The sequence below is a fragment of the Nocardia sp. NPDC055002 genome (assembly GCF_053608825.1).
Genome location: NZ_JBSGWE010000001.1, coordinates 1182196 through 1296103, shown reverse-complemented (window position 1 = coordinate 1296103; position 113908 = coordinate 1182196). Strand labels below are relative to the sequence as shown.

Here is a 113908-nt window from a genome sequence, read left to right as displayed (position 1 = left end):
GTCACTGTCGCCTACCGCGACGGCGGAGGGCATCACCTGGCAGCCATGATTCCGCTGACGGAGCAACGATGATCCGAGTTCTGCTGGTCGAGGATCAGGAACTGGTGCGCACAGGGTTGCGCATGGTCGTGGACTCCCAGCCCGACCTGACGGTGGTCGGTGAGGCGGGTGAGGGATCACAAGGCGTCGAAGCCGCGACACGGCTACGCCCGGATGTAGTCGTCATGGATGTGCGCATGCCCGGCACCGACGGCATCGAAGCCACTCGCCGACTCCTGGCGCTGTCCGGGCCTCCGCGTGTGCTGGTGCTGACGACCTACGACCTCGATGACTACGCGCTGGCCGCTGTTCGAGCCGGTGCGAGCGGCTTCCTGCTCAAAGACGCACCGGCCGAACAATTCCTGTCCGCCATCCGTTCGGTGCACGCCGGTGACGCGGTGCTGGCCGCCTCGACCACCCGTCGGTTACTCGGTCGCCTCGCGCCGCCCGTCGACCCCACCGCGCGCCACCTGGTGGATGCCCTCACCACCCGCGAGGTCGAGGTACTGCGGGTCATGGCGCGCGGCCTGTCCAATGCCGAGATCGCCGCGGAACTCGGCATCGGGGCGGGAACGGTGAAAACCCATGTGCGCCATATTCTGACCAAGCTCGCGGTCCGGGATCGAGTACGGGCGGTGATCGTGGCGCACGAGGCGGGCCTCGCCGGTCATGGTTCGGCCCGGTCGCAGGTCGCGTCGCCGGACGGAAGGACGCCGTCCAGGAGGTAGGCCGTCACGGTGTCATCGATACAGGCCGAACTGTCGAACAGATAGACACCGTGCCTGAATGCAGGTCGCAAGGTCAGCGACCGCGCCGCGGGCATGACCGTCCGCAACGCCCGCAGTCCTGCCGACGGGGCGACCGGGTCGCCGTCGGCGCCGACCAGCAACGCCGGGATCTGGTTGTCGATCTCGGTCGGCGGCTCGCTCGGCGATACCGGCCACATCGCACACGGGCCGAGGTGACGGGCCAGCGCGCCGAACAGGGGCTCCTCAGCATGATGCAGCTCGATATCGGTGAAGTAGTCCTCCACCGCGCGGGCCGGCCGGTCCGCGCACTGATTGGCGACCGTTGCGCTGAAGCCGAACTCGGGCGTCACGGCGGTGTCGGCGTAGAGGCCCAACTTGATCGCCAGGCCGGGCGGCGGCTCGACCTGCACTCCTCGCGACGCATCGATCAATGCTCGGATTTGATCACCGAAGGCGCTGTACGACTCGGCGGAGTCGTCGACGGTGAGCAGCAGGCCGGGGATCAGGTCGGCGGTCACGGTGATCCCGGCCAGCGTGATCGGCGCGTCGCGCACGCGATCGACGAGGTCGCGTATCTCGCCCGATACCGCTGCGGAGGTAGTACCGAGACCGATGTCCTGCTCGGCGGCCCAGCGAGCCCAGTCCGCCAAGGCCGCGGCATCGGCCGGCGCGGTGTCGCGGGTGAGATCGGGCCCGGCGGCACGGGGATCGAGTGGGCTGTCGAGAACGAGGCGGTCGACGTGCTCGCCGAACATCTGCGCATACACCGCACCCAGATAGGTGCCCCACGACCACCCCAGATACGACAGCGACGTTTCGCCGAGCAGTGTGCGCAGCAGGTCCAGGTCCCGCGCCACCGTGCGCGTGGACGCGTGCGGCAACAGATCCCGCCATGGTTCGCACCCCGACGCCAGATCGCGGGCGGCGACGACAACGCGATCGAATCCGGCTCGGTCGACTGGTGCCGCCTGCGCCACATTCAGATACTCGCTTGTCGGCCAACCACATTCCAACGGGGTACTGGCTCCGAAGAATCGTGGATCGAAGCCGACCACGTCGTAACGCTCGGCGAGCTCCGGTGCGCCATGACCCCCTTCCGGTCCGTCGATCAGCAGCGCGACCCCATCGCGAGACGGTCCGGGCCCTCCCGTCTCGACCACGAGCGTGCCGAGGCGCCGCGCGGCATCACCGGCGGGGCGACGTGCCACTGCGACGGTGATCGTTTTCCCGGCTGGCGCCGCGTAGTCCAGGGGAGCGCTGAACTCACCGCACTGCGCGCCCGCGGCCGCCAGCCGCCGCCCGACCTCGTCGTCCGCGCCGGCCTCGCAGTCGTGCCATGCGATGGTCTGGTCGTGGAAGCCGATCCGGTGCCCTGCGGTCGGGTCGGGCGTTTCGGACGGTCTGCACCCGGTGATCGCAGCGGCACACACCATCGAGGCCACTGCCACCGTGGCGAATTCGTTTCTGGAGATAGTCACCGTTCCACGGTATTTTCGGCGACCCGTCCGGGCGTCTACCCTCCGAACGAGATCTGGCCCCGCCGACCTACTCCGGAAAGAACAGCTGTACTGCCAGGTGCCCCTTCACACCATCACCCGACGGTCAGGTCATCCTCCAGAATGTGATCGTGTGAGCCCCATCCCGACCCGGTTCAGCATCTGGCCGAGCAGGTGGAGAGTTCGGGCTGGTGTCGGCGCTCCGGGGGAGGTGCTCTTCCAGTAGGCGGTGGTGAATGACTCGACGGTTGCGAGGGTATGGGCTTCGTTCCCGGCGGCAAGTTCCAGAATGAAACGCACGTAGTCGCCGATGTCGGTGCCCCGGGGGGTGCTGCTCGACAAAACCCTGAAGCCGCGGGGTCAAGGCGGGCAGCGTGCTGACCGTAGGGAATACGACGGCGAGACCCGCGAGTGCCAGCCGGACTGCCGGACATTCGGGTGCCCACCGGGCGAGCAGGTCCGGTGTGCAAGAGCGGACCGCCTCGCGGGCTCGGTCCTCGTTGCCGGGATCTGGTGCGGATGCTCATAGCCGTCGCTGCCTACGGCCGTCTTGTGCGGTTGTCAGCGGGGCCGGGCAGTTCGCTGGTCGCACTGCGGCGCAGCGAGTGTGTCAACAGATCGGGAGTGGGAACGCGCACGGTAACTCGAACCGAAGGAGCCCTCGTGACCAGTCGCCCAGACCTCCCCGCGCCCGAACAGGGTCTGATCCTCACCCATTTCCTGACCGTGCGCGATGTGGTCCGCTCGCGCGATTTCTACGCCGACATCCTTGGTGGCCAGGTCGTTCTCGCGGAAAATCCGGCTATCGTCAAGGTCGCCAACAGCTGGATCATCATGAATCCCGGCGGTGGACCCACCCCGGACAAGCCCGACATCACGCTGGCACCGCCGACGGCCGGCGAGGTGGTCTCGTCGTTTCTCAACGTGCGGGTCGCCGACATCGCTGCCTTCTATACCGACGCCACCGCCAAAGGCGCACAGTTCTTGACCGAGCCGCTGGACCGCAAAGCCGAACTGCGGTGCTACCTGCGCGACCCTGACGGCTACCTGATCGAGGTCGGTCAGGCCACCGGGATGCTGAAAGGCATCTTCGCCGACTGACCGACACGCTACCGTCGCTCGTTCGCGACGAAATCCACCGCGCTCCAGCGACTCGAGTGATCGAACAGTCACACCAAAGAGATGGGAGCACCAGTGCCGCAACACAAACCCCGCCTACTGCTCTGCCGGGTGCTCGGCCTTCGAGTCGGGCCGAGGCGATGACCGGGCCCGAGGCGGTGACCGAACCGGGCCCGCGCTTCGACGATCTGCGCGCGCTGTTCATCAATTGCACGCTCAAACGTTCGCCCGAGCCCAGCAATACCGACGGGCTGGTGCGGTTGAGTGCGCAGATCATGCGTCGGCGCGGTGTCGAAGTCGAGGAGCTGCGCGCGGTCGACCACGATATCGCGACCGGAGTGTGGCCCGACATGACCGAGCACGGAGCCCCGACCGATGAATGGCCGCAGATCTTCTCGCGCGTGCTCGACGCCGACATCCTGGTTTTGTGCGGACCGATCTGGCTGGGCGACAACAGTTCGGTGATGAAACGGGTGATCGAACGCCTCTACGGATGCTCGTCGATGCTCAACGATGCCGGTCAATACGCCTACTACGGGCGGGCAGCGGGGTGTCTGATCACCGGTAACGAAGACGGTATCAAGCACTGCGCAATGAATATCCTCTACAGCCTGCAGCACCTCGGATACACCATTCCGCCGCAAGCTGATGCCGGATGGATCGGATCGGTCGGTCCGGGACCGTCCTATCTCGATCCGGATTCGGGCGGACCGGACAACGACTTCACCAACCGCAATACGTCGTTTATGACCTTCAACCTCATGCACGTGGCGGCCATGCTGCGACGCAACGGCGGAATCCCGGCCTTCGGAAACCAGCGCAGCGAGTGGGACGCCGGATGCAGGCCCGATTTCGACAATCCGGAGCACCGATGAAACGCACCGAGGAATGGATCGAGCGCGGTATGGCCTGCCCGCGTGCCGAATACCGGCGCTGATCCGGTGAGCGCGCGGCCACCGCCGACAGACATCAGGTCACCGGAGGAGGCACCCCGTGCTTGTCGAGGTCGGTGGTGTGCATGTCGATGCAGAACGCGTCGGTCGCTGCCACGACGAGCGACGCCGGATCCGGATTCCGCGAGGCTGGTGACAGTCAGGACCCCATGCGGTCGTCGAGACATTTCAAGACCCAGCTGAACGCGGCCGAGGCGATGAGTTTGCTGGCGGGACCGAACACGAATCCGATACCCCGCACGGGTGAATCGAACTCCGATGTCCACGTGATCAGGGTCGTGCCTGGCGAGGTCGGCTCGAACTCGACACGGCCGAGTCTGTGCTGCAACGGTGGCCGCGCCTTGCGGATCCTGTACTCCATCAGGACGGGCCGGTCGAAGGCCGTGATCTCTTCACGGAACCAGGCGATGCCGGCGTTCACCTCGCGGATCGCGCCGAGCCCGTTCGGTTCGGTGTCGCCGGGCCGGACCACAGCGGCCGACGCGATGCCGGGCACCAGCGCCAGCGCCGCATGGTCGGTGTAGGCGTCGAACACCACTTCGATCGGGGCGTCGATGCTGCGTTGCACTTTCACGACTGTCATGGACAGAAATCCCTTCGGTTCACCACGGTCCGGCTGGGACCGGGACGGTTTGGCGGAGACGCGCATGGTGATGTCGGCGTGCACGAGGGCCACCTCTCGCACGAACACTTCCGTCTTCTCGGCCGTCGGTACCACCTTCATCGGGGAGGATCACCGGTCACGGGCACACGATCAACTCGACATCCGTTTCCGCAGCAACCTTCCTGGACGAGGCACCAGCTATCAGGGGGCGGTTCGGGCATTGGAGTCGAAGGCACCCGGGATTTCGTAGATCGCGCCGCTGAAGGTGGCGGCGAACAGACGGCCGGCGGAGAAGCCGGTCGTACCGCGACCGTAGGTGACGACGCTGGTCGACGGGGCTGCGGTGCCGAGGACGCAGTACCGGCCGGGTGAGTCGATGCGGACGATGCGGCCAGAGAGGTTGAAGGGGACGACGGGTCGATTCTGTGAGTCCAAGGTCAGGCCGTCGGGTGTACCGAAGGTGTCGGTACCGGACAGGTCCAGCAGCGATTGTGGTGCACCGGGATTCGCGGTGGGTATCCGGCTGACGCCAGGGTTGACGAAAGTACGTGAGATATAGAGGTATTCGTCGTCGGTGTCGAGCACGGCACCGTTGGCGCTGGGGAACCTCGCCCAGTCCGCCTGCACCGCGCCGTTCGGGCCGACACGGCCGACGAGGTTGCCGAAGTCGTTGGTGGCGTAGACGGTTCCGTCGCCCGCGACGTCCATGCCGTTGGCGGCGCTGAGACCCGAGGCGAACGGCGTCACCGCACCGGTATCGGGGTCGACCTGGACGATGCCTGCCAGGTGCACCAGATCGCCGATGACGACCCGGGCGTCCGCGCCGTAACCGACCAGCAGTTTGCCGTCTCGGGTCCAGGCGAGCGCACCGGCGCCGCCGCTGGGCACGGTGGCGATGACTACCGCGGGGGCGCCGGGGGCGTCGATCCGCAAGACGTGTCCGCTCACCAGGTCTGTGGCGTACGCGCGGCCCTGGGAATCGACGGTGAGACCTTCCAGGGCACCCGACACAGCGCCTACCTGCACCGCCGACTGACCGGCGCCCGGGCAGTCGGCGGCAGCTTGTGCGTGCGGTGCGGAGATGGCGGTCGCGGCCATGAACGCTGCTGCTGTGACGGGTAGGACAATTCGATGCAGGGCCTGCACGCGTACCTCGCTATGTCGGGTGGCTCATCGGTCCGGATGAGGTGGAACTACTTGTCGACCTGCCTACCGACTTCGGTCACAGTTGCCGGGGACGAGGACGGCTGCACAGCGTCGATCGTATTCGTGCGATCCAGGGTCGCCGATCGCCACGCGGCCGAACTCGCCTCGTTCTCCCCAGAGCGCCGGCGGCGTCATCGACGGCGCGAGGGTACTTCAGTCGAACAGGCGCAGAGCCGCCACCGGGCAGCTGTCGACCGCCAGCCGCACGTCGTCGAGGTCGGCATCGGTTACCTGGTCCGTCAGCACCGTCACGTTGCCTTCGTCGTCGACCCGAAAGATGTCGGGCAGCAATGCTTCGCACATGCCGTGGCCCTCGCACCGGGTGCGGTCGGCGGCGATCTTCATGCGGACACCGAGGCGCCGAGGCGTTCGAGCCGGATGGGTAGGCCGTCGAGGGGGACAGGGCCGGTCGCCCAGCCCATCGGCGGCGAGTAGTCGGCGGGAACGGTCCAGCGGTAGTGCAACAGCATGCGGTGCATGATCGCCTTGACTGTCATACCGCCGAAATAGAGTCCGATGCATTTGTGTGCGCCACCACCGAAAGGCGCCCAGGTATAGCGGTGGGCCTTGTCCTCGTGCCGTTCGGCCGTGAACCGTTCGGGATCGAACACGTCGGGGTCGTTCCACCAGCGGGCCTGACGCATGGCCGAGTACGACCCGATCATCACCAAGGTGCCGGCGGGGACGAACTGACCCTGAATCGCGGTATCCCGCACGGTTTCGCGGATCTGCTGCCCGACAGGGGAGTACATCCGCAGAATCTCTTTGAAGACCAGATCCAGCGCCGGCAGCCGGTCCAGATCTGCATAGTCGAGTGACTCTTTGCCCAACGCCTGCGATTCGGCGCGCAGCCGGTCCTGCCATTCGGGATGCAATCCGAGCTGGTATCCCATCATCGACACCGCGATCGTGCTGGTGTCGTGCGCGCCGAGCAGGACGAAGATCAGATGGTCGACGATATCCTGGTCGGTGAATGTGTGGCCTTCCTCGGAAGCGGTGCGGCACAACACGCTGAACAGATCCTCGCCGTTTCCCGCGCGTTTGGCAGGCAGCTCGCGACGACAGTGATCTTCCAGCACTGCGCGCCCGCGCAGTCCGCGTGCCCACAATCCGCCGGGCAGATTCGTGCGCACCAGCGCCTGGCCGCCACGCACCGCATCGATGAACGCCCGCTCCAGCCCGGCGGCCTCCGGCCCGAGATTCGCCCCCATGAACACTTCTGAGGACAAGCTGAGCAGCAGGCGTTTGGCCGCCGGGTAGAGCTGGAAATCGCGATTCGGCGTCCAGTCGCGCATACCGCGCTCGATGGCCGGACTGGTGATATCGAGATAGCCGACCAACCGCGGTCGGGTGAAGGCCTGCTGCAGAATCCGACGGTGGTAGCGGTGTTCCTCGAAGTCGCGCAGCAGGATGCCGCCGCGAAAGAACGGGCCGATGAAGAAGGTATAGCCGCGCTGCGCGGAATACACCTTGTCGCGGTCGGCGAGTACCTCTTCGGTGGCCTCCGGTCCGGCGACCATGACAACGCGTCGCCCGACGAGTCCGGCCCAGTGCACCGGCCCGTACTTGTCGAAACGGCGGCGGGCGAAATCGAGACTGTCGCTCATCGCGGGTATCGCGTGCCCGATGAGCGGGACGCCGTAATCGCCCATGATCGGACGTAATCCGCTGCCGGGCAGCGGGTCTGCCAGCGCGCGGGTCTGCGAAGGATATCGCTCGGCAATAGCGGATACGGCGGACTTGGCCCGTCGGCCCAGGGTCGACATCATGTTCGTTGTCCTCTCGCACCGTTGCGATGTGGTGTGACTTGGAGCATATAGGAATCAGTCGTTTCCGTAAACGATTGATTCCTGTTTCTGGTGCGGCATACTGAGGGTTGTGACACGGGCAGCGACCGGCATCTATCGCGGCACCTCGGCCGAACAGCGACGCGACGAACGCCGCCAGCGGCTGATGGACGCTGCCCTCGACATCATCGGCACCCAGGGCTGGGCCGCGACCACCGTGCGCGGAGTCTGCGAACAGGCCAAGGTCGGTCCGCGGTTCTTCTACGAGAGCTTCGACGACCTCGACGCACTGGCCGCCGCCGTACACGACGAGATCATCGACACCGCGATCCGCTGCTCATTGGACGCACTCACCGCCGCGCCGGATGACATCGCAGCCAAAACGCGGGCAGCCGTCACCGCTATTCTCAATTCCGTCGTCGAGGACCCCCGCCGCGCCCGCATCGCTTTCGCCGAGGCGCACGGCAGCGAAATCCTGATGCGACGCCGCGCCGCCGGCATGCGCACTATCGCCGACGTCGTCGCCGAACAGGAACGCGCACTGCTGGACCCGCCGGCCGGCAGTGAAACCCTGGTCCGTGCGGTCTCTCTGATGATCACCGGCGGCGCCGCCGAATTGGTCCTGGCCTGGCTCGACGGCGGTATGGACATCAGCCGCGACGAACTGATCAACCTCTGCGTCGAATTCGTGCTGACCTTCGCCGACAACCTGACCACTATGGCCGCCCGATTGGCGCATTGAATGCGCGCACGGGACGGTGGAACCATCGGCTGCTAGGTCCTGTCTGCCAACCGGGTTTCCGGTTCTCCTCCGATAGGCCGTCGGGCCGGGCGTGATGTTCGCCGTGGCGACGACTGTCGGTGATCGAAGAGACGCGGAAATTTAGTCGGCCGCCGTGCTGGTGGCTGCGATCTCGCGCGGATGGACGGCGGTCCGGACCAGGTCCGTTGGAGTGTGACGTCCCCTTTTCTGTGGGTGGCCGCATGACCCAGGCGGCGTCCGCGAAGCAGGTGCTTTCGTCGTCCGCTCCTGCTGTCTGGAGTTTGTGTCCAGCTCGAGTGGGTACGCGAGGGCGGTGGACGCGAACGAGCTCTGGCGAGCCGGTGCGGCTGGTGAGCGGGTCTCGGTGTTGTTGATCGCGGATCCGGGCAAACCGGCCGATGTCGCGGAACGCCTCGCGGAGTGCCTGCCGGGACGTCTGCAAGGCCGTGACAGGCTCGAGCGTCAATGGTCGACGTGTGTGCGCCTCGAGCCCTACCTTCTCGCCGAGGGAGCGGCTTTCGCCGAGGTGATCGACGCGGTCGATCCGTCTGCGGAATCCGAGGACCTCGTCGTGTACCTCACCGATCTGCCGCGCCGTGAGGACACGCTTCCGGTGGTGGCCGATGTCAGTGCCGACCACCGATTCGCTCTTATCTCCGTGCCTGGGGTGGGCGGCATCCGGATCGAGCGACGCGTCCGCACTGTCACCGAACTCGCGATCTCTCACATGCTCGGTGAGCCGGAACTCGCGCCGGCCCGGGCGGCGCGACGGTTTCCATCTGTACCGATCGCGAGTGGCATCCGGTACTTCACACCCCCGGGACTGCGGCGATTGCGCCTGGTGTCGGGGATGGTGCGGGCCAACCGGCCGTGGCGACTGGTCACTGGACTCTCGAAGGTCCTCGTCGGCGCGTTCGCCACTGGAGCGATCGCACTGGCCACCGACACGATCTGGATGTTCGCCGACACGATGGGCCCATGGCGGATGAGCGCGGCAACGGTCCTGTCAGTCGTGGCGATGATTCTGTGGCTGATCCTCGACCACGAACTCTGGGAGCGACCGCAGTCGGCAGCCGAACGCAATAGATCGGTGTTGTACAACCTGGCGACCGTGATCACGCTCGGCGTCGGCGTCGGCGTCCTGCATGTGGCACTGTTCTGCCTGCTGCTGTTCACCGCGGGCCTGGCTCTTTCACCAGAACTGCTGTCCTCCGTTCTGAGGCACGGGGTGAACTTCTCCGATTACCTCACCCTCGCTTGGCTGCTGGCGTCTATCGCGACCATCGGTGGAGCGCTCGGGTCCGGTCTCGAGGACGACACTGCGGTCAAGGAAGCGGCGTACGGGGCCCGCCAGCGCCGGCGCATCGACGAACAAAGCAGTGGCTCGGACCGGGCGTGATGGGCACGGCAAGTGCGGCACACGTGCCCGTCGTTGCTCGCTGGCGATCGCCTTTGCGATCGGTAGCGGTCCGCCGGAATCAACCCCGCTGCTCGACGAGTCACTCACCGCTCTCGGTGAAAGCGACGACCGATGGCGTCTTCGGCCGCGACGCGCTGGTGATCGGCCGACCACTGCTGATCTTGTTGGCGCACCAGTCAACCCACGACGCCTGCGCTCCAACAACGCTGGATCCCAGCGCGGGTCGGTGAATGCCAAGACCGGGAAGTCGGTCCTGTCTGCGGGAAAGGTTCGGGTGACGGTGGCCGAGAGTGCTTGGGCGACAGCGCCTTCGTCGGCGCGTGACCATTGGCCCAGCAGCCGCTGGTGCGGGAACCTCCCGCGGGCGAGCAGTTCGATGACGGTGATCCCAGCGGGTGCGCTGGACGACTGCGCTGCGGGGCCTTGGGCTGCGAGACGACCGCGCCCCGGTGCCATCGAGTGTGTCGATGACATCCGGGGCGCGGAAGGGTGAATCAGCCCAGGTCCGGGTGGCCGACCCACTCGACAATCGTCCAGCCCTTCTGCGGGCTGCCCTCGAGGACGACGCGGCCGCCGTTGCGCATCGGATCGGTGCCGAGTTTGCTCTTGTCGGCGTTGTCGGCGTTCATCATCGACCAGAACATGATGGTGCCGCCGTGCGAGAAGATCACCGGGTTGGCGCAGCCGCGGCGCTGCACATCGAGCAGTGCCTGATCGACGCGGCCGTCGAACTCGGTGCCGTCGATGGAGCCTGGAATCCGAGCGTTCAGGTCGCCGGAGAGCCACTTGATCGGCGCCTGTAGGTACCCGGACAGCGCCTCGGCCTCCGGGGTGCCCTCGTACTGGCCTGCCTCGATCTCCCGGAAACCGGGCTGAATGTCGAGGCTCAGGTCCTGCTTGGCGACGGTCGGTGCCGCGGTCTGTTCGGTACGCACCATGTTGGACGCGAAGGCGCAGTCGTAATTCTTGTCGCCCAGCTGGATGGCCAGATTGTCTGCCTGTGTCCGGCCGCGTGAGGTCAGGTCGGGTCCGGGCACCTTGGTGTCGATCAGGCCGGAGGTGTTACCGAGGGACTCGGCATGGCGCACCAGGGTGATGACCATGTCGCCGCTGCTGCCGGAGCTGCTGCCGGAGTTTCCGAAGTCGATATCGGCGGACGCGACGCCGGTGGTAGCGGTTGTGGCCGCGACCGCGGCCGCCATCACCGTTATGGGCAATCGAAGAGATCGGATTCGCATGGGTGGGAATGCCTTTCATTGTGGCGAACGCCAATTCAGGTATGTCGAAGAACCGGAATTTGGGGTGTCGCGTCTCACAGAAGCAGCTATTTGCCCGAATCAAATACGGGGTATCCCATTGATCGGGAGCTTTCGCACTGGACCGCGCGCAGGCGAAACCCCGGTAACGGAGGTGCGAGCGAGTCGCCCTTTGCGTTCGGCTCGCCGGACCGCTTCCGGAGGGTGCCCGATGGCAACGACGTCGCCGCAGCGCGTGCTGTGCGTCGGAAGCCGGTCACCACTCGATGCCGACGGGCTCCGCAGCGACCGGGTCCTTCATGGATCTCGGCGTATGCCACTTCAGGGCGAGCCGTCCGTCTCGGTCGACAGCACCACGTCCGCGACCGTCGTCAAATGGGGACGGCCGCCGTCGGTGCTCACCTGATCCAGTACGAGGCGGCTGGTCCGGCCGCGCAGATGCAGCGTCGCTATCTGGTTGCCGAAGAAGGGGCCGGTGACGCGACTCCACTCGACCGGCACCGGGGGAACGGTGGACACCCGGTCCAGGAGGAAACGCGTCACCCGTTCGGCGGCCCGACTCCACGAGAGCCGGAAGACTACCTTCATGGCGGTCGGAACGTAGTTGTGCATCGGCGAACAGGTCAGCTGGTAGACCCGGGACCTGACGGCGTCGGAAAACCGCGCTTGCGCGGCATAGGCGTGGTGAACGTCGCCGGACAGCACGCAGATCGTGGCGGGCGCCCGTCCTCCCGGGCCGCTGCACTGTCCGCGCCCGACGCGGGCGATGAGCCGGGCGAGCCGGTCGAATGAATCGCGGAAGGCGGCCCAATGTTCCAGATCCGCTGAGCGCCGCAATCTTTCGGACCATCTGGCCACGCGTCTGCCCCGCACCCCTGAGGTCATGCGCTCATTCCATGACTCCAGGTCGTGGAGGGCGCGCGGCAGCAGCCACGGGAGCGAGCTCCCCACCAGCAGGTGGTCGTAGTCGCCCTCGGTCTGGCGTTCGATCCACGAGAACTCGGGCTCGGAGACCATCGACCGCGTGCCGCCGGCGAGTATGCGTCCGCACCGTGAATCGATGACGAGCAGCCGGGTGGTGCCGAGATCGCGGCGATACGACCATTGCGCTCCCTTGGCGCCGTCGGCTTCTTCGTCCGCTGCGGATGCGAACTCGCGGAGCAACTCCGCGCAGTCGCCGCCCTCGGATCGGATCCGCTGGTAGAGCTCGTCGTCGGCCAGGGCTGCGGGCGAGAGGTTGCCCAGGTGCTGGTAGACCCAGTACGACGACAACGCGCCCACGATGCGTTCCTCCCACCAGCCGGTGGCCTCGATCTCGTCACGCCACGATTTCGAGGTGTTCCAGTCGTCGATGACGTCGTGGTCGTCGAAGATCATCGACGACGGAACCGTGGACAGCAGCCAGCGCACCTGCGGGTCGGACCATGACTCGGAATAGAGCCACGTGTACTCCTCGAAGTTGCGGATCTGGGCGCCCGGCGGTTGGTCGAGGTCGTGCAACTCGTCGATGCGACGGAGGATCTCGGGCGACAGCTCATCGGCGTAGACCTGGTCGCCGAGCAGTAACAATGCGTCGGGCAGATCTTCGGGTGGGCGTTCCATGACTCGCCGCGCATAGGCGTCGAGAGCGTCGGCGTCGAAGTTGTCGTCGTCCTGCGTCGCGGTCGGTGTGGCGAATCGGCACGAGCCGAAGGCGAGGATCAGATCGGCGTCGCTTCTGAGCGTGCGAATGACGGACGGGTGCGGGGCGTCGGGCAGCGGCCAGACGCGCTCCCCGTCGAGACTGACCTCGTACCGCGTGACGGAACCGGCCGCCAGTCCCGCAATCAGGACGAGAGCGTAGTGGTGTCCGGCGATGGTCCAGGTGTGTTCGTGGTGGCCGAGGACCTCGACAGTGCACGGTGCCGACGTCTCGACCCAGACGGTGGCGTCGCATTCGCCGACATGGCGCAGCAACGGACCCAGAACCAGTTCGGTCCTACTTTCCGGCAGCCGTGCCATCTGTCCAGAATATGCCGTGGACCGGCTGTCGAGCAGGCCGATGAGCCGCAGCCGGCCTTTTGCACACCTTTGCGCAGGTGTGGGATGGTGGTGGGTGAAAGGACGGACGTGACTGCGACGACGCACTCGACCACCGTCGGCCTCGGGCCGCGCGCACTGGCCAACCGGCGACGCATCGTCGCGGTGGCCGGGGACGAGTTGCTGCGCAACCCGCTGGCGAGTATGGAAGACATCGCCGTCGCCGCGGGGATGGTCCGCCGCACCCTCTACGGTCATTTCCCCACCAGGGAAGCGCTGATCGACGGCATGCTCGACGAGGCTTTCGAACAGGTCGGTCGCGCACTCGACGGTATCGACACCGCGCAACCTCCGGCCCGGGCGATCGCGGATATGACGGTCGCGCTGTGGGCTGTCGGCGACGAGTTCCAGTTGCTGCTGCGCCTGGACGAAGCCGGGTCGCGGGCCCGGATGGCCGACCGGCTCGCGCCCGTCCGCGCGCGGCTGATCACGTTGATAGCGGCTGGTCAAGCCGACGGAACCTTCGCTGGTCACCTTCCGCCCGCGGCCTTGGCCAGGGTGCTCACGGCGCTGGTGCTCGAGCTGCTGAACGCGCACAGCGATGGTGAATGGGTCGATGCCGAAGCCGCGCGCGACGCTGCTCTGGCCTGCCTGATCGCGGTCGGCGTCGACCGTTCCAGTGCCGGGGAGATCGCCCGGTCCGCCGCCGAGGCCGCGCAGCACTGATCGCAGGTGCGCTCGTCGGGCGGGCGATCGCTCGTCGAACATGCTGTCCCCGAATGGATCCACGGTGTGCTCGCCGGCACGAACCCGGGTGGGGTGTGAGTCCCTTCACGAGTTCTTGCACATCGGTGTGCAAGGGACGTAGTTTCACAGTTACGTGCAATTGCACGAAGGTGTGAAAATGTCGAAGGAGCGGGATATGACCAGCCAGGTGGCAACTGTGCGCATGGCGTACGCGACCAAGACCTCCACCGGGGGCGCCCCCGTCGATGTGTCCTCGTGGACGCTGCGCGGTGTGGGCGCGATCCGTGTCCTGTACGGCCTCGTCCCGTTCGCTACGCTGATCCTGGGGACCGATGTCGGCACCGGGATGGCCGTCCCCGTCTTCGTCGCGGTCGGCCTGGTGTCCGTCCTGCTCGGCCTGGCCACCGTTGCGCTGACTCCTCGGCTGCTGAGCCGCGACGACGCTGTTTTGGCCGCCGTCGGCGTCGACGCGATCCTCGTGGTTCTCGGCGTGGCCGCGCTCATGGTGGGCTGGGATCAGTTCACGGTCGCCGCCGCAGCGGTGGTGCTCGGCGGGGTGGTGATCGGGGCGTTGTCCGCGGCGGTCGTCGCCATCGTCACGGCGGTGCGCGAAGCCTGATCTGCTGACGCGGTGCGAAGTGCCCGAGCGGCGCCCCCGGAATTCCGGAGGCGCCGTTCGTAATTGCCAGAGGGGTGGCTGTCCTAGGAATCAGCCGGCCGCCGCGCCGAGGATCGCCAGCGCGTAGGGCTGAGGGCCCTGCGGGACATTCGAGCCGATGACATCGATCTTCCACGTACCGACGGCGGGTGCACCGATTTCGACGACCTCGACGTTGTTGATCGAGTCCATCGTGAATCCGGGGCCCTGCCCGCCGTTTCCGACTCTGGGCGCTCCGTCCGGGCACCGGACAACGAGATTGAGGTTGTTGACCAACGTCTCGCCGGGAAAGTCACTGTAGGCGAGCACGATCCGCAACGGAACAGCTGCCGAAGTCACCTCGATCTCGAGGGTGTGGAGTTGTCCCGTCGAGACTTTCCTGCCCTGGCGAACCAGCAGCGTCGACGGTGCCGTCGGGGCAACGACCCCAGCCACGTCGACGCAACCGAAGCCCTGGTGGTTGTCGGCCACCGTGGTTGCGGGCGCTGTGCCCGGCAGGCGACGAGCGCCGGCGATCACTACCGCTTTGAGGAGTCCCCCCGAGGGCGTCGCGATGCCGTGGTCGCGGCGAAGGTGCTGGCGCAGCAGCGCGAGCGCGCCGGCGGTCAGTGGCGTGGCCATGCTCGTGCCGCCCATGTAGAAGTACTTCGAAGAGCCGGGGAACGGCTTCCAGCCGGTTGCGGTGGGGCTGAGCATCGTCGACTTCGTCGACAGGATCCATGTGCCCGGGGCGACGACGTCGGGTTTGATGCGCCCGTCCGCGGTCGGACCACGGCTGGAGAACGCGACCACCTGATCGGGGTCATCGGCCATCGCCGCGCTCTTGTACGGCGGTGCCGGGTAGTCGCCCGGCCACCAGGTGCCGTAGCGCTCGCTGTCGAAGGAGCGTCGCAGGTTCTCACTCGCTCCGACGGTCAGGCAGTTCTTGGCGGTGCCGGGTGAGGTGACGGATCCGAGGTTGATCCGGCCGTCGCCGTCGGAGTCGCTGCCGTCGTTGCCTGCGGCGAACAGGATGCAAAACGACGGGTGCTCCCACATGAACTTGTCCACGGCACGGCACTGGTCGTCGTAGACCCCGGGGTCGCCGCCACCCCACGAATTGGTGTGGATGCGTGCGCCTTTGTTGTACGCGGGTGTGAAAAGGTCGGCGAGGTCCACCGGAATTCCCGCGAGCAGGTAGCGACCGTACTTCGCCACGAAGGCGGGGTTCTTCCAGTCCAAGGCTTGCTCGACGGCCTGGAACACCAGCTTCGCTTTGGTGGCCAGACCGCGGATCGCCGGTTGCCCCGGCACCGCCGTGCTCGCGACGCCGTCGCCGAGCACTGATCCTGTGACGTGGGTGCCGTGGCCGGAGTCGAGGTCGGCCGCTCCGTCGTCGCCGCCGGCGTTGTTGACGTAGGGAGCGAATTCCGAGGTGATCGGAAAGCTCATGACGGCTTTGACGCGGCCGGCGAAATCGGGATGGACCGGCGAGGTGGTGCCGGTGTCGAACCCGGTGTCGCACACCGCGATCGTCTCGCCCTCACCGTCGAGGGTGGAAACCCCGCCCAGCGTTGCCGCGGTTCCGCGCATGATGGTCGCGGCGACGTCGTTGCTGATGCGATTGATCGGCCGGTTGCGCACCATGCGCACACCATGGACAGCCGACAGGGCGGCCAATTGCTTGCGCCGAGCGGCATCGGTGCCTTCGGGCGCCTCGACGATGAGCGTCGCCGGGCCATCTCCGATGATCTTCAGTCCGAGTTTGCGGATCTTCGCCTTGGCGGCGCGTGCGGTGGCCGGCGTGAAGAACTCGACGGTGAGGACGTCGGGGAGCAACTTCGTTCGGGGGAGTGCGGGTTCGGTGGTCACGTCCAGGCGTGCGCGGTCGGGCAGATGACCAGCCCAGCGCACTTCCGGCAACGCGGCGATCGCCGCGATCTGCTCGGCCGTCGCGCGCACGACCAGCGTGAAACCAGCACGGGCATCGACGATCGATCCACCTGCTTGCTCGACCGCTGCGCGCCATTGCGGCTTGATCGGCCCGACGAACTGGACGAGGTAGTGGTGCGGTCCGGCGTCCAGGCGCCGGGTGCGCTGGTAGGCGGGATGGGCCGAAGGCCGTGCTGCGCCGGTGATTCGAGGCACGGTGGTGTCGATCGCGTCTGTCGCGGTCGGTCCGAGTGGAATCTCGTATTGCGCGGTGATGTCCTCGACGAGGTAGCGCTGGCTCAACTCCCGAGCTTCGGCCTCATCGGCCTGTACCAACGCGAACGCGTCGTAGTTGGCTGTCACGGTGTGGTCCCGTGCGAGCGCGGCCTGCTCAGATTTCGTCGCGATCACTTTGAGCGTGCGGTCCATGTCCGACTCCCTCCACGAATGTATGTCCGAAGCCGATGAGCGGTGTGAACCGTCGCGCCGAGTCCGCGGACTCGGCCTCGATCCGCCGACGTGCGGGTTCGTGAACGTAGAGCAATGAGAAGAATGCTCGGTGAGCTGGGAAGATCGATGGATTCACGCAGCGCTCGGCTCAGTGCCGGACGGCAGTACGAGTGCAAGTTTCGCACAAGTCCGCACCTGGGCATCCCGGGTTGTGAGTGTTACAGCAGCAAAGTCGAGCGGCTGGGGATCCTCACGCCACGGACGCGGCGGACAGGATCGCGTAGGCGACCTGGATACCTCGAACGGCGCCGTGGTCGACGATGAAATCGTCCGCCAGCAGGTTGTAGACCTTGCCGGGCGCGAACCCGTAGTCATGACCGACCGCGGCCAGCACCGTCTCGTTGCCCAACGCCTCGCGGGTGCGCTGGGCACCGTTGCGGCCCATGCCGCCGTAAGGGTCGTCGCGGTCACCGAGCGCAGCGGCATTCTGGAAGGCGATGCGCGACGCGAGCGGGTATGCGATTCCGACAGCTTTGTCGTTCTTGGTGTGGGTGATGAGGATCGGGCCGGATGCGCGGCGGTCGGTGAGGACCTCCCGAAATGCGCCGGCCTTCCCGCCGCCGAAGTCGCCGGAAAGCCCGTTGTGCGAGAACGCCGCCTGCAACAAGCTGAGCGTGACCTGTGGTGTGTTGTCGTCCAGAGCATGGGCAGCGGCGGTCACCAGCCGCCCGCCGAAGCTGTGGCCGACGAGGTGGACGCGCACGTCTCGGTGTTCCGCGCGGACCCGCCGGATCATCGGGGCAAGGCCGTTGGCCCCGACTGTTCCGGCCCGTGACTTCATCTGCAGATATGTCGTGAGGTTCGCCAGCCGCCGCGCGGCGGCGATCACCCCATCGAGGCGATCCAGGACGCCGGCGGCGCCGCCGTTGTCGGCGCCCCGATCGTCTGCGCCGCCTCCGATTGCGGCGCCGCCCCCGCTCGTCGCGGCGCCCGGCGCGGAAACGGGACCGTCCATGGCGGCGAACAGATCCTCGGCGTCGGCGAGGAAGAACGCGGCCGCGCCGTCGTCATCTGCTGAATCGTCCACATCGACAAGGGATCTCAGGATATCGACATACGTCGCACGAGCGTCGGGATCCGAGGCCAGTCGCGGGACGAGTGCCAACGCCGAGGTGACCTTCTGGTGACGCGCGGGGGACTTGGCTGTGTCACCCAGTCGCGTCGGGTCCTCGGCCAGTCTGTCCAGTACCAGCTCGAGAGCCGCGTCGTTCGCCGCCGTCGCGCTGGCCGCGCCGCCGCCTGGGATGAGGTCCTTGTCTGCGAACTTCTTGCTCGGCCAGAACACACGGCAGGCTGCGAAAGTGCGGCCGTCGAGACGGCGAAGCGTTGTCGGCGCCTGAGGATTGGCGCGCAAGTCCAGCAGGCGTTGCACGTTGCCCAGCAACTCGTCGTACAAGTCCGCGGCCTCCCGCATGTCGTTGTTCCATCCGTGCGAAACAACGATCAGGTCGGTGGCGTCCAGGCCATTGACCAGCTCCTGCAGTTGGCCGCCATCGAAAAGCGTTCCGTCACTGGTGAACTCGATATCGAAACTGTGCACGGCCGCTGCTCCGATCAGACGGATTGGATGGCACGGACGAGGTCCACCAGACCGTGCCCTTCGAAGTAGCGCTCACGACCGAGCGGCGAGGCCGTGGAAGTGAAGATTCGCTTCACGTCGCGGGGCTTGCCGATGAATTCGCGCCGGATGGACAGGAAGGCCGCGATCGCCCCGGACACGTGCGGTGCGGCCATGCTGGTGCCGCTGTCCTCCATGTAGTCGGCGAAGGCCACATCTCCGCTCGCCGACGCGCTGGCGTCGGCGGCCCGGATGGCCTCGTGCAGGCGAGTGCCCGCGCCACAGGAGGTGATCCGTTCGCCGGGGGCCACCAGGTCGGGTTTGAGTCGGCCGTCGCCGGTAGGTCCCTTCGAGGAAAAGTACGAGACGCCGTACATGTACGGCGCGTCGCGGTGTGTAGCGCCGACGGTGATGGCCTGCTCCGCGTTGCCCGGGTCGTTGATGGTATTCGACAGCCCCACCCTTGTTTCCCGTGTACTCGACCCCACGCTGCCGTAGCCCGTATTCCCGGCGGCCGCCACGACGACCACGCCCGACTGGACCAGCCGGTCGACCTCGGCACAGATCGGGCTTTGGCCGCAGGCGAACATCTCGGCATCGAATTCGTATCCGACGCTGAGGTTTACCCCGTGCACGCGGAGCAGCTTGGGATTGTCGTTGAGGTTCTCGCGGATGTACTCCAAAGCGCGGATCACGTCGCTGGAACGTCCTTCACCGACCTCGTCGAGCACCTTGAGGCTCACGAGTCGGCACTGCGGAGCCACGCCGTGTAGGTGCTCCAGGTCGTTGAACTGCTGGACGATAGCGCTGGTCCGCTCGAGTTGCCCGCGGGCGCTGGGGCGGTCGACCCGCTCGAACAACCGCACCCCATATTCCTTGCGGTTGAGCGGAGCGCACCCGGCGATGATCCCGGCGACGTGCGTGCCGTGTCCGTATTCGTCGGTGAGCGCCGCTTTGCGATGGGCATCGACGCGCCGGGTCCGTTCGTCCTTGTCGATTGTCGGGTCGTCCGGGTCCAGTACGGGTCGTGGCTCGAGCGGGACCCCATCCAATTCGACTGCTTCCTCCACGAAGCTACGGTGCAGGTTCCTGACCCCCTCGGCCTCGACGGTTGTGTATTTCTGGAAGTGTGCATGGCTTCCCTGGATGCCGGAGTCGATCACCGCCCAGACGATTCCTTCTCCCTCGGCCTCGAAGGAGCGCCGGGCAGCGTTCGCCTTGATCGTCGGCAGCGACCGGTAGACCTGACTACGGACGGGAAAGTCCGGCCAGAGCTTGTAAATCGCCCGAAATCGCATGGGATTGCCCGCTGTTCGGCCCGCCTTGGCCAGTGCCTGCCGCTCGTCCTGCTTGAGCAGCTTCTTACACTCGGCCCACGACATGCGACACAGGTAGTAAGTGCGGGAGATCGGTGTCGGCTCTGGCGCGTTCCGCATGACCTCCGCGTGCAACTCCTTGAGTGTCGCGACTGCGCCGAGTAGACCCTCGGTGTGCTGCAGGTTCAACTCCACGATGTAGGGGCCACGCTTTCCGGGCTCCTCCTCGAGCCGCCATTCCTTACGTCGCTCCTTGTCGTAGAGTCCGGGCGGAGCGAACGTTCGTGCGAATTGCTGTCCGACTTCCTGGTTGCCGTGTGCTGCGGTATGCCGCCGCTTGCGAGGTGCGCGCCCCTCGGGTCCCGATGTCGTCATCAGCGTTCGTCCCTTTCAGGAGATGCCTCATGGGGCAATTCGACGTAGACCTCTCGTGCGCTGCCGTCATCACCCGTCGTGAAGGCGTGAGTTGGACCGATTGAGTTGACGATCACCATCCAGACCCGGAAACAAGGTGGCCTTATTGACCACTGAGCACATCGGCGTTGCCTCTGAGACGCAGACGTGCGCGACTGGGTTGCAGCTCCCAGCTCATCCGCCGCTGTCCGCGGAACAGGCAGTCGCCCTGCTCGGCGAATTCGAGCGCATACTCCGATTGAACTGCGGAACCCGGCGGACTGATGAAGGCGCGCCGGAGTGTCGACGCCGTGTTGTGCGAGCCGGAGCAGGAGCGACCGGCAGGCCGGGCGTCGGATGCCGGATGCATCGGCGGCCACCCGGCCGACTCAGGCCTCGGAATAGTCGTGATGGGACCCGCGTTGCCTCCGGCATGACCATTAGCGATCTCGGGAAATTCGGTGTGTGGCGCCACTACAAGGGGTTCGCCCCAGCGGCAGCTCGCGAGATCGAAGAACTAGGGTACGGCGCGTTGTGGCTCGGCGGATCGCCGCCTGCCGAGTTGCCCGTGGTCGAATCGCTGCTGGAGGCAACGGAATCGCTGACTGTCGGCACCAGCATCGTGAATATCTGGACAGCGCCTGCGGAGGCCGTCGCGGAGTCCTTTCACCGCATCGACCGAAGATTTCCCGGCCGCTTCCTGCTCGGCATCGGGGTGGGTCATCGGGAGGCCAACGGTGCGGGGGCCGTCAAGCCGTACGACGCGCTGGTGGCTTACCTGGACGAACTCGACGCCGCGGGTGTGCCGAAGGAGCGCAGGGCGTTGGCGGCACTCGGACCGCGCGTGCTGACACTCGCCCGTGACCGGACCGCGGGTGCGCTGCCCTACCTCGCCCCGCCCGAGCACACCAAGAGCGCCCGGGAAACGCTTGGTGCAGACGCGCTTCTGGTCGCGGAGCAGAAGGTAGTCCTCGATGACGATGTGGCGCGGGCGCGCGAGCTCGCCAGGGGCACGGTTTCCATGTATCTGGGGCTGGTGAACTACCTGAGCAATCTGCGCCGCGTGGGCTTCTCGGAGCAGGACATCACCAAGCCGGGAAGCGATCGCCTGATCGATGTTCTCGCCGTGAACGGCACGCCTGCCGAAGTCGCGGCCGGATTGGTGGCCCACCTGGACGCGGGCGCCGACCATGTCGCGATCCAGCCGTTGAACGAGGACTACCTCGAGGCGCTACGCGCGCTGGCCGCGGTACTGCCGTTGACTCGGTGAAGGCTGACGACGTCACGGCGGCTGCGCGCGGTGACGAACGACTACGGCCGGGACGGTTACGCCTGGTTCAGTGGACCGCAGCGAACATCGAATCGTGTGCGTACAGTGTCCAGGGTTTGCCGGAGGTGTTCGCGTCCGCGGCGGTGGGTGAGCATGAACCGCGTCGTTTCGATCATGCGGCGCGGCAGCGGGTACCAGCGATCGAGATCGATTCCGCAATCGAGGAACACTTTGTTCGGGATGCTGTCGAGGACGAGGCTGAGGTTGTGCACGGCCAGCGAGCCGAGCACATAGGGAAGTGCCGCATTCGACTTCTTCCGTAGATCCAGCGCGTCGAGTTCATAGAGCGGGACGTCGCTGAGCTTGCCCAAGAACAACAGGTGGGTCAAGAAGTAGCCCATGTACGACGTCAGATGGAATGTGGCAGAGCGTGGCTGAACCGACACGACCGCACCGCTGTCGGAAATGTAGGGCTCATAGGGCGGATCGCCGTGCAGCATATATCCGGTGCAGTTCACGATCCAGCTGCCCGGTTGGATCTTCTGGGCTGATCCGCTGCGGAACATCAAGTCGATATCGCCGTCACGGTCGACGGCGTCAACGACGTGATCCATGATCACCTCGTTCAGGCCGTCGGCAATCGTCTTGTTCTCCGATCCGGACAGCAAGCCCAGCAGGAAGTTTCCTGTGGTGGGGGTCAACCACGTGCCGTAAGTCGTGCGTAACCACGTCGCGACATCTGTCTCGTTGGTCCCGTCGAAGCGCCGGCCCAGTTCCGTGAAAATGTGGGTTGCCAGCGTGCCGCCCCACCATCGTCGGCCGCCTGTAGGGAACAAGCGGTCACGGTCAGAAAAGAACGTGCCTGAACCTGCCACGAGGTTCACTTCCCGGCCGGGGTATTGCGTGATCAGCGCGTGAGCGGTATCCATCGCGGTCTTTCCCCCGCCCACGATCCACACAGGGGCGTCGCTCGCCCGCATCTCGTCCCCGCGCATGTCGCAGAAGTCGGGTGACACCGATACGACACGTGTGCTGGAAAGCTCGAGCGGGCTGTTGGGCACGATCCCGAATCCGCTGGCTTTGATCAGTCGCTTCGCCTCGATAATCATTAGCCGGCCGTCCGACGACTTGCAGTTGAGGCGCACAATGTTGCCGGACTCGACATGTGACTCCAGTGCCCAGCCGAAGTACTCCTCTACTTGCACTCGTCGTTCGACGATCTCGAGGCAGTGTTCGAAGTGGGCGAGCACCTCGTCCTTGGTTGCCAGATAGGAGCGATCCTCGCCAAGTGTCCACTTGATGTTGCCCGCGGTGAATAGGCCATGTGGTTGGTGCAGTCGTACGTACGCATAGGTGTCGACCCACATACCGCCGGACCGATCGCGGCGATCGACCAGGATCACTTTCTGCGAGCGAGACAAGTATCGACTGGCGACGAACAGGGCATTGACTCCGGCGATGCCCGCTCCGACCACGCGGACGTCGCAGCGCTCTACCCGAACGGGCGTCTCGGCTGACGCGGCGTCACCTGTCACCGCGACCTCCTGGGGAGCCTCTTGATTCAGAGAGCGGGCTGTAGCGATGCCACGCTCCAGCGCGTCTCGGTTGCGACCATCTGATCTCTATCGATCGTCCTCGCGGCCGGCACGAAAGTCACCGATGGTTCGCTGGTCTAAGCGCTTCTCTCGGGAACGTCTCATTCGAGACCAGTGCGGGCTCGGCCGCCGGCGCCGCTGACGACCGGCGCAACGCTGAGCGCTCGATGCCTGCTCGGTCGATTCAGGTTTGCTGGGCGAGGACAGGCGACTACTACTCCCGAGGGGGGCACCCGGCCTCTGGATCGGGTGGTGATCCGAAGCAGTAGCCCGCGCGGCGATGTCGGCACCATGGCGTATGCTGTGGCCCCGGCAACGTGATATCGGTGCCTGGTTCTGTGCTCGACGGAGATGCCCGCAGTTTCGATCAAGATCTCTCGGGTCGAACATCACGCCTTCTGCTCACGATCCGCTGACAAGCGGTGTTGCGCTCCATCCGTGGCGATCGTGCTGTTCGGTTCGACAGCTGCCCTGGACGGATCACCTCGCACGAAGGATCGGTATGAAGAGCGGAAAACGCGCGTGGATCGCAGCACTCACGGGAACCCTCGTGGTTGTCTGCGTCGGAGTCGTGGCCACACCGACGGTAGGGGCCCAGCCGCCGCAGTTGCGGGTGGCGGGGGGTGACATCGTCCGTGCCGATGGTTCGGCGACGGCGATCACGATCCCCGGCCAGGCCGGGCCGATACCGGCACGATCCACCCGCCTCGTCTACACCAGCAACGACACCCACGGCGCGCCGAACACGGTGGTCGGCACCTATCTGGAGCCGAGTCAGCCCTGGACCGGCCCTGGCCCGCGACCACTGGTGGCATACGCGGGCGGCGCACAGGGGCAGAACGCCGACTGCTCGCCGTCGGCGATGCTGGCGCAGGTGATCCGGTACGAGCCGCCTGCCGACGTGGTCTTCGAATACGACATCATCGCGATCTATCAACTCCTGGCGAGCGGGATGGCGGTGGTGATGACCGACTATCACGACTTCGGGGTACCGGGAGTGCACGACTTCCTGAACCGCAGGACGCAGGCACACGCGGTGCTGGATTCCGCGCGGGCCGCGCTGCGGCTGCCCGGTTCGGGGCTCGGCCCGGACTCGCCGGTCATCATCTACGGCTACTCCCAGGGCGGGATGGCCTCCGCTGCCGCCGCCGAACTGCAGGCCGAGTACGCACCCGAACTCGCTGTGCGCGGGGTACACGTGGGCGGGCCGGTGGTGGGGCCGCAGGATTTCATCGTGCGCAGTGACGGCAATCCCGGCGTCGCGCCTGCCATCGCGTGGGTGCTCAACGGAATCGCCGCGGACTACCCCGAGACACGCCCGGTACTCGACGCCGAGCTCAACGACACCGGTAAGGCGATCCTGCAAAGCTCCATCGGCACGTGCGGGGGCGGTCTCTCCGAGACTTTCGTCCAGCCCCAGGACACGTCGCGGTGGACGACCAGCGGGCGGCCGCTCACGGCCGTGATCGACGGTTCCCCCGAGTTGAAGCGGGCATTCGACGAGCAGCGGCTCGGCGGGTCCACTCCTGCGGCGCCGGTGCGCGTCTATTCGGCCAGGCACGACGACAAGGCCACCTACCCCGCCGCGCGCGATCTGGTCGCGCGATGGTGCGGCGGCGGCGCGGCGGTACAACTGGACGCCGACAGCGCGGTGCCCGCGATGTCGGGCTTCTTGGGCACCCACGATCTGGGCTTCTTCCCGTCGCTGACAAGTTCGCAGCCGTGGATGGTCGATCGCCTCGCCGACGTGCCGGCTCCGGTGAACTGCGCGTCGCTGCCCTAGCCGCGCCGATCTCCCTCGATCCTCGGGACCTCGCCAGTCGACCGCATCGCTCCACGAGTAACTCCGGTGACATCGGTGGCTGCGATGCGGTCAGGTGAGGATGCGATCGGGTGGGATCCGACATTCGACACCGGGGTTCTCCAGGTACAGGCGCCACGACGAATCCGGCGCCGTGGCAGAGCTTCGAGTCGACCTGCCTGGGTGCGCAGTCGATTTCGATGAGCGCGGTGACGGCGGCGGCACGGCCGACAAAGGCGTCGGCTGAGTACTCACCTCAGGTGATCGCGGCGATGATGGCGCGCGCGACCCAATCCGCGTATCGCTGCTGGGACCACCCCCGAGCGAGTGCCAGCCGTTCGTAGGTATCGATGGCGAGGTAGTTCCACAAGACGTCGCGTACCTCGTCCAGGTCGATCCCGTCGCGCAACTGCCGGGTCTCGAGCAGGTGCCTGCCCAGCATGGTCCGCAGTGGCCAGCGACCCGAAGTCCGTGGCGATCCACGGCATCCACCTCATGGTGGACGGCAGCATCGCTGACCTCGCCGAAGTCACCCACCCCGACGGATTCAGCCACGAACGCAGAGCGGCACCGCCCTGGGCCCGCGGCAACGGCCCCGAGGGGCTCTACGCGCTGGCCGAGTGGCTGCGCGACGCGTTCGCCGACATGTCCTACGACATACATTCCGCGACAGTCGAAGACGATCTGGTGACCGTCTACGCGACGATGCACGGCCGCCAGATCGGACCGTTCGTCTTCTACACCGAATCCGGTGCGGTGGAGAATGCGTTCGCCCCCACCGGCAAATCCTTCGCGATGACCGAATCGCACTGGTTCCGCCTGCGTGCGGGCAAGATCATCGAACACTGGGCCAATCGCGACGACCTCGGTATGGCCAAGCAACTCGGCTGGCTGCCACCCAGCCCCGTGTACCTGCTGCGGTGCGCGCTGCTCAAGCGTCGAGCAGTTCGCGAAGCGCGCTCCGGCCAGCCGCCTACAGGTAGCTGAGCACGCCCTCGACCTCACTCGGACGCCTGCCGCGAGGCGTTCTCTGTTCTCCCGACGCACCTGTTCGACCCCGAGCTGCTCGGCGGTCTTCACTGCGGCAGCGGACTTTCCGGACTCGCCTGGACATGGTGATCATCGTCCTCGAGGAAGGAAGCGGTCTTCAACCTGCGACGGTTCAGGTAGGTGAATTGCCTGTCCGCTGATGATGACATCAGCGTGTTGTTGTGTTCGGTCGGCGGCGAAGTGCACGTCCTCTTCAGACATCCAACGTTGCCACTGCGATAGCGCACCGTCTCCATCGCGATCGAGCCCTCTGGCGAGTCTCACTGCGGGCGGGGTCTGAACCCAGACCAATAGCGACAATCGTTCGCGCACAGTGGCACGGCCGGCCGATACGCCTTCGAGGATCAGGACAGCAGGCGGGGCGACGTCATGCCATTCCGCCAGAGTCTTGGTGTCCCAGTCGTAGCGCTGGTACCTGCCGGCTCGTCCATGAGCGATCGGCGACAAGACCTGCTGCTCGAGCTGAGGCCACCAATCGAATTGATTGTCCCAAGACGCGAAATCGTCAGTATGGAGCAGTGTCGCGGTGCACGCGGCGGCGAGCTGTGCGGCAAGGGTGGACTTCCCCGCACCGCCGGGGCCGTCCACGGCGACCAACTTGGTCGAGCCCAGCCGCGGCGTGGTGCGCTCCACGAGTGCGGCGAGGTCGTCAATGTGCATATGAGTCATTCTCGCCGAACTTCACACGAGGTCGTCGTGGCCATGCTGGGCGTGGCAGGCGGGGGAGCGCATCAAACCCGGCGCGGCGGGCAGGCCGGGGCCGACGGTAATAGCGGAGGCGGGTGTGGGGTTCGGCCTGTCGGGTGGTCCGGGTTGTGGCTTGTCCGAAGGACCGGTGTCGGGTTGGGGCCGGTCGTCCCATCGGATTTTGCGGGATGGGGGACTGAGGCGGTTCAGCCCTGTTCGAGTTCCCCGCGCACGGTGGCGGCGATGCGGGTGAGCGCGGTCCCGAGGTTGCGGCGCTGAGCGGCGGTCAGTGGATCGAACACGAGCCGCTTCACCTGCGCCACGTGCTCCGGGGCGCTGTCGGCGAGCTTGCGGCGGCCGCCGTCGGTGAGGGTGGCGAAGGTGTATCGGCCGTCGCTGGGGTCGGGTCGGCGGGTGACCCAGTCGCGGGCTTCGAAGCGGTCCATGGCTTTCGACAGCCGGGGCTGGGTGCTGTCGCAGACCCGGGCGAGGTCGCTCAGGCGCATCGTGTCGTCGTCGGCCATCGACAGCCTGGCCAGCACCCCGTACTCGAAGTTGGAGATGCCCGCATCGCGTTGTAGCTGACGGTCGAGAGCTGCGGGGAGGGCAGTGACGACCGTGAGGAGCGCCTGCCACAGCTCCTGCTGGTCCTCATCGAGCCAGGGTGACGGGGTGTTCATGCGCTCATCGTACTTGCCCAGGAAACATGTACTTGCCTGGGCAAGTCATTGTGCGCTACCTTGTTACTTGCCCAGGCAAGTGAAAATACTTTCCAGGGCAACTTAAGGAGCTGATATTGATGACAACAAGCCGCCGCTTCTCCGCGAACGGCCGAGCTTCGGGTGAGCCTGCTGCCGCCTACACGGATCTCCTCGCCCGTGTCATGCCACAGGCGCGCGAACAACCCCTGTGGAGTGAGGCCGACGGGCCGCTGCCGAGCCTGTTCGTCAGCCACGGTGCCCCGTTCACCCTCGACGATCCGCAGTGGCTCAGCGACCTCTTCGCCTGGGCTCAGTCGATGCCCAAACCCCGTGGCATCGTTGTTGTTTCGGCCCACTGGGAACAAGCACCGGCCGCGGTCACCGCGGCCGTGGCAGGCACTCCGCTCTACTACGACTTCAGCGGCTTCGACCCCCGCTACAAGACCCTTCCCTACGCGACCCCGGACGCCACCGGCCTCGCCCGCCGACTCACCGGTCTGCTGGGCCCAGCACCCGTGCACGAATTCGCCGACCGCGGCCTGGACCACGGCGCGTTCATCCCGCTCATGGCCATGTACCCCGCTGCTGATGTCCCGGTCGTCCAGCTCTCGATGCCCAGCCTCGATCCCCGCGCGCTCCTCGAACTCGGCGCACGCCTACGGTCGCTACGGGGAGAAGGCATCCTCGTGCTCGGCTCGGGCTTCATGACACACAGCTTCGCCGTCTTCCGCCGTCCAGAGCTCGCCACCGAGACAACAGCTTTCGATGAATGGGCAGTCGATGCTCTCGCCCGCGGCGACGTCGATGCTCTGGCTGACTACCGCACGAAGGCGCCCGGTGTCGCGGTCGCCCACCCGACGGCCGAACACTTCGTTCCGCTGCTGCTGACCGTCGGTGCCGCTGCGGACCCCGCCAGCGCGGTGAGCGCCATCGACCGCCTGGTCATGGGCAACTCCATCCGCTCGGTCCAACTGACCTGAGCCGGTTCGACTTTCCCTTCCCGCTCGATCGCCTCATCCCCGCGGCGACGAGATCGCACACTCTGGAGGACAGTTCCATGAAGGCCATCCGTTTTCACGAGTTCGGCACCAGCGAAGTCCTGCGCTACGACGACGTCGAACGTCCGGTCCCCGCGCCCGGGCAGGTACTCGTGCAGGTCGTCGCCACCTCGTTCAACCCGGTCGACGATCACATCCGCGCGGGGCATCTGGCGCAGATGCTCCCGATCGTGCTGCCGTATGTGCCGGGCATCGACCTGGCGGGCACCGTCGTCGAACTCGGCGCGGACGTGACAGGCCTGGCGATCGGCGACCGGGTCGTGGCGATGTTGCCCCTCGACTCCGCGGGCGGCGCAGCCGAATTCGCGCTGGTTCCCGCCGAGTCCCTCACCGCGGCACCGCAGACGATCGAGTTGGCCGACGCCGCGGCGCTGCCGCTGACCGGCCTCGCGGCCTGGCAGCTGGCATTCGAGCTCGCCGAGCTGAAGCCGGGTCAGACGGTCCTGGTCAACGGGGCGGCGGGTGCGGTGGGCAGCCTGGTGGTGCAGCTCGCTGTCGATGCGGGAGCGCACGTGACCGCGGTGGACGCGCCGGAACACGCGGACCGACTCGGCGGCTACGGCGCAGTCCGGGTCGAAGGCCCGCTCAGCCTCGCCGACGGTCCGGACGCGGTGGGTGGTCCGTTCCAGGTCGTGGTGAACCATGTGCGCGTTTCCCCCGAGGAACTCGCACAGTTGACGAACTATGTCGCCGACGGCGGGATCGCCGTAAGCTCGGCGGGCCCGATTCCCGAGGACGTCGCCCGCGGGGTCCGCAGTGAGAGTCTGTGGGTCCGTAGTGACGGGGCCCAACTGGGCGAGCTGGTCGCCAAGGTGGACGCCGGCAAGCTCCACCTGCACATCGCCGACCGTCGCCCGGTCGCGGAGCTGGCCGGGGTGCACGCGGACGCGGGCGCCGGCCGTCTGACCGGGAAGACCATCGTGCTCGCCCCCTGATCGCGCTCGACCGAGGTGGTGCTTCCCGCTAGACGGGAAGCACCCTCTCCATCGAGCACACCGCACTGCCTGGAGTTGCCTGTCCTGCTGCATCTTTCGGTGAATACCGCCGAACGACCCGCCCGGGCGAGCCCGCCGCCGACCAGGTGGAATGCAAGATCCTGGTCGGGTCTTGCCGGATCGAGGGCATCAGCCCATCGACACGCATCCCTGCAGGGTCTGGAAGTCACCCGCGAATCCGGGCCCGCCCGTGCAGGTGGGTGTCGAGGTCCCGGTGACAGTCACTGTGGCTCCGGGCCCGGCGATGCCGATGGACAGTCCCGGCCGCACGCCGGTGACGGCCGCCATGGCACCCGGCCCCACCGCGATCGCGGCCGGTCCGGACAGGTACTGCGAGGCGGAGGCAGCTTCGCCGCCGTTCGCCGCGATCGCGAGCGACAGGCTGGTCGGCGCGGCGTCGGCGCCGGCGTTGCCGCCGAGTCCGTACGCCGCGGCCGCCCCCATGGCCTCGCTTTCCGCGGCGCAGGACGCACCCTCCTCGCCTGCCTGGGCAGCAGTAGCGCCGGGAGCCGGACAGGCCGCGACCGGCGCGGCATTCGCTGTCGGGCCGCCGGCCAGAGCCGACAGTGAAACCGCACCCGCACCTACCAATAGGGCCGCGGCGCGCCTAGCAGTGAAGTTGAACATTGGGGTCACCCTCGCTCTCGATCGTGTCGCTCGCACCCCACAACCCACGAGGCTGCCCGGCCGAGCTGAAATCTGAGTTGGACAACCTTCAGCCTACGCACCTAACGATGCAAATTCGATGCACGAGGCTCAGCTGTTCTTGAAGGGGTTGAGAGTCTTTCCGGCGAGGTAGCCCAGGCGGATGGGCAGGGGCTTCATGGCGGCGGCGGAGATCTTGTTGACGATGCCCGGGATGCACACGGGTTTGCCTTTCATCACTGCGGCCCAGCCTTCGGCGACGACGGCTTCGGGCTGCTGCCAGAGGATCCGGGGCAGGTGGTCGGCTGCGTCGCGAGTGCCCATGACGTCGTGGAATTCGGTGCGGGTGAAGCCGGGGCACAGCGCGGTGACATGGATGCCGTGGGGCTTGAGTTCCATGTCGAGGGCTTGCGAGGTGTTGAGGACGTAGGACTTGATGCCGGTGTAGAGCAGGCCGGCTCCCGGCGGGGCGAACGCCGCGACCGAGGACAGGTTGATGATGCGGCCCCAGCGGCGTTCCTTCATGCCGGGGATGACCAGGCGAGCGAGTTCGGTCGGGGCGGTCACCATCAGCTGGATCTCCCCGGCCAGGGCGTCCCATGGGGTGTCGGCGAACGCGGTCTTGCCCGACAGGCCCGCGTTGTTGATCAGGACGTCGACGTCCAAGCCCTGCTGGGCGGCGTAATCCAGGATCGCGGCGGGTGCGGCGGGGTCGGTGAGATCGGCGGCGAACACCTCGCAGCGCACATCGTGGCGTTCGGTCAGCTGCGTGGCGAGCTCCTGAAGCCGGTCGGCGCGGCGGGCGACGAGCAGCAGCTGGTAGCCGCTTGCGGCCAGATGGTGGGCAAACGTCGCGCCGATGCCAGCCGACGCGCCGGTGATCAGGGCGGTGCGGGGGGATGTGGTCATGGGTCCTTCGTTTCGGATGGGGGCCGACAGGTGGGCGGTGTTCAGGCGGGTGGGCCGGGCAGCTCGCGGGGACCGGGTGTGAAGTCATGGCGGGCATTGCCGATGTCACCGCGGTAGGAGCCGACCGGGCCGGTCAGCAGGAAGGGGCGGGGCACGCGGCGCTGAGCGTCGGTGAATCCCCAGGTGCCCATGCCCAGGTAGACGCCGGGCGCGGCACGCCGCACCTCGTCCACCATATGGAGCGAGCCGCATATCGAGGTGTAGGCGCGATAGATGAGCGTGTAGGCCGGAGCGCCGTCGTAGCGGGACGGGGCCAGCAGTGTGCGCATCGGGTAGCGCTGCCGGACTCGGCCGAACTCACCGAAAGTGTTGTAGCCGCGCCCGCCGTTCTCGTCGACGGGCCGGAATGCCTTGCACAGCCACGGACCGAGCGGGTTGGCCACGGCCACCTTTCCGGTCACCTCGGCGAACAGGTTCGGCTGGGCCAGCAGCCAGGCGGCGTACTCGCCGTTGAGCTCGCTGATCGTGGGGGCTTCCAGAGTGGTGAAAAGGGCAAGCAGGCCGTCGGTGTCCAGCTCTCGCAGTTCGGCGGCCACACTGTCGGTGTCCAAGGGAAACCCACCTCATCTCTCGGTTCTTGAGTGGTGCTCAAGAAGCGTAGCGTTTTCTTGAGCACCACTCAAGATAAGATGATGAGGTGCCCCGGAATCGACGCCCGCAGAACCGCGAGGAGAAGCGCGAGGAGATCATCGTCGCCGCGCAACGGCTGTTCATCGACGATGGCTTCGAGTCGGCGTCCACGGCACGGATCGCCGGCAGCGCAGGAGTCGCCGTCAATACGATCTACTGGTATTTCCAGGACAAGGACGAGCTGCTCATCGCTGTCCTGGATCGCGTCCTGGCCGAAGCGCTCGCGACCTACGCGTCGGTCGACGGCCTGCCGCTGAACGACCGGCTGCTGTGGGTGGTCGACCAGCTGGAACGGCTACACGGGCTCGTCAACACCGTGCACACCCGCGCCCCGGCCTCGCCCGTCATCGACACCTGGCACGCCGGGTTCCATCAGCTGGCTGACGCCCTGTTCGCCGACGACCTCCGCAGGGCGGGCGCCGCCGAGGCCGACCTCGCCGCCATGACCGCCATCGGAACCTTCGTCATCGAAGGCCTCCTCACTCACCAGCGCGACGACGCGGGCAAGCGAGCCGTCATCGACCTGCTCGTCCACAGCCTCACCGCCGCCTCCAGCCGAACCGGGACAAGCTGACCGGCAGTCGTCGAGATCGGGTTGTTACGAGCGGATCGTTTGCCCCGACATGGTCAACCTGGGGGCTGCCAATACCTTCCCGGCTGCATATGCCCAGGACGAGGCTGTCGGAAGGTGTCCATCACCATTCGGATCGCGGCAACGACGGCACCCGGACCGTGTTCGGGTCTGCTGTCGAAGTCCTCGTATCGCACTGCGGCCGACCCGTGGACGATCAGCTCTTCGGTGTCCGCCGGATAGAAGCCGTAGCCCACTCCGTCGGTGAGTTCGGTGTACGGATGACGACTGGAGTAGGCCGTAGCGAGAACGCCCGGGTGGGGAGAGCGCACCAGACCGCCGGCCGCCGCACGGTTGATCAGCGTTTCCAGTGCCGATTCGATCTCGAAGTCGGGGGTGCGGAAACCGAGCAGATCGGCCCAGTCCGGAAGCGTCGACCGGCGTAGCTGCAAGGCCGCCGGTGCGCCGACGACCCATGCTCGCGCCCACTCGTCGATCGCCGGATCGATGACGAATTCCCAACTCCGCGCGTCGAATTCCTCTTGTGCTCGCCGCGCACGCCGGGAGTCCTCGGCGTAGTAGGCCTCTCGAAACGCCGCAGTCGAGCGGTCGACAATCCGGGAATCGTTGTGCAGCGCCCTGTCTCGATCGTCCCAGCGCCGCGCAGGGGCGGTGCGCGCCGAATAGAGTTCGTAGCCGGACGGCTCCTGCTTCATGCACGCACAGTACCGATGTTGAACTTCTGCGAAGGGCTGCGCACCAGCGACGTGAATAGTGCTGGTCGAGCGCCTCTTGTCACCGCCCGCCGCGGATTCCTTCGCCGATATTGTTTCGGTCGGACGGCAGCGTGCTCAGTGCGATCCGGACACAGACGCTGCTGTTCCCCTCGAGTCGAAGTCTCGACGGCAATTTATCCGCAAAGGCATGTCGCCGCGAGTGGGTGAGCCGGTCCGTCGATCCGGTCAGGGGGACGCGCGCGTCTTCTTCGCGACGTGGCGCGGGGCTTGACAGGGGCGCCGGGGACGGCTTTGACTGACTTGGAAATGGGTTTCCACCTCCTACGACAGCGCTCTGAGAGGTCGACGATGGGCAATACGCGGATAGCGAGCCCGGGGCATCGGCGCGGATCGTCCGCCCGCCGCGGAGTCATGTCGGTTCTGGCACTGATCGGTGCGTGCCTGCTCTCCTTGACGGCTACCCAGGCCGTCTCCGGGCAACCTATGGCAAACACCTCCGACACCGGATTCGCGATCCCCTTCGCCGGTGCGCCCGCCTATGAACACGTCGCACCACCGCTGCTGACGAGTCCGGACCAGCTCAACCAGCCGCTCGGTCAGGCCTTGGCCGACACGATCGCCGGTCAGGTGGGTCTCGACAGAGCCGACGCGCTGACCGAGCAGCAGTATCGTGACCTCAGCACCGGCGGCGGCGTCGGCGGCAGCCGCGAGGCGGCCGAGGTGATCGTCGCCTGCGTCGAGATCCTCACCAATACGGTCGGCCGCCCTCTCTATTCCGAGGTGAACGGACAGAGCACGCCCTCGGTGCTGGCCGGCTACGGACTGTACGTGAACCCCGGCGGGCTGTTGGAGAGCCCGGCCAACGTGGACGCGCCGACCAGACAGGTGAACACCTTGCTCGCGCCCGGCGGTTACGTCGGCACCTGGCTGCGGGAAAACGGTGCGTTTCGCACTCTGGTCGCGCTCTACCGGTCGGCCTACACGGTGCAAGCTGCCTACGGCTTCGCGGCACAACAGATTTCGGGCGCGGCTCAGCTGGTGACCAACACCAAGGGCGGAGTGAGCTCCGAGGTCGGCATGTCGATGGCCCCGCCGCTGTGGATTGTGAACTTCGCGCTGATCTACATCCTGAACCCGGCCCTGGCGGCCGAGATGCCGGCCCACTGGGCTCCCATACCCCCGCAGGTCGCCGACGCCATCAAGGCGAGCCCGACCGGCCAGGTCCCTTTCGGCGACTATGCGGTCTACTTCGAGTGACGTGGTCAGCACCACGGTGTGCCGGAGGTCGTGCGAGTGGAGCGTCAGTTGCTGGTGCCGACGTAGCCGATGATGATGTCGCGCGCTGTGTTCCACGCGGAAGACTCGGCGTCGGCGAATTCACCGTGTCCGGTACCGCGCAGGATTCGTAGGTCGGCGATGCCGCCGGCGCGGGTGACAGCTTCGACGTAGCGGTGGCTTTGTAGCGGCGCCACAACTCGGTCGTTCTCGCCGTGTAATGCGGCGATGCGAGTGTCGTTCGCCGGGAGGCGGTGAATGGGGGAGGCGTTGCGGTAGCGGTCGGGTACCTCCGCCGGCGTACCGCCGAGGAGCTTCGGGACGAACGAATCCTGGCTCTCGGTGACGGCCAGATCCAAGTCGAGTACCGCGGCCATCAGGGTGAGGCTGCGGATGCGAATCGCGGGATGTCTCGGTGGTTCGCCTGCTCGGTGTCCGGCGGTCCAGGCGGCGAGGTGGCCGCCGGCCGAGTGCCCGGCGAGGTGAACCCGCTGCAGGTCGAGCAGGTTACCGAGGCGTGGTGCGACGATGTTCGCCAGCGCGTCGACGGCGTCGTCGACATCGGTGAGTGTGACCGGCCATCCGCCGCCGCCGTTCACTCGGCGGTACTCGATGTTCCACACGGCCACGCCGTTGCCTGCCAGCGCACGGGCATGGGCGTCGAATTGTGCGAGGGTGCGGTTCTGCGCCCATCCGCCGCCGTGGATCAGCACCACCACGGGCAGCCGCGTGTTCGATGCCGGTGGCAGATAGAGGTCGCCGAACGTCTCCGGTGAGCTCCCGTAGCTGATGCGCATCGGGGTTTGCGGAATCGCCACAGCTTCCGCGGCGACCGTCTCGGCCGGTACCGACAGATCCGTGGCGCGATATCCCAGGGCGAGGACGAACACCGCGAGCACGCTGAGACCGGCAATGCGACGCTTGCCTCCACGTGCCACCGGTAGTTCTCCTCTCGATCGCCTCTGAATCTGCACCGTATCGCCCCCCACGGCCGGTCAACGGTGAGGTGGGACAGCCGGATCGGGGGCGTGCCTCACCACCACCCGAGGATCGGTTGCAACTCCCGTCCGAGTGGTCCTGCCAGCGACCGGGAGTAGCTCGCGGTCAGATGGTGTTCGTCGTGATAGATCAGGATGTTGCCTTCGGCTACCGCGCAGAGCGTGGGTTCGCAGACCGCGTCCGTCAGGTCGATCGGGAAGACGCTGGGGAAAGCCGAGGCAGGTTCCAGTCCTGGGTTGACCGGATCGAGCGCGTCCTCGCGGCGCATGCCGCAGCTGGTTCGGTTCCCGCCGCCGGCCAAGCAATCGGTGGCTTTGTATCGGATCGTTCCGCGCCGCAGCCAAGGGGTGTCGCGGATGGTGACCACGTTGAGACCGCGGTCCGACAGTGCCGCCCAGACGTGGAGATAGTCGGCGGGCGTCTCGTCGCCGCCCTCGTCGCGGGGCCGGGTACCGGTGGTGAACACCCAGTCGGGGCGGTCGGCATCGAGGCGGTCGATCACTTCGGCGGACCAGTCCCGGCAATCCGGGATGGGCTCGCCCTTGTAGGTGGCGTCGTCGGCGAGGGTGAGCGGGCAACCCATCTTCAAGTACACCTGGATGCGGAACGAGTGTTCGGTGGCGAGCACCTGGAGCGCGGGCAGCCAGTGTTCGGCATGGGAGCTCCCGACGAGTGCCAGTGTCCGATCGGCATCCGGGTCGCCATAGGTACAGGTGACGACGTCGCGGGTGTCCCAGTCCGCGATACATCCGTCCGCCGTGGGCGGGGGGACTTCGGTGGGCGCGGCGAAGACGGTGGGTCGCATCGGCTCGTCGGGTGTCGCCGCGCCGGAGGCCAGCGCCTCCGCGCCCGGGTACCTTGCCGGGTCGAGCTCCCCGGCCGCGACCGGTGGCTTGACCTGGACCACCGCGAACTGCCAACCGGCGGTGACGGTGATGGTCGCCACCAGCAACACCGCGACCGCAGACGCGACCAGATGCCGCGATCGTGCGTCCCCGGCACCGGTACTGTCCGCGGGTGAAGTGCGTTGCCGCAGTGGCTGTTCGATCCAGCGGTGTGTCATCCAGGCCAGCACAATAGACAGCCCGATCACCCCGGTGCCGCCCACGAAACCGGCGTGGGTGTTCCCGCGTTCGGTGAGGAAGAAGATCAGGATCGGCCAGTGCCACAGGTACAGGGGATAGGCGATATCGCCGAGCCACCGCATGGCCGGATGTGCCAGTAGCCGGTTCGGCAATGGCCAGTCGGCGACCCGCAGCTGGGTCGCCGAGAGGATCACCGCAGCCGTCGCGCAGACAGGGAGCAGAGCCGCGGGGCCGGGGAACCGGTTGGCGCCGTCGATGATGAGCCATCCGCACAGCACGACACCGAGAACACCGAACACCGAGAGCGCGGCGCGCACCTGTCGCCACAACATCAGCGTCGGCGCGACGACGGCGAGCCCGGCGCCGACCAGCAACTCCCACCCACGGGCGAAGCTGTCGTAGTAGTTCCACCCCTGGTTCGTGGCGACGCCGTCGGCGGCGTAGACGAACGAGGCCACCGACACCGCGACCACGACAGCGCCGGTGGTCGCGCGAATCCGACCAGGTCGTGAGAGCCGCGCGCACAACCAGGCGATAGCCGCGACCGTCAGCAGCGCGGCCAGATAGAACTGCCCCTGCACCGACATCGACCACAGATGTTGCAGCGGACTGACCGAAGGATCGGCGGCCAGGTAGTCCGACCAGGTCAGGGCGAGCTGCCAGTTCTGGTAGTAGAACAGCGAAGACAGAACCTGCGCCGCCGCCGTCGACCATTGCGTATACGGCAGCAACACCACCGTCGCGACGACGACCGCCGCCAGCACGACCGTCATGGCCGGGACGAGCCGACGCAGAGTGCGGCGCACCACCGACCAAGCCCAGAACGGCTCCGGCGACTCCGCCCGGCGCAGCAGCAAGCCCGTGAAGAAGAACCCCGAAAGCACCAGGAAGACGTCTACACCACCGGAAACACGACCGAACCACACATGGAAGACGACGACCAACGCGATCGCGAGACCCCGCAACCCGTCCAGATCGAAGCGGTACCCCAACCCGCGGTTGGTTCGCGTGGCGGTGGTGAGACGAGTCTGCCCGGTCGAATCGGCGTCAACATCGGTCACAGCCCCTGACACCATCCCGCCGCGCTCACATCGGGTACAGGTGAGCCGGTTCTCCGGAGAACGGACGATGACGAGGACATGACAACTCTCCTACCACGGTCGAATCCACCAGGTCCATTCGCCGGCACAGCGACGACGGCGAATGATGGCATCGCGGCGTCGATACTCGCGGCGATCGTGGTGGCGTGGCCGGTCAGGTCTCGGTCTCGGTCGGATCGGGCGGGTGCTCTGATCGGCGCCATTTCGGGATGCTGCCACCGCAGACGATCACAGTGCCGTGGGGAGCAGGAGTATCTCTTTCCTGCGGTCGGGATGCGGAGCTACCGTAAATGGATGACCGAATCTGCTGACGTTATTGTCGTCGGAGCCGGACTCGCCGGATTGGTCGCCGCGGCTGAGCTGGTCAGCGCGGGTAAAAGGGTGCTCATCGTCGAGCAGGAGAACGCCGGCAATGTCGGCGGACAGGCATTCTGGTCCTTCGGTGGACTATTCCTGGTGAACAGCCCCGAGCAGCGCAGGGTCGGTATCAAAGACTCCTACGACCTGGCGCTGCAGGACTGGTTCGGCAATGCCGGATTCGATCGCGAGCGCGAGGACAAATGGCCGCGCGCATGGGCTCGAGCCTTTGTCGAATTCGCTTCCGGTGAGATGCGTCCCTGGCTGGCCGAGCGCGGCTGGAAGGCGTTCCCGGTCGTTGCCTGGGCGGAACGGGGCGGCTACGGCGCGTATGGGCCGGGCAACTCGGTGCCCCGTTTCCACATCACCTGGGGAACCGGGCCGCGGATCGTCGAGATCATCGAGTCTCGTGTCCGGATCGGCGTCGATCAGGGCTTGGTGGAATACCGGTTTCGCCACCAGGTCGATGAACTCGTCGTCACCGGCGGCGCGGTCACCGGTGTGCGTGGCACCGTCCTGGAGCCGTCGGACGCGGCGCGAGGCATCGAGTCGTCTCGGAAAGCATTGGGCGAGTTCGAGTTCAATGCCCAGGCGGTGATCGTCACCTCCGGCGGTATCGGGCACAACCGCGAGCTGATCCGTCAGAATTGGCCGACGCGCATGGGTCGCGCACCCGAGCACATGCTGGCCGGTGTTCCCGCGCACGTGGACGGGCGGATGCTGGCGATCTCGGAGTCCGCGGGCGCGAGCGTGATCAACCGGGACCGCATGTGGCATTACACCGAGGGCATCATCAACTACGCCCCGGTGTGGCCGAACCATGGCATCCGCATCGGTCCGGGACCGTCGTCGCTCTGGCTGGACGCGACGGGGACGCGGCTTCCTCCACCGCTGTTCCCCGGCTTCGACACGCTCGGCACGATGCAGTACATCAACCGGACCGGCTTCGACTACACCTGGCTGGTCCTGGACCAGAAGATCATCGAGAAGGAGTTCGCGCTGTCCGGGCAGGAACAGAACCCTGACCTGACCGGCCGCAACATCAGGTTGTTGCTGGAACGGGTGAAGAAGGGGGCGCCGGGTCCGGTCGAGGCGTTCAAGCGCAGAGGTGCCGATTTCGTTGTCGAGGACACGCTGGACGACCTGGTGCGCCGGATGAACGAGCTGGCAGGCGACAGCGTGCTCGATGTGGCGAGTGTGAAGCGTGAGGTGATCTCGCGGGATCGCGAGTTCGGCAACGCGTTCAGCAAGGACCTCCAGATCGCGGCGATGCATGCAGCACGTGCTTATCTGCCCGACAAGATCACGCGGGTGGCCGCACCACACAAGCTGCTCGATCCCAAGGCAGGCCCGCTGATCGCCGTCCGGTTGCATCTGCTCACCCGAAAGACGCTGGGCGGCTTGGAGACAGACCTGTCGTCGCGAGTGCAGCGGCCGGACGCAACAGCGGTCGAGGGCTTGTACGCCGCTGGCGAGGTCGCGGGCTTCGGCGGTGGGGGAGTGCACGGGTATCGCGCGTTGGAGGGCACCTTCCTGGGCGGATGCATCTTCTCCGGACGTGCCGCCGGCCGGGCGGTCGCTGGTCGGCTGTGAGGCCGCGAGGACGGCGCCGTGAACGTCGACTCCGTGGCCGAGAACGCCCGGACATTCTCGACGAATCGCCAGGCGCGTATTGCGGGCCAACGGCCGTGTCCTGGCGGTGCGCGGCGCCGAAGCCCCCGTGACGGGCCCGCGGCCGCCGTTCTGCGCTCCTCGAGGAAGGCGTTGACGGCCGCAGGCGACGACCGATCAGCGGTGCGCTCGACCCGCACCGGAACCGGTCGCCCGTCCGGAGCGGTGGATCAGGGCTGACCGCTGACGGCGGCGGTGACGGCGTCGAGGAACGGCTGGCCGCCCATGGCGTAGCCGCCGGCGATGGCGCCCAGGACCAGGCCGACGGGGCCGGTGATGATGCTGAGGAAGCCGAAGCCGAGGACTGTGCCGATGAGGCCGCCGAGGATGCCGCCTGCGACGACGCCGACCACGTTGCGATTGATCTCGTTGGTCAGCTGGGACATGGGGCTGATGGCCTGCATCTCGCCGATGCCGGTGGCGCTCGCCTGTGGGGCGAGGACGAGGTGACGGCCGTTGTCGGAGATCGTTTGCGCCACCCGCATTTCCTTGCCGGAGATCTGGTAGGTGAGCGGGATACGGGTGACGACGGCGCCGGAGTCGGCGACGAGGGTGACCGCGGTGTTGTCTTCGGTGGTGGTGAAGGTGCCGCCGGCGACGGTGGTGGTCAGCACCCGGGAGAACTCGGTGAGGGTGGCCTCGTAGTGCACGGACTGGTCGACCCCGGATGTGGTGGCCTCAGGGGGCGGGGGTGCGACCGGCTGCGCGGCGGCGGTCCCCGCGGTGATCCAGACGGCGGCGCCGACCAGGAGCGTGGCAGCGGGGAAGTAACCGAGTTTCATCAGGGAATTCCTTTACGCATCACGAAAGATTGCGCGGCAAAACGGCATGCCGCTGCTCGGGGCACGAACCGTGTTGTCCGCCAGTGAGATCGGGCAGACAATAGCACCCTTTTCCGGTAGTCGGTGAACCGTGCCGAATTGGGCGGTGGACCAGTAATTCGCATTGTTAAAATACTAATATTCACAATTCGACACGTTCGTGTGTGCCGTGTAAGAACTGTCAGGCGAGTGGGACGTCGGTCGGGGATGTCCAGCGGATGAGTAGGACAACACAGATGGCACGTCGAAGAAACCTAGCTCTGCTCGGTGTGTCCATGGGGGCAGTGTTTGCCCTGGCAGGAGCGTTCTACCTGGCGCTTTCCGTCGTCGTGGGGTTCGCGGCGGAGCAGCCCGACGAGCCCGACAATGCCTCCGCGGAAAAAACTTCGCCGACCGAGGTTTCGGCAACTCAGCCGCTGGGAACTATTACCGATGTTTCTGGCAGCGTCGTGTCGACTTTGACAAAATCCGCGACGAAGATTCCCTGGGTGGAACTGCGTGCCGGCGATTGTGTGGATTTGAATGCGAGTCCGGACGATATTCGCCAGGTCTCGTGCGGCGACATCCACTCCCGCTACAAGGTGACGGAATTGGCGTCGGCGGGCGGACACTGCCCGGGCGACGTCGACCGCGCCCAACCTCGGACGCTGCCCGGCGGCGTGGACCAGACCCTCTGCCTGGATATCGACTGGACCGTCGGGGAATGCCTGGACATGGAGGGGGACGCGGCGAGACACGTGGACTGCGCCGCCGACATCCCCGGTCGGGTCCGCGTCCTCGAGATCCGGCATGACACCACGGATGTGAACGTCTGCACGATCGGCGACCGCGGTGTCGTCTACGACCAGCGCCGCTACGTGGTCTGCGTCAGCACCCGCTGACGGCGCGGGCGGAGCGGCCGAGCCCGATCTCGTCGAATCGGCCAAGCGCAACGCCTACATGCTGAACCTGATTCCTTGGCTGGGCGGGCTGCTGTGGTTCATCGCGGCCATCGGCATCGCGGTCACGGTGAGTTCGAGCCCGAGCAAACAGGGCTGGCACGACAAGTTCGCGGGTGGCACCCAGGTGGTCAAGGGCTGATTCGGGAGCAGCCGCTGCTATCGGGGCCGTGTCGTCATCGCTTCGCCGACCAGTGGTTTACCGTCCGCTCGGTTCTCCTCGCTCAGGCTGCGCACCATGAGCGTCGCACCCGCGACGGCGCCGGGCATCAGCAGCACGGCCACGAACGGGATCAGAAAGACAAGGGCGAGTAGAACACCGAAGCCCCAGGCGAGCATGCGGCGTCCGCGCAAGACGGCCAGTTGTTCGCGCAGCTCGACGCCGCGACGCTGCCACGCCACCGCGGTGAGTTCTTGGGCGAGGAAGAAGGCGGTCACGCCGATCCCGATCACCGGAACGACGGTTTGGCCGAGCACGGGGATGAACCCGAGAACGAACAACAGCACGGCCCAGGCCAGGACTCTGATCAGCAGACGAACACTGTCGCGGGTCGATATCCACAGATCCCGACCGAACCCGTTGCCCGACTCCGGCGCAGTGCCGTTCGCCGACTCCGACCTGTCGACCTGCTCGGACAGCTGCTCGTAGAACGGCTGCCCGATCACCAACGTGATCGCGGTGAACGCCACCACCGCGACCAGTGCACCGAACCCGAACAACACCACGACCAGCAACCCACGAAACAGCCCGCGCCACGGTGAGTTCCAGTCGTCGGCGAACGGCGACATCCATGCGGTGAAGTCCCCGACACCGAACGCCGCTCCGGTGAACACCGCGATGTAGAGGACCAACGTGACCAGTCCGGGCAACAGCCCGAAGCCGAACCAGCGACCGTGGCTCGCGACCCACCGCTGCCCGCTCCACAAGTAACCGAACCCTGTCCCCAGTTCATGCATGGCCGTAGCCTATCCGCGATCGATCGACACCTCGGCGGTGTTGTGGGCGTGGAGCTTTCACCCCTCGGCGCGAAATGGATTCTCGTACAGTGGAAGCAAGTATTCGTCGGGGGTGAGAGGCGCAACGGTGTCGACGAATCTGTCGAAAGGGCAGAACAGCCCGCTGACCGTTCACGATGTCGTGGTCGCGGTGCAGATCGATGCGGCCGCGGACCTGTCGGCGCTACTGGTCACCGACGAGGGCAAGGTTCGCTCGGACGCGGACTTCGTCTTCTACAACCAGCCGGCGGGGCCCGGTGTTCGCCTGCAACCGACCTCGCCGGGGCGACCGTCAGGGTTGGCGGTTTCGCTGGATCAGGTCCCGGCCGATGTCGCCCAGATCCGAGTGGTGATCACCCTCGACGACGCGAGTGCGACGTTCGGACGGATCGCGGCCCCGTCGGTGTTCGTGACGGACGGAACCGGTATTCGGTTGTACGAGTACCGGATCGACGGGTTGACGATCGAGTCCATTGTGATCGCGGTCGAGTTCTACCGTCGCCGAGGCAGCTGGAAGGTTCGCGCGGTCGGACAGGGCTACGCGGGGGGATTCGCCGCCTTGGTCACCGACCACGGCGTCACAGTCGATGACCCTCCGCCGCCGGCCCACCCCGCCACACCAGACCAGAGCTATCCGCCGCCACTTCCAGCGTCTGCCGGTCACCCGCCACCGCCGAGCGCGACGCCACCGGTCTCCGCCGGTGAGGTCGGGCTGTCGAAGAATCGACCCGTCAGCCTGTCGAAAGGGCAGCGGGTCACGCTGCGCAAAGACGGAGGCGTCGCGTTGACCTTCATTCGGATGGGGTTGGGCTGGGATCCGATCCGGCGTGGCGGGCTGTTCGGGCGCCGTGCGATCGAGATCGACCTCGACGCCTGGGTGGCGATGTTCGCCGACCGAAATCTGGTCGACGTCGCCTATTACGGGCAGCTCGTGTCCAAGGACGGATCGATCCGGCACCAGGGTGACAACCTCACCGGTGAGGGCGAGGGCGATGACGAGGTGATCCTGGTCGACCTGACCCGCGTCCCGGCGCACGTCACCACCTTGCTGTTCATCGTGACCTCTTACCAGGGACACACTTTCGAGAAGGTCGTCAACGCGTTCTGTCGCCTGGTGGACAACACGACCGATACCGAACTGGCCCGATATTCGCTGACCGGCGGGATGCGGTGCACCGCGATTGCCATGGCGAAGGTCTTTCGCGGCGACGGAGACTGGCAGCTGCAAGCCCTCGGCGAGGGCTTCGATGCCAGGCATCCCGGCGAAGCGGTGCCCCTGCTCGGGCGATTCGTCACACGAGGATGACCCAGCTCCTGGGGTGAACCAGGGCTCCGGGAGCCGGAGATCGGCCGGCTGTCAGGTGCGGTCGTGGAGAGTGATGTGGTAGCCGTCGGGGTCGGCGAAGGTGAAGGTTCGGCCGAAGGGGCCGTCGATCGGTGCGGAGACGATGGTGTGGCCGTCGGCGGCGAGAGCATCGTGAACGGCCTGGACGTCTGTGGCGTGGAGCCAGATCGCGGCACCGATGCCGGGCTGGGGCACGGAGGCGAGATCGTTGCCGGGAACGATGTCGCGGAGTGCGAACGCGATCGGTTTCGTGTCGAAGACTACGGCGTGTGGAGGGCCGGTCGGTGAGCGGACGAGGCCGAGGTATTGCTCGTAGAACGCCTGGGAAGCATCGAGGTCGCGTGCTTGCAGTGAGAGGAAGTCGGGGCCGGTGGCGGGCATGGTGAACTCCTTTGCGGTCGTGTCAGTATTCTGACACGAACCAACCTATGTCAGAATGCTGACATGAGTCAAGACGGAGTCGATCTGGAGACGTCACTGGGCTACCTGCTGAAAGAGGCGTCGAGCGCGCTCCGCATCGCCATGGAGGAAGTGCTGCGCCCGCTCGGGATGAGCGTGACGCACTACTCCTGCCTCGAGCTGCTGGCTCAGCGACCGGGCTTGTCGAACTCCGAGCTCGCGCGGGGCGCGTTCGTCACCCGGCAGACGATGAACGTGCTGCTGCAAACCCTGGAACGAGACGGCTATGTGACCAGGCCCGCGGAGGCGCCCGTCGGGAAGGTTCTTCCCACGCGGCTCACACCTCGCGGACGGAGAAGCCTCGAGCAGGCGAGCGTGGCGGTCCGGTCCGTCGAGGTCAGAATGCTGGCCGGCATGACCGAAGCCGAGCAGTCGGGCGCGTTCCGGATCCTGCGGAGCATGATCCGTTCTCTGCGCGATGACAGCGACGGCGCATAGCCCGTTCCCTGGCGCGCTCTATGCTGTCGGCGTGGCACGCACCGAAGGAACCCGAGCTCCCGGCCGCCCGGCCGCGGCGAGCCGTGACGACGTGCTGGACGCCGCCGTGCAGGTCTTCCTGGCGGGTAATCGAGTCGACGCGAACGCCATTGCCGCCCAACTCGGCCTGGGCCGCACCAGCATCTACCGGTGGTTCGGTTCCCGGGACGGGCTGCTCGGAGCGGCCTTGGCGCGCCAGCTCGAGCGCATGGTCGCCTACGCCGAACGGCGCAGCACCGCCACCGGCGGGGAGCGGCTCGTGCAGATCCTCGACAGCGCCATTCACTGGCTGGTCGAGGACGGTTCGCTGCGCACCTACTTCGATCAGGAATCCACGTCGGCACTGCGCGTGATCACCCGCAGCGACGGAGTGGTGCACCCGGCGGCGGTCTCGATCGTGGAAGGTCTGCTCGAGCGCGCCGAGGAGCAGGGCTATCAGCCGCCGATCGATCGCGCCACCCTCGCGTATGCCCTGGTCCGGCTGTGGGAAGCGTTCCTGTACAACGACGCGGTGGCTGGATTCCAAGGTGACGTGGAGCGGCTGAGTCGCGTCCAGGCTGCCCTGCTTCGGGCCTAGTCGCCACTGTCTCGCAGGCCCGCGCAGTACCACCCGGCAAGGGTGTCCAGCGCCGTCTGTCGCGATGTCGGTTGCCGCAGGCGGTGCCATTCGTCTGCCGCTGTCAGGGTTGCGCCGATGAGTCCGGCGGCGAGCAGGCGGGTCCGCTGCGGCCGATTTTCGTTCGGGTGCAGGTGGGTGGCCAGCGTATCGACGAACTCCGCCCGTGCCGTGGCGATTCGGGACTCGACGGTGTGGTCGCCGACGGCACCGGCACCGAAAACCAGCTCTGATGTGGAGTGCGGGCCGGACTCGACGAGATCGAAGAGAACCCCCACGCAATGCCGGACCCGGTCGACGTCTGAGGTCGCCGCGTCGTGGGCGTTGCGCAGCCTGCCGGCGAGGTCGTCCAGATACTCCAGGATCACCGCGAGATAGAGCTCGCTCTTGGTCGAGAAGTGGCGGTAGAGAACAGGTTTGGTGACGTCGGCGGCGGCACTCACGGTGTCCATCGTGGTGCCGTGATAGCCGTGCGCGGTGAACGTTGTCCGCGCGGCGGTGACGAGCCGACCGCGCTGCATGCTGCTGGATCGGGACGTCGCGAAGGAAGTGCTCATGGCCGGGTCCCTACCTCCATTTGATACACAGGGAACTCTATGTAACATACTGGACCATGCAACTGGCCTTCACCGAGGACGAGCTCGCCTTCCGCGACGAGCTGCGCGCCTTCTTCCGCCGTGAGATTCCCGCAGACATCCGCGGGCGGAACCGACACATGCACGAGCTGAGCAAGGACGACTTCGTCACCACTCAGCGCATCCTCAACGCCGCCGGGCTGGCCGTACCCCACTGGCCCGTCGAGTGGGGTGGCCGGGACTGGTCGGCCGTGCAGCACCACATCTGGCATCACGAAATGCAGCTCGCCTCGGTGCCGGAGCCACTCACCTTCAACACGAACATGATCGGCCCGGTACTCGCCGAGTTCGGTTCGCCGGAGCTCAAGGCGCGATTCCTGCCCGCGACGGCGAACCTCGACATCTGGTGGTGCCAGGGCTTTTCCGAGCCCGACGCCGGATCCGACCTGGCCTCGCTGCGTACCGTCGCGGTGCGCGACGGTGATCACTACGTGGTCAACGGGCAGAAGACCTGGACCACCGCCGCCCAGAGCGCGGACTGGATGTTCTGCCTGGTCCGCACCGATCCCACCGCGCCCAAGAAGCAGGCAGGCATCTCGATGCTGCTGTTTCCGATGGACACCCCCGGCGTGACGGTGCGGCCGATCGAGCTGATCGACGGCGGCTTCGAAGTCAACGAGGTGTTCTTGGAGAACGTGCGCGTCCCGGCCGATCAGCTGGTCGGCCAGGAGAACCACGGCTGGGCCTACGCCAAATTCCTGCTCGGCAACGAACGCACCGGCATTGCCGCGGTCGGGCAGACCAAGGTCCGCCTGGAGCTGGCGAAGGAATACGCCGCCCGGACCAGGCTCGGCACCGGCACGGTCCTCGACGACGCGAGCTTCGCCGCCCGGATCGCCGATCTCGACAACGAGCTGCTGGCGCTGGAGCTGGTGCAGCTGCGGGTCGCGGCGAGTTCGAGTGGCGGCGCTCCGAATCCCGTCTCGTCGATCCTCAAACTGCGCGGCACCGAACTGCAGCAGGCCGTCACCGAACTGCTCGTCGATATCGCGGGCCCCGCTGCCGTCGCCCGGGTAGGGGAGACCGACGACTGGGCGCGTCGCACCATCGCCGGATACCTGAACTACCGCAAGACTTCCATCTACGGAGGATCGAACGAAGTGCAGCGCACCATCATTGCCTCGACGATCCTCGGACTGTGAGTAACCGCCATGGATTTCACCTTCACCCCTGAGCAGACCCTGCTGCGCGACACGGTGCGCAGCGTACTGACCCGCCACTACACCCCCGGACGCCGCGCGGAGGTGATCGCCGACGCTCCCGGCTGGGATCCGAAGGTGTGGGCGGACTTCGCCGAGGTCGGTCTGCTCGGGCTGACCGTGTCCGCCGAGGACGGCGGCGTCGGCGGCGGCCCGATCGAAACGATGCTCGCCCTGGAGGAAATCGGCCGCACCCTGGCGCCGGAGCCGATCTTCGACTGCGCCCTGCTGCCCGCCCTCGTGATCGGCCGGGCCGGCACGGCAGGCCAGCGTGTGTCCCTGCTGCCCGGAATCGTCGACGGCGAGCAGCTGTTCGCCTTCGCCCACGCCGAGCCCGGCGTCCGCTGGCCGGACAGGCGTTCGGAAACCCTGGCCGTCGCCAATGGTGACCGGTGGACGCTGACCGGTCGCAAAAGTCCTGTGCCCTCCGGAGATCGGGCCGACCGGTTGATCGTCTCGGCCGTGGTACCCACCGGCGAGACCGCGTTGTTCCTGGTCGATGCCGAGGAGACAGCGGTCGTGCGCACCGCCTACCGCACCTACGACGGAGGTAGCGGCGCCGAGATCGAATTCCGTGGTGCACCCGCCGAATTGCTCGGCACCGATCTCGATGCCGGTGCGATCATCGACGAAGCCGTGATCACGACGCAGGCCGCACTGGGCGCCGAGGCGGTCGGTGCGATGGCCGAGGCGTTGCGACTCACCACCGAGTATCTGAAGACCCGCAAGCAGTTCGGTGTCGCGCTGCGCACCTTCCAGGCTCTCACCCACCGGGCGGCGGACATGTACGTCTCGCTGGAATTGGCCCGCAGCATGAACCTGTACGCGGCGATGTCCTTGGCGGACGGCGTCGTCGATCCGACGGTGGCCTCCCGTGCGAAACGGCGAATCGACCTCTCCGGCAAACACATCGGCCAAGAGGCCATACAGCTGCACGGCGGAATCGGCATGACCGCCGAATACCCGGTCGGGCACTACACCGCCCGGCTCACCACCATCGAACACACCCTGGGCGATACGAACGATCACCTGCGCTACCTGTCGGGCCCGCTGGGCGAGCACCGGAAAGCGGAGATCTGATGCGTATCCGTGGCGCGGTTCTCGACCACCCCGACCGGCCGCGGCCCTTCGCGTCGTCGCGCCCGATCGGGGTGTACGACCTCGAACTCGACGAGCCGGGTCCGACCGAGGTACTGGTCAGGATCGAAGCGGCCGGTGTGTGCCATTCCGATCTCAGTGTGGTCGACGGCAATCGGGCGCGGCCGCTGCCCATGCTGCTCGGCCACGAGGCGGCGGGCATCGTGGTGGCACTCGGCGACCAGGTCGACGATCTGACAGTGGGCGACCGGGTGGTCATGTCGTTCCTGCCGCGGTGCGAGCGCTGCGCGGCGTGTGCCCGCGGCGGTGAACTGCCCTGCACCGAAGGAACCCGGTCGAACACGGCAGGCGAGCTCCTGCATCACCCCGGCAGACTGACCAGGGCCGGCCGGCCCGTGCGCCACCACCTCGGCGTTTCCGGGTTCGCCACGCACGCGGTGATCGACCAGGCCTCGGTCGTCGCGGTCGGCCGCGACGTGCCGCCGGAGGTCGCGGCGCTGTTGGGGTGCGCCGTCCTGACCGGCGGCGGCGCCGTGCTCAATGTCGCCGACCCGGGGCCGGAGGACGACCTGATGGTGGTGGGACTGGGCGGCGTCGGCATGGCCGCGTTGCTCACCGCCTCCGCGATCGGGGTGCGGCGCATCGTGGCGGTCGACCGTCTGCCCGCCAAGCTCACGGTCGCCCGCGACCTCGGGGCGACCGAAACCTACACGCCTGAACAGGTTGCGGTGCAAGGAATTCGGGCGCGCTACGTGATCGAGTGCGCCGGTCATCCCGACGCGTTCGAAACCGCCTTTCTGGCCACCGCTGCCGGAGGAACCACTGTCACCGTCGGTCTGCCGGCTCCGTCGGCCACCGTGACGCTGTCGCCGCTGCTGTTCACCGCGCAGGCCCGCACCGTGGTCGGTAGCTACCTGGGCTCGGCGGTACCGGCGCGCGATATCCCGCGCTACGAGCAGATGTGGCGGGCAGGCAGGCTGCCGGTCGAGAAACTGATCTCCGCCCGCATCGGACTCGACGACCTCAACGAGGCGATGGATCAACTCGCAAACGGTGCGGCGGTGCGTCAGGTGATCGTCTTCGAACCCGACATGGAGCCGCGATGACATCCACCCTTTCCGACCTGCCGGTCGCTCAGTTCATCGGCGGCGACTGGGTCGACGGCACGGCGACAATGTCAGTGCGCAATCCCGCCACCGGCGCCGAGATCGCGACCGTCGCCGACGGCGACGACAGGACAGCCGCGGCCGCGTTGGACGCCGCGGCGGCCGCCCAGCAGGACTGGGCGGCCACCGATCCGCGCGACCGCAGCGACATCCTTTTGCGCGCGTTTCACCTGCTGCATGCCGACACCGAACGGATCGCCCACACGATCACCCTGGAAATGGGCAAACCGCTCGCCGAGGCACGCGGCGAAGTCGCCTACGGCGCCGAGTTCCTGCGCTGGTTCGCCGAGGAAGCCACCCGTGGCAGCGGAGCGTACTTCCGCGCACCGAGCGGAGGTCGCCGGATCGCGGTCCGCACACAACCGGTGGGTCCGGTTTTCGCGATCACACCGTGGAACTTCCCCCTGGCCATGGTCACCCGCAAGGTGGCCCCCGCACTCGCCGCGGGCTGCACCGTCGTTCTCAAGCCCGCACCCCAAACCCCGCTCACCGCAGTGGCATTCATGCAGATCCTGGCGGAGGCAGGCGTGCCACCGGGCGTCGTCAACTGTGTCACCACCTCGCGCGCGCCGCTGGTGTCGGCGCGGATTCTCACCGATCGGCGGCTTCGCAAGCTCACCTTCACCGGTTCCACTGCCGTCGGCCGAACGCTGCTGACCCAAGCCGCGCAAGGAGTCCTGCGGGTTTCGATGGAACTCGGCGGCAACGCTCCCTTCGTCGTCCTGGAGTCCGCCGACCTGGACAAGGCCGTCGGCGGCGCGCTGCTCGCCAAACTGCGCAACGCCGGCCAGACCTGCGTCGCCGCCGACCGCTTCCTGGTCCACGAATCGCGGGCAGCGGAGTTCACCGAACGGTTCCTCGCCGCCGTTTCCGCGCTGCCGGTGGGCGATGGCCTCGACCGGGCCACCCGCATCGGACCCGTGATCGACGACGCGGCGGTGCGGCGGATCACCGCGCTCATCGACGAAGCGGTCGGCCAGGGCGCACACCTGCACACTGTCGGTACCGACACCGCAGGTGCCGGCCACTTCCTGCAACCCGCGGTCCTGACAGACGTCGATACCCGAACCCGTCTCTGGGATTCGGAGGTGTTCGGCCCCGTCGCCGCGATCCGCACCTTCACAGACCCGGCCGCTGCCTTGCAACTGGCCAACGACACCGACTCGGGCCTGGCCGGGTACGTCTTCGGCGAAAACCTCGGCGACACCCTCGAATTCGCCGAAAACCTGCAGTCCGGCATGGTCGGCGTGAACACCGGTGCGATCTCCGACCCGGCCGCACCCTTCGGTGGGATGAAATCCTCCGGGCTGGGCCGGGAAGGTGGCAGCACCGGGCTGGAGGAATACCAGGAATCGCAGTACCTGGCCATCGACCGATGACGGGCCGAGCGCGCCGCGGGTGCTTCGACCACACCGCATTCGCGGCGTCCTCGCCGGTGAACAACAGCATCGTGCGCGGACCCCGATCGGTGAGGTTCACCCAATTCGTGTGATGCGATCTCGGCGGTGCCCGACGATCGTCGATTCCGACGATGCCCGGACCCCGACAGGAGCGCTTCATGTGCGAGAAGCCGAAGCCCGCCAGCGCCGCGACAACCGATCTCAACCACGCCGCGACGCAGCTCTACGACCTGGAGAACCGGGCCGACTTCGCCGATGCGCAGCGCGGGCTCATCGCTCCACTTCCCGGCACCGTCTACTCCGACGCCGATCCGGACCGGGTGGTCTTCGATCCCGCCGAGTTCGACTACCTCCGTGGTGACCCGCCGGTTCCGGACTCGGTGAACCCCAGCCTGTGGCGGCAATCGCAGCTCATCAGCCTGGGCGGGCTGTTCGAGGTGACCAAGGGCGTCTACCAGGTCAGAGACAACGACATCGCGAACCTGACGGTGATCGAGGGCGAGGACGGCATCATCGTCATCGACTGCATGGCCGGTGTCGAATCCGCGCGGCAGGGCATGGACCTCATTCGTGAGCACGTCACCGACAAACCCGTCGCGGCGGTGATCTACACCCATACCCACGTCGACCACTACGGCGGCGTGAAGGGGGTGGTCTCGGCAGAGGATGTGGCGTCGGGCAAGGTGCCGATCATCGTCCCGGGTCTGCAGTTCGACAAGTTCGCGATCGGGGAGAACGTCGTCGCCGGTAATGCCATGGCGCGCAGAAGCTTCTACGCTTTCGGCGGGTTGCTCGCGCCCGGTGAGCGCGGGTTCGTCACCTGCGGTATCGGCATCGCGTCGACGAACGGGCCGTCGATCTCCTACATCTCACCCACCGACCTCATCACCGAATCCGGCCAACGGCGCGAGATCGCGGGCGTCGAGTTCGAATTCCTCTACAGCCCCGACACCGAGGCGCCGGAGGAGATGCACATCTGGATTCCGCAGTTGAAGGCGTTGACCTGCGCCGAGAATGCCAACCATTCCCTGCACAACATCCAGACGCTGCGCGGCGCCCGCACCCGCGACGCCCGCAACTTCGCCCGCTATCTCGACGAGACTTTGGAGCGGTGGGGCGACGACGTCGAGGTCCACTACGGCCCCCACACCTGGCCGGTCTGGGGCAACGAGAACGTCACCGCCCTGCTGGAATCCCAGCGCGACACTTACAAGTTCATTCACGACCAGGCCTTGCGATTCGCCAACAAGGGCTACACCCCGCTCGAGGCCGCCGAAGTGATCGAACTGCCCGACGAGCTGGGCCGGAACTGGGCCAACCGCGGCTACCACGGCACCCTGCACCACGATGTGCGCGCGGTGTACACCAAGGAACTCGGCATGTGGGACGGCGATCCGGTCTCGCTGCACCCCCACACGCCCGTGGACGCGGCAAATCGGTTCGTCGAATTCGCCGGCGCCGACAACATTCTCGCCGAGGGTGAGCGCGCGATCGCGGCGGCCGACTACCGCTGGGCGGCCGAGATCCTGCACAAATTGGTGTTCGCCCAGCCCGACAACCAGCGAGCCAAAGACCTGCAAGCCGACGCCTACGAGCAGATGGGCTACCAGGCGGAAGGTCCGCAGTGGCGAGGGATCTTCCTCTCGGCCGCACTCGAACTGCGTGAGGGCACTCAGCCACCGCCGTATGTGGTCGCCAGCCAGGACACCATCCTGGCCATGCCGATCGACATCCTGTTCGACTTCGTCGCGGTGCACATCATCGGCGATCGTGCCGCCGAGGTGGACCTGCGCATCGATCTGGACTTCACCGATGCCGGTAAGCAATGGACGATGTGGGTTCGCCGCGGCGTGCTCAACGCACGCCGAGGCAAGTCCGACAACCCGCAGGTAACAGTGTCCGGACCGAAGCCGTTCCTGGTCTCGACACTGCTGAAGCCGGAGACCGCGGTCCCGCTCGCCGACGGCGGCAAGATCACGATCACGGGCGATCCGGCGGTCCTCGCCACCTTCGGCACGCTCCTCGACGAGTTCGATCCGGCTTTCCCGATCGTCACCCCCTGATCCGCCGCGAGAGGTCCGCGAGATGGACCGATCCTGATCGGCGGTGTCGATGAGTTGGCACAACCGGACCGCGGGCCACGAATTCCCGGATCTTGTTCAGTGACGCCGAGACCTGGATTTCATCCGAGGACGAGGTTGCGGTAGGTATCGAGGATGCCGCGGATGGACGATGTCACCCGCAGCTCACCGTCGAGTGGTGCCCAGACGTAGCGGGCGTGCGCGGTGAGGTGGATCGGGTGTGTCGCGGCGACATCGACGGCGAAATGCAGACGGCGAACCGGGTGGGCGTCGGGGGACAGGTAGTCGAAATCCCCGACGTGGTGGCGGATGCCGGTGACCATCAGCCCTGTTTCCTCGAGCACGCCACGGGCGACCGCCGCTGCGAGGGATTCCCCGTGCATCACCGTCGCGCCGGGCAGCTTCAACGGTGCCTTGATCGGACCGGTGTCGTGGCGCTCGAGAAGTAGTATCTGCCCGCCGCGATCGATGATCGCGCCGACTCGCGGTGCGGTGCCGTCGATCGCGGCCCGGCGGGACAGATCCTCGAACTCCGACTCAGATACCGTAGGACTCACCGACTCTTCACTCCTACACCCACTCGATACCAACGGCCGGATTCGACGAACACAGCCGATTATTACGGTACTTGCCGGACGCCGCGGATGGGGGCGAACCGGAGGGTAGCTTGAGTTGGCCTCTGCTGCAGCGAAACTGGACAATTGACCGCTGATCCAGTCGATGCTGGGAACAGTCGAGCGGTCGACGGGCCTGCGGGGCGCAGCATGGGGGACTGCGTCCAATAGGGTGGGAACCGACTACCGGATCCAGGGGTGGGGGTTGTGTTGACAGGCAAAGGTTCCCGAGGTCTCGCGGCCATCGCAGTGGCACTGTGCACGGCGGCCGCCACTGCCGGAGTGTCATCCTGCGGCACACCACCGGCTGTGCCGGGCGCATCTGTCATGGTGTCGCTGCCGGCGCCGACCGGGCCGAACACAGTCGGCGTCACCGAACTCCAGGTGACCGACCCTCGCCGCACCGATCCCTGGACCGGTGCCACGCGCGAACTCCTCGTGCAGATCTGGTACCCGGCGCAGGCCGCCGGTGACGCGGCCACGGCGGCGTGGATGCCGCCCGGCGGCCGCTCAGCGCAGGAGGCCTACCTCGCCGGACTCGGGGTGCCCGAAGCTCGATGGTCCCTGGGGCCGGGCCACAGCTACCCGAACCGACCGGCTCGCGAAGCTGGCGGGCCGTTCCCGGTCCTGCTGAACTCTCCCGGCATGGGTGATTCCACCGGCTGGAGCACCGCGCAAGCCGAGGATCTCGCCAGCCACGGCTACGTCGTTGCCGCGATCAACCACACTCATGAGGCCTTCGCTGTTCACTTCCCTGATGGCCGGGTCGAGCACACGGTCGTTCCTCTCGATTCGCCCCAGGAAGTCCTGCGAGACCTTCTGGTCCCCACCCGAGTGGCCGACACTCGTTTCGTCCTCGACGAACTCGCCGCTGCGACGACCGACCGGCAGTCGGCTACGAGGTTGCCCGTCGGGCTGAGCGAGCGACTCGACCTGTCCAACGTGGGAATGTTCGGACATTCGCTCGGCGGATCGACCTCTGTGCAGTCGCTGCACGACGAACCCAGGATTCGCGCCGGCGTCAACTTCGACGGGCCGATTCTGGGTTCGGTCGCTACCGACGGGACAGCCCAGCCGGTACTGATGCTCGCCAGCGGCGCCTCGCCCTGGTATGGAAACGCGGGCTGGGAACCGAACTGGCCCACCAACTCCGGGGTGAAGATTCCCCTGCGCGTCGCGGGCACCGAGCACATGTCCTTCAGCGACCAGCAAACGATCCTGCCCCAACTCACCGCCGCAGGACTACTGCCCGCCGCCACAACAGCGAAGGCGGTCGGTGGGATCGACCCACAACGATCCATCGACCTGCAGCGCACCTCGCTACGCACATTCTTCGACGCAGTGTTCGGCCGCAGCGCCAGCGGCGTCGTCGAGGCGATCGACAACTTGGATCAACCCGAAGTCGCCGGTCCTCGATAGACAGCTACACGTGCACTGGCCGCGCCGTGGGTAGCCCACGGCGCGGCCGGTGTCAGCTTTCGATGGCGGCGTGGAAGGCCACGGTGTCGAAGATGTCTTCCATCCGCGTGGCTTTGCCGTGGCGCATGGTCCAGGAGTGCAGGAACGGCAGGGTGGTGATCGTCCCGCTGCGGGCGGTGACCCTGCGGGTTCCCATGACGATGACGCGGTCGTTCTGTTCGATGAACTCGACCGGATCGAGCGCCATGCCGCCGAGCACCGACGGAACATGAGCGAGGAACTGCTTGATCCCGTCGTGGCCGATCTTGGTTCCGCCGAGGCCGTACTTGTGCATGCCGTCCGGGTGGACCCATTCCACGTCGTCGTGCATGACGGACAGGATCTTGCCGACATCGCGCGTGGCGAAACCGTCGTAGGACGTGCGGATGGCCTCGATGTTCGGCGTCGTCACCTGTGCGCGGCTCATGACGACGTCACCTGCCGCACGTGCGCCGGGTGGTGCGCGGCGAGTGTGCGGCGAATGCCGTCGCGCCAGTCGACCGCGCACGGGCCGGTGAGAGAACGGCGCAGTTCGGGATCGAACTGGTAGGTCTCACGGGTGACCTCGGCGGGGACGAGTTTCGCCTCGATGCCGCTGAGCTCTTCGAGGTATCGCACACAGTCGGTGATACCCACCGATTCGTCACCACCCCAGTTGACGAGCCTGGCCGGCACCGACGCCGCGTTCCACAGGTCGGGAACATGGGCGACGAGGTCGTCGGTGTAGAGCAGCGAACACCAGTTCTGCCCCTCCAGCGGAACCGGAATCGGTTCCCCGGCCAGCATCCGCTGGAAATACAGCATCGGCACACCGCCGTATCCGCCGGGACCGTAGGCGATGTTGAGCCGGGCGATCGTGGTCGGCAGCTCGAGCACGTTGGCCATCGCCCGCACGGTGCCTTCGGCGGCGATCTTGCCGACCGGGTAGGTGGGCAGCCAGTCGGCGACGCCGTCGATCGGGTCGGATTCTCGATAGGCGTGGTCGAGGGTCTGCCGTTTGTAGAGCGCGCCGGTCGAGACGAACAGGAACGACTCGGCGGTGCGGCAGTGTGTCATGAGCCGCGCGCAGGCGGTGGCGTTGATGCCGAGCGCGTCCTCGAAATCGCTGCCGTCACCGCGATGGACCGCGGAGTGCAGCACGTGGGTGAAATCGGTGGGCAGTTGTTCGTAGCCCGCGGTGGTGGTGTCGTTCATGTCCCACTGACGCGTGATCACCCCGACCTCGCGCAGTTCCGCTTCGACACCGGGTGTCCCGAAGCGGCCGAGACACCAGACCTCGTTGTGTGCGGCGAGCGCCTCGGCGACAGGTCTGGCGACCTGCCCGGTCCCGCCGGTGATCAGAATCTTCTTGCCGTGCAACGTGTTTCTCCCTATCGGTCGGCGTCGGCGAGCGCCCGGTCGAGTTCCTTGCGCAGAACGGACTGGAACGCGGTGACGTGCCGTGGCCCCATCAGCGTGTAGTGCTCGCCGGGGACGTCGATGTAGCGGTTGGGTTCGGTGGTGAACTCGTCCCACCGGCTGAGTTCGTTGTCGATCCAGTCTTGTTTGGTGCCGCGCAGGGGAACCGCGCAGAACACGCTCATCGAGCGCACGGCACCACTGGGCGAATAGGTGCGTCCCAGGCCGGTGAGTCCGTCGGCGAGCTCGGCCCATGCCGTGAACTTCGTCAGGTCCAGATCGAGTTCGGCGATCCGTTCGGGTGGGGCGAGCTCGATCAGGCGTGTGAGCTGCTGGCTCTTGGGCAGTGCGCGCAGTTCGGCGGGTAATTCGGCGGCCTGCCGCTTGCTGATCAGGTCGAGGAACATCGCCAGATTCGCCGCGGTCTCGGTGAAGTCCAGCTCGTCCATGCGGTACTTGATATGCGGTGGCAGGTTGAAGCTGCCGAGGAAATCGACCCGCTCACCCTCGGCCTCGAGTCGCTTGGCGATCTCGAAAGCCACTGCGGCACCGAAGGAGTAGCCGGCGAGGGCGTAGGGTCCGTGCGGTTGCCGTCGGCGGATGGCACTGAGATAGACATCGACCATCTCGTCGAAGGTGTGGAACGGCTCCTCACCGCTGTTGAATCCGCGGGCGCGCAGCGCGTAGAACGGCCGATCACCGACGAAGTACTTCGCCAGGTTGACGAAGACCAGGACTTCCCCGACGCCGGGGTGGACGCAGAACAGCGGCGTTTTGTCGCCACTGGTCTGCAACGCCACGATCGGATCGTATCGGCGCGGTCCGTCGCCGCCGCCGTCGACGATGGCGGCCAGCTCCCGCACCGACGGGGCGGTCAGGATGGCGATGATCGGCAGGGGCGCCACCTCGAAGCGGCGCGTGATCTGCTGCTGCAATCGAAGGATGTCTAGCGAGGTGCCACCCAGATCGAAAAAGCTCGCCGTGACGCTGATGTCGGTGACCGGAAGATCGAACAGCTCCGCGTAGACGCCGATCAGGATCGACTCGGTGTTCCCCTCCGGTGCCGAGTATCCGCCGAGCTGACGCGTTGTGACAGCCGCGGTGTCGGCGATGACCTGGTCGTAGCCACCCGATTCGAGCTGTTGGCGCATGCGTGGCCTCAGGGTCTTGCCCAGACTCGTCTTGGGAAAGTCGGCCTTGTCCAGCGGCAGGATGAATCCGGGCCGGAACCCGCACAGCAACACGACCGTGGAACGCACCGCGGTCAGCAGGCGATGCAGATCGGCTTCGTCGGCCCCGGTCTCGGTGTGGACGGCGATCACCAGCTGTTCGGTGTCACTGCCGGGGCGCCGCATCGGGAACGCGGCGACATAGCCGGGGAAGATGCCGTCGAGTTCCTCGATCGCCGTTTCGATCTCGTGGCTGAAATAGTTCACGCCGTTGACGATGATGCTGTCCTTGCTGCGCCCCACGAGCGTGAGCCTGCCGTCGGCCAGCCGCCCGAGATCGCCTGTGCGGAACCAGCCGTCGGCGGTGAACGCGGCGCGGGTGGCGTCCGCGTTGTTGAAGTAGCCGTGGGTGACCATCGGTCCGCGCAGCTGCACCTCGCCGGTCGCACCGTCGGGTAGTGGGCGGTCTTCCTCATCGGTGACCCGCAGCTGCAATCGGGGCACCGGATGCCCGACGGCGGCGAACTCCTGCCCGGCGTCGGCACTGGGGAAGTCGCGATTGTAGATGCTGCCCGCACAGGTCTCGGTCATCCCGAACGCGGGCCAGAGCGCGGCGTCGTGCAGGCCGCAGGCGGCGAACGTCTGCAAGAACGTCTGTCCCGTCGCGACCACATTGGCTTCGCCACCGCTCACGATGTGGCGCAGGCAGGACAGATCGAGTAGGTCACCGTCGCTTTCCGGTTCGAACAGCGAATTCAATTGACCGAGAAGGAAATTCGGTGTGAAGGTCATGGTCACCCGGTGGCGGGAGATGATCCGCAGGAACTGCATCGGGTCGTCGGCGACGATCTCGCTCGGAGCATGGATCTGCTGCGCTCCGGAATACAGCGGAAGCAGGTGTGTTTCCAGCAGTGCCGCGACGTGATCGAACGAGATCCAGTTGAAGGTGATATCGGCCGGGGCGAGGTGCTGCACCGCCGACTTGGCGGCCATGGAGCTGAGCAGATTGCCATGGGTGAGTGACACCGCTTTGGCGTTTCCGGTGGAACCGGAGGTGAGTACCAGCAGTGCGAGGTCGTCGGTGCTCGCGTGGTGCACGAACGGTTGGTGTTCGCCTGACCGCAGGGATTCCACTGTCACCGGCGCCAGTCCTGACACGGCGGGCATGGTGTCGCGCATCGCGAGCGAGGTCACCACCAGCGGGCCTTCGAGGAGTTCGTCGACGTGGCGCAGTGCGCTCGCCCAGCGAGTCGGGTCGGCGGGCTGGGCGACCATGGGACACGGGACGAACCCGCCGAGGAAACAGGCCCACAGCACGGTGACGAAGTCTTCGTGATCATCGAGCAGGAGAACGACTTTCGACTGTGGTCGCAGCCCCTGGTCGCGCAGCGCGCCGGTCAGCCGCAAGGCGTCGTCGAGCAGCTGTGGATGAGAGCGGTGGACGCGCACCGCGGGTGCGTCGCCGGTGCGTTGCAGATAGGTCGTGCCGCTGGTCGGATGATGGCGCGCGGCGTGCAGGAGAATTTGTGGTACCGACTCGGCGTCGCGTACCGCATGCGGTACAGGCACCGTCGAAAGAATCGATGTAGCAGTCATTTTCACCTAACCACTGATCAGACGTGCGGCGAACCGCGATGTTCAGGCAGTGCCGAAGACCTCGTCGTACTCCAGCCGGGGGAGGCGGCCCATCCAGGCGTCCGGGCCTGGCTTGCCGATGTTGATGACGCACAGCGGTGCGTGCCTGCCGTCGGGGAAGAACTCCCGGGCGATGGCGTCGGCGTCGAATCCGACCATCGGGCCTGCCGCGAGACCCGCGGCCCGGATTCCGATGATCAGGTACGCCACCTGCAACGCCGCGTTGAACGTGGCGGACTTCTCGCGCACCGCCGGGTCGGCGAAGACGTTCTGCGGGTTCTCCATGAAGGGAACGAGTTTGGGCAGCTCGTCGTGGAAATCGAGGTCGGCCCCGAGGACGACCGCGAGCGGCGCCTGCGCGGTCTTGTCCTTGTTGCGCTCTGTCATGGCCTCGACCAGGCGCGACCTCGCCTGGTAGGAGCGCACGAGGACGCCGCGAAGGGGTTGCTGGTTCATGGAGGTCGGCCCGAATTTCACGAGTTCGTAGATGGCGCGGAACTGTTCGTCGGTCACCGGCTCGTCGGTGAAGGTGTTGGCCGTGCGGGCGGTGCGGAACAACAAGTCCTGCGCTTCCGCGTCCAGTGCCAGCTGCTCGGTCGATACCGTCGCCGCCATGAAAACCCTCCAGGGTGAGTTGATTAGACTAGTCGGTCCAGTCCAGTAAATAGTAGATAGACTGACTCGTCCACCCGTACTGTTGGTGACGCGGGTCACTCACCACGAAAGGCGCAGACGGACATGTCGACATCGGCCATACGCTCGAGTGGATCCGGTGGCCGCCCACACGGCGGCGACCCGGGTAAACGTCGAGCCATCCTCGATGCCGCGATCGATACGTTCCTGCGAGACGGCTACGAGCGGGCGACCCTCGACGTGATCGCCGAACGAGCCGGCGTGGCGAAACAAACCGCCTACAACCATTTCGGCGACAAACAAACCCTGTTCCTGGCCGCCGTGGATGACGAACGCAGCCGTGTCGCCGCGAATTTCGGCACAGACATCACCGGCACGGATCAGGCCGACGACCTCGATGCCACCACCGCTCTCGTCGAGATCGGCCACCTCGTCTTGCGCGTCCTGCTCGACGAGCGTGCCTCCGCGCTACGCCGCCTGGTCATCAGCGAGGTCGCCCGCATCCCGTCGCTGCGACCTGCCTGCGCGGACGGCGAACCGAAACAGCTCGTCACGCAGATCGCCGACCTGCTGCGCCGCCGCAGCGAACGTGGCGAGCTCGACGTCGACGATCCGTCGACCGCCGCCCGTCAGTTCGTCTCACTGCTCGTCCAGCAGGGCCTGCACGCCTCGATGTACGGCACGATCCCACTCCGTGCCGCCGACGCCGCAACGATCTGCACCGAGGCCGCCCACCTCGTCGTCCGCGCCTACCGCCCGGCCGCGGATCCGAACTGATAGTCGTGACTTTGTCGGGACGGCGGGCTCTTTTGTGCGGAATATGTAGGCAAAGGGCTTGTGTCGCTTGCCATTGAGCTGCACAGGGGATTCGATCCTCGGATCGAACGTGGATGGGCGCGGCATCGATGTGCGCGAGGCTATAGCGCCTAAGATGGATCCTGCCCCGCGACGTGGCGGCGGCGCGTGGGTGCACGGGGAAGACTCGCCTCGGCCGGTTGATCGGTCGAGGCGAGTCGCATCGCTCGCTGATCGTTGAGATCGGAGGGGGATCCATCCGATCAGCAAGAACAGCATGACAGCGACCATTGCCGTTTGTCCGAGCAGCTGAGCTACAAGAATCCCATCGTGATGGCGCCGGCGCCGACGAAGCGTGTTGAGAGCGGACATGCTTTCGCCGCTTCTTCCAGCCCGGCGCGCTGCGTATCCTGGTCGGATGATCTCCGCAGTTGTCACCGCGGTGATCGAATTCCTGTCGAGCGGAGGGTAATTCGTGAGCAGCGCGCAGGTCGGGTCGTCGCGAGGGGTGGGCGAACAGGAGATCCTGGATCGGGTGGCCGAACTGGCGGTGGGGTTTGCCGCCGACGCGGCCGGCTATGACGAGCGGGCCGAGATTCCGGTCGCCGAGTTGACCGCGCTGCGCGATGCCGGGGTTGATCGGGCGGTGTTGCCTCGGCGGCTGGGTGGGCTCGGATTGAGCTATCAGTCGTTCGGGACAGTGGTCCGGATTCTGGCGAAGGCCGATCCGTCCATCGCGACGATCTGGGTGATGCACGCTGGTGCGGGCGTGGCGTTGGCGGAGCTGACCGGGGATTCGGCGGGGTCGTTCTTCGCCGAGGAGTTCCTCGCGGGTAAACGATTCGCCAACGCGTTGTCCGAGCCGGGCAGCGGAAACCGGTTTCTGCAACCACAGCAGGTGGCCGACCCCGTGGTGGGCGGCTGGTCGCTCACCGGCGCGAAACGGTTTGTCTCCGGAAGTGAGATCGCGGACTACCTGCTGGTGAACGCGCTGGTCTCGGGGGCGCCGACGTTCTTCGGGGTGATACCGGACGAGTCCGTATCGATCATCCCGATCTGGGACACCCTCGGTTTGCGCGCGACCCGCAGTCAACTGCTGGCCTTCGACAACACCGTGTTGCGCGCCGAATACCGTGGTCGAGCACCGGGACCGGGTGATTTCGCGGTGATCCCGGCCGGGTTGCCCGCCATCTCCCTCGGCATCGCCGACGCGGCGCTCGCCGCGTTGGTCGCGCACGCCCGGTCGCGGATGATCCTGGGCAATCCGCTGGCCGAGCAACAGTGGGTGCAACACGAGGTCGCCGACGTGCAGGTTCGGCTCGCCGCCGCCCACGCCCTCTACGACCAGGGTCTGCGCGAGGCCGACAGCGCGAGCCCTGCCTTCTTCTCCACGCTGTCGCGGGCGAAGTATCTGGCGAACAAGGTGGCCGTGGACGTCGCCCAGTTGGGTGTGCGCGTGGGTGGAGCATCGGGTTATCTGCGTCAGTCGCCGATCCAGCGACATTTGCGCGACGCCGAGGCGGGGCAGCTCATGGCGTACTCGACCGAGGTGCTGGCCGGTGAGATCGGCCGGGAGGTGCTCGGCGCCGGTGCGCCGCCGCCGAGCAGTTGATCACCTCGGTCGAGATCGGTTGTCGTCCAATACTTCAGGTGCCACTGCTGTCGTCAGGCGTGGGGCTACCGGAGTCACTATCCGGCCATGGCGTCCTTGCGCCGAGCGGCGCGGTAGGCGGCCGGCGTTACCCCGTACTTGGCGCGGAATGCTCGGGAGAGTTGATCGACCGTACGGAAACCGCAGCTGTCGGCAATGTCGCGCAGGCCACGGGTGTCATCGCTGAGCGCGCTCGCCGCGGCAGCCAGCCTGCGGGTGCGGATCAGCCGCCCCACGGACAGACCCTGGAGTTCGAACGCCCGGAACAGGGTCCGCCTGCTCACGTGCAGCCGGACCGCGACCGCATCGGGATTCACCGCCGGGTCCGCGAAATTCCGGTCGATGAAGTCGGCCGCGCGGCGACGCAGCACATCCTCGGTCGTCAGCTCCCTCGTCGCATCCGTGAGATCACGTTCGAGCAGCGCGACTATCGCCGCCCGGAACAAGATCTCGTCGATGCGCGCCACAATTCGCAGATGATCGGGACTTGTTGCGCCACAGGCGATATCACGGCCGAACATCAGCGCCGACACCGCCGCGCGCGAGAGCGGCCAGGACCAGCCGCCCGCCGCGGCCGCGTCCAGTCCCCACGCGGCCAGGGAATCGACCGGTAGGTAGAGGTACAGCACATCGGTGGCCGGAGCCTCGCAGCGCGCGAGTGTCGACCGGAACGGGCTGTCGAGGCACACCGCGAAAGCCTCACCGGCCACTGCGGTCGACCGGTGACCCCGTTGCTCGAGCGTGGCCCGCCCGGCCAGCATCAAACCCAGTTGCAGGTACTGGCTGTAGTGGTCGTCGCCGACGCCGGCGCCGCGCTCGGCGGTGATGTCCGAGGATCGCAGCCGGGCGACCAGTACCGACCCGGTGCTCGAGGTCCACAGCGTGGCAGCGAAATCCTCCCGGGCGCGCAGGCGGCAGCCGAACGCCACCCGCTGCAAATCGCGCGTCCCGTGGAGGGCCACACCCTTGTCGGCGGCGGGGCCCGGTCGCTCCAAGGGGCACAAAGTTGCCGGTCGAATCAATTCGCTCGCCGATTGCCCCAATTCGAACAAAACGGACTTCTCCCGCGCTGGGACCCTCGGATAGGCCTCCGTTCGGTCGGAGCGCTGCTCGCCGCGCTCGGTTCGCCCTCCGGTTTCGATCCTGTGCGCGTCCGCCTCGCTGTGCATATTCCACCTCCGCGCTGGGGGTGCGCGGTCGCCGGAAACGGGTAGGACGCGGATCCGTCACCGGTTGCCTGCACCTGTCGACAATGGGAGTTGCTCTCGAAAGGCCAAGGATAACAGCGTAATTCGATGCCAAAGTACGGTCTGTCGGATCTCGGTGTCACCGCGTGGACGACACTCGCATTCCGTGCCAGGTTCGCCGGGATGTCGTGCCAGGACGGTCTACGCGGGCCGGGCTCTGGACTGCCTCGAAGGCGGTTCCCGCCTGCCGATTTCGGTCATCCGGTGGCCACCGCGGGGGCACGTCGACGGTTTGCCTGGTTATTGCGGCACTCATGCCTGCGGCCTAACCTCGACACCGTTGGCCCCCTTGCTATTCCGCGTTCAACGGTCGCAGGATTCCTCATCGTGTCCTCCCTGTTCGGAGGTGGTCAAAGAATCAATCTTCAGTGATTTCCGGCGCATTCCTCGCCCACCTCGACGACAAAGGACTACTGAGACATGCTGTGGGAAGCACTGCTGTGGGTGATCGTCGCCGCAGGACTGGCCGGAACCGCCGCCTACCTGCTGCGCAGGCGCGGCAAGGGTCGCGACGGAGAGGCCACCAACGAGTCGGTGGGGCAGGTGTTCACGCTCGTCGGCGGACTGCAGGTGGTGCTCGCGTCGTTCCTGCTCATCGGCGTGCTCGACACCAACGCCGGCGCGGCGAAGGCGGCATCGGACGAAGCGGACCGGCTGCTCGCGCTCCAGTGGGCGGGCGACGCATTGTCGGAACCGGCCCGCAGCACCGTCACCAGGGCTGTTCACGCCTATACCGGCCAGGTGATCGAGGTCGAATGGCCCGCCATGAGCTCCGGTGGGAGCGTCGACGACAGGGCGTGGAACCAGTTGTCGGCGGTGCGCACCAGCATCGCGGCCAGTCCCGCCACCGACGAATGGCAACGTTCGCGTCAGATCGCGGCAGCCGATCGGCTGTGGGAGGTCTACGAGGCAAGGCAAGCCAGGATCGAGGCCGCGGGCAGCGCGCTGTCGCCGATGATGTGGCTGGCGCTGGCACTCGGCGCGATTCTGTCGGTGGGTTTGTCACTGCTGTTCTCGGGCACCAGCGCGCGCATTCACGTCGTCGTGGTGGCCAGCTTCGCGGCGGTGGTGACGTTCATGATCTTCACCATCTTCGAGCTACAGAACCCCTACGGCCGAGCGGCTGCTGTCGCACCGACGGCCTTCGATGCCGTGCTGGTGCAGCTGAGGTGAAAAAGACTGTGCGGAGAGGGATCTGGGCTGCCGCACTGGCGGGGGTGGGCCTGTTCGCGCCCGGTTCGGTCGGTGCGGTTCCAGGTCCGGTATCACCGTCGATCGAGCCACCGAGCGTCGTCGTACCGCGAAACACGCCGCGAATCGGGACGTTGACCACGGCCCCACCGGAACCCGCGGAGACGCCACGCGTACCGCCGCCTCTCGCGACGACCGGGCAGCTTCCTCGGTCGGTGCCGCGGTACGAGGAACCGGAGGTCACCCGGCGGCCGTTCGTGGAACCCGGGCTCCCCAGTCAGGGCGACCGGCCCGATCTACCGGAGACGACCGCGCCGAGAAGGCCGTTCGAGAAGCCGGCTGTTCCTCCGTTCGAGCGGCCGAGTGTGCCAGTGCCGGTACCGCCTCTCGGTGGTCTGGAATTGCCCGCTCCGGCCCGCCCGTTCGATGGACCGGAAGCGCCGGTTCCGGAGGCCCCGCGTCCGCTCCCGTTGCCTGCTCCGGCTCCTCCGCCGTTCCCGTTACCTGCTCCCGCGCCGCCGAAGCCGCTGCCTGCGCCACCGCCACCGCCACCGCCACCGCCCTCGGTCCCGGCCCCGCAGCCGACGGTGCCGCCTGTTCCTGAACCGGCACCTCCACCAGAACCTCCTCCGCCACCGCCGAGCGTGTCGGTCAGCCCCCCAGCCCCGATTCCGTCACCCGTGGAACCGCCGCCGAGTCCACCCGTCCCGGTCCCCACGCCGGTGCGGTTTGTCTCGCCGCCCGAGAAGGAGCCGGAGGCGGTGGCTGCCCAGCCCGTGGCGGTCGAACAGCGACGCTGGGCGCTCACCGCCCTGCTGCTGGTCATCGGAAGCGCGGGTGCGGGGAGGGCGGCGATGAGGCGCTCATGAGTCTCTGAAGTAGACATCCAGCGTCCTCGTGGCAATGCCACGAGGGCTGATCGAACCTGGCTGCGGGCACGTGCGCGAATCGTAAGGAAGATTTGAATTCACTTCGCGCACAACAGATTTCGATTCATTTTGCTCCGTAGATCGCGCAAGATCCGCTACAGTCGCTTCTGCCACAATCGATAGCCGGTGGATAACTGATTCGTTCGCTCCCCGTGGTGTGTCATCTCGTTTCTCCCATGTCTCTCGAAGCAGGAAGAACTCATGACTGAACTGGCTGAACCATTCTCTGGAACCATCGCCGCCGCCCAGCTGAGCCTCAGCACCGTCGCCGCGCGAAATCTCGCAACCACCACCAAATCCGTGCCGCAGATGCAAGGCATCACCTCGCGGTGGCTGCTGAAACTGCTGCCCTGGGTGCAGGCCGACGGTGGTGTGTACCGCGTCAACCGCCGACTCACCTACACCGTCGGCGACGGCCTGATCACCTGCTACGACACCGCGGGCCAGGCGCGGGTGCTCGCACCCGACCTGCGTGAACTGCGCTACCTGCGTGACTACTCCGACGATGCTGCCCTGCAGACGGTGGCGGACTCCTTCGTCGAACGCCGGTACGCGCCCGGCGACATCATCGCCGAAGCCGGTCGACCGGCCGAAGAGCTGGTGGTGCTCGCCCACGGCAAGGCCGACAAGCTCGGCACCGGCGCCTATGGGGAGTCGACCGTCCTCGAGATCATGACCGACGGCCGGTTCATCGGTGAACGGATCCTCGGTGCCGATGCGCAGCCATGGGACTTCACCGTCAAGGCGGTGACCGCGTGTACCTGCCTGGTCCTCACCGACCGCGCTCTGGCCGAGGTCAGCGCACGGATCGAAGGATTGCGCGAGCACGTGCGGGCGGCCCAGCTCGACGACGCCGTCGCCGATGAGCGGGCCAACCCCTACGGCGAGAGTTCGATCGAGCTCGCCTCCGGTCACGAGGGCGAACCGCAGTTGCAGGGCACCTTCGTCGACTACGACCTGTCCCCGCGCGAATACGAGTTGAGCATCGCCCAGACCGTGCTGCGGGTCCACAGCCGCGTCGCCGACCTCTACAACAAGCCGATGGACCAGATCGAACAGCAGCTGCGGCTGACCATCGAAGCCCTGCGCGAGCGCCAGGAAGACGAGATGGTCAACAACCGCGACTTCGGACTGCTGCACAACGCCGCACCGCAGCAGCGGATCAGTACTCGCACCGGGGCTCCGACACCGGACGACATGGACGAATTGCTCGCCCTGGTCTGGAAGGAACCCGCGTTCTTCCTGGCCAATCCGAAGGCCATCGCCGCCTTCGGCGCCGAATGCAGCCGCCGCGGCATCTATCCGACGAGCACCGAGCTGAACGGACATCGGGTGCCCTCGTGGCGCGGGGTACCGATCCTGCCGTGCAACAAGATCGGCACCTCGGCCGGCCGCACCACCTCGATCATGCTGATGCGCACCGGTGAATCGTCACAGGGCGTGATCGGCCTGCGCCAGACCGGAATTCCCGACGAGTACGAGCCCGGACTGAACGTGCGCTTCATGGGCATCGACGACAAAGCGATCATCTCCTACCTGGTCAGCACCTACTACTCGGGTGCGGTGCTGGTGCCCGATGCCCTCGCGATCCTCGAGAACGTGCAGCTCGGCGCCGAGGGCTGACATCGTGCAGCCCTTCGAGCTGCCCGAGTTCTACGTCGCTCATCCCGCGCGGCTGAACGCGCACGTGGAACAAGCACGGGCACATACCAAACAGTGGGCCTACGAGATGGGAATGCTCGGCGACACCGTCGGCGGCGACGTGGTGTGGGACGAGGCGAGCTTCGACGGCATGGACTACGCCGGCCTGTGCGCCTACACCCATCCGGAAGCCGGCGCACCGGTGCTCGACACCGTCACCGACTGGTACACCTGGGTCTTCTATTTCGACGACCACTTTCTCGACGCGTTCAAACGCACCGGTGACATGGACGGTGCACGGCGGTATCTCGACCGTCTGGCCACCTTCATGCCGCCCGACGGTGCCGCGATGCCCGAACCGACCAATCCCGACGAACGCGGTCTCGCCGACCTCTGGACCCGGACGGTGCCGTCGATGTCGGAATGCTGGCGCGAACGGTTCCGCGAAAGCACCCGGAACCTGCTGCTCGACTGTGTCTGGGAAATAGGCAATATCAATACCGCCCGGATTCCCAATCCCATCGACTACATCGAGATGCGTCGCAGGGTCGGCGGCGCACCGTGGTCGGCTGATCTGGTGGAGTACGCCCGTGGCGTCGAGATTCCCGAAGCCATCGTCGGCACCCGGCCGATGCGCGTGCTCAAGGACACGTTCTCCGACGCGGTCCACTTACGCAACGACATCTTCTCGTATCAGCGCGAGACCGAGGAAGAAGGCGAGGTGAACAACGGAGTCCTGGTGGTAGAGCGGTTCTTCGACTGTTCGCCACAGCAGGCCGCCGATATAGTCAACGACCAGCTCACCTCGCGGATCCACCAGTTCGAGAACACCGTGCTCACCGAGCTGCCCCTGCTGTTCGACGAGCACGGGCTGGACCCGGTGCAGTGCGCGGCGGCGCTGTCGTACGCGCACGGTCTGCAGGACTGGCAGTCGGGTGGCCACGAATGGCACCTGCGGTCCAATCGGTACATGAACGGCTCCGCCGCGACGGGGCCGATGTCGTTCGGTCCCGCGGGAATCGGCACCGAACTGGCCAGACCCGGGTTCTGGAAGGGTCTCGCCGGGCCGGGCGGCGTGCGCAGCCACACCCGGACTCCGTTGCGCCGCACCGGGCAATTGCCGCTGCCGGACTTCGACGTACCGTTCGAGTTGAGTCTGTCACCGCACCTGCCCGTGGCGCGCTCGGCCAGCATCGACTGGGCGCAACAGGTCGGATTCCACGATCCGCTGCCCGAGCTCGGTGGCCGGCAGTTGTGGACTCGCGACGATACAACCGGATTCGATTTCGCGCTGTGCTCAGCCGGTTTGGACCCCGACGCCGATGTCGACGTGCTCACGCTGTCGGCCGAATGGCTCACCTGGGGGACCTGGGGCGACGACTATTTTCCCACCGTCTTCCCGCCCACCCAGGGTGCCGCCGCGATGGCCGGCGCGAAAGCCTGCAACGCCAGGCTGTCGACGTTCATGCCGCTGGACTTGAAACCTGCTGACGCACCGATCAACCCGCTGGAACGGTCGTTGGTGGACCTGTGGTCGCGGACGGCGGGGCCGATGTCGCCGGCGGCTCGGCGCACCTTCCGGCAAGCGGTGGAGTCCATGACCGAAAGCTGGTTGTGGGAGCTGGCCAACCACATCCAGCATCGCGTCCCCGACCCGGTCGACTACCTGGAGATGCGCCGTCGCACGTTCGGCTCGGATCTGACGATCGCACTGTCGAAGATCGCCCGCGGCGGCCTGATCCCCGATGCGGTGTTCGAGTCCACCACCATGCGCGGCATCGAACACGCCGCGCAGGACTACGGCTGTTTGATCAACGACTTCTACTCCTATCAAAAGGAAATCGAATACGAATCCGAGCTGCACAACGCGATCCTGGTGGTCGAGTCGTTCTTCGATTGCGACCGCGACGTCGCCGCTACGGTCGTCGACGACCTGATGCGGGCCAGAATGCGACAGTTCCAGCGACTCGTCGACGACGAATTGCCCGTCCTGTTCGAACATCACCGACTCGACGACGCCGCTCGCGCGGCGCTGACCAGTTATATCGACGAACTGCGTGATTGGATCGCGGGCATCCTGCACTGGCATCGCGACACCAGCCGCTACCGCCCCGAGAACTTGCGCTACCCGGTCGGCCATCAACCGCGAACCGCCGCCCGGCCGGTCCACACGTGGGGACCCTCGGGCATCGGCACCGCCGCCGCCCGGGTTCGACCCCGAGTCGGATCCGTCGCCACCCATGCCACCTCGCCGGGAAGGACCTCCTTGTGACCAGCACCGCCCAGAACCCACCGACAGCGCTCGGTGTCGCCGCCGCCCGCACACTGTCGACCACCACCAAATCTGTTCCGCAGATGCAGGGGATCACGCCCCGCTGGCTGCTGCGCATGCTGCCCTGGGTCGAGGTCGACGGCGGAACCTACCGGGTCAACCGGCGCCTGACCTACACCGTCGGGGACGGCTACGTCACCTGCACGCTGGCCAACGGCCGGTACCAGGTGGTCCCCGCCGAACTGCGCGAATTGCGAGCGCTGCGCGATTTCGACGACGACGACACGTTGCGCGAGATCGCCCACCTGTTCACGCAGCAGGAGTTCGCGGCGGGGGAGACGATCTGCGAGTTCGGCAACGAAATCGACGCGGCCTATGTGCTCGCCCACGGCCGGGTCGTGCTCACCGGCCCCGGTGACTACGGTCAGCAGGTACAGCTCGACGTGCTCGACGACGGCAGCCACCTCGGTGCCTCCACACTCCTTGGCGGGCAGGCCATTTGGGAATACACGGCGACCGCGAACACCGCCTGTACGGTTCTGGCGTTGCCGCGCGCCGTATTCGACGCCCTGTGCGCCCGTGAACCCCGCCTCGCCGCCCATGTCGCCGGCCTCGGGGCCGCGGTCGCCGCCGAACGAAGCGGTGCCGACAAATACGGTCAGGCGGCGATCGGACTGCTGTCGGGCCAGCAGGGTGAGCCGACGCTGCCCGGGACCTACGTCGACTACGACCAGCAACCACGCGAACTCGAGCTCAGCATCGCGCAACTGCTGCTGCGCGTGCACACCCGGGTCACCGACCTCTACAACAAGCCGATGAACCAGCTCGACCAGCAGCTGCGCCTGTCGATCGCGGCGTTGCGGGAACGTCAGGAACGCGACCTGCTGACCCACCACGACTACGGTCTGCTGAACAACGTCGATCCGGGTCAGCGGTTGTGCTCGGCCACCGGCCGCCCGACACCCGAGGACCTCGATCGCTTGCTGGCCCGCCGTCGCAAGACCGCGTTCTTCCTCGCCCACCCCCGCGTCATCGCCCAGTTCGGCCACGAATGCACAGCCCAGGGCATCTACCCCGATCACACCGAAATCGAGGGAAGACGGGTGCACGCGTGGCGTAACGTGCCGCTGCTGCCCTCGGACAAGGTCCCGATCTCACCGAGCGGAACCAGCACCATCTTGGCGATGCGGATCGGTGAATCGGATGACGGGGTGATCGGCCTGCGCCAGACCGGTCTGCCCGACGAAGTCGAGCCGGGCGTCAACGTCCGCTTCACCGGCATCGACGACCGCGCCATCGCCTCCTACCTGATCAGCGCCAATCATGCTGCGGCAGTGCTCGTTCCGGACGCACTCGGCGCGCTGACCGAAGTGCAGGTGAATCGATGAGCACCCCGCATGTCGCGACCACGCCGATCCCGGTGCCCACACCCGCTGTTGCGCACAGCTCGCGCACGGCCGCCGACGTCCTCGATCAATGTCGGGAGACCTGCGCGGCCACCCTGCATGCCACCGTGCAGATGATGCCTGCCACGGTCCGCACGATCGTGGGCTACCACTTCGGCTGGTGGGACAAGACCGGGCGGCCGGAACGTCACGACGGCGGCAAGGCCATTCGCCCTGCCCTCGTTCTCTCGGCCGCGCGGCTGACCGGCGGCGACGTGGGAGAAGCCGTCCGCGCTGCCGTCGCGGTCGAACTGGTGCACAACTTCTCGTTGCTGCACGACGACGTGATGGACCGGGACACCACCCGACGGCACCGGCCGACAGCGTGGACCGCGTTCGGGATCGGGCCTGCCATCCTCGCCGGCGACGCTCTGGTGGCCCAGGCGTATTCCCTGCTCGCCGCGGAGCCGGACACACCGATCGTCGAAGCGACGAATCTGATGAGCCGCTCGGTGCTGCACCTCGTCGAGGGTCAGTGCGCGGACCTGGGATTCGAGCGGCGCACCGATGTCGAGCTCGACGAGTGCTTCACCATGGTCGATCAGAAGACCGGGGCGCTGTTCGGGTGTTCGGCCGCACTCGGTGGCCTGTTCGGAAACGCGGACTCCGGTGAGCTGTTGCGGCTGCAAGAGTTCGGCAGGCGCTTGGGCCGTGCCTTCCAGCACACCGACGACCTGCTCGGCATCTGGGGCGACCCCCACGTCACCGGCAAATCGGTGTTCTCCGACCTGCGGAGCCGCAAGAAGTCGTTGCCGGTGGTGTTCGCGCTGCGCTCGAACACCCCGGAAGCGGGCGCGCTCGCCGAGCTCTACCTCCGTGAAAAGCCGCTCGACGACGCCGAATTGGTCCGTGCCGCCGAGTTGGTCGAAGCCGCCGGCGGGCGGGAATGGAGTCGGCTGCAGGCCAGGCAACTGTACGAGGAAGCCATGTCGACGATCAGCGAGGTCGGGGCGAACGCCGAAGCCCTGGCCGACCTGGACCTGCTCGCGGCACTGGCCGCAAACCGAGACTGCTGACGCCGAGCGCTTCTCATGCCACCGCCCGATCGCGGCCACGGTTCCGATCGGGCCGTGGCCGGTCGGGCGGAGGCTGGGGCGGCATTCCACGGCGGAGTAGCCGCGCCCTCTGGATCTGTCGGGTAGATTTCAGGCTTCACCGTAGAGCTGACGGAAGTCGTCGAGGGTGCCTGTGTAGTACTCATGGTCGTCGACGAGCTTTGCCCGGGTGATCCCGTCGGGCTGCTCGCGCGCGAACTGTTCGCCGAGCTCGGACCAGAATGCTCTCTCCGGCAGTCTGTCCGCGCCCTCGGGCAAGAATTTCATCGCTTCACCGACCGCCTCGGCCGCGAACTGCCAATTTAGCTCAACAGACGCGCGGTCCTGACCGGGCCTGGCGGAGTAGGCCATGTCCGCCTCGAGTGCGCGGCGCGCAAAAGTTTGGGAAATCATGATCCACTGGCCGGCGTCGATGAGCTGAGAAACGCCGAGGCCGTACACGACCCCCAGTCTCCGGCTGACGTCCTCGGACTGGTAGCGCACGGCGACATCACCGAGCTGCGAGTGGACCGTCCACGCTTCCGTTCCTTCGGTCAGCGAGGTTTCGGGTGGGCCGTGCCGGGCCGCATCGGATGCGGCGACAAGGCTCAGGTAGGCGGTCGCCTCGGCCAGCGTCCTCGCTGTCAGCATCACGTCGCTCCCGTACCAGGCAGCCGTCACCCCGCTGGACGGCCAAGTCTTTCACCCCTCGGCCATGCCAGTCATCGGTAGCACCTGCGATTCGAAGATGTTGGTACACGACTATTTTGGCACCAAGTCCGCCAGACCCGAGGCGGATTGCACGGCTGACGCCTGCTTCTTGCTGAGGCTCAGAGGTCTTCCGCGAGATCTTCTTCGTCGACGGGTCGAGTCAGCAGCTACTCGATGAAGGTCCCTGTGGCGGGACTGAATTCGCGTTCAAAGTTCCAGCCACACGAATTCCGCACATTCTCACCGCGGCACCGCCACGCGGGCGGGATACGTTGTCGTCGTGCTCCTCGCGAAGTCCCCTCCTGCGGTTGCGCCCACATGCGCCGCATTCCTGATGTTGACGGCGATCATGGTCAGCTTGCATCGGGGTTGGGTGATGACGGAATTGTGGCTGCTGGCGCTACCCGTGCTCGGGATGGCGTGGTTGACAGTGATCGCGCTGTTCGCGGTCGCGATGGCCCGTGCCCGCGAGCAGACACAGCGATGGCCGCTGGCGATCACCGCCGCGATGGCCGTGGTGGGCATCGGAGCACCAGTTCTGTTCGTCGCCTGTCCCGAGGTCGGGGCGCGGACCCGATTCTGGCTCGAGCGACCGGCGTTCACAGCGGTGGCAGCACTGGAGACTCCGGACGACGGCGGCTACTACGGCAGCCCCTTGCCGGGACACCTGTGTTTTGTGTCGGCGAATTGCAAAGTGGCGACTATCACTACGGTCGGGGGACCTCCGGTGCGGTTCGTACCCGATTACCTGGGAATCCCCGACGGCGCCGTCGGTTACGCGCACTTCACCGAATCGCCTGGTCCCGAACCGTATGACGGTTTCGGCGATCCGATCTGTCCGACAATGGAACTGGGCGGTGGGTGGTGGTGGCTCGGCGGTTGTCCGTAGATCGACGGCCTCGACCTCGGTAGGCCGATCAGGCCGCCACGACGTCGGCGGCGCCGTTGAGCCGGGCGTAGCGTCCGCCGCCGTCGACGAGGGTCCGGTGGTCGCCGAGCTCGGCGACCCGGCCATGGTGGAGGACCGCGATCTGGTCGGCATCGCGGATGGTGCTGAGCCGGTGCGCGATGGTGATGACCGTGCGGCCCTGGGCGACGATGTCGATGGCGGCTTGTACCGCGCGCTCGGTCTCGTTGTCGAGGGCGCTGGTCGCCTCGTCGAGCACCAGCACGCGCGGGTCGCGCAACAGGGTGCGGGCGAGGGCGATGCGTTGCTTCTCACCGCCGGAGAACCGATGACCGCGCGACCCGACCACCGTGTCGTAGCCCTGGGGCAGCGAGGCGATCAGCTCGTGGATCTGGGCGGCACGGGCCGCGCGCTCGATCTCCGCATCGGTCGCACCCGGCTTGGCATAGCGAAGGTTCTCACGAATGGTCGTGTGCAGCAGGTACGACTCCTGAGACACCACGCCGACGATGCGAGCGAGGGTGCCGAGCTCCAGATCGCGGACGTCGACGCCGTCGATAGTTACCCGGCCGCCGGTCGCGTCGTGCAGTCGCGCGACGAGCGAGGCGAGGGTGGTCTTGCCGGAACCGGTCTCGCCGACCAGCGCGAGCGTCGATCCAGGAGGCACGACGAGCGAGACGCCATCGAGCACGTCGGGGCCCGCGGCGTCGTAGCGGAAGCTGACATCGTCGAACCGGACTTCGCCCACGACATCGCGCGGGTCGAGGTCGACCGGCTGGGTGGGTTCATCGATCTCGACCGGAAGGTCGAGATAGCCGAAGATCCGGCTGAACAACGCCATCGAGCTGGTGACTTCGACACCCACATTGAGCAGAGCCATCAGCGGCCTGAACAACCCCGCCTGCAACGTGGTGAAGGCGACCAGCGTGCCGATCGTCATGCCGCTGCTGGTCGCCGGCAGACCGGCGGCGAGGTACAGCAGCGCCGGGATGGCCGCGAAGAGGATGCTCATGGTGGCCATCCGCCAGCGGCCCGCGAGCTGTGAGCGCACTTCGAGGCCGACCAGGTCGTGTGAGGTCTTCTCGAACTGGGCCGACGCGAGAGGGCCGGTGCCGAGGGTCTTGCCCAGTTGCACGCCGCTCACCGAAAGTCCCTCCTCGACCTGGCCGTGCAGCTCGGCGAGGTGACGTTGGCGCTGGGCGGTGATGTCGCGGCGCAGCAGCGCTACGCGCCGGGTCAGCCAGATCGCCGGCGGCAGCACCACCAGCGACAGCAGCGACAACCGCCACGACAGCACGGCCATCGCGACGGCGGTGCCGACCACGGTGGTGACGTTGCTCGCGATGGAGGTCGCGGTACTGGTGACCACGGACTGCATGCCGCCGACATCGTTGATCAGGCGCGACTGGACCTCACCGCCACGGGTGCGGGTGAAGAACGCCAGCGACTGCCGCTGCAGATGGCGGAACACGTCGGCACGCAGGACATGCATGACCTGCTGCCCGACCGTGGTGGAGATGAGTGTCTGGCCCACGCCGAGCACGGCGGTGAGCACGGTGACGGCGAGCATGCCGCCCACTGCCCAGAGCAGGAGCGGGACGTCCTGGTGGGGGAGCGCGTCATCGATCACCAGTCGCAGCAGGAACGGCGAGGCGAGGCCGATCGTCGAACCCGCCACGATCAGGACGGTCAGCAGGGTGAGCTGAAGCCGGTACGGCGCGAAGAGCGCGGCGATGCGGCGCAGGGACACGGGGGACTCGCGCAGTTGTGCGCGGTCGGCCGGGTCGGGTCGGCGGGTGCGGCCGCCTCCGGCGGAGACTTTCACTTCCATATGCAACCCCCTTGGGTTGTGCTTATGCTGAGGTTACCTCACTATCTGGTAGGGAAAACAAAGCGAGAGGCGGGTTTATGCCCGACAACGAGAGCGACCTCCTGATGCAGGTGGCCAGGACGCTCCGTCGGCGCTGGTCGGCGGCGTACGCGCCGATGGGGCTGACGCCACACCAGGCCCGCGCGCTTCGCGTGGCAGGTGAGCACGAGGGGCTCCGGCTGTCGGCCATCGCGGACGCGTTGCGGATCAGCGCCCGGTCGGCCACGGAGGTGGTGGACGCGCTCGAGGAGGCCGGCCTGGTCACACGGCGACCCGACCCGACAGACCGTCGCGCGATTCTCGTTGCGGTGACGACGCTGGGCAAGCGGACACTCGCCACCCTGACTGCCGCCCGGACAAAGGACGCCGACGACTTCTTCGGACGACTCACCGACCACGAGCGCGCTTCGTTACGGGACATCCTCGGCAAGCTCGTCCGCTGAGGTACGGGAACCCTCTAGGTCGCCATCTCGTCGGCGGGCAGGCGGACCAGGCCGAGGCGATCGCATCGCCGGATCAGTGGTGTGAGGATCCGGTCGGCCTCGGCCTCGCGGTCGGCCCGGCGCAGGGCGCTGCCGAGCAGGAACCCGGCGCGCAATGCGGCCAGTGGCCTGCGCCGCGTGTCTATCCCGGCGACCAAGTTCTCGGCGCGTTCGATCGCCTCCCGGAGCCGATCCGTCGTCAGCAACAACCGGATCGCGGAGTCCTCATCGGATTCATCGATGGCCGTGGCGATTCCCTCGTCGCGTCGAATCCTGCGCGCGCTCATCACCGCGGCTGACACGGTGGGGTCGAGTTCGACACCCAGACGCACCCTTTCGTTGCGAATTCGGGCGGCCAGGCGTGGTAGGTCCAGGCGTTCGGCGAGGGACATGCCCTCGTCGAGGAGTTCCAGGGCGCCGTCGCGGTCGCCGCGCAGTGCGCGTACCCGCGCCCCGGTCGCGTAGGTGGCCAGCATGAAGTCCACGCCGCCACCGCCCTCGGCGGACAGTTCCCTGCTCTGCTCGAGTAGATCGGCTGCGGTCTCGAGATCGCCTGTCTCATAGCACAATTCGCCGAGCTGCGCGCAGGCGAGGCGAGTTGCGTGGGCGCCGGCGCCCATGGTCGTGCGTGCGGTATCGAGCGCGGTCGTGAACAGATCCTCCGCGCCGGGTATGTCGAGCTGTTCGCGGGCAGCCACACCCGCGAAACACCGCCCGTACGCCGACAGGAACGGGCCGGTCGCCTCGTGGTACGGCGCCGCCCAGAGCTGCCATCGGCGCGCCTCGTCGAAGTCGAAGCGCTGGATCGCCGCGAAGGTGGCGATATTGGCCGCCACCCCGGGAATGCGCGGGGAGAAGTCGTCGGGTCGGGCCAGCGCGTCACCGATCAGGCCGTCCAGCTCCGATATCCGGTCGGCGAACATCTCTCGGACACTGATCGCGACATCGGCTTCCGCGCGCAGATCGGTGCGTTCGGGTTCGGCGGGTGGAGCCACGGCCAGCGCGGTCTCGAAGCGGGTGAGGGAGGACGCGGTGGCCGCGGGTCTACGCAGCACCAGATTGATCCAGACGTCGAACAGCTGGATACGGGGTCTGGTCCGGCATACCCAGCTGGGTAGCTTCACCAGAATGCCTTGCAGCATCACCATTCTCGACCGCTCCAGCAGGTAGCCCGCACTCTGCTCGACCAGATCCGCCGCCCGTTCGGGGTCGTGGGCGGCGAGTGCGTGTTCGACCGCGTCGTTGAGCAGGTGATGGTGGGCGAACCAGTCGGCGGCCCGCAGCCGCAGCCCGGTGATCTCGGTCGGGCGGTCCTGGGCCAGTCTGCGGCACAGGTATCCGGCGAACAACTGGTGGTAGCGGTACCAGTCGTGGGCGGGACCGGTGGGAAGCAGGAACAAGCCGCGGTCGGCGATGTCGGCGAGCAGGGCAGCGGCGTCGGCGCGACCGGTCAGTGCGGTGGCCAGTCCGCCGCAGATCCGCTCGCAGATCGAGGTCGTCATGAGAAATTCGAGGGTGTCCGGATCCAGTGCGCCGAGAACGTTCTCAGCCAGGAACGCGCCGATGTCGGGGTGCGCGGCGAGGCTGTCGAGCAGATGCGCCGGGTCTTCGCCGGCGCGTAGCGACAGAACCGTCAGCTGCAGCGCCGCGACCCAGCCGTCGGTGGCGCGGGCCAGCGCGGACACCTCGTCGGTGCTCAGGTGTACACCGCCGGCTTCGGCGAGGAACGCGTGTACCTCGTCGGCGTTGAAACGTAGTGTGGTGGCGTCGATTTCGGCGAGTTCGCCGTGGATGCGCAGCCTGCTCAACGGCAGGTCGAGTCGCTCGGTGCTCGTGACGACGAGGGGCAGATGGTGACAGCCGTGCTCGAGCAGGAACCGGACCGCTGCGACAGAGGCGGGACTGGTGACTCGCTGCCAGTCGTCGAGTACCAGTGTCACCCGCCGGTCGTCGGCGTGTAAGCCGTCGACGAGTGCGGTGAGCACGGCGCGGGTCGGGTCTTCGGGGCCGGCTTCCAGTAACCGGTCGAGGTTGTCGGAGAGAGCGGGAACCGTGGGTCTGATCGCCTCGGCGAGGTGGGTGAGGAACCAGGCGACATTGTTGTCGTCCTCGTCGACGGTCAGCCACGCCACCGCGGCGCCGTGCTCGACCAGCTCGTCGTGCCACTGGGCAGCCACGGTCGTCTTGCCGAATCCACTGGGCGCGTGGATGGCGGTGAGCCGGGTGCCTTCGGTAGTGCGCAGGTGCTCGAGCAGACGCTTTCTGGCGAGGGTCGCGCGCGCCGGGGTCGGCGGGCGATACTTCGTCGCGGGTGTGGGTGGTGCGGTGGTGCGTTCGCGGGCCCGTGACCCCGGTGCGATCGGCACCGGGACCGGTCGCTGGGTATCGGGGACCCGCAGGACATCGACCGGGCTGCCGGTACTGCGCTGGGCCGCAACCAGTTCCGCACCGAGGGCGGCGGCGCTGTCCGGACGGTCGGCGGGATCGGTCGCCATCGCGTGCTCGATGACGGCTCTGACCTCGTCGGGCACATCGTGGTCTGTGAGACCGGGCCCCGGCTGCGCGGAGACCCGCAGGAACTGCGACAACACCTGCTCGCCGACGCGCCGCTCGTAGGCGACATGGCCGGTGAGGGCGCAGAACAGGGTTGCGCCCAGGCCGTACACGTCGGCGGCGGCCGTGGCTTGCGCGCCGCGCAGGACTTCCGGCGCGGCGAAAGCGGGGGAGCCGGTGACGATCCCGGTGGTCGTATGGAATCCGCCTTGGATCCGGGCGATCCCGAAATCGGTGAGTTCGGGCTCGTTGTAGTCGCTGAGCAGGATGTTGGACGGTTTCACGTCACGATGCAGGATGCCGGCCCGGTGCGCGGTCTCGAGCGCGCCCGCCATCTTCACGCCCAAGCGCAGCGTTGCCGCCCAATCCAGCGGGCCGACGGCGTGGATGCGTTGTTCCAACGAGCCACGCGCGTGATAAGGCATCACCAAGTAGGGGTGCCCGCCGTGGGTGGTGCCTGCTTGGAAGACCGCGACGATATGTGGGTGTCCGGACAGGCGGCCCATCGCCTGCTGTTCGCGCACGAAGCGTTGCAGTCCGTCGGGGTCGAGCTCGGCGGTGAGTACCTTCACCGCGACGACACGGTCCAGATCGGGCTGAGCGCAGCGGTAGACCACGCCGAAACCGCCGCGCCCGATCTCCTCGGCGTCCTCGAAGCCCTCGGCGGTCAATTCCGCCGCGATCCCTGTGGCCGAGCTGCGCTGCGTCGGCATGTTGTCGGCCATTCAGGCTCGATTCGGTGCGGCCTCGTGGCGGTGCGCTGGTGCGCCCGCCCTCTACCGAGGATAGTCCCGGAGCCGGCTGTGTTCGACGACGTCAGGCGCGTTTCGGGCGGCGACGGAAGCGTCTGCGCTCGCGCTGCGGGTAGGCGGCTCAGCCGCGCTTGTTCGGGGGGTCGACGAAGATGTCGTATTCCAGCCCGTCGGCACCTCCGTACGGCGAGAAATCGGTGACGCCTTCGGCACGCAGCACGTCGACGTCGAGGAACGTGTTTCCGGTGACCGATCGCGCGTCCTTGCGCAAAAGCGCCACGGCGGCATCGGCCATGATCTGCGGGGTGCGGGCTTTGGCGATCGCGTCGTCGCCGCCGAGGAGGTTCTGTACCGCGGCGGTGGCGATCAGGGTCTCGGGCCACAAGCAGTTGCCGGCGATGCCGTGTTCGGCGTATTCGGCGGCCCAGCCCAGCGTGAGCAGTGACATCCCGTACTTGGCGAGCATGTAGGCGGGATAGGCGCCGAGCCATTCGGGTGCGAGATTCAGCGGCGGCGACAGGCTCAGGATGTGGGCGTTGTCGCTGCGGCGCAGGTGCGGCAGGCAGGCGCTCGAGAGCAGATAGGTGCCGCGCAGCTGGATCTGCTGCATCAGGTCGAATCGCTTGATCGGCAGTTCCTCGGTGGGGGCGAGGGCGATCGCCGAGGCGTTGTTCACGCAGTAGTCGATGCCGCCGAAACGTTCGACCGCGCGGGCCACCGCGCCGGCGACCGAGGTTTCGTCGCGCACATCGCCCACCACGGCGAGCGCCCGTCCACCGGCGGCTTCGATCTCGGCGGCGGCGGTATGGACGGTGCCCGGCAGCCGGGGGTCCGGCGTATCGGTCTTGGCGAGCAGCACGATGTTGGCGCCTTCACGGGCGGCGGCGACGGCGATCGCGAGCCCGATGCCGCGGCTGCCGCCCGACATGATCATGGTGCGCCCGGCCAGCGGGAAGGACGAGGTCGTGGATGTGGGGGTGGTCATACCGTGTGACGTTACAGTTTTATGACAGTCGCGGCAATAGTGAAATATGTAGACTCGGGCTCGTGAAATCCGCTCCTACCGGCTTCGACGCACGGGTCCGTCCGGTGTCGGCCCGTTCGGCGATTATCCGGATTCTGATAGCGGCCGAGTCACCGACGACCACCTCGAGCGAAATCTGCGCTGCCACGACCGCTGTCGGCTATCCGGAGGCAACGGTGCGTGTCGCGGTGTCGAGGATGGTCGCCGCGGGCGAGCTGATCCGCGAACAGCGCGCTTACACGCTCGACCCCGCCCTGCGTGCACGTCGGGCCGAACTCGCCGCCCCGCCCGTTCGACCCTGGGACGGCGACTGGGAGCAGGTCGTCATCACGGCCGCCGGACGGCCTTCGTCCGAGCGCGCGGCCCTGCGCGCCAGGCTGCTCTCGCTTCGCCTGGCCGAACTTCGCGAGGGAGTCTGGCTGCGGCCGGCCAACCTCGTCCGCGAGCTGCCCGTGGACCTGGCCGCCACCACACTCCAGTTCCGCCTCCGGCCGGTCGAGAACCCGGTCGAACTAACCGCCGCGCTGTGGTCTCTGACCGATTGGTCGGCACGCGGGCGCGCCCTGCTCGACGACATCGAAAACCCCGACCCGGCAGCAAGATTCGCGGTCGTGAGCGCCGCGCTCGATCTGCTCACCTCCGACCCCGCGCTTCCGGCAGCGTTGCAGCCCGATGGCTGGCCGGTCGACGATCTCCGGGCACAGACCTCGGCCTATCTCGCCTGGATCAGTCAACTCGACGTGTAGTCGGTTCCCGGCGCCGCCAGGTCAGGGCAACTGCGGGGGCCGTTCTCACCGGCGCAGTAGTCGACGGCCTTGCCGAAATCGAAGGTCTCGGTGAACAACTGGTGGTCAGGTCGCGTCGTCCGCTGCCGTCTCGGCTGACCTGCGACGGTTTCGCCGTGGGTCGCGAGGAGCCTCGGGTATGCCCAGTTGGGCGCAGGTCAGCAGGGCCACTTCGATATCGAGCCTGCGCTCGCCGAGCGGATGTCCGAGCAGCTCTTCGGCTTTGCGCACCCGGTAGTGGACGGTGTTCTTGTGGACGTGGAGCCGGGCGGCGGCGTCGGTGTAGCTGCCACGGGCGTCGAGGAACGCGCGGACGGTCTCGCGTAGCCGTGCTGCTGTCTCGTCGGTGCCCAGCAGTGCGCCGAGCACGCGCTCGGCCCACACCCTCATCTCGGGCACCCGGTCGGCGAACAGGGCGGTCAACGCCACGTCGGCATGGACGGTGAGTCCGTGCTCTCGCCTGGTCAGTGCGACGGCGCGGGCTTGCTGTGCGTCACGGAAGGTCTGGCGGAATCCTTCGAGGCCGGTGGCCGGATCGCCCAGGGTGATGGACAGATTCGGATGGGCGCGCAGATCGTGGGCGAGCTGTTCGGTGTCGAGCACGGGCCGGGCCACCGACGAGATCCACACCCACCGGTTGTGATCGTCGACTTCCACGGTCATCGGCGTCTTGCCGGTGGCGGTGGCCAGCAGGGCGGTGCCCCCGCGCAGGGACGCGCGAGGGTCGCGGGTTCCCGGTGGTGTCCACAGCGTCGCGAACTGGTGCCAGCCGCGCAGGGAAGCCGACAGCATCTGCTCGGCCGAGCCCACATCCAGATCGTCGGCGTCGACGACGGCGCGCACCTGCGCGGCGCGGGCGGCGTCGGTGCGCGCGTCCCAGCGGCGGCGCTCGCTCTCGTAGATATCGATCAAGCCCTCGATCACCTGGTCGATATAGCTGTTGACCAGGTAGGCGATGCGGGCCGCGGTGGCCATCGCGACGTCGGTGGGCGGGTTCAGTTCGGCCAGCAGCGTCATCGTCCACTGGACGAACATGTTCTCGCCGAGCCGGTAGGCGCGCAGCAGTGCCTCGAGCGACAGGTCGTGCTGGGCGAAGCGGCGGGCGTATTCGGCGGCGGCGGGTGGCACGGTGATGTCGTCGAGGCCGATGGCCAGGGTGAGCATGTCCAGGATCGCGGACAGGTTGGACTCGGTGCTGGCCACCATCAGCCTGCGCACTTCGTCGTCGTGCCGGAATTCGGGGATGACCTCGGTGAACATCGTGGTCATCCGCGGTGACAGGTGGTCCAGGTCGGCTTTGATCCGGCCCGCCACCGCACGCACCAGTGGATCGTTGTCGTGGGCCATGGCCGCAGACAGTACCCCCGACGCTCGCGTGTGTGGCGCGGTTTGTGCCCGTGGCACAACACGTCGGCCCAACGCTGGGCTGCTGGCCCGTAGTCGGCACCTCATCCGCGCCCTACCGTGAGTGATGTAACCCAGATCACATTCGCCACTGGTGAGGAATCATGCGACACATCGCCGAATTGCCCGAGGTCAGAGCCGCTGCCGACCCGCACGGACACTGCATCGCCGACGACACCGTCACCCTGTCCAACGCGCAGTTCCACGCTCGGGTCGACGCCGCCGCCTCGGTCCTGCATCGAGAGGGCGTGCGGCCCGACGACGTCGTCGCGGTGGTGCTGCCCAACCGGGTAGACCTCGTGGTGGCCCTGTTCGCGGCCTGGCGGCTCGGCGCCGCGGTCACTCCCGTGAACCCCGGGCTCACCGACGACGACATCCGATACCAGGTCGAAGACTCCGGCGCCGCCGTCGTCATCGGTGAACCCGGTAGGCCCGCAATCACTCTCGACATCGCGGACCTGGCCGAGCACGCCGGCCCCGTCGCGGCGACCACGTCCTCCGACGATCTCGCCCTGATCATCTACACCAGCGGCACCACAGGCAGGCCCAAGGGTGTGCTGCTCGGTCACGAGAACCTCGCCGCCATGTGCTCGATGATCATCGACTCGCTCGGCCTGAACGAGACGGACCACAGCCTGCTGATCCTGCCGCTGTTCCACGTCAACGGAATCGTGGTCAGTGTGCTGTCGCCGTTGCTGGCGGGCGGACGCACCACTATCGCCGGAAAGTTCTCCGCCTCAGGCCTTTTCGACACGGTCGAGTGGGTCCGACCCACGTATTTCTCGGCGGTGCCCGCGATCTACGCGATGCTGGTGGCCCAGCCCGACGGTCCTCGTCCCGACAATTCCTCGTTGCGCTTGGCGATCTGCGGTGCCGCGCCGATGCCCGGCGAGCTCATCGCCCGGTTCGAGCAGCGATTCGGTGTGCCGATTGTCGAGGGTTACGGTCTGTCCGAGGGAACCTGTGCGTCGACTCTCAATCCCGTAGCGGGCCAACGCAAGCCGGGAACCGTCGGGATTCCGCTGCCCGGTCAGACCGTGGCGATCATGGATATCGACGGCGCGTTGTCGGCGCCCGGTGAACCCGGCGAAGTCGTCATTCGCGGAGCGAACGTGATGCGCGGCTATCTCGGCAGGCCGACGGAGACGGCGAAGACCGTCGTGGACGGTTGGTTGCACACCGGCGATGTCGGCTATTTCGACGCCGACGGCTACCTGGTGCTGGTCGACCGGATCAAGGACATGATCATCCGGGCGGGGGAGAACCTGTACCCCAAGGAAATCGAGAACGCGCTCTACCGCCACCCCGCCGTCCACGAAGCCGCGGTCGTCGGTGTGCCCGACGCCGTGCTGGGCGAGGTACCGGTCGCCCACGTGGTCGCCGCACCACAGGCCACGGTCACCGCCGAAGAGCTGATCGAGCACTGCCGCGCGGAACTCGCGGCGTTCAAGGTTCCCGCCGCGATCGTGTTGACCGCGGAGATGCCACGCAATCCGGTCGGCAAGATCGACAAGAAGCAGCTGCGGCTTCTGGCCGCGCGCACCTGAACTGTTCAGCACCCCAATTCACTTCGAACGAAAGACAGTCTTTCGGTCGCGATCACTCGCGCCCGGAAGCCGGAAGAAAGGGATCGAGCCATGGGATTCAAGACGGGAGACTTCCCGCCGGTGGACACCGAGACATTCTTGGATCTGCCGCTGCGCGAACGTATGCGGACGCTGGCATTGCACTGGGCGGAATACGGATTCGGTACGCCGAAGATGATCCACACCGTGTACCTCGTGAAAGTGCTCGTGCTCTACATCATCGGCGGCATCGCGATCGCGACGGCCACCTCGGGCACCGGACCGTTCTGGGATGTGGCGCAGTGGTGGAACCAGCCGGTGGTCTACCAGAAGCTGGTCCTGTGGACGGTGCTGCTCGAAGCCGTCGGCGTCGCGGGCTCCTGGGGGCCGCTGGCAGGCAAGTTCAAGCCCATGACCGGCGGCATCCTGTACTTCGCCCGCCGGGGAAGTATTCGATTGCGGCCCTGGTATCGGGTGCCGTTCACCAACGGTGACTCGCGTACCGCCCTCGACGTGGTCTTGTACCTGGGCTTTCTCGCCTCGCTGGTGATCGCCCTGGTCGCACCGGGCCGGACCACCGCCGCACTGCTGGAAGCGCTGCCGGACAACACCTCCGGGCTGGTCCGGCCCGTGCTGCTGATCGCGCCGATCGTGCTCTACATCCTGTGCGGGCTGCGCGACAAGACGATCTTCCTGGCGGCTCGCGGCGAGCAATATCTGCCCGCGCTGCTGTTCTTCGCGGTGCTGCCGTTCACCGACATGATCATCGCGGCCAAGCTGCTGATCGTGATCGTGTGGGTCGGTGCGGGCGTCTCGAAGTTCGGCAAGCACTTCACCAATGTGGTGCCCCCGATGGTGTCCAACAGCCCGGCGATGCCGTTCCGGTCGATCAAACGCGCCCACTACCGCGACTTTCCGCACGATATCCGCCCGTCGCGGGTGGCGTCGTTCATGGCCCATGTCGGTGGTACCGCCGTGGAGGTGCTCACCCCGATCGTGCTGCTGTTCTCGACGAACCACTGGCTGACCCTGGCCGGGGTCGCGATGATGGTCATCTTCCACCTGTTCATCACCTCCACCTTCCCGCTGGCCGTGCCGCTGGAGTGGAACATCCTGTTCGCCTACCTCACCGTGTTCCTGTTCCTCGGCTTCCCGAATTCGGACGGGTACGGCGTCTTCGACATGTCGTCGCCATGGTTGACGGTGGCGATCGCGGCAGGGCTCGCCTTCTTCCCCGTGCTGGGTAACCTGCGCCCCGACCTGGTGTCGTTCCTGCCGTCCATGCGTCAGTACGCCGGCAACTGGGCCTCGGCGCTGTGGGCCTTCGCACCGGGGGCCGAGGCGAAGCTCAACACCATCGCGCACCGCCCCGCCGACAACCAGGTCGACCAGCTGCTGGCCATGGGCTACCCGCCCGCGGTCGCCGAGATCACCATGCAGCAGACCATCGCCTGGCGTTCCATGCACAGTCAGGGCCGCGGCCTGTTCTCCCTGCTGTACAAGCACCTTCCCGACATCGATCGCTGGACCGTGCGCGAAGCCGAGTTCGCCTGCAACTCGCTGATCGGCTTCAACTTCGGTGACGGTCACCTGCACAATCTCGACCTGATCGACGCGGTGCAGGCACGGGTCTGCTTCGCTCCGGGAGAATGGATCGTGGTGTGGGTGGAGTCGCAGCCGGTGCACAAGAGCACGCAGCAATACATGGTGGTCGACGCGGCGCTGGGCGTCATCGAACGCGGAACATGGGAGGTGGCCGACGCGGTCGAGGCGCTGCCGTGGCTGCCGGACGGTCCCATCGCCCACACCGTGACCTGGCGGCGTGAAGACGTCACCGGCGCGGTCGCCGCACCGCAGCAGGGCGTGGTGGCTCCGGCCGAATAGCCGAGCACCGGACGATATCCCGAACAAGAGAAAGGCACGTCGATGACAACGGCGACAGTGGTCGGCAGCGGCCCCAACGGGCTGGCCGCGGCCATCACCCTGGCCCGTGCGGGTGTGGAGGTGACGGTCCTCGAAGCGGCCGACACGATCGGCGGCGGCACCCGCTCGAGCGAGGCGATCCTGCCCGGTCTGCTGCACGACCACTGCTCGGCCATCCACCCGATGGCCGTGGGCTCGCCGTTCCTGCGGCGCATCGACCTGGAACGGTACGGATTGCGGTGGGCGTGGTCGGAACTCGACTGCGTCCACCCTCTCGACGACGGCACCGCCGGTGTGCTGCACCGCTCGGTCACCGAGACCGCCGCGGGCCTCGGCGCCGACGAACGGCTGTGGCGCACGCTGTTCGAACGCCCGGTCGCCGACTACGACATATTCGACGCCGACATCATGCGACCACTGCTGCGCATTCCTCGCCATCCGATCCGCCTGGCACGCTTCGGCATTCCGGCGACCGCGCCCGCCACGCTGCTCGCACGAGCTTTTCGCACCGAAGCGGGACGGGCACTGTTCGGCGGCGTCGCCGCACACGCCTTCCAGCCCCTCGAACGCCCGTTGAGCGCCAGTGTCGGGCTCGGCATCCTGACGGCGGGACACCGATACGGCTGGGCGGTCGCGGTCGGCGGATCCCAGCAGATCGCCGACAGCATGGTCGCGGTACTGGCCGACCACGGCGGAAAGGTCGAGACCGGCGTCCGCGTGCGCTCGGTGGCCGACCTGCCGCCATCCGACATCACCATCTGGGACCTCGCCCCGACCGCGGTCGCGGAGATCCTCGCAGACCGACTCCCCACTCGAATTACACGTGCCTACAACCGGTTCCGCTACGGCCCCGGCGCTTTCAAGGTCGACTTCGCTGTCGACGGCGGCATCCCATGGACTACCGAGGCCGCCCGTCGCGCGGGCACAGTGCACCTGGGCGGCTCCTTCGCCGAGATCGCCGCCGGCGAACGTGACATCCACGTCGGCCGAATGCCCCAGCGCCCCTTCGTCCTGGTCGGCCAGCAATACCTCGCCGACTCTCAGCGATCCGCAGGATCGGTGCACCCCGTCTGGACCTACGCGCACGTCCCCAACGGCTACACCGGCGACGCCACCGAAGCGATCATCGCCCAGATCGAACGCTTCGCACCAGGCTTCCGAGACCGCGTAGTCAGCCTGACCACCCGCACCACCACGGAATTCGCCGACTACAACCCCAACTACGTCGGCGGCAACATCATGACCGGCGCCAAGAACATCCCGCAGCTGGTCTTCGGCCCCCGAAAAACCTTGCAGCCCTACGACACCGGCCTCCCAGGCCACTACCTGTGCTCGGCGGCGACCCCACCCGGCCCCGGCGCACACGGCATGTGCGGGGCCAACGCCGCCGAACGAGCTTTGCGACGACTGCGGTAACCAGCTCGAAGCTCAGAGCTGGCCGGCGGTTTGTCGGGAGAGGAACAGCTGACGTTTTTCTCGGTCGACATGGGTGACAACGACCGTGACACCGTCCCCGATCTGGACGACCTCGTCCGCTGGCAGGGTGAGGTCTCGGCGACGAATCAGCCCCTCGATCCCATCCGCCACTCGGACAAAGACGCCGAAGGGCACCAGTTGGGTGACGTGCCCGTGTAGTTCTCTGCCGACGGTGGTGCGCTCGGCAAAGGCAACGAAGGGGTCGGGCCGCATCGCTCGTAGAGATAGTCTGGCCTCGGCATTCCAGGTATCGAACTGCAGGAATTCACCCGAAACACGCTGCCCGACCTGAACAACGTCGGATGCAGCCTCGAAACGCCTCCACGACAATTCTGGGAACGTGATGAACCCGGCGCCCGGGTAGAGCGGATGCGGGGGGCCATCGTCGAGCGCCACGAACACGCCGAACGATTCAATCGCTGTGACGGTGCCGGAAAGGATCTCGCCGCACCGCAATGATCCCAGGAACGTCCAGAGTTCGGGGCTCTCGGCCCGCCAGTCCATCTGTCCAGCCTTTCATGACGCGCTCAGCCCGTCCATCGACCGTGCGGAACGTCGCTCATGGATTGGTCGCCTCCGGAGGAGCTTCCATTCTTCGCGAAACCTCACGAATGCTGGCGGCCCGACGCACTCTCATACCGCTGGGCCCGCTACCACGAACGTCCGCATCTGCCGAATATCGGCCACTTCATCGGCCACATCGCCGCTACGATCCGATCATGGAATTCGAAACCTGGTTCCATGGGAATATGCGGGCATTCGCCGCTGACCCCGCACAACCCATAAAGGCCGGGGACTACACGAACATCAAGATCGTCAGCGACGGACCACCTATCGCTCATGCGGTGGCCGCAGGAAGTAGTCAACCCGAATGTGGCACAGACGTGCGGGTACTACCCCACGGATTCCCGTGGCCACATCCCATTCCCGATTGGTGGGAACGCTGCCCGGAGTGTGTTGCCCGCCGCCCGCTGTGAGCTCCATGGTCGTCTCCCGCTACTGCTGATCATCCGCTCATGCCGCGACCCGCGCGATCCCGAGGGCCGCGGCACCAGCGCCGAACGCACTCTTCTGCCGAAGATGTGTTGTCGGAACCGCGATTAAGACCAGGGACTTCGCCTGACTACCGCCGACGTTGCCGCTCAGCGGCCGGGCTCGGGGTGAATCGCAGACATTATCGAGTCCAGCCGTGCGACGAAGTCGGTTCCCTCGGTCGAATTCGCTGCTTCGGAGACGACAGCTTGCAGACAGGCGAATGCCGCACCGATCAACGCGTGGAGGAGAGCATCGTCGACGTGGGCATCGGGTGCGGTTGCGAGTCGGCGGGCTTGCAAAACCGCTGCCAGTCGGTGCTGGATTCGCGCGATTTTCTCCAGGTAGCCGGGCAGCAGCGCGGTGCTGTTGTCGATGATCTGCTGAATCATCAGGCCGCGGGCGCGTCTGTGCGGGTCGGAGAACTGCTCGGCGACAACGTCGAAGGAGTGGCGTAGCGCAACCCAGTCCGATTCCTCGGGCGGGCGTCGCGTCAGACGCTCGGACAGATTCTCGCCCAGCTGCTCGAAGTTGTGCAGGACCAGGTCGTCCTTGGACGGGAAGTAACGGAAGAAGGTGCGTTGCGACATGCCCACAGCTGCCGCGATCGCATCGACGGTGGTGGACTCGAAGCCGTCGGCCAGAAACATCTCCTCGGCCACCTCGGCGACCCTCGCACGGATCGCGCTACGACTCACTTCACGAAGGTCTTTGATGGCCACAGCGCATACGGTAGCAATTGCCAACGGTGACAGTCGCTGCCATGATAGGCAGCCTATGTCGATCAGGTGTGCGGCTACTCGGGCGCTTGCCGACGACTGTGCGAGGAGTAGGTAGAAAATGCGTGTCAGTGCCCCCGTCTGTGTGCTCTGGCGGCGGGTCGCCGCCGCCGCGACCGCCGCGCTTGTACTCGGCGTAGCGCCTCAGTTCGCGGCCGCCACCCCCGATACCCCCGGCGCCGATGCGGCGGCGGTGGAACAGGATCCATTTCGGCGACCGCCGGCCGATCTGGCTTCGCTGCGGCCCGGCCAGATCATCGGCTCACGCGCGGCAACCCCTGTGCTTGACGGCAAGGCGATCCCGGATACCCGAGGCTGGCAGATTTCCTATCGCAGCAACGACACCGATAACGAAGCGATCATGGCGATTACGACCTTGATCGTTCCGATCGCCGAATGGACCGGCCCCGGCGCACGGCCTGTGGTGTCGCAGCAGTTCGCACAGGATTCCGCCGGTCGGCAGTGCGCGCCGTCGGTGTCGATGTCGATCGCCTCGGGCAACCCTGGGCTGTTCCTGGATCGGAACTGGGCGGTGGCCATACCCGACCACGAGGGTCCGCGCTCAGCCTTTATGGCAGGGGTTTCCGGGGGACACATCGTGCTCGACGGCATTCGCGCGGTGCGCAACTCCGGGGCAGGCGGTATCGGTGCGGCCAACCCCTGGGCGTTGGATGGCTACTCCGGTGGCGCGCAGCCCACCGGATGGGCCGCCCAGCTACAACCGACCTACGCACCCGAGGTGGCTCTGAAAGGCGTGGCGCTCGGTGGGCTTCCTGCCGATCCGGCAGTGGTCGCCCGGAATCTGGACGGGCACCTCTTCAGTGGTCTGATGCTGGCCGGACTCGCCGGTCTGTCCGCCGAGCATCCCGAAGCGGGCATCGAGGAAATGTTGAACGAGCAGGGGCGCGCCATGCTCGCGGTGATGCGGTCCTCCTGCGTGGAGGTGATTACTTCGTACTCGCTGCGCAAGCTCGGTGACTACACGCAGGCGCCCGACCCGATTGCGCAGCCGGGTCCTGCCGCCGCGCTGCGCCGCCACGCGTTGGGTGGTGCCGCGCCCACGGCACCGGTCTTCAGCTACCACGGCAATCTCGATGAAGTCATCCCGGTCGGACAAGCGGACACGGCGATACGCGCATGGTGCTCGGGCGGCACGCCTGTTCGGATCGTGCGCAGTCCGATCACCGAACACATCTCCGAGGAGATCGTGAATCATCAAGCGGCCGTGCAGTATCTGGCTGAGCGCTTCGACGGAAAACCAGGTCCGAGTGACTGCTGAGCGCACGCTCGTACAGGTATCGCTGCGAAGCTGCCCACCAGCACCGGGCCGCAAGCGACGGTCGGCGCAGTGGCAACGGACGCAAGAAAGTGCCGCGACCTGCGGTCCGAGGCCACCATGGGGTCTGCAGAAGATCGACCGCCGAACGGGTCTCCTGGCCGCCGGGCAGTGCACGCTCGTCGTGTAAGGCCTTTGTAGCGCGGCAATCGGTCGGTCTGACTTGAGTCAGGTCGAGTGAGCGATAATGCCGATGACCGTGAATTGGCGGCTGACGGTGCCGAAAATCGTCGACCGTATCCGGCCCGGGGTTGTCGGCTGACCACGCTAACGTCCGTGCTCATGAACAACCTATTTCGTTTCGAGTTCCGGGTCTGGGAACCGCTCACTACGCAGCAGTCCAACCTGGTGCTGCCCGCGGTTCGTGCACTGATGAAGCAGGAGGGACTCGAGCCGAATCACGGACAGCTCACGCCCACTGACGACGGCCGATGGTTGATGCAGGGCTCGACTGCCGACCTCGACTACGACACCGTCCGGGAACGCTATCCCGGACGTGCAATCTACAGTTGGCATGAGTCGGTACAGACAGCCGTGAATCGGATAGTGGTGGAGGCGAATCCGGCCGCTAGAGCTTCCTTCTCCTGGTACTACTCGGATGACGAGGACTTTTACCAGGAGTGATCGTGGCCACTAATCTGCGGAACGGGCGTGATTCGACCTTCTTCAGGTCGGGCTGAACGCACGATAATGCCGCGATCCGCGCGACCCCGGACGGCCACGACCCGCGCCGGCGAACGCACTCAACTGCCGATGATCGTGCCTGCCTCACTCGGCCCACACGGTGCTCTGAATTCGACGCACCCGGAGGCTAAGGGATCCAGACCCGGTAGCGAGCTGGGATAGTTCGGCGAGTGAATGTGCTGGTGGCAGGGTTCGTGGCGGGGCTGGTCGTCGCGGCGCTCACCGCACCGGTCGGGGTGTCGGGTGCGGTGTTCCTGCTGCCGGTGCAGATCAGCGTGTTGGGAGTGCCCAGCCCGGCGGTGACTCCGACGAATCTGTTGTTCAATGTGGTGTCGATACCGGGCGCATTGCGGCGCTACAGCCGCCGTGGTCCGCTACGCAGCCCGCTGACTCAAATCCTGCTGGCAGGCACACTGCCCGGCGTCGTAGTCGGCGCGATCATCCGAGTCTTCCTGGTCCCGAGTGCGGGCGTGTTCAAGCTCATCGCGGCGGCACTGCTCATGCCTCTCGGGGTATGGCTATGTTTGCGTACGGCCACTCGGACCGGGGACGACAGGCCGCGGCCGTCCACCCGATTCATCACCGCCACGGCGCTGGCAGTCGGTGTCGTCGGCGGGATCTATGGAATCGGTGGTGGATCGTTGCTCAGCCCGATCCTGGTCGGCCGGGGTGTTCCCTTGGCCGATGTCGCACCGGCGGCGTTGACCTCGACGCTCCTGACTTCGATCGCGGGCGCGGCCACCTATCTCGGCCTCGCTGTGGCGACCGGTGGCACGGACATCGCCCCGGCCTGGGCGATCGGACTGAGCTGCGGGATCGGCGGCCTGGTCGGCGGATATCTCGGCGCGCACCTGCAACCTCGACTACCCGAACGAGGACTGCGCTTCACCCTGGGCGGGGTGGCTATCGCAACGGCGGGAATCTATGCCGCACAAGCACTCTGAGGAACCTTCGGACATACGGTCATGCCGCGAGGACATCGAAACTCAGACCACGGGATCAATCAGGGCGGCGCCGATGAGGATCCGTGGTGTGAGCGGGGTAGGTGACGATGCGCTGGGCGACCCGCGCGGCCATGAGAGTGGAAATTCCGCTGGGCAGCAGGGGGTCGTAGCCGCTCAGTTCGGTGATGCGGGAGAGCCGGTAGGTGACGGTGTTGCGGTGGATGAACAGTGCCTGGGCGGCGGCGTTGTGGTTGAACTCGCTGTCTATGAACGCATCGAGTGTCTCTAGCAGCGCAGGGTGCTCGGCGAGCGGATCGAGCAGCGCGGCCAGGGCTGTGAGGGTGGCTCCGCCTGCCGCCACGGAGTATTCGAACATCATGTGCTTTCGGGTGCAGATCGTTTCGGGCCGGGCAAGGGCGCGGGCGGTCTCGGCGACGGTGTGCGCTTCGGTATAGGCCGCGGGGATATCCGCCCGGGTGAAGGCGGTCGCTACGCCGATCCAGCATTCGGGCTGAACAGTCTTGCTGGACAACCCGATTCGGTTGGCCAGCGCAGCCGCCGGATCGCCTTCGTCTACCGGGCGCAGGGGGACGAGCGCGATCCAGCCGCCGTTGTCGCGGTAGAGGAAGGTGCCCGGGAGCTGCCCGAGCCGGTTACGCAGTGCGGTGAGGGTTCCGGGTGCGGGTTCGCCGAGCCGTACCGCGGCAACGAGAAATGATTCCGCGATGTGGATTTCGGGTGCGCCTGTCCAGCCGGTGATCTCGCGTCCGGCTAGCAGGTCCGCGGCGATCTCGCCTTGGCGTTCCAGGATGTCCCAGCGTGGCTGGCGGCTGTCCTCGATGAGAGCGGTGGCGATGTGTGTGACTACCAGGTTGAGGTAGTTGGTCAGGTGCAGCCCGAGTTCGGGCAGTAGCGGGTACTCGTCCGGTTCGAGGGCCGAGATGGACTGAGTCCACAGGAATGCGGTGCCGACCCGGTAGTTGGTCAGGATCTCCTCGAGGGACATACCGTCACGGACCAGCCGCATCGCCCGCTCGACGATCGGGAGAGTGTCTTGCCTGGACAGCTCGTGGTCCACGGTGAGCGACCGGAAGAACAGTGCAATGTTGAGTTGGACGCTGGGTACGAAGTCCGCGTCCAGCATGGAGTGGGGCAGCAGATCATCGGTCTTGAGGGTGGTTGCCAAGCCTGCCGCTTTGGCGTGCGTCCGCTCGACGACCTGCTGCCACCGCTTGTCGCGCGCGAGCCCGGGCTCGGGGGAATACATCTGGGTCATGTGCCCTCCTACGGTGCCGATACCCGCGTCGACCTATTGGTTCAAGAGCCAGGGAAGCCTTCGGGCAGCGGTGCGGGGAACCCGAGATTGAACGTCGGGCCCGCAGGCACGCCGCGCAACACCGCGCTGGTCCAAGCTACCGACGGAATCCAGCCGGTGACAGCGTTCACCCCGTGCTCAGGAAGGGGAACGGTGATGAACCGCAGGTCCGCACCGCTGTCCCAGTACTTGTTCACTGTCGGCAGCACTGTCGACGGCGGCACGACCTCGTCCCAGATACCGTGCCACCACAGGATCGGGGTGTCCGGTATGTGTTTGCCGAGACTGTTGTCTTCCAGCACTTGCATGATTGCGGGTTCAGTTTCCAGTGATTTGCCCGGTTTGAAGTACGCACTGAGTGGGCGGTATATCCCTGACGGTGCGAGGGTGATGACGCAGCGAGACTGGAAATCGCGGAGTAGGTGCTGGCCTTCCTCGGTGAGCAACTCCTCCGGCCGGAATACGTCCGGGTATTCCCGCGCGAAGGCTACGAGCCCGAGCCACATGGTGAAGTTCCCGATCCCTGCGAGTCCGGTCTGCGGCTGCACCGCGTATCGCGCGATTCCTGTGAGGCTGCCAGGGGTGGCGCCCACTGCCGTACCCAGCAGCCGCACATCAGGTGCGTAGGTGGCGCGCAGTTCGGCTGCGCGAATCGATCCCGAGCCGCCGCCGGAGTACCCGTACAGTGCGATGCCGGCATCAGCGAGACCCAGTCCCGCATCGTTCTTCACCGCGCGCAGGCTGTCCAGGACCATCTTGCCCTCGGCGAAGGTGTTGAACGTGTTGAACTTCCCGTCGAAGTCGGGGATGTTGAGGGCGAAGCCTTGCATCAGCCAGTAGATCGCGAGCGCGGATTCCTTCATCGTGCCGACCTGCAACGTGTAGGACGGATTGCAGGAGGAATTGGTGGAGTCGATGGCCTCCTGGAACGACAGCACCGGCCGTGTACTGCCCTGCCACGGAATACCCGGGATGATGACGGTCGTGGCTGTCACGATGGGATTGTCATGGACATCGTTGGACCGAAACAGCAGTTGCTTGGTGTAAACCGGGAACGGGATGCCGGCCAGGCGAGTCTGGACCTCCCGGGTGCGCACGATCTGACCGGGCGCGTAGGACGCAAGGTCGTCCGGGTCGTTGTACCAGGGGTCTTCCGAGGGCGTTGGAATCGGGAGCAGATCGTAGATCTGCGGTTCGGACGGTAGTTGCGGCAGTTGGTTCTGGTCTGGAGGGAATGCGATATCGGCGGGATCACCCACTGCAGTACCGGCACTGAACAGCACAGTTGCCGCAGATAGCGTCGCGACAGTCCAGTGTCGCAACCAAGTCTTACCCATTGAACCTCCAGCGTCATTGCCATGAAGTGTCGAAAGCCTCCCGGCACCTCGAACAAGAACATCGCATGACACAGCGCGGAGTCTTCGGCACGATCCCAGCAGTGAATGCCAACATTAGTGCGTGTGCACAACCGAATCCGAGTGCACTTCACCAGGTCCGACCGGGTTTGCTGGCCCGATGCTCGGGGTTGACCGCGCCAGCACTGCCGCCACATCCTCTACCGCGCCCGAGCGGATTGGCGGCCAGCACGTCCAGGCACCGGTTGTGGACGATGACCGGTGTGGCGTCCATGGAGTCGATGAGTAGCTGCATGGGCTGGGCCACGGGCTTGGTCCGTGCTCGGGTGCGCGAGGGTCTGCGCGCGGAGCGGGCGAGGTCGTAGAGGTAGGCGGCCTCGTAGGCATACAAAAGACGATCCTTGTTTGCGTAACCTTTTCGGTCGGTCTCGCTTCTGGATTCACTGGATATTTCAAATTTCGAGAAAGGGGATTCTACCTCCAGCAGACAGCTGACTCTATTGAGGGGGAGCTCAGCAGCTTACAACTGGGCGTAGCACAGTACAAGCACATTCAGGAGCCGGAGACAGCTCTAGCTGAATTCGCTGAACGTGTCGAACTCTTGAAGAGCGAGCAGCGAAAGCGCGAACAACAACTGGATCAGCCGAGTCAAAAGCTCGAAGGATGAACCAGTTCCTCAGTGGACTACCACTGAGGCGTCAAGCGATCTGACACGCTTCTCGGCGTTTCCGGCCGACGCTGCCGCGGATGCGGTTGCGGACGTCGGACAGTGGGAAAGACTGGTGCCAGTGGTGAGCCTGCTGTGGTTCGCCGTCTTCGGCGGCGCGGGCACGGTTGAGCCGGACGTTGATAGGCGCGTTCAGCCGAGGCGTCGATCCGCTCCAGCGCTACCGCCGGTTCGGTGCAGGCTCGGCGCGGCCTCTCGCGCAACGTGTCTGCGGATTCGGCGACGGCGACTTGCGCTGTACGCAATCGGCACGGTCGGTGGGTGTGCGGAACGCGTCGAAGTGGGTGCAGCGCAACGACATCGCTTTTCGAGGTCGCGATTCGAATCGCCGAATGCGGGGGCGGCGGCGGGTTACCCTGAAGAAAACGCCCGGCGATGGAGGCCGCATTGAGATTCACATGGCGTCGACCGAATCGCGTTCCCGCGCAACTCGAACGGCGCCTGCGGGATGCGCTGCAGTTGCTCGACGCCGGCCGCCACGGATCGGCCGAGTCCGCACTGACCGAACTGCTCGCCGACTGCGAAGCCGAGATCGGACCGGAGCACCCCTTCACGATCACCGTGATCGACGCCCTCGGATCCGCCTGCTACCAGCAGCGGAACTTTCCCGATGCCGCCGCGCGGCATCGCGACGCCCACCACCGCGCCACTCGCGCCCTCGGCCCGAACCATGCCCTCACGCTGGGCGCCGCGCACAACCTGGGCTCCGCACTGCTACTCATGCACGAGTGGGCCGAGGGGATCCCTCTGCTCCTGACGGTTCTCGAGGCCAAGAAGGAGGGGCTCGGGAGCGATCACCCCGAAACGCTGGCCACCGCCCAAGCGGTCGGGTCCGGCCTGTTCAAGTCGGGCGATAGGCAGCGGGCCGCACTCATCCTGGACCAGGCCTATCGCACGGCCCTGGTTGCCTATGGATCTGACGATCCGATCGTGGTCGACCTGCGGCACAATCTCGATGTGGTGCTCCGCAACTCCCGCTGAATACCGTCGGTGAACCGTCACGGGTTGAAGACCGGCTTCAGGAGTTGACCAGCGCCGGTCGGCGTGGCGGGTTTTGAGCGTAGTAGGCAGTCTCGTACTCGGCCGGGGTGAGGTAGTCGAGCCGGGAATGCAGGCGAGCGTTGTTGTACCAGTCGACTCACTCCATCAACGCGAATTCGACATCGGCAACGGTCTTGAACGGGCCGTGCCGACGGATGACTTCGGTCTTGAACAGGCCGATGATCGACTCGGCGAGTGCATTGTCGTAGGCATCGCCAACGCTGCCGAACGAGGCTGACAGTCCTTGCAAGGCAAGGGATTCGGTGAACATGACCGAGGTGTATTGACTGCCGGCGTCGGAGTGATGGATCAGTCCGGGCTCGATCGGATGTCCGTAGTGATCGCGTCGCCAGATCGCCATGTTAAGGGCCTTGGACACCAAACGCGGCCGTCTTCGTCGACGATACGGTCCATCCCACGATCGATCTCGAGAACACATCGAAGACGAACGTTACATACGCCCATCCCGTCCAGGTCGAGATGTAGGTGAAGTCGGCAACCCACACCAGATTCGGCGCCTGCGCACCGAAGTCGCGGTTGAGTCGGTCACCGGCACGGATCCCGTCCTTGCTGGGGATCGTGGTGCGGTGGCGGCGACCTCTGACCACGCCGTTCATACCCAAATCCCGCATGAGCCGGTCGACGGTGCAAAACGCTGCCGAGTGTCTGCGCCGACGCAGATAGCGAGTCATCTTCCGCCGCCCATACATCTGCTCCGGGCTACCGACCAGCCCACGCAGTGCATGTTCGAGGTTGGCATCAGTAACATCGCGGGCCGACGGCGGCCGGAATCTAGCTTTTCGGTAGGTCCGGGGCGCGATCTGGATGCCGTGCTCGGTGGGCGCGCGGCAGATCGACTCGACGCCGTGGACCTGGCGGTATTGATCGATGAATCCGACGATCAGCGGTGTCGCGGGTCGAGTTCCCGCGCGAAAAAAGCCGACGCCAACTTCAGGATCTCGTTGGCCTGCTTCAGTTCCCGGTTCTCTCGACGCAACTGCTCGAGCTGCTCGGCGGTCTTCGCCGCGGCAACGGGCTTACCCGGACTCGCTTGGGCTTTCAGGATCCACTGACGCAGGCTTTCGGGATGCACGTCGACCATCGGACCGATCGCTTGCGCCGCGGCATATGCGGACGGGTACTCGTCGAGGTGGTCCAGGGCCAACCTCAGAGCCTTCTCGCGAACCTCGGGCGGGTAACGCTTGGACATGATGACCATCTTCCTCAAAGAAGGAAGCGGTCTTCAACCCGTGACGGTTCATGCCCACCGCGGGACTACTCGTGCTCATCGACCCCCTCATCCCGATACCCTTCGCGCTCACCGCGGCAATCCTCACCGCGACCGTCGCTGTGCTCGTCTGGCGGCAGCCGATAGACCCCGGCACCCCACACGCCTAGACCTGTTCGGAAGGAGTGGATACCGAGTGTGGGCTGCTGTCGCCTTCACACATGCTTCGGCAGCCGGGCGTCTTCGGTGAAACGCCAAGTACCACTGCTGCTCTCCGGCACGCATACCTCTGCGTCCGCGAGTCAGGATTATCGCGAGGATTGCGAAAACGGTTGCGCTACTGCCGATTTCAGTGCGGGCTGCGGCGTGCGTACCCGACGGATCGTGACGCTTCGAACAATGATCTTTCAGGGAAGTGATTCACCAGAACTGCCATGTGATCGGAGAGGGTACCCTCGATTCTGCCGTGATCCGCGCATCATCAACCGAACGGTGCGGCCCGGAATCAGGCCAGAATGATGCATCGTCGCGGAGGGCTTTGAACGACACGTAATAGGAATGCCCGGCCGAATCGAGGATCGGCTCCTCGCCCTCCGCGAGTGTGCCCTCGTCCTGGGCAACTTCGTACCAGAAATCGTAGTCGAGACGGACGACGAACACCGGCATGAGAACGATGTCGGCATACAGCCACGAACCCGTAGCTACGATCTCCTGGCCGTTCATGATGACCAGATGCTACGCAGAGTGGAGAGATATTCGCTTCGGCGCCTGGCCAACGCCCATATTGCCGCGATCCGCGCGCCCCGAACGGCCACGACCCTCGCCGACGAACGCACTCAACTGCCGAGTTGGGTGCACAACTGGCGACTGCGGCTGTACTGACGAAGACCGACGGTAGCCCGCGCGATGAAGATCTCCTCGCGGTCCAGGGCATACGGCGGGGCATCGACGTCGGGTTTGATGCTGAGCCCGTCAGGCACAGATCTCGGTGGAACCGCGGCTGGGGGCAGGCAGGCCGACGAAGTCGGCGTGGCCGTTCTCGAATCGCGGGGCCTGGTCGGCGGTGATGAGTGCCATGGGTCTCTCCCATGCGGTGTGAATGAGGTTGTGTACGTGGGCTACTGAGCCCAGGGCGGGCTGACGCGATTGCCGCCGGGGGCCTGGGCGTACGCGCCAACCGGCAGCACCGCCACCGCCTCGAACGGCTCATCGCCCGGGACGCTCAGGTGAAAGACGGTGTGCGCGGGGATGACCAGGGCGTCCCCGGCGCAAAGCTCGCCGATCTCGCCGTCGATGATCACCTGCGCCCTCCCGGAAAGCGCGATGAAGATCTCCTCACGCGACACCGCGTGCGCGTGACCGGGATTGCCCGCTTCGAGGGTGAATCGCCACACGCTGTTCTCGCTGGAACCCCGGCTGGGAGCGGCCAATCCGATGGCGGTCATGAGGGGGGCCTGGAGGGTGGGTGCGTCGGCGGATTTGATGAGTGGCATGCTCTACTCCTGATGTTCAACCAAGGTGTTCAACTATGGTGTACAACTTGAGTTGAACATATCGGTACGGAGGGAGTCAAGCATGGATTTCGGGGTACTGCTCGGGCAGGCCTACCAGGGGTTCGTGCAGGAGTTACACGCACACCTGGTCGGGCACGGACATCAGGTGCTGGGCGCCTCGTACGGGTACGTGCTGCGCACACTCGCGGACAACGCGCTCACCGCGAGCCAGTTGGGCGAGCACCTGGGGATTACCGCGCAGGGTGCGGCCAAGGTGGTGGATGAGATGGTCCGGCAAGGTTATGTCGAGCGCCGCGCCGACCCGAATGACAAGCGCGCCAAACTGCTGCAGCTGTCCGAGCGCGGGCGCGACATGCTCGACACCGTCCGGACCTTCCACGCGGACTACGAGCGGAGATTGACCGCACGGGTGGGCGCGGATCAGATCGCCGCCGTGCGGGCGGTGCTCGGCGAGATCGTTGACGCCGCAACCGATTCCGCTAACCCACGTGCCTTCCGGCCGCTGTGAGCCGAGCGATATGTCGATGGCCGGTCTGGCGCTACCCAGAGTCAGTTACATCTTGGTGTATCGCGCCATGGCGAAACTGTAGAAGCCGTAGGTGATGATGCCCAGGCCGGCCGCGATCAACAAGACAGCTCCGAAAGGCTGTGCTCCCAGGGTTTTGAACGCTCCGTCGAGTCCGGTGGCTTCGCTGGGATCGGATCGGCCGACCGCGAGTATCACCAGCAATCCGATAGCCGCGACGGCCAACCCCTTCGCGATGTATCCCACCGTGCCCAACCGGCGAACCAGCTTGCTCGTGGAGCCTTGCAGGTCTTCGAGGAAGCTCTGGGTCGCGCCCTTGTAGACGTGATAGCCGCCGATCGCGATGATGATGAGCCCGGCGGCGACGAGGGCGATCGTGCCCACGCTCGATCGCATCATCGCAGCGGTGATCCCCGTACTCTGCTCGCTACTGGATTCGCCCGCGCCCCGGGCGAATCCGAATGCGGAGACGGCGAAGCCGAGGTAGACCACCGCGAGGGAGAATGCCTTGACGCGATTGACGGCCTCGGATTTCTTGCTGTCGGAGTCGGGTCTGGAGGAGCTGCCGAGTGCCGCTTCGGCGAGCCGCCACAACGCCATCAGCGAGAACGCGACGACACCGACCCAGAGCGCGAGGACACCGCCCGGCTTGGCGGCCAGTTCCGCCATGGCCCCCGATTGGTCGGCGGTTCCGCCTCCGCCGCCGAGGGCGAGCCGGATGGCGATGTAGCCGATGAACAGGTGCACGATGCCGCTCATGACGAAGCCCGCGCGGGCGAATCGTTCGAAGACGCTGTTCTGGGCCACCTTGGCCACGGCACTGGACGAGTTGTCGTACGACGATGGGGAGACGGTGTTGTTCGGCATGGTGATAACCCCTGCGTGTGGTGGATCCGTCGAGGTGGTCCGCAACGGTCGGCGCGCGGGGTCTAGTGCGAGGTCTCTCGTTCGGCGAAGCTAGTTCTTGAAGGCGTCTTTGATCTTGGCGGCGGACTGTTTCAGGTTGCCCTTGACTTGTTCGGCCCGACCCTCGGCCTCGAGGCTTCGGTTGCCGGTGGCGCGACCGAACACCTTCTTCATCCGACCCTTGGTGGCCTCGACGGAATTCGCGATTTTCTTGCTCATACTCATGGCGGTTTCCTCGCTGTGTGGGATCAAGTCAACGCCGTAACCCCACGGCTGTCAACGATGTTGATCTTCAACACAGGGATCCGCGTGGTCGCGGCGAGCCTCCTGGTACGAACCCGCCCGACGAGATCCCCGAACGCCAGGTGCGTCCTGGGTGGGTCCGTACAGACGCAGCGCCGCGAACCACCCCCTGCCCGGCACAGTTTTGATCCAGTTCTGTTCACCGCTGGCGGGCGGTTCCGGGCCGAAATACAGCTGCGCCGAACCGTCGGGGCCGGTGACGACGTTCTGGTCAGATGCCAGTGAGGCGAATCCACCGTTGTCGAGCAGGCAGCGGGTGTGGCGTCGTAGAGCACCAGTGACCAGTAGTTGACGACCGGCATCCCGGCGGGCAGGTGCAGGGTGTAGTGGTTCTCACCGGTCGGTCGTTCCCCGTAGGCGTCGAAGAACGCGCCCGCGTATTGCGCGCCTTTGCCCGGCATCGCCAAAAACATCGCATCCGAGGTGGAGAACGCCGAATAGAAGAAGGTCAGACGCTCGTCGAAGTTCTGGTAGGTCGCGGTGTGAACTCCGGGTCGGCAGTGACGTACGGGCCGGGGATCATGTTGCTGGTCCAATGCCGATTCGGCCACACCCGCAGATGGTCATCGGGGTTGAAAGCGACTGTGGCGGCGTATTTCTCACCGACTGCCGCGGCTGCGTCCAAGATCTCGATCAGTGTGTGGTCGGGTAGGACCGGTGAAGTTACACAGTCCGGGAAGGCGGCTCAGGCGTCGGTCAGCGAACGCACTGTCATGCCGCGGACGCGCGGTCCCGAGGGCTGCGCCGCCGGCCGACGAGCGCACTGAGCTGCCGATGAGCGTGTCCGCCCACCGTTGCGGGATGGGCGAGCGCTGGATACATCGACGCCGTGATTCTTTCCACTGGGAAGGGCGTCGTGCGCCTCAGTCGGTGATTCCCCGCAATGCCCAACCCCCCCGACGCGCGCCGCTTTGTGTGGGGGGTAAGTCGATCACCCGAGATCGGAAGCGCTTGCAGCGCAACCGTTCGACAGCGATCAGCGAGATCGGATTCGACTATCGGCCAGGACCGCCCGGCGTCTACCAGATCATGCCCCGCATCGATACCATCCCTCTGGCCGATCTCATCGATACCTTCGAAATCAGCGATCGCACCACTCGTGACTGCGCCGCATTCGGCCCATTTCTGTTCGACCGCAATCAGTACGACAAAGCTGTCCAGGGCCTCGACGCCGCGATCGCCGCCCCTGTTCCAACGTCTCGATGACCTCGGAATGAGTCATCGCGGGACGATTCTCGAAACGTCGACCAGAGTGCACTTCGCGAGATTCATTGGATGATGCACGGCGCACCGGATCCAGCATGGTCACCGCTACGGACATCTTTCGATCAGGACTTGCCGTCATCGACTGGCGTGGTGGGGCTCGGTCTGTTGGATTTATCGCCGAGGCGCGCGTGCAGCCGTTCGCGGACCTGGTCCGGGGTGTATGCGCGACGTTTGCGTTCGGCCCGCACGATGACCACCCCGGTCGCCGCGACACCCGCGGTCCCGGCCAGACCCAATATCTTCCACCAGCGCATGCGCCTAGGCTAGTCGCTGTGCCAGACGAAACGCCGATGAGTATCGGCTTGGACGAAGCAGTAGAGCTGACGCGAACGGGGGATCTATGGCTGTTTCGCGGGCATTCTCGCGCCGATCGCGCGATACGGGGGTTGACCAACAGCCCGGTGAACCACGTCGGCATGGCAGTGGTCATCGATGACCTACCGGCGCTGATATGGCATGCCGAACTCGGTAAGGCACTGCCGGATATCTGGTCGGGTAGCCATCATCGCGGAGCCCAGCTACACGATTTGCGGGCTGCGGTCATCCGATGGAGCCAGGAGTACGGGCAACAGGCGTGGATGCGTCAGTTGGATCGGCCGGTGACCAGCGAGATGGAGGATGCAGCGCTGCGGGTGGTGGCGAGGCTGGACGGCATGCCCTTCCCCTCCACCGGCGCGCTGGCGGGGCGCTGGTTGCTGGGCCGGGTGCCGATACCGAAACGGTCGAAGAAGCGCGAATCCGATCATGCCGGTCTGGAGAACGCCTACTGCGCGGAGATCGTCGCCATGACGTATGAGGCCATGGGCTTGTTGCCGAATAGACGTCCGAATTGGTATGACCCGGGCAGATTTTGGAGCGGCGACAACCTGCGACTGGCCGAGGGGTATCACCTCGGCGGGGAAATCACGGTGCACGTTCCCGACCACTGACCGCGGCGACTTCCGCCACGAGTGACAACCCCCATCATCGTGCACGGACCACGACCCATGGAAGCCCGGTAATGCCGATGAGCGTGCTATTCCGGTGTGCTCGCAGATGATCCGAGGGGCCGGTGCGGGTGTGCGGTGAGGACCGAGTTGTCGCTCGGTCGCACGCAACCTATGAAGGAACCGATTCGGTCGGCCTCGCCGGGTCAGCGGCCGCTGCGCGGTTGACTCAACAGCGCGCGCCCGCGTTCCGGGGTGAGGCTGTAGGCCAGCACCGGGTCGGCGAGCAAGGCGACCGGGGCGATGTGATCTGGCGTACGGGGCCGCCAATGCGCCATCGCGGCCTCGAGCGCATGCCACAGCGCCGCCGGGTCGGAGTGGTGTTGCGCGAGCGCCTTTCGTACCGCGGCGTCGAATGCCTGGTTGCCGTAGGAGAGTTGGTAGCCGGGCCGCTCTACCCGGGCCCGGTGCCCGTCGATGGCACGTTTGATCTCGCCCCCGGGGTCGTCGACGATCTGGGCAAGGTCGAGCGCGGAGGCATACCAGGGTTCTTTGTGTGCGTGTTGCAGGAACATGCATGGCACGAACTCGTCGGTGAACAGTGGACCGGTGAAGAATTCCTCCGGAACGGGTGCCAGCGGTAGCACGCGCGAAAGGATCCGGGAGGCGTCGTAGGGGGAAGAGGTGCTGAGGAACATCTGGAGCTGGGTTTGTAAGACCGTGGCGCGTGATTGGCCGAAATGCTGGGCTTTCTCCAGGGCCGCCATGGCTGTGTCGATGTCCCCGGAAAGGGCTTCGCTTCGTGCCTGTTCGGCCACCAGATCCCAGTTGTCACGGGTTCTGCCCGCCGGCTGACGTAGTTGATGAAGGCTTTGGTACTTCGATTCCATGAGGGCGGTGAACGAGGGATACCGCTGCGGGATCTCGCCCCAGGAAAACACGCTGTAGGCGGCCCATTCGCCGTTGTCGTCGCGGTCGGCCGGGTCGAGGAACAGGACTCCGACGTCGGCGTGCAGCGAGATCAGTAGTCCGCGGCTGAACGGGTTACCCGGCGCGTCGACTGGTGGCTCGGTGATCAGGTCTGCCCAGGACTCCCAGGTCGGTTCGAGATTACGCAGCCATCCCAGATCGGTGGTGTCCCGCATCTGCCGCACGAATTCCCCGGCATGGCGCCATCCATCGGTGGTCAGCAGGAAGCTGCGATAGGAGGGTGGCAACCGCAGGCCGAGGCGCAGCTCGACCGCGGCGATGTCGGCCTCGGTTGCCGGGGCGTACCCGAGCCAGCGCTGCTGCACCACCTCGGGATCCAACTCGTCAGGATCTCTGCTGGCGATCCATTCCTCGCTCCACAGCTCCAACCACGGTCTCCAGTTCATTTCATGAACGCTACGACCAGCCGCCGACAAGCCCGGACGGGTGCGGGCCGAGATCGTGGTGAGGAGAGGTACCGGCCCTTCTTCGAGATATCCGCAAATGCCGCTGAGCGCGCGGTCGCGAACGACCGCATCGACCGACGAGCGTCAATCGGTCTCAACCCGGCCGGGCTGATCTACGCTTCCGGGTGGATCGATTCTGTGGATTTCATTCGAAAGTCCCGCCCCCCATCTCGTGAGGAGACGCTCATGGGCTCGAGTTGGAGAACAGATCCCGTCCAGAATGGCTGGTCGGTGGAGCTTTTCTGGATGCGGTACGAAACCGGCACGCTGTACGGCTACGGCGTCGGAGGGACTGCCCCGGCATCCGAAGACGGGAAGGTCTACCAGTTCAGTTACAGGTTGAACGAACCCTTCACGCCGGACTCCGGCAGTTCGGCGATCGACAGCTATCAGACCATCTTCCAGGCGACAGCGAAGATTTCTGGAGACAAGTTCAGCGATGGACACGAGGTCGAACTCGATGAAGGACGCACGACGGTCTTCGATGGCCCCCAACGGCGGTATCGAATCGTCGCTCGCGAAATGACCCCGACACCACCCCGGGGTCGGCTGGAGCCGATTGGGCCTGACGTCATCGTCGGCGAGGGTGTCAGCACGGTCCACATCGGGGGAGTTCGTTGATTCAGCAGCCATTCCGAGGGCTACTGATCGAGTGAATTGACTCGCACGGTCCCGCCTCGCCCCGAGCAGGCGGGGCCGTCGTGCACCGCACTCGAACGCCGACCCTCGCGGTTCGTCCGGCCAGACCGGGGCTTGGCCGCCGTTCGGGGCAGGGGCGCGAGACCTCGTGCGCCGGGCTCGACGAGGGCACCGGGCATATAGTCGTCGTCAGTAGCGATTCTCGACGAGGTGCACCGAATTCCCACCCCGCGTGTCCGCACCTCCCCGCTTCGCCAGAGCTGTCTCGTAAGGGTGCGACTAACGGGTGAGGACCGATGGAACGCGACAAAAACAAGCTCTTACACGGGCCTTTGTTCTCCCGGAGCGTTTCGCTCGACCGTCGGAACGCGGCTCGCCGGATCAGCGCGTACATCTATGGGAACGTGCTGATCCTCTCCGCGTTGATCCCGGTCGCACCGTCCCTCGAGGATGTCGGCATCGCGGTCGTTCTCGGGGCCGCCCTGTCGACCTTCATCGCCCATGTCTTCGCCGAGAGCGTCGGGCAATCGGTACGCCAGAGCGACGCGCCCTCTCCACCCCAGCCATGGCTCGACCTGCGCGATTCGCTGCCCATCCTCAGTTCGGCGGTGCTGCCCTGCGCGATCCTCGTGGCGGCGGCGGTCGGGTGGCTCGAACCACGGACCGCCCAGGTGCTCGCCGAGGTCGCCATGCTGGTGCGGATCGGTGGAATCACGTTCGTCATCCGCAGGCTCGAGGGTGCGCGGCCGGATCGGTCGACCCTGCTCGGGGCGATTCTGCTCAGCTGCGTGGCCACCGCCGTCGTAGCGGCGAAGGTCGTCCTCACGCACTGATCCGAGGCGGAACGCTCGGGGGAGCTGCTCGAGGCGCGCTTTTCCTGCGCCGAATCTAGAACACGTTCTACACTCCGGTCATGGACCTGGTTGCTATCGAGGAGATCAAGCGTCTCAAGCACCGCTACTTCCGCACGCTCGACCTGAAATTGTGGGACGAGTTCGCGGACTGCCTCGCCGAGGACGTCTCCGCGCGCTATGGCACCCAGGCCATGGGCGAGCCACTGCATTACGACAATCGCGCCGACGTCGTGGCCTTCATGCGCAAGAACCTCGGACCCGGGATCGTCACGGTCCACATCGCCAACCATCCCGAGATCGAGGTCGACGGCGACACCGCGAAGGGGTCCTGGGCATTCGAGGACACCGTCCTCGTGCCGGGTGCGAAGATCCAGATCCGTGGTGGCGGATACTATTCCGACACCTATCGTCGCGACCCGGACGGAATGTGGCGGATCGCCTCGACGCGATACGAGCGCATCTACGAGGCATTGACCTCGCTGGAAGACCTCCCGAGCTTCACGCTGCTCGCCAACCGCTGGGATCCATCGCTGAAGCACTGAAATCAGTCGTCTCCCGAATTCCCTCGGCCGCAACATGAGAAGCCCGGCCGTGATCACTCAGCACGTCGTTCTCCATCCGACCGCGCGATCCTTGCACGCCTACTCGACGCCATCCTTCTGTCGCACCTCGACAGTGGCGTCATATATAGGATCGGGCACGCGAAGCGCGGAATCACCAGGGGGCGACAGGTATGGATCAGCAGGCACCGCAGCAGTCTCCGTCCCGGACGGGTGGGGGTATCGAATCGCGCGGTGACACAACATCTTCGCAGATGCCGGGGCGTGTTCGGGCGGCGCGAGTCATCATTGTCGTGATGTCGGCAATCGGACTGGCCGGCACTGTCGCGCTGATAGGGATGGGCCATCCCTATGCGGCGGGCGGGAACGCTCGGGGGTACCTGTTCTTCTGGGCGATGGCGGTCACTGCCTTGTTCTTCGCGCGGCGGCGGGGCTGGGTCCGGATCACCGCGACCGTCTTCGCCGTGATCGAAGGGCTCGTGGCTTTCGGTTCCATGGCCTTCAACGGCGGGAACGTCGACACCGATGCCGGTTTCGCCTTCGTCCGGATGTCACCCGGGCCTTTCGGGCTGGTCGCGGTGATCGCCGTCATCGCCCTGCTGTTCGGTGGATCGGCCGACCGATGGTTCAGTCCCGGCGGGGCGGCACCGGGCAGCCCGCGACCGCCGCGAGACCCGGGCAAGCCGCTGCTGCGCCGCCGCCCTTACGTGGTCGGTTTGCTGATCACGATCGTGGTCGTCATCGGCTTCGCGACGGCGGTGGTCATCGGCAACACCAGCAACACCACCGGCCCCGGCGCGCTGTCGGCCGGCGATTGTGTCGCGACCGAGGACGACCTGAGTATCGGCTTCTCCGATGCCGAGTTGGTGAAGGTGGGCTGTTCGGACGTGAGAGCCCAGGCGAAGGTCATCGCCCGAATCGAGGGCACGGACAAGACCACCGAGTGCCGGAAGTACGAGGACTCCGTCAAGCTCGCGGGGTACATCGGCTCCGGCGGTGGTGAGTCCTTCGTGCTCTGCCTGCGTTCGTTCAGCTGAATCCGGCGACGGCAGCCGCGTCGCAGGACAAGGTCCTGACGAGCCTGAGCCGGTTGAGCCCGATGGACGCGTAGATTCGACCTTGCTGTGATCGTGAGCGTTCCTCGACGAAGGGATCTCTGTCATGAGCAAGTCGCCCAGGCATCGCCGATGCCGCAGGGCATGTGCGGTGCTCGCGGTCGTGCTCGCCATCGCCACGGGCGGCTGCGGTACGGAGGACAAGTCCGACGGCGCCGCGTCCTCGCCGGTCGAGAGTGCCGAAGCGGCGAAGATCGCCGACATCGTTCGCGCCAAGATGACCGAACTCGATCTCAGCTCGGCGGTCTACGGCGCATGGCGGGGCAGCGAGCAGATCGCCTTGGGCGCGCTGGGCGGATCACCGCTCGGTGTGCCCGCGACCGTGGATATGCGCTTGCGTGTCGGCCAGCCGATGGAGCCCATGCTGTCCACGGTCCTCTGGCGACTCGACGGACAGGGCGTGCTGAAACTCGACGAACCCATCGCTCGCTGGCTGCCCGATTTCCCGCGCGCGGACAAGATCACTCCGCGGATGCTCGCCGACAGCACCTCCGGAATCTCCGACTATGTGACCGAACCGGAGTTCCTGAAGATATTCGGCGAGAACCCGATCCGCGAATGGACCGCGCCGCAACTGCTCGAACGCGCCAACGCGCGCCCTCCGCTGTTCGAGCCGGGCACCAGCTTCGCCTACGCCCACAGCGATCTGGTCGTGCTCGGCGAGGTCCTGCAAAAGGCAGCGGGCAAGCCCCTCGGTGATCTGATCGCCGAGCACATCACCGTCCCACTGGGCATGCACGACAGCAAAGTTGTCCTCACCCCGCAGGTCGACGAACCGATCCTGCACGGCTACACCAACGAACGAAACTTCTTCGAAGACTCCACGTTCTGGAACCCCACCGCCTTCCTGCACAGCGGCAACATGAACTCCACCGTCGGCGATGTCGGCCGCTGGGTCCGCGCTCTCGGCACCGGCGAACGACTCACCCCCGACCAGTTTCAGCAGATGATGGGCCCGTCGACCGCGGGCCTCGGTCCGTTCACCACCGAAAAATACTTCGCCTTCGGCGTGGTCCACCTCGCCGACTGGCTGTACATGAACCCGTCTTACGGCGGCTACGACGGCGCCGCCTTCTACGACACGAAAACCGAGACAACCGTCGTGGTCTACGACACCCTCGGTCCCACCTCCGACTCCAACCAGAACAACGCCGTCGGCATCGGCACCGAGATCGCCACCCTCCTGGTTCCCGAACGCCCGCCGGCGGTCCCCTGAGCCGCGGGCGACGCCCTTCAGCCGGGTTCGGTCGGCACGGCGTACCGGCCCGCGATCACCGGTTGCGCAGGACTTCGAGGCGGCCGTCGACCGACGCTAGGCGACATTCCGCTGTGCCGGTGGTCAGCAGCATGTTGGCGACTTGGAGCAGCAGGACGAGGTAGGGCTTGCCGGAGGTGGACCGGCGGGGCCATTCGTGCCAGTAGTGCGGTGGGTCGAGGCAGGTGTCGGGACCGGTGGGTAGTCGCAGACGTTCACCGGGCGTGAGGACGGTGATGTGGAGATCGGCCAGGGCCCTGACGGCATCGTCGGACAGGGACGCGGCTCGGGTGAGCATCGCCCAGCGGTGCAGCGGAACACAGGGCGGCGCCGTAGCGAGGGTCGGAACTGCCAACGGGTTGCGGTCGTAGGTGGCGGCGGCCAGTCCGGCGGGAACCAGAAGCGCGGTGACAGTGTCGTCGCACACCAGCTCCACGCCTGTCCCGTCGGTGGTGATCGCGGTCGGCAGACCGCGCTCCCGATAGGCATTCATCCAGTCCAGGGAGTTGTGCGGCTGGGGTGCGTTGGGCCAGGGGAGACCCCGGGATCCGTTGAGGACCTCCCACGCGGCGGCGCCGAGCTCGCACTCGTGGTGGCGGTGGTCGAACCAGTACCGGCGGGCGTCGGTGGGGGAGAGCGCCAATGGTGGGCTGACACAGTCGAACTCCTCGTTCTCGAGTCCCATCGGTTTTCCTCCGGTGTCGGATGGCGGCCGATGACAACGGACGCGGGCACCGACGATCGTGCCACACGCTTCCATACTTTCAGGTATGGATAAGTGTGCTTCATAGTATGGTCGGTGGACGTGACGCCCAGCGCGGGTCGTTCAGCGAATTTCACGTCAGGAGGCCGACATTGGCCGAGTTCGTCGAGGATCAGGTCCATCGGGTCGCGAGCACCGTGGACACCGTGCGAGCCCCGTCGAGATGTCCCACCGCTTTTCGCTACTGGGAAGCCCGCAGCACGCCGACAGTGCGACGGGTCGAACGCGCTTTCACGGCCGTGACCCGGCAACCGCTGTTCCCCAGCGACGAACAGGCCGCGGCCCTGTGCGAAGACCTGTTCGCCGGTGATCCGGTGGCCGAGCGATTCGTCGCCGAGGTGATGCACGGCGAGATCGGCTCGAAAGCTGGGCGGGCGATGCTGGAGACAGCGCTGGCCGAGGGCATCGACGCCGTCGCGGACGCACCGGAGTCCATGCGCGCGTTGTTCGCCGAGTTCGAAACGGTGCCCGACTGGGTGGTCCCCGAACTGGTGGAACAGGGCGCGGCGATCTGGCGGCGCTGGGGCACCATGCTGTTCAGTTTCGCCGGGGCCGAAACCCTCGAGATGTACACCGAAGCCGCGGTCGCGACCCCGTTGTCGCTGGCGGGCGGCTACGCCGGAGACAGTGCGCTGCGCCGGTTCCTGGAGACCACCCGCTTCTGGATGGACGTCTCGGCTCCCGACGCGCTGCTCACCCCGGGATCGGCGGGCCGGGCCACCGCGCTGAAGGTCCGCGTCATGCACGTTTCGGTGCGGGCGAAGGTCGCCGGCCACCCCGAATGGGACACGCGGCGGTGGGGTCTGCCGATCAGCCAGACCTACCAGATGCTGACCCTGCTGGCAGGCAGTGTGACCCCCGGATTGGGCTTGTGGGCGCTGGGCTACCAGACGACGCCCTCGGAAATCCGTGCGCTGCTGCACTTCCAGAAGTACATGGGCCACCTGCTCGGTGTGCGGTTGCGCTGGTACCCCGAGACCGTGCGCGACGCCCTGCGGGTGCTGGCCATGACGATGGTCTCGCGCTCCTACGACGCGGGGGAGCACGGTACGGAACTGATCGAGTCGTATCCGGCGGCGTTCGCGCCCCGCGACGGGCACCGTGGCCTGACCCGGTTGCGCGAAATGTACAACTACCGGATCAATTCCGTGTACTCCGCGATGTACATGGCGCCGGGAACCCGTCGCCGCTACACCATGCCGCCCGCGTTGCCCTGGATCGTCGTTCCGATCGCGCGATTCCCGCTGATCACCGTGATGGAGATCGTGCGCCGGTTCTGTCCGCCGTTCGCGCGGGCGCACGAGAAGATCATGCTCGCGCATCGCGAGAACTGGTATCGAGCCCAGATGCGGGGCCGGACCGCCGCATTCGACGCCAGCGGCGCACTGCGCCGATGAACCCACCGAAGGTAGCCATGAGTACTGCCGACATCGTCGAAGTGTGGAACGGGCCGGGACGTCGCGACGGCGTGCTGACACCGGTCGAGCCCCGGCACAACGCATTACATCCGTCGTCGAGCACACTGGCTTTCGAACACTGGTACTTCGACGCGCACCTCGACACCGGGCACGTGGTGATCGGGTTCCTGATCAAACGCAGGCCCGAGGATCTGCCCCTGGCCAGGCCCTGGGTGGAGATGATGGTCTATTCGCCCGACGGCACCTTGCGTCAGGTGTCGCAGCGCTACCCTCGTTCGGCCACCTCGTTCTCGGCCGAGGGCTGCGACGTGCGCATCGGTCAGAACACCGCACGCACCGTGTCAGACGTTGACGGGCAGGTGACCCACCACCTGCGGATGGCCGAGGGCGGCATCGAGTTCGATCTGCGATTCCACAACGAGGTACCCGGCTGGATGCCGGGCAAAGGTGAAACCCGCTTCGGTACCAAGGATTCCTTCGGCTGGATGGTCGGCGCTCCCCGAGCGCGGGTGAGCGGCACGATCGAGCTCGACGGCGTGCGGCACGAGGTCACCGGGCGTGGCTATCACGACCACAACTGGGGTGTCGGCGACATGAAGAAGATCATCGAGCGCTGGCACTGGGGTCGGCTCTATGTCGAGGACTACTCGCTGCTGTTCGCCTCGGTGCTGACCCAGCAGCGCAGAGGCGGACACGAGATCAGCCCGTTGATGCTGGCCCACCACGACCAGATCGTGCTGTCCACCGGCGAGACCCGGCTCACCGAGGGGCCGGAACGCTTCGATGTGACCGCGGGACGCACCTATCCCGAATGGGTGGAACTGCATATACCGGATCAGCTCGACCTCCGGTTGGACGTGGTTCGCGTCATCCACGCCCACGACCTGCTCGACGATCTTCCGGTGGTGCGATCACGGGTGGTCAAGCCGCTGATGCACCGATTGGTCGGGCACCCCGGCTACTTTCGGTTCGAATCCACCTTCGACCTCAGTGTGCGCACCGACGCGGGAACGCAGCGACGAACCGGTTCGACCCTGCACGAACTGGTCGCGCTGACCTGACCGGCACTCGTGCCTGGACGATCAGCCCGGTTCCTGTCCGCTGGTGATGAATCGGAAGAACTCGCGGCGTTGCTCCTCGGTCGGCACGGGCAGGTTCTGGTTGCCGTGCACGAAGCCGATTCCGGCGAAACACATCAGACCCGCGCGCATCTGGGCCTGCTCGGTCGAGAACCCCATGTCGACGAGGGTGTCGGACAGCGTGTGAAATATCCGCTGATCCAACGCTTTCACGGCCTCGGCCACCTTGGCGTTCGTCCGGGCCCAATCCCGGACCGCGAGCTCGACCTGCCAGACCCGTTCCCCGGTGAGCAATTCACCCATGCGGGCCAATCGCTGCTGGGGTGGCAGCTCGTCGAGGTCGTGGAAGCCGCGCGCCGCGTCGTTGTGGTCGGCGCACCAGAACTGCGCGGTGGTCTCCAGGAGCTGATCGATGCCGTCGAAATGCCAGTAGAAGCTGCCCTTGGTCACGCCGAGTTCGTCGCACAGGGTGGAAATGGTGATGGCGGCGACGCCGTTTCGCAGCAGCAGGCCGAGTGCGGCGGACGTCCAGTCCTCGACTCCGAGCCTGCGTGTCCCGCGACCGGCCGCCGCCGCCTTGCGCTTGGACACCGGCTCGGCCGGTCGCGAAGCCCTGGTCCCTCCGGTCATGGCTGCCTTCCGTGTGCGCGTCGAGGCCAGCTTATCGCGCGGCGTACGGCGTGCCGGCCGACGACTGGATACACACTGACTGGTCGGTAACGGGGTGCGCGGCGAGAGGTAGCGCCCCCAGGGCGAATTCTGCGGCGATTCGCACTCTGTGCGGGCACGTACTCTGTTGAGTGCCTGCACATTTGGTGACCGTAGACCGTAGGATGGAGCCTGATGGACCACACGGACCCTTTCCCCCGCCCTATTCCCGTCACGGTACCGAAGCTGCTAGTGGGCTTAGGGTCAGCGTTGGTCGTCGCCGCGGCAATCGCATCCTTCACCTTCACCTCCACCCTCGCGCGGGTGGCCGGAGTTCCCGAGCACCTGACCTGGCTGTGGCCGGTGGTCGTCGGTCTCACCGTCGCGCTGGTCGCCTGCACTTTCATCACATTGGTGGGCATCCGGGACGAGAAGGCCACCTCGCTGGTGCGGGTCTACGAGTTGCTGCTCGTGGCCGCCGTGCTGTCGAGCATCTGCGGAAACCTGCTGTCGATCTCGCGGGATCCGATCGAGATGGGAACTCTCGGCACCGCGATCGTGGTGTCGGTTCCTCCGATCTGCCTGATGATCTGCGTCGGTAACTACCTGCTGCTCACGGCGGTCGTTCCCGTCCGCATCGTGGCCGCGATCCGTGAGGACGACTGGCGGCTGAGAGTCCTCGGTATCCCCAGTGAGTCCCCGCCGTCGAAGGAGCCGACCCCCACCCGCCACGACAGCGACTGGTGGGACCAACACCGCAGCGA

105 protein-coding genes, 1 pseudogene and 1 other annotated feature (2 of these 107 running past the window's edge) are annotated in these 113908 nt (G+C 66.4%); of the genes and pseudogenes, 56 read left to right on the top strand and 50 right to left on the bottom strand.

Annotation, left to right across the window (positions count from 1 at the left end; genetic code table 11):
• Window positions 1-72 carry the final stretch of a sensor histidine kinase gene (locus ACWF99_RS06170; protein WP_452535041.1) on the top strand. 1104 nt of this gene lie to the left of the window's left edge, so only the last 72 of its 1176 coding nucleotides appear in the window; its start codon lies beyond the left edge, outside the window; it ends in the stop codon at window positions 70-72.
• Entirely contained in the window at window positions 69-767 is a 699-nt protein-coding gene (locus ACWF99_RS06165) for a response regulator (protein WP_452535039.1), read from the top strand. Before ACWF99_RS06170 ends, ACWF99_RS06165 begins: the two co-directional genes overlap by 4 nt.
• Here the strand turns inward: ACWF99_RS06165 and ACWF99_RS06160 are convergent.
• On the bottom strand, window positions 707-2266 hold the full coding sequence (locus ACWF99_RS06160; RefSeq protein ID WP_452535037.1) for an alpha/beta fold hydrolase: 1560 nt from the start codon (window positions 2264-2266) through the stop codon (window positions 707-709). The two genes, ACWF99_RS06165 and ACWF99_RS06160, sit on opposite strands and share 61 nt — an antisense overlap.
• A 681-nt stretch (window positions 2267-2947) precedes the next feature.
• On the opposite strand from ACWF99_RS06160, the gene ACWF99_RS06155 reads away from it, so the two are divergent.
• Window positions 2948-3385 carry a VOC family protein gene (locus ACWF99_RS06155; RefSeq protein ID WP_378630540.1) on the top strand — a complete coding sequence of 146 codons (438 nt, stop codon included), beginning with the start codon at window positions 2948-2950 and terminating at the stop codon, window positions 3383-3385.
• A 158-nt stretch (window positions 3386-3543) separates the two neighbouring features.
• On the top strand, window positions 3544-4278 hold the full coding sequence (locus tag ACWF99_RS06150) for a flavodoxin family protein (protein WP_378630541.1): 735 nt from the start codon (window positions 3544-3546) through the stop codon (window positions 4276-4278).
• A 217-nt stretch (window positions 4279-4495) separates the two neighbouring features.
• On the opposite strand, the gene ACWF99_RS06145 is transcribed toward ACWF99_RS06150, so the two are convergent.
• The 4 genes from ACWF99_RS06145 to ACWF99_RS06130 form a co-directional block, all read right to left on the bottom strand.
• Window positions 4496-5080: an SRPBCC family protein gene (locus ACWF99_RS06145; RefSeq protein WP_452535035.1), complete on the bottom strand. Its 585-nt coding sequence runs from the start codon at window positions 5078-5080 to the stop codon at window positions 4496-4498.
• An 81-nt stretch (window positions 5081-5161) separates the two neighbouring features.
• A complete protein-coding gene (locus ACWF99_RS06140) occupies window positions 5162-6058 on the bottom strand; it encodes an SMP-30/gluconolactonase/LRE family protein (RefSeq protein WP_452535033.1) in 897 nt (298 codons plus the stop codon).
• A 261-nt stretch (window positions 6059-6319) separates the two neighbouring features.
• Window positions 6320-6511, bottom strand: a complete 192-nt coding sequence (locus ACWF99_RS06135; RefSeq protein WP_378630546.1) for a ferredoxin — start codon at window positions 6509-6511, stop codon at window positions 6320-6322.
• Window positions 6508-7935, bottom strand: a complete 1428-nt coding sequence (locus tag ACWF99_RS06130) for a cytochrome P450 (RefSeq protein ID WP_452535030.1) — start codon at window positions 7933-7935, stop codon at window positions 6508-6510. The genes ACWF99_RS06135 and ACWF99_RS06130 overlap by 4 nt, the downstream gene beginning before the upstream one ends.
• 109 nt (window positions 7936-8044) lie before the next feature.
• Here ACWF99_RS06130 and ACWF99_RS06125 point away from each other — a divergent pair, with 109 nt between their 5' ends.
• A complete protein-coding gene (locus ACWF99_RS06125) occupies window positions 8045-8695 on the top strand; it encodes a TetR/AcrR family transcriptional regulator (RefSeq protein WP_452535028.1) in 651 nt (216 codons plus the stop codon).
• A 334-nt stretch (window positions 8696-9029) separates the two neighbouring features.
• Window positions 9030-10115 (top strand): hypothetical protein, encoded by a 1086-nt coding sequence (locus ACWF99_RS06120; RefSeq protein ID WP_452535027.1) that lies wholly within the window; start codon window positions 9030-9032, stop codon window positions 10113-10115.
• Between the two features lie 515 nt (window positions 10116-10630).
• Here the strand turns inward: ACWF99_RS06120 and ACWF99_RS06115 are convergent.
• Together ACWF99_RS06115 and ACWF99_RS06110 are read right to left on the bottom strand one after the other, a co-directional pair.
• The gene (locus tag ACWF99_RS06115) at window positions 10631-11338 is read right to left on the bottom strand and encodes a histidine phosphatase family protein (RefSeq protein ID WP_378630553.1); all 708 of its coding nucleotides are present in this window, start codon (window positions 11336-11338) and stop codon (window positions 10631-10633) included.
• Between the two features lie 375 nt (window positions 11339-11713).
• Window positions 11714-13393, bottom strand: coding sequence for an alkaline phosphatase D family protein (locus ACWF99_RS06110; RefSeq protein WP_452535025.1), 1680 nt, complete (start codon window positions 13391-13393; stop codon window positions 11714-11716).
• 108 nt (window positions 13394-13501) lie between these two features.
• Between ACWF99_RS06110 and ACWF99_RS06105 the strand changes: the two genes are divergently transcribed.
• Window positions 13502-14137 carry a TetR/AcrR family transcriptional regulator gene (locus tag ACWF99_RS06105; protein WP_452535023.1) on the top strand — a complete coding sequence of 212 codons (636 nt, stop codon included), beginning with the start codon at window positions 13502-13504 and terminating at the stop codon, window positions 14135-14137.
• 196 nt (window positions 14138-14333) lie between these two features.
• On the top strand, window positions 14334-14777 hold the full coding sequence (locus ACWF99_RS06100; protein ID WP_452535021.1) for a hypothetical protein: 444 nt from the start codon (window positions 14334-14336) through the stop codon (window positions 14775-14777).
• 90 nt (window positions 14778-14867) lie between these two features.
• Here the strand turns inward: ACWF99_RS06100 and ACWF99_RS06095 are convergent, their stop codons facing one another.
• The 3 genes from ACWF99_RS06095 to ACWF99_RS06085 form a co-directional block, all read right to left on the bottom strand.
• On the bottom strand, window positions 14868-17156 hold the full coding sequence (locus tag ACWF99_RS06095; RefSeq protein ID WP_452535019.1) for a S8 family serine peptidase: 2289 nt from the start codon (window positions 17154-17156) through the stop codon (window positions 14868-14870).
• 271 nt (window positions 17157-17427) lie between these two features.
• Window positions 17428-18777, bottom strand: a complete 1350-nt coding sequence (locus ACWF99_RS06090; protein WP_452535017.1) for a hypothetical protein — start codon at window positions 18775-18777, stop codon at window positions 17428-17430.
• Between the two features lie 14 nt (window positions 18778-18791).
• Complete coding sequence (locus tag ACWF99_RS06085; RefSeq protein WP_452535015.1) at window positions 18792-20486, bottom strand: S8 family peptidase; 1695 nt, start codon at window positions 20484-20486, stop codon at window positions 18792-18794.
• Window positions 20487-20937: 451 nt separating this feature from the next.
• Between ACWF99_RS06085 and ACWF99_RS06080 the strand changes: the two genes are divergently transcribed.
• On the top strand, window positions 20938-21774 hold the full coding sequence (locus ACWF99_RS06080; protein ID WP_452535013.1) for an LLM class F420-dependent oxidoreductase: 837 nt from the start codon (window positions 20938-20940) through the stop codon (window positions 21772-21774).
• Between the two features lie 56 nt (window positions 21775-21830).
• Here ACWF99_RS06080 and ACWF99_RS06075 read toward each other — a convergent pair whose 3' ends face one another.
• Window positions 21831-23309 carry an FAD-dependent oxidoreductase gene (locus ACWF99_RS06075; RefSeq protein ID WP_452535011.1) on the bottom strand — a complete coding sequence of 493 codons (1479 nt, stop codon included), beginning with the start codon at window positions 23307-23309 and terminating at the stop codon, window positions 21831-21833.
• A 562-nt stretch (window positions 23310-23871) separates the two neighbouring features.
• Here ACWF99_RS06075 and ACWF99_RS06070 point away from each other — a divergent pair.
• The gene (locus ACWF99_RS06070) at window positions 23872-25152 is read left to right on the top strand and encodes a lipase family protein (protein WP_452535009.1); all 1281 of its coding nucleotides are present in this window, start codon (window positions 23872-23874) and stop codon (window positions 25150-25152) included.
• 274 nt (window positions 25153-25426) lie between these two features.
• On the opposite strand, the gene ACWF99_RS06065 is transcribed toward ACWF99_RS06070, so the two are convergent.
• Window positions 25427-25612, bottom strand: coding sequence for a hypothetical protein (locus tag ACWF99_RS06065; RefSeq protein WP_452535007.1), 186 nt, complete (start codon window positions 25610-25612; stop codon window positions 25427-25429).
• Window positions 25613-25620: 8 nt separating this feature from the next.
• Between ACWF99_RS06065 and ACWF99_RS06060 the strand changes: the two genes are divergently transcribed.
• The gene (locus ACWF99_RS06060) at window positions 25621-26157 is read left to right on the top strand and encodes an ester cyclase (protein ID WP_452535005.1); all 537 of its coding nucleotides are present in this window, start codon (window positions 25621-25623) and stop codon (window positions 26155-26157) included.
• Window positions 26158-26289: 132 nt separating this feature from the next.
• Here the strand turns inward: ACWF99_RS06060 and ACWF99_RS06055 are convergent, their stop codons facing one another.
• Together ACWF99_RS06055 and ACWF99_RS06050 are read right to left on the bottom strand one after the other, a co-directional pair.
• On the bottom strand, window positions 26290-26880 hold the full coding sequence (locus tag ACWF99_RS06055; RefSeq protein ID WP_452535003.1) for a uridine kinase family protein: 591 nt from the start codon (window positions 26878-26880) through the stop codon (window positions 26290-26292).
• A gap of 233 nt (window positions 26881-27113) precedes the next feature.
• Window positions 27114-27587: a MarR family winged helix-turn-helix transcriptional regulator gene (locus tag ACWF99_RS06050; protein ID WP_452535001.1), complete on the bottom strand. Its 474-nt coding sequence runs from the start codon at window positions 27585-27587 to the stop codon at window positions 27114-27116.
• Between the two features lie 119 nt (window positions 27588-27706).
• On the opposite strand from ACWF99_RS06050, the gene ACWF99_RS06045 reads away from it, so the two are divergent.
• On the top strand, window positions 27707-28588 hold the full coding sequence (locus ACWF99_RS06045; RefSeq protein WP_452535000.1) for a dioxygenase family protein: 882 nt from the start codon (window positions 27707-27709) through the stop codon (window positions 28586-28588).
• A 77-nt stretch (window positions 28589-28665) separates the two neighbouring features.
• Window positions 28666-29601 carry an NADP-dependent oxidoreductase gene (locus ACWF99_RS06040; protein ID WP_452534998.1) on the top strand — a complete coding sequence of 312 codons (936 nt, stop codon included), beginning with the start codon at window positions 28666-28668 and terminating at the stop codon, window positions 29599-29601.
• Window positions 29602-29790: 189 nt separating this feature from the next.
• On the opposite strand, the gene ACWF99_RS06035 is transcribed toward ACWF99_RS06040, so the two are convergent.
• From ACWF99_RS06035 to ACWF99_RS06025, 3 genes are all read right to left on the bottom strand, one after another.
• Window positions 29791-30288 carry a DUF6764 family protein gene (locus ACWF99_RS06035; RefSeq protein WP_452534996.1) on the bottom strand — a complete coding sequence of 166 codons (498 nt, stop codon included), beginning with the start codon at window positions 30286-30288 and terminating at the stop codon, window positions 29791-29793.
• Window positions 30289-30417: 129 nt separating this feature from the next.
• Window positions 30418-31215 carry an SDR family NAD(P)-dependent oxidoreductase gene (locus tag ACWF99_RS06030; protein WP_452534994.1) on the bottom strand — a complete coding sequence of 266 codons (798 nt, stop codon included), beginning with the start codon at window positions 31213-31215 and terminating at the stop codon, window positions 30418-30420.
• A 41-nt stretch (window positions 31216-31256) separates the two neighbouring features.
• The gene (locus ACWF99_RS06025) at window positions 31257-31826 is read right to left on the bottom strand and encodes a hypothetical protein (protein ID WP_378630599.1); all 570 of its coding nucleotides are present in this window, start codon (window positions 31824-31826) and stop codon (window positions 31257-31259) included.
• A gap of 86 nt (window positions 31827-31912) precedes the next feature.
• On the opposite strand from ACWF99_RS06025, the gene ACWF99_RS06020 reads away from it, so the two are divergent.
• The gene (locus tag ACWF99_RS06020; protein WP_378630601.1) at window positions 31913-32479 is read left to right on the top strand and encodes a TetR/AcrR family transcriptional regulator; all 567 of its coding nucleotides are present in this window, start codon (window positions 31913-31915) and stop codon (window positions 32477-32479) included.
• 53 nt (window positions 32480-32532) lie between these two features.
• Here the strand turns inward: ACWF99_RS06020 and ACWF99_RS06015 are convergent, their stop codons facing one another.
• Window positions 32533-33192, bottom strand: a complete 660-nt coding sequence (locus ACWF99_RS06015) for a hypothetical protein (RefSeq protein WP_452534993.1) — start codon at window positions 33190-33192, stop codon at window positions 32533-32535.
• A 432-nt stretch (window positions 33193-33624) separates the two neighbouring features.
• Between ACWF99_RS06015 and ACWF99_RS06010 the strand changes: the two genes are divergently transcribed.
• Entirely contained in the window at window positions 33625-34470 is an 846-nt protein-coding gene (locus ACWF99_RS06010) for a hypothetical protein (protein ID WP_378630605.1), read from the top strand.
• A 44-nt stretch (window positions 34471-34514) separates the two neighbouring features.
• Here the strand turns inward: ACWF99_RS06010 and ACWF99_RS06005 are convergent, their stop codons facing one another.
• Both ACWF99_RS06005 and ACWF99_RS06000 read right to left on the bottom strand, forming a co-directional pair.
• Window positions 34515-35426, bottom strand: a complete 912-nt coding sequence (locus tag ACWF99_RS06005; RefSeq protein WP_452534992.1) for an alpha/beta hydrolase family protein — start codon at window positions 35424-35426, stop codon at window positions 34515-34517.
• Window positions 35427-35521: 95 nt separating this feature from the next.
• Window positions 35522-37648 (bottom strand): acyltransferase family protein, encoded by a 2127-nt coding sequence (locus ACWF99_RS06000; RefSeq protein WP_452534990.1) that lies wholly within the window; start codon window positions 37646-37648, stop codon window positions 35522-35524.
• 318 nt (window positions 37649-37966) lie between these two features.
• Here ACWF99_RS06000 and ACWF99_RS05995 point away from each other — a divergent pair, with 318 nt between their 5' ends.
• The gene (locus ACWF99_RS05995; protein ID WP_452534988.1) at window positions 37967-39622 is read left to right on the top strand and encodes an FAD-binding dehydrogenase; all 1656 of its coding nucleotides are present in this window, start codon (window positions 37967-37969) and stop codon (window positions 39620-39622) included.
• Between the two features lie 248 nt (window positions 39623-39870).
• Here the strand turns inward: ACWF99_RS05995 and ACWF99_RS05990 are convergent, their stop codons facing one another.
• Window positions 39871-40482 carry a hypothetical protein gene (locus ACWF99_RS05990; RefSeq protein WP_378630613.1) on the bottom strand — a complete coding sequence of 204 codons (612 nt, stop codon included), beginning with the start codon at window positions 40480-40482 and terminating at the stop codon, window positions 39871-39873.
• Between the two features lie 314 nt (window positions 40483-40796).
• Between ACWF99_RS05990 and ACWF99_RS05985 the strand changes: the two genes are divergently transcribed.
• Window positions 40797-41402, top strand: coding sequence for an LppU/SCO3897 family protein (locus ACWF99_RS05985; protein WP_452534987.1), 606 nt, complete (start codon window positions 40797-40799; stop codon window positions 41400-41402).
• Window positions 41353-41601: an RDD family protein gene (locus ACWF99_RS05980; protein WP_452534985.1), complete on the top strand. Its 249-nt coding sequence runs from the start codon at window positions 41353-41355 to the stop codon at window positions 41599-41601. The genes ACWF99_RS05985 and ACWF99_RS05980 overlap by 50 nt, the downstream gene beginning before the upstream one ends.
• Before the next feature lie 17 nt (window positions 41602-41618).
• On the opposite strand, the gene ACWF99_RS05975 is transcribed toward ACWF99_RS05980, so the two are convergent.
• Window positions 41619-42416 carry an EI24 domain-containing protein gene (locus ACWF99_RS05975; RefSeq protein WP_452534983.1) on the bottom strand — a complete coding sequence of 266 codons (798 nt, stop codon included), beginning with the start codon at window positions 42414-42416 and terminating at the stop codon, window positions 41619-41621.
• A gap of 127 nt (window positions 42417-42543) precedes the next feature.
• Between ACWF99_RS05975 and ACWF99_RS05970 the strand changes: the two genes are divergently transcribed.
• Window positions 42544-43761 (top strand): TerD family protein, encoded by a 1218-nt coding sequence (locus ACWF99_RS05970; RefSeq protein WP_452534982.1) that lies wholly within the window; start codon window positions 42544-42546, stop codon window positions 43759-43761.
• A gap of 51 nt (window positions 43762-43812) precedes the next feature.
• Here the strand turns inward: ACWF99_RS05970 and ACWF99_RS05965 are convergent, their stop codons facing one another.
• On the bottom strand, window positions 43813-44181 hold the full coding sequence (locus ACWF99_RS05965) for a VOC family protein (RefSeq protein ID WP_452534980.1): 369 nt from the start codon (window positions 44179-44181) through the stop codon (window positions 43813-43815).
• A 63-nt stretch (window positions 44182-44244) separates the two neighbouring features.
• On the opposite strand from ACWF99_RS05965, the gene ACWF99_RS05960 reads away from it, so the two are divergent.
• Both ACWF99_RS05960 and ACWF99_RS05955 read left to right on the top strand, forming a co-directional pair.
• A complete protein-coding gene (locus tag ACWF99_RS05960; RefSeq protein WP_378630626.1) occupies window positions 44245-44697 on the top strand; it encodes a MarR family winged helix-turn-helix transcriptional regulator in 453 nt (150 codons plus the stop codon).
• A 31-nt stretch (window positions 44698-44728) separates the two neighbouring features.
• Window positions 44729-45313, top strand: a complete 585-nt coding sequence (locus ACWF99_RS05955) for a QsdR family transcriptional regulator (RefSeq protein WP_378630628.1) — start codon at window positions 44729-44731, stop codon at window positions 45311-45313.
• Here the strand turns inward: ACWF99_RS05955 and ACWF99_RS05950 are convergent.
• On the bottom strand, window positions 45310-45909 hold the full coding sequence (locus ACWF99_RS05950) for a TetR/AcrR family transcriptional regulator (RefSeq protein ID WP_452534978.1): 600 nt from the start codon (window positions 45907-45909) through the stop codon (window positions 45310-45312). The genes ACWF99_RS05955 and ACWF99_RS05950 overlap by 4 nt on opposite strands.
• Before the next feature lie 56 nt (window positions 45910-45965).
• Here ACWF99_RS05950 and ACWF99_RS05945 point away from each other — a divergent pair, with 56 nt between their 5' ends.
• The 5 genes from ACWF99_RS05945 (at window position 45966) to ACWF99_RS05925 (ending at window position 52913) form a co-directional block, all read left to right on the top strand.
• Window positions 45966-47129 (top strand): acyl-CoA dehydrogenase family protein, encoded by a 1164-nt coding sequence (locus tag ACWF99_RS05945; RefSeq protein WP_452534976.1) that lies wholly within the window; start codon window positions 45966-45968, stop codon window positions 47127-47129.
• 9 nt (window positions 47130-47138) lie between these two features.
• Window positions 47139-48266, top strand: coding sequence for an acyl-CoA dehydrogenase family protein (locus tag ACWF99_RS05940; protein ID WP_452534975.1), 1128 nt, complete (start codon window positions 47139-47141; stop codon window positions 48264-48266).
• On the top strand, window positions 48266-49390 hold the full coding sequence (locus ACWF99_RS05935) for an alcohol dehydrogenase catalytic domain-containing protein (protein ID WP_452534973.1): 1125 nt from the start codon (window positions 48266-48268) through the stop codon (window positions 49388-49390). Before ACWF99_RS05940 ends, ACWF99_RS05935 begins: the two co-directional genes overlap by 1 nt.
• Window positions 49387-50829 (top strand): NAD-dependent succinate-semialdehyde dehydrogenase, encoded by a 1443-nt coding sequence (locus ACWF99_RS05930; protein ID WP_452534971.1) that lies wholly within the window; start codon window positions 49387-49389, stop codon window positions 50827-50829. The genes ACWF99_RS05935 and ACWF99_RS05930 overlap by 4 nt, the downstream gene beginning before the upstream one ends.
• A gap of 179 nt (window positions 50830-51008) precedes the next feature.
• Complete coding sequence (locus ACWF99_RS05925; protein ID WP_452534969.1) at window positions 51009-52913, top strand: alkyl/aryl-sulfatase; 1905 nt, start codon at window positions 51009-51011, stop codon at window positions 52911-52913.
• Between the two features lie 119 nt (window positions 52914-53032).
• On the opposite strand, the gene ACWF99_RS05920 is transcribed toward ACWF99_RS05925, so the two are convergent.
• The gene (locus ACWF99_RS05920; RefSeq protein WP_378630642.1) at window positions 53033-53488 is read right to left on the bottom strand and encodes an NUDIX hydrolase; all 456 of its coding nucleotides are present in this window, start codon (window positions 53486-53488) and stop codon (window positions 53033-53035) included.
• Between the two features lie 384 nt (window positions 53489-53872).
• On the opposite strand from ACWF99_RS05920, the gene ACWF99_RS05915 reads away from it, so the two are divergent.
• Window positions 53873-54964 (top strand): alpha/beta hydrolase family protein, encoded by a 1092-nt coding sequence (locus ACWF99_RS05915; protein ID WP_452534967.1) that lies wholly within the window; start codon window positions 53873-53875, stop codon window positions 54962-54964.
• A 52-nt stretch (window positions 54965-55016) separates the two neighbouring features.
• Here the strand turns inward: ACWF99_RS05915 and ACWF99_RS05910 are convergent, their stop codons facing one another.
• The 4 genes from ACWF99_RS05910 to ACWF99_RS05895 form a co-directional block, all read right to left on the bottom strand.
• Complete coding sequence (locus tag ACWF99_RS05910) at window positions 55017-55430, bottom strand: nuclear transport factor 2 family protein (protein ID WP_378660098.1); 414 nt, start codon at window positions 55428-55430, stop codon at window positions 55017-55019.
• Window positions 55427-56362: an NAD-dependent epimerase/dehydratase family protein gene (locus ACWF99_RS05905; protein ID WP_378630648.1), complete on the bottom strand. Its 936-nt coding sequence runs from the start codon at window positions 56360-56362 to the stop codon at window positions 55427-55429. Before ACWF99_RS05905 ends, ACWF99_RS05910 begins: the two co-directional genes overlap by 4 nt.
• A gap of 11 nt (window positions 56363-56373) precedes the next feature.
• Entirely contained in the window at window positions 56374-59139 is a 2766-nt protein-coding gene (locus tag ACWF99_RS05900; RefSeq protein WP_452534966.1) for an AMP-binding protein, read from the bottom strand.
• Between the two features lie 69 nt (window positions 59140-59208).
• Window positions 59209-59820: a malonic semialdehyde reductase gene (locus ACWF99_RS05895; protein WP_452534964.1), complete on the bottom strand. Its 612-nt coding sequence runs from the start codon at window positions 59818-59820 to the stop codon at window positions 59209-59211.
• Between the two features lie 123 nt (window positions 59821-59943).
• On the opposite strand from ACWF99_RS05895, the gene ACWF99_RS05890 reads away from it, so the two are divergent.
• Together ACWF99_RS05890 and ACWF99_RS05885 are read left to right on the top strand one after the other, a co-directional pair.
• Complete coding sequence (locus ACWF99_RS05890) at window positions 59944-60615, top strand: TetR/AcrR family transcriptional regulator (protein WP_452534962.1); 672 nt, start codon at window positions 59944-59946, stop codon at window positions 60613-60615.
• Window positions 60616-61108: 493 nt separating this feature from the next.
• Entirely contained in the window at window positions 61109-62245 is a 1137-nt protein-coding gene (locus tag ACWF99_RS05885) for an acyl-CoA dehydrogenase family protein (protein ID WP_452534960.1), read from the top strand.
• 77 nt (window positions 62246-62322) lie between these two features.
• On the opposite strand, the gene ACWF99_RS05880 is transcribed toward ACWF99_RS05885, so the two are convergent.
• Window positions 62323-63279 carry a helix-turn-helix domain-containing protein gene (locus tag ACWF99_RS05880; protein ID WP_452534958.1) on the bottom strand — a complete coding sequence of 319 codons (957 nt, stop codon included), beginning with the start codon at window positions 63277-63279 and terminating at the stop codon, window positions 62323-62325.
• A 672-nt stretch (window positions 63280-63951) separates the two neighbouring features.
• Between ACWF99_RS05880 and ACWF99_RS05875 the strand changes: the two genes are divergently transcribed.
• The 5 genes from ACWF99_RS05875 to ACWF99_RS05855 all read left to right on the top strand — a co-directional run bounded on the left by ACWF99_RS05875 (window position 63952) and on the right by ACWF99_RS05855 (window position 72025).
• Entirely contained in the window at window positions 63952-64704 is a 753-nt protein-coding gene (locus ACWF99_RS05875; RefSeq protein ID WP_378630657.1) for a bestrophin-like domain, read from the top strand.
• A 1148-nt stretch (window positions 64705-65852) separates the two neighbouring features.
• Complete coding sequence (locus tag ACWF99_RS05870) at window positions 65853-67274, top strand: family 2B encapsulin nanocompartment shell protein (RefSeq protein WP_378630658.1); 1422 nt, start codon at window positions 65853-65855, stop codon at window positions 67272-67274.
• Between the two features lie 4 nt (window positions 67275-67278).
• Window positions 67279-69564, top strand: coding sequence for a terpene synthase family protein (locus ACWF99_RS05865; protein WP_452534956.1), 2286 nt, complete (start codon window positions 67279-67281; stop codon window positions 69562-69564).
• Complete coding sequence (locus ACWF99_RS05860; protein ID WP_452534955.1) at window positions 69561-70952, top strand: family 2B encapsulin nanocompartment shell protein; 1392 nt, start codon at window positions 69561-69563, stop codon at window positions 70950-70952. The genes ACWF99_RS05865 and ACWF99_RS05860 overlap by 4 nt, the downstream gene beginning before the upstream one ends.
• A complete protein-coding gene (locus tag ACWF99_RS05855; protein ID WP_378630661.1) occupies window positions 70949-72025 on the top strand; it encodes a family 2 encapsulin nanocompartment cargo protein polyprenyl transferase in 1077 nt (358 codons plus the stop codon). The genes ACWF99_RS05860 and ACWF99_RS05855 overlap by 4 nt, the downstream gene beginning before the upstream one ends.
• 129 nt (window positions 72026-72154) lie before the next feature.
• Here the strand turns inward: ACWF99_RS05855 and ACWF99_RS05850 are convergent, their stop codons facing one another.
• On the bottom strand, window positions 72155-72697 hold the full coding sequence (locus ACWF99_RS05850; RefSeq protein ID WP_378630662.1) for a hypothetical protein: 543 nt from the start codon (window positions 72695-72697) through the stop codon (window positions 72155-72157).
• Window positions 72698-73130: 433 nt separating this feature from the next.
• Here ACWF99_RS05850 and ACWF99_RS05845 point away from each other — a divergent pair, with 433 nt between their 5' ends.
• Window positions 73131-73643 carry a hypothetical protein gene (locus ACWF99_RS05845; RefSeq protein ID WP_452534953.1) on the top strand — a complete coding sequence of 171 codons (513 nt, stop codon included), beginning with the start codon at window positions 73131-73133 and terminating at the stop codon, window positions 73641-73643.
• A 28-nt stretch (window positions 73644-73671) separates the two neighbouring features.
• On the opposite strand, the gene ACWF99_RS05840 is transcribed toward ACWF99_RS05845, so the two are convergent.
• Window positions 73672-75492, bottom strand: a complete 1821-nt coding sequence (locus tag ACWF99_RS05840; protein WP_452534951.1) for an ABC transporter ATP-binding protein — start codon at window positions 75490-75492, stop codon at window positions 73672-73674.
• A 77-nt stretch (window positions 75493-75569) separates the two neighbouring features.
• Here ACWF99_RS05840 and ACWF99_RS05835 point away from each other — a divergent pair, with 77 nt between their 5' ends.
• Window positions 75570-75974 carry a MarR family winged helix-turn-helix transcriptional regulator gene (locus tag ACWF99_RS05835; protein WP_378630665.1) on the top strand — a complete coding sequence of 135 codons (405 nt, stop codon included), beginning with the start codon at window positions 75570-75572 and terminating at the stop codon, window positions 75972-75974.
• A gap of 14 nt (window positions 75975-75988) precedes the next feature.
• Here the strand turns inward: ACWF99_RS05835 and ACWF99_RS05830 are convergent, their stop codons facing one another.
• Together ACWF99_RS05830 and ACWF99_RS05825 are read right to left on the bottom strand one after the other, a co-directional pair.
• Window positions 75989-79291, bottom strand: a complete 3303-nt coding sequence (locus ACWF99_RS05830; protein WP_452534949.1) for a protein kinase domain-containing protein — start codon at window positions 79289-79291, stop codon at window positions 75989-75991.
• Between the two features lie 148 nt (window positions 79292-79439).
• Complete coding sequence (locus ACWF99_RS05825) at window positions 79440-80303, bottom strand: SDR family oxidoreductase (protein WP_378660062.1); 864 nt, start codon at window positions 80301-80303, stop codon at window positions 79440-79442.
• A 62-nt stretch (window positions 80304-80365) separates the two neighbouring features.
• Here ACWF99_RS05825 and ACWF99_RS05820 point away from each other — a divergent pair, with 62 nt between their 5' ends.
• Window positions 80366-81088 carry a PaaX family transcriptional regulator C-terminal domain-containing protein gene (locus tag ACWF99_RS05820; protein ID WP_452534946.1) on the top strand — a complete coding sequence of 241 codons (723 nt, stop codon included), beginning with the start codon at window positions 80366-80368 and terminating at the stop codon, window positions 81086-81088.
• A gap of 105 nt (window positions 81089-81193) precedes the next feature.
• Here the strand turns inward: ACWF99_RS05820 and ACWF99_RS05815 are convergent, their stop codons facing one another.
• Entirely contained in the window at window positions 81194-82474 is a 1281-nt protein-coding gene (locus ACWF99_RS05815; RefSeq protein WP_452534944.1) for a helix-turn-helix domain-containing protein, read from the bottom strand.
• A gap of 161 nt (window positions 82475-82635) precedes the next feature.
• On the opposite strand from ACWF99_RS05815, the gene ACWF99_RS05810 reads away from it, so the two are divergent.
• The 3 genes from ACWF99_RS05810 (at window position 82636) to ACWF99_RS05800 (ending at window position 87435) form a co-directional block, all read left to right on the top strand.
• Window positions 82636-84078: a class I adenylate-forming enzyme family protein gene (locus ACWF99_RS05810; protein ID WP_452534942.1), complete on the top strand. Its 1443-nt coding sequence runs from the start codon at window positions 82636-82638 to the stop codon at window positions 84076-84078.
• A 90-nt stretch (window positions 84079-84168) separates the two neighbouring features.
• Window positions 84169-85980 carry a DUF3556 domain-containing protein gene (locus tag ACWF99_RS05805; protein ID WP_452534940.1) on the top strand — a complete coding sequence of 604 codons (1812 nt, stop codon included), beginning with the start codon at window positions 84169-84171 and terminating at the stop codon, window positions 85978-85980.
• A 42-nt stretch (window positions 85981-86022) separates the two neighbouring features.
• Window positions 86023-87435, top strand: coding sequence for a phytoene desaturase family protein (locus ACWF99_RS05800; protein ID WP_452534938.1), 1413 nt, complete (start codon window positions 86023-86025; stop codon window positions 87433-87435).
• A gap of 12 nt (window positions 87436-87447) precedes the next feature.
• Here ACWF99_RS05800 and ACWF99_RS05795 read toward each other — a convergent pair whose 3' ends face one another.
• Together ACWF99_RS05795 and ACWF99_RS05790 are read right to left on the bottom strand one after the other, a co-directional pair.
• Window positions 87448-87999: a S1 RNA-binding domain-containing protein gene (locus ACWF99_RS05795; protein WP_452534936.1), complete on the bottom strand. Its 552-nt coding sequence runs from the start codon at window positions 87997-87999 to the stop codon at window positions 87448-87450.
• A 638-nt stretch (window positions 88000-88637) separates the two neighbouring features.
• Window positions 88638-89249 carry a TetR family transcriptional regulator gene (locus ACWF99_RS05790; RefSeq protein ID WP_378660040.1) on the bottom strand — a complete coding sequence of 204 codons (612 nt, stop codon included), beginning with the start codon at window positions 89247-89249 and terminating at the stop codon, window positions 88638-88640.
• Between the two features lie 118 nt (window positions 89250-89367).
• Between ACWF99_RS05790 and ACWF99_RS05785 the strand changes: the two genes are divergently transcribed.
• The 3 genes from ACWF99_RS05785 to ACWF99_RS05775 all read left to right on the top strand — a co-directional run bounded on the left by ACWF99_RS05785 (window position 89368) and on the right by ACWF99_RS05775 (window position 92270).
• Window positions 89368-90585 carry a lipase family protein gene (locus ACWF99_RS05785; protein WP_452534935.1) on the top strand — a complete coding sequence of 406 codons (1218 nt, stop codon included), beginning with the start codon at window positions 89368-89370 and terminating at the stop codon, window positions 90583-90585.
• Window positions 90586-90819: 234 nt separating this feature from the next.
• Window positions 90820-91266, top strand: coding sequence for a hypothetical protein (locus ACWF99_RS05780; RefSeq protein WP_452534933.1), 447 nt, complete (start codon window positions 90820-90822; stop codon window positions 91264-91266).
• A 230-nt stretch (window positions 91267-91496) separates the two neighbouring features.
• Window positions 91497-92270, top strand: coding sequence for a sulfite exporter TauE/SafE family protein (locus tag ACWF99_RS05775; protein WP_452534931.1), 774 nt, complete (start codon window positions 91497-91499; stop codon window positions 92268-92270).
• Window positions 92271-92325: 55 nt separating this feature from the next.
• Here the strand turns inward: ACWF99_RS05775 and ACWF99_RS05770 are convergent, their stop codons facing one another.
• The 3 genes from ACWF99_RS05770 to ACWF99_RS05760 all read right to left on the bottom strand — a co-directional run bounded on the left by ACWF99_RS05770 (window position 92326) and on the right by ACWF99_RS05760 (window position 95331).
• The gene (locus ACWF99_RS05770; RefSeq protein ID WP_378630679.1) at window positions 92326-93546 is read right to left on the bottom strand and encodes a PucR family transcriptional regulator; all 1221 of its coding nucleotides are present in this window, start codon (window positions 93544-93546) and stop codon (window positions 92326-92328) included.
• A gap of 41 nt (window positions 93547-93587) precedes the next feature.
• Window positions 93588-94994 (bottom strand): lipase family protein, encoded by a 1407-nt coding sequence (locus ACWF99_RS05765; RefSeq protein WP_452534929.1) that lies wholly within the window; start codon window positions 94992-94994, stop codon window positions 93588-93590.
• A gap of 76 nt (window positions 94995-95070) precedes the next feature.
• Entirely contained in the window at window positions 95071-95331 is a 261-nt protein-coding gene (locus ACWF99_RS05760) for an MmyB family transcriptional regulator (RefSeq protein WP_452534927.1), read from the bottom strand.
• Between the two features lie 723 nt (window positions 95332-96054).
• Here ACWF99_RS05760 and ACWF99_RS05755 point away from each other — a divergent pair.
• Complete coding sequence (locus tag ACWF99_RS05755) at window positions 96055-96648, top strand: tetratricopeptide repeat protein (protein WP_452534925.1); 594 nt, start codon at window positions 96055-96057, stop codon at window positions 96646-96648.
• A gap of 37 nt (window positions 96649-96685) precedes the next feature.
• On the opposite strand, the pseudogene ACWF99_RS05750 reads toward ACWF99_RS05755, so the two are convergent.
• A pseudogene (locus ACWF99_RS05750) lies at window positions 96686-97918 on the bottom strand (IS3 family transposase).
• Window positions 97521-97649 (bottom strand) — a sequence feature (AL1L pseudoknot). It overlaps the preceding pseudogene by 129 nt.
• A 50-nt stretch (window positions 97919-97968) precedes the next feature.
• On the opposite strand from ACWF99_RS05750, the gene ACWF99_RS05745 reads away from it, so the two are divergent.
• Window positions 97969-98106, top strand: a complete 138-nt coding sequence (locus tag ACWF99_RS05745) for a hypothetical protein (RefSeq protein WP_378630686.1) — start codon at window positions 97969-97971, stop codon at window positions 98104-98106.
• Window positions 98107-98356: 250 nt separating this feature from the next.
• Here ACWF99_RS05745 and ACWF99_RS05740 read toward each other — a convergent pair whose 3' ends face one another.
• Entirely contained in the window at window positions 98357-98659 is a 303-nt protein-coding gene (locus ACWF99_RS05740; protein WP_378630688.1) for a hypothetical protein, read from the bottom strand.
• Window positions 98660-99054: 395 nt separating this feature from the next.
• The gene (locus ACWF99_RS05735) at window positions 99055-99429 is read right to left on the bottom strand and encodes a cupin domain-containing protein (RefSeq protein ID WP_452534924.1); all 375 of its coding nucleotides are present in this window, start codon (window positions 99427-99429) and stop codon (window positions 99055-99057) included.
• 82 nt (window positions 99430-99511) lie between these two features.
• Between ACWF99_RS05735 and ACWF99_RS05730 the strand changes: the two genes are divergently transcribed.
• Entirely contained in the window at window positions 99512-99958 is a 447-nt protein-coding gene (locus ACWF99_RS05730) for a MarR family winged helix-turn-helix transcriptional regulator (RefSeq protein WP_452534922.1), read from the top strand.
• A gap of 45 nt (window positions 99959-100003) precedes the next feature.
• On the opposite strand, the gene ACWF99_RS05725 is transcribed toward ACWF99_RS05730, so the two are convergent.
• The 3 genes from ACWF99_RS05725 to ACWF99_RS05715 form a co-directional block, all read right to left on the bottom strand.
• On the bottom strand, window positions 100004-100843 hold the full coding sequence (locus ACWF99_RS05725) for a DUF1206 domain-containing protein (RefSeq protein ID WP_452534920.1): 840 nt from the start codon (window positions 100841-100843) through the stop codon (window positions 100004-100006).
• 90 nt (window positions 100844-100933) lie between these two features.
• On the bottom strand, window positions 100934-101101 hold the full coding sequence (locus ACWF99_RS05720; protein WP_378630696.1) for a CsbD family protein: 168 nt from the start codon (window positions 101099-101101) through the stop codon (window positions 100934-100936).
• A gap of 29 nt (window positions 101102-101130) precedes the next feature.
• Window positions 101131-101736: a DUF1214 domain-containing protein gene (locus ACWF99_RS05715; RefSeq protein ID WP_452534919.1), complete on the bottom strand. Its 606-nt coding sequence runs from the start codon at window positions 101734-101736 to the stop codon at window positions 101131-101133.
• Between the two features lie 250 nt (window positions 101737-101986).
• Here ACWF99_RS05715 and ACWF99_RS05710 point away from each other — a divergent pair, with 250 nt between their 5' ends.
• Window positions 101987-102391 carry a hypothetical protein gene (locus ACWF99_RS05710; RefSeq protein ID WP_452534917.1) on the top strand — a complete coding sequence of 135 codons (405 nt, stop codon included), beginning with the start codon at window positions 101987-101989 and terminating at the stop codon, window positions 102389-102391.
• A gap of 122 nt (window positions 102392-102513) precedes the next feature.
• Here the strand turns inward: ACWF99_RS05710 and ACWF99_RS05705 are convergent, their stop codons facing one another.
• Window positions 102514-102705: a hypothetical protein gene (locus ACWF99_RS05705; RefSeq protein ID WP_378630699.1), complete on the bottom strand. Its 192-nt coding sequence runs from the start codon at window positions 102703-102705 to the stop codon at window positions 102514-102516.
• Between the two features lie 36 nt (window positions 102706-102741).
• Between ACWF99_RS05705 and ACWF99_RS05700 the strand changes: the two genes are divergently transcribed.
• The gene (locus ACWF99_RS05700; protein WP_378659395.1) at window positions 102742-103380 is read left to right on the top strand and encodes a hypothetical protein; all 639 of its coding nucleotides are present in this window, start codon (window positions 102742-102744) and stop codon (window positions 103378-103380) included.
• A gap of 203 nt (window positions 103381-103583) precedes the next feature.
• Here ACWF99_RS05700 and ACWF99_RS05695 read toward each other — a convergent pair whose 3' ends face one another.
• Window positions 103584-104753, bottom strand: a complete 1170-nt coding sequence (locus ACWF99_RS05695) for an SMI1/KNR4 family protein (RefSeq protein WP_452534915.1) — start codon at window positions 104751-104753, stop codon at window positions 103584-103586.
• 3 nt (window positions 104754-104756) lie between these two features.
• On the opposite strand from ACWF99_RS05695, the gene ACWF99_RS05690 reads away from it, so the two are divergent.
• The 5 genes from ACWF99_RS05690 to ACWF99_RS05670 all read left to right on the top strand — a co-directional run bounded on the left by ACWF99_RS05690 (window position 104757) and on the right by ACWF99_RS05670 (window position 109197).
• Entirely contained in the window at window positions 104757-105434 is a 678-nt protein-coding gene (locus tag ACWF99_RS05690) for a hypothetical protein (protein ID WP_378630702.1), read from the top strand.
• Window positions 105435-105748: 314 nt separating this feature from the next.
• Window positions 105749-106285 carry a hypothetical protein gene (locus tag ACWF99_RS05685; protein WP_378630703.1) on the top strand — a complete coding sequence of 179 codons (537 nt, stop codon included), beginning with the start codon at window positions 105749-105751 and terminating at the stop codon, window positions 106283-106285.
• 80 nt (window positions 106286-106365) lie between these two features.
• Window positions 106366-106848, top strand: a complete 483-nt coding sequence (locus ACWF99_RS05680; protein WP_452534913.1) for a nuclear transport factor 2 family protein — start codon at window positions 106366-106368, stop codon at window positions 106846-106848.
• Window positions 106849-107162: 314 nt separating this feature from the next.
• Window positions 107163-107903: an LppU/SCO3897 family protein gene (locus ACWF99_RS05675; protein ID WP_452534911.1), complete on the top strand. Its 741-nt coding sequence runs from the start codon at window positions 107163-107165 to the stop codon at window positions 107901-107903.
• A gap of 124 nt (window positions 107904-108027) precedes the next feature.
• Entirely contained in the window at window positions 108028-109197 is a 1170-nt protein-coding gene (locus tag ACWF99_RS05670; protein ID WP_452534909.1) for a serine hydrolase domain-containing protein, read from the top strand.
• A gap of 55 nt (window positions 109198-109252) precedes the next feature.
• Here ACWF99_RS05670 and ACWF99_RS05665 read toward each other — a convergent pair whose 3' ends face one another.
• A complete protein-coding gene (locus ACWF99_RS05665) occupies window positions 109253-109921 on the bottom strand; it encodes a hypothetical protein (protein ID WP_452534907.1) in 669 nt (222 codons plus the stop codon).
• Window positions 109922-110136: 215 nt separating this feature from the next.
• On the opposite strand from ACWF99_RS05665, the gene ACWF99_RS05660 reads away from it, so the two are divergent.
• Both ACWF99_RS05660 and ACWF99_RS05655 read left to right on the top strand, forming a co-directional pair.
• Window positions 110137-111396 carry an oxygenase MpaB family protein gene (locus ACWF99_RS05660; protein WP_452535319.1) on the top strand — a complete coding sequence of 420 codons (1260 nt, stop codon included), beginning with the start codon at window positions 110137-110139 and terminating at the stop codon, window positions 111394-111396.
• A 17-nt stretch (window positions 111397-111413) separates the two neighbouring features.
• The gene (locus tag ACWF99_RS05655) at window positions 111414-112478 is read left to right on the top strand and encodes a lipocalin-like domain-containing protein (protein WP_452534905.1); all 1065 of its coding nucleotides are present in this window, start codon (window positions 111414-111416) and stop codon (window positions 112476-112478) included.
• A gap of 21 nt (window positions 112479-112499) precedes the next feature.
• Here ACWF99_RS05655 and ACWF99_RS05650 read toward each other — a convergent pair whose 3' ends face one another.
• On the bottom strand, window positions 112500-113126 hold the full coding sequence (locus ACWF99_RS05650) for a TetR/AcrR family transcriptional regulator (protein ID WP_378630715.1): 627 nt from the start codon (window positions 113124-113126) through the stop codon (window positions 112500-112502).
• 270 nt (window positions 113127-113396) lie between these two features.
• Here ACWF99_RS05650 and ACWF99_RS05645 point away from each other — a divergent pair, with 270 nt between their 5' ends.
• Window positions 113397-113908, top strand: partial view of a hypothetical protein gene (locus ACWF99_RS05645; RefSeq protein ID WP_378659132.1) — the 5' portion only. Its footprint extends 40 nt past the window's final position; the window shows 512 of its 552 coding nt (coding positions 1-512); the start codon lies at window positions 113397-113399; its stop codon lies beyond the right edge, outside the window.

Bases quoted from the DNA above. Each gene is read 5' to 3' on its own strand.
- ACWF99_RS06095 (WP_452535019.1), bottom strand. From the start codon at position 17,156: ATGGACCGCACGCTCAAAGTGATCGCGACGAAATCTGAGCAGGCCGCG.
- ACWF99_RS06035 (WP_452534996.1), bottom strand. From the start codon at position 30,288: ATGTTCAACTTCACTGCTAGGCGCGCCGCGGCCCTATTGGTAGGTGCG.
- ACWF99_RS05725 (WP_452534920.1), bottom strand. From the start codon at position 100,843: ATGCCGAACAACACCGTCTCCCCATCGTCGTACGACAACTCGTCCAGT.
- ACWF99_RS05925 (WP_452534969.1), top strand. From the start codon at position 51,009: ATGTGCGAGAAGCCGAAGCCCGCCAGCGCCGCGACAACCGATCTCAAC.
- ACWF99_RS05800 (WP_452534938.1), top strand. From the start codon at position 86,023: ATGACAACGGCGACAGTGGTCGGCAGCGGCCCCAACGGGCTGGCCGCG.
- ACWF99_RS06115 (WP_378630553.1), bottom strand. From the start codon at position 11,338: ATGGCGGCCGCGGTCGCGGCCACAACCGCTACCACCGGCGTCGCGTCC.
- ACWF99_RS06100 (WP_452535021.1), top strand. From the start codon at position 14,334: ATGACCAGCCAGGTGGCAACTGTGCGCATGGCGTACGCGACCAAGACC.
- ACWF99_RS05785 (WP_452534935.1), top strand. From the start codon at position 89,368: ATGCGTGTCAGTGCCCCCGTCTGTGTGCTCTGGCGGCGGGTCGCCGCC.
- ACWF99_RS06130 (WP_452535030.1), bottom strand. From the start codon at position 7,935: ATGATGTCGACCCTGGGCCGACGGGCCAAGTCCGCCGTATCCGCTATT.
- ACWF99_RS05805 (WP_452534940.1), top strand. From the start codon at position 84,169: ATGGGATTCAAGACGGGAGACTTCCCGCCGGTGGACACCGAGACATTC.
- ACWF99_RS05650 (WP_378630715.1), bottom strand. From the start codon at position 113,126: ATGACCGGAGGGACCAGGGCTTCGCGACCGGCCGAGCCGGTGTCCAAG.
- ACWF99_RS05855 (WP_378630661.1), top strand. From the start codon at position 70,949: ATGAGCACCCCGCATGTCGCGACCACGCCGATCCCGGTGCCCACACCC.
- ACWF99_RS05740 (WP_378630688.1), bottom strand. From the start codon at position 98,659: ATGAACGGCCAGGAGATCGTAGCTACGGGTTCGTGGCTGTATGCCGAC.
- ACWF99_RS05700 (WP_378659395.1), top strand. From the start codon at position 102,742: ATGAGTATCGGCTTGGACGAAGCAGTAGAGCTGACGCGAACGGGGGAT.
- ACWF99_RS05845 (WP_452534953.1), top strand. From the start codon at position 73,131: ATGACGGAATTGTGGCTGCTGGCGCTACCCGTGCTCGGGATGGCGTGG.
- ACWF99_RS06010 (WP_378630605.1), top strand. From the start codon at position 33,625: ATGTCGGTTCTGGCACTGATCGGTGCGTGCCTGCTCTCCTTGACGGCT.
- ACWF99_RS05675 (WP_452534911.1), top strand. From the start codon at position 107,163: ATGTCGGCAATCGGACTGGCCGGCACTGTCGCGCTGATAGGGATGGGC.
- ACWF99_RS06065 (WP_452535007.1), bottom strand. From the start codon at position 25,612: ATGCTGGGCAGGCACCTGCTCGAGACCCGGCAGTTGCGCGACGGGATC.
- ACWF99_RS05895 (WP_452534964.1), bottom strand. From the start codon at position 59,820: ATGGCGGCGACGGTATCGACCGAGCAGCTGGCACTGGACGCGGAAGCG.
- ACWF99_RS06145 (WP_452535035.1), bottom strand. From the start codon at position 5,080: ATGAAGGTGGTACCGACGGCCGAGAAGACGGAAGTGTTCGTGCGAGAG.
- ACWF99_RS06055 (WP_452535003.1), bottom strand. From the start codon at position 26,880: ATGCACATTGACGACCTCGCCGCACTCGTGGAGCGCACCACGCCGCGG.
- ACWF99_RS06040 (WP_452534998.1), top strand. From the start codon at position 28,666: ATGAAGGCCATCCGTTTTCACGAGTTCGGCACCAGCGAAGTCCTGCGC.
- ACWF99_RS05795 (WP_452534936.1), bottom strand. From the start codon at position 87,999: ATGGACTGGCGGGCCGAGAGCCCCGAACTCTGGACGTTCCTGGGATCA.
- ACWF99_RS05950 (WP_452534978.1), bottom strand. From the start codon at position 45,909: ATGAGCACTTCCTTCGCGACGTCCCGATCCAGCAGCATGCAGCGCGGT.
- ACWF99_RS06030 (WP_452534994.1), bottom strand. From the start codon at position 31,215: ATGACCACATCCCCCCGCACCGCCCTGATCACCGGCGCGTCGGCTGGC.
- ACWF99_RS05705 (WP_378630699.1), bottom strand. From the start codon at position 102,705: ATGCGCTGGTGGAAGATATTGGGTCTGGCCGGGACCGCGGGTGTCGCG.
- ACWF99_RS05745 (WP_378630686.1), top strand. From the start codon at position 97,969: ATGCCCACCGCGGGACTACTCGTGCTCATCGACCCCCTCATCCCGATA.
- ACWF99_RS06000 (WP_452534990.1), bottom strand. From the start codon at position 37,648: ATGGTGTCAGGGGCTGTGACCGATGTTGACGCCGATTCGACCGGGCAG.
- ACWF99_RS06085 (WP_452535015.1), bottom strand. From the start codon at position 20,486: ATGACGACATCGGGACCCGAGGGGCGCGCACCTCGCAAGCGGCGGCAT.
- ACWF99_RS06045 (WP_452535000.1), top strand. From the start codon at position 27,707: ATGACAACAAGCCGCCGCTTCTCCGCGAACGGCCGAGCTTCGGGTGAG.
- ACWF99_RS06165 (WP_452535039.1), top strand. From the start codon at position 69: ATGATCCGAGTTCTGCTGGTCGAGGATCAGGAACTGGTGCGCACAGGG.
- ACWF99_RS05960 (WP_378630626.1), top strand. From the start codon at position 44,245: ATGAGTCAAGACGGAGTCGATCTGGAGACGTCACTGGGCTACCTGCTG.
- ACWF99_RS06140 (WP_452535033.1), bottom strand. From the start codon at position 6,058: ATGGCCGCGACCGCCATCTCCGCACCGCACGCACAAGCTGCCGCCGAC.
- ACWF99_RS06070 (WP_452535009.1), top strand. From the start codon at position 23,872: ATGAAGAGCGGAAAACGCGCGTGGATCGCAGCACTCACGGGAACCCTC.
- ACWF99_RS05695 (WP_452534915.1), bottom strand. From the start codon at position 104,753: ATGAACTGGAGACCGTGGTTGGAGCTGTGGAGCGAGGAATGGATCGCC.
- ACWF99_RS05915 (WP_452534967.1), top strand. From the start codon at position 53,873: ATGGTGTCGCTGCCGGCGCCGACCGGGCCGAACACAGTCGGCGTCACC.
- ACWF99_RS05840 (WP_452534951.1), bottom strand. From the start codon at position 75,492: ATGGAAGTGAAAGTCTCCGCCGGAGGCGGCCGCACCCGCCGACCCGAC.
- ACWF99_RS06110 (WP_452535025.1), bottom strand. From the start codon at position 13,393: ATGGCACGGCTGCCGGAAAGTAGGACCGAACTGGTTCTGGGTCCGTTG.
- ACWF99_RS05665 (WP_452534907.1), bottom strand. From the start codon at position 109,921: ATGGGACTCGAGAACGAGGAGTTCGACTGTGTCAGCCCACCATTGGCG.
- ACWF99_RS05735 (WP_452534924.1), bottom strand. From the start codon at position 99,429: ATGCCACTCATCAAATCCGCCGACGCACCCACCCTCCAGGCCCCCCTC.
- ACWF99_RS06150 (WP_378630541.1), top strand. From the start codon at position 3,544: ATGACCGGGCCCGAGGCGGTGACCGAACCGGGCCCGCGCTTCGACGAT.
- ACWF99_RS05945 (WP_452534976.1), top strand. From the start codon at position 45,966: ATGCAACTGGCCTTCACCGAGGACGAGCTCGCCTTCCGCGACGAGCTG.
- ACWF99_RS05985 (WP_452534987.1), top strand. From the start codon at position 40,797: ATGGGGGCAGTGTTTGCCCTGGCAGGAGCGTTCTACCTGGCGCTTTCC.
- ACWF99_RS05690 (WP_378630702.1), top strand. From the start codon at position 104,757: ATGAACGCTACGACCAGCCGCCGACAAGCCCGGACGGGTGCGGGCCGA.
- ACWF99_RS05835 (WP_378630665.1), top strand. From the start codon at position 75,570: ATGCCCGACAACGAGAGCGACCTCCTGATGCAGGTGGCCAGGACGCTC.
- ACWF99_RS05995 (WP_452534988.1), top strand. From the start codon at position 37,967: ATGACCGAATCTGCTGACGTTATTGTCGTCGGAGCCGGACTCGCCGGA.
- ACWF99_RS05910 (WP_378660098.1), bottom strand. From the start codon at position 55,430: ATGAGCCGCGCACAGGTGACGACGCCGAACATCGAGGCCATCCGCACG.
- ACWF99_RS05935 (WP_452534973.1), top strand. From the start codon at position 48,266: ATGCGTATCCGTGGCGCGGTTCTCGACCACCCCGACCGGCCGCGGCCC.
- ACWF99_RS05965 (WP_452534980.1), bottom strand. From the start codon at position 44,181: ATGCCCGCCACCGGCCCCGACTTCCTCTCACTGCAAGCACGCGACCTC.
- ACWF99_RS05685 (WP_378630703.1), top strand. From the start codon at position 105,749: ATGGAACGCGACAAAAACAAGCTCTTACACGGGCCTTTGTTCTCCCGG.
- ACWF99_RS06135 (WP_378630546.1), bottom strand. From the start codon at position 6,511: ATGAAGATCGCCGCCGACCGCACCCGGTGCGAGGGCCACGGCATGTGC.
- ACWF99_RS05730 (WP_452534922.1), top strand. From the start codon at position 99,512: ATGGATTTCGGGGTACTGCTCGGGCAGGCCTACCAGGGGTTCGTGCAG.
- ACWF99_RS05930 (WP_452534971.1), top strand. From the start codon at position 49,387: ATGACATCCACCCTTTCCGACCTGCCGGTCGCTCAGTTCATCGGCGGC.
- ACWF99_RS05875 (WP_378630657.1), top strand. From the start codon at position 63,952: ATGCTGTGGGAAGCACTGCTGTGGGTGATCGTCGCCGCAGGACTGGCC.
- ACWF99_RS05830 (WP_452534949.1), bottom strand. From the start codon at position 79,291: ATGGCCGACAACATGCCGACGCAGCGCAGCTCGGCCACAGGGATCGCG.
- ACWF99_RS05670 (WP_452534909.1), top strand. From the start codon at position 108,028: ATGAGCAAGTCGCCCAGGCATCGCCGATGCCGCAGGGCATGTGCGGTG.
- ACWF99_RS05710 (WP_452534917.1), top strand. From the start codon at position 101,987: ATGGGCGAGCGCTGGATACATCGACGCCGTGATTCTTTCCACTGGGAA.
- ACWF99_RS05720 (WP_378630696.1), bottom strand. From the start codon at position 101,101: ATGAGCAAGAAAATCGCGAATTCCGTCGAGGCCACCAAGGGTCGGATG.
- ACWF99_RS05940 (WP_452534975.1), top strand. From the start codon at position 47,139: ATGGATTTCACCTTCACCCCTGAGCAGACCCTGCTGCGCGACACGGTG.
- ACWF99_RS05810 (WP_452534942.1), top strand. From the start codon at position 82,636: ATGCGACACATCGCCGAATTGCCCGAGGTCAGAGCCGCTGCCGACCCG.
- ACWF99_RS05825 (WP_378660062.1), bottom strand. From the start codon at position 80,303: ATGACCACCCCCACATCCACGACCTCGTCCTTCCCGCTGGCCGGGCGC.
- ACWF99_RS06080 (WP_452535013.1), top strand. From the start codon at position 20,938: ATGACCATTAGCGATCTCGGGAAATTCGGTGTGTGGCGCCACTACAAG.
- ACWF99_RS05990 (WP_378630613.1), bottom strand. From the start codon at position 40,482: ATGAAACTCGGTTACTTCCCCGCTGCCACGCTCCTGGTCGGCGCCGCC.
- ACWF99_RS05870 (WP_378630658.1), top strand. From the start codon at position 65,853: ATGACTGAACTGGCTGAACCATTCTCTGGAACCATCGCCGCCGCCCAG.
- ACWF99_RS06050 (WP_452535001.1), bottom strand. From the start codon at position 27,587: ATGAACACCCCGTCACCCTGGCTCGATGAGGACCAGCAGGAGCTGTGG.
- ACWF99_RS05890 (WP_452534962.1), top strand. From the start codon at position 59,944: ATGTCGACATCGGCCATACGCTCGAGTGGATCCGGTGGCCGCCCACAC.
- ACWF99_RS05770 (WP_378630679.1), bottom strand. From the start codon at position 93,546: ATGACCCAGATGTATTCCCCCGAGCCCGGGCTCGCGCGCGACAAGCGG.
- ACWF99_RS05975 (WP_452534983.1), bottom strand. From the start codon at position 42,416: ATGCATGAACTGGGGACAGGGTTCGGTTACTTGTGGAGCGGGCAGCGG.
- ACWF99_RS05680 (WP_452534913.1), top strand. From the start codon at position 106,366: ATGGACCTGGTTGCTATCGAGGAGATCAAGCGTCTCAAGCACCGCTAC.
- ACWF99_RS06015 (WP_452534993.1), bottom strand. From the start codon at position 33,192: ATGAAGCAGGAGCCGTCCGGCTACGAACTCTATTCGGCGCGCACCGCC.
- ACWF99_RS05655 (WP_452534905.1), top strand. From the start codon at position 111,414: ATGAGTACTGCCGACATCGTCGAAGTGTGGAACGGGCCGGGACGTCGC.
- ACWF99_RS05815 (WP_452534944.1), bottom strand. From the start codon at position 82,474: ATGGCCCACGACAACGATCCACTGGTGCGTGCGGTGGCGGGCCGGATC.